At 74.0% G+C, this 108260-nt stretch carries 107 protein-coding genes, 2 tRNA genes and 1 pseudogene (1 of these 110 cut by a window edge); 38 read left to right on the forward strand and 72 right to left on the reverse strand.

Annotation, left to right across the window (positions count from 1 at the left end):
- Positions 1 to 93: 93 nt before the first annotated feature.
- Positions 94 to 170, reverse strand: a tRNA-Trp gene (locus ACZ5D2_RS20370).
- Positions 171 to 394: 224 nt separating this feature from the next.
- Between ACZ5D2_RS20370 and ACZ5D2_RS20375 the strand changes: the two genes are divergently transcribed.
- Positions 395 to 2050, forward strand: a complete 1656-nt coding sequence (locus ACZ5D2_RS20375) for a GMC oxidoreductase (RefSeq protein ID WP_371675243.1) — start codon at positions 395 to 397, stop codon at positions 2048 to 2050.
- A gap of 58 nt (positions 2051 to 2108) precedes the next feature.
- On the opposite strand, the gene ACZ5D2_RS20380 is transcribed toward ACZ5D2_RS20375, so the two are convergent.
- On the reverse strand, positions 2109 to 2588 hold the full coding sequence (locus ACZ5D2_RS20380) for a carboxymuconolactone decarboxylase family protein (protein ID WP_371675244.1): 480 nt from the start codon (positions 2586 to 2588) through the stop codon (positions 2109 to 2111).
- Entirely contained in the window at positions 2585 to 3664 is a 1080-nt protein-coding gene (locus tag ACZ5D2_RS20385; protein ID WP_371675245.1) for an NAD(P)H-dependent amine dehydrogenase family protein, read from the reverse strand. The genes ACZ5D2_RS20380 and ACZ5D2_RS20385 overlap by 4 nt, the downstream gene beginning before the upstream one ends.
- Before the next feature lie 124 nt (positions 3665 to 3788).
- On the opposite strand from ACZ5D2_RS20385, the gene ACZ5D2_RS20390 reads away from it, so the two are divergent.
- Positions 3789 to 4988, forward strand: coding sequence for a serpin family protein (locus ACZ5D2_RS20390; protein ID WP_371675246.1), 1200 nt, complete (start codon positions 3789 to 3791; stop codon positions 4986 to 4988).
- Here ACZ5D2_RS20390 and ACZ5D2_RS20395 read toward each other — a convergent pair.
- Together ACZ5D2_RS20395 and ACZ5D2_RS20400 are read right to left on the reverse strand one after the other, a co-directional pair.
- The gene (locus ACZ5D2_RS20395) at positions 4954 to 5940 is read right to left on the reverse strand and encodes a PfkB family carbohydrate kinase (protein ID WP_371675247.1); all 987 of its coding nucleotides are present in this window, start codon (positions 5938 to 5940) and stop codon (positions 4954 to 4956) included. The two genes, ACZ5D2_RS20390 and ACZ5D2_RS20395, sit on opposite strands and share 35 nt — an antisense overlap.
- A 2-nt stretch (positions 5941 to 5942) precedes the next feature.
- On the reverse strand, positions 5943 to 6593 hold the full coding sequence (locus ACZ5D2_RS20400; protein ID WP_371675248.1) for a bifunctional 4-hydroxy-2-oxoglutarate aldolase/2-dehydro-3-deoxy-phosphogluconate aldolase: 651 nt from the start codon (positions 6591 to 6593) through the stop codon (positions 5943 to 5945).
- 163 nt (positions 6594 to 6756) lie between these two features.
- Between ACZ5D2_RS20400 and ACZ5D2_RS20405 the strand changes: the two genes are divergently transcribed.
- From ACZ5D2_RS20405 to ACZ5D2_RS20415, 3 genes are all read left to right on the forward strand, one after another.
- Entirely contained in the window at positions 6757 to 7557 is an 801-nt protein-coding gene (locus tag ACZ5D2_RS20405) for an IclR family transcriptional regulator (protein WP_468930891.1), read from the forward strand.
- A 137-nt stretch (positions 7558 to 7694) separates the two neighbouring features.
- The gene (locus ACZ5D2_RS20410) at positions 7695 to 9374 is read left to right on the forward strand and encodes a sigma-70 family RNA polymerase sigma factor (protein WP_371675250.1); all 1680 of its coding nucleotides are present in this window, start codon (positions 7695 to 7697) and stop codon (positions 9372 to 9374) included.
- A gap of 213 nt (positions 9375 to 9587) precedes the next feature.
- Positions 9588 to 12062: a DEAD/DEAH box helicase gene (locus tag ACZ5D2_RS20415; RefSeq protein WP_371675251.1), complete on the forward strand. Its 2475-nt coding sequence runs from the start codon at positions 9588 to 9590 to the stop codon at positions 12060 to 12062.
- Positions 12063 to 12072: 10 nt separating this feature from the next.
- Here ACZ5D2_RS20415 and ACZ5D2_RS20420 read toward each other — a convergent pair whose 3' ends face one another.
- Positions 12073 to 13464, reverse strand: a complete 1392-nt coding sequence (locus ACZ5D2_RS20420; RefSeq protein WP_371675252.1) for a glutamate decarboxylase — start codon at positions 13462 to 13464, stop codon at positions 12073 to 12075.
- Positions 13465 to 13763: 299 nt separating this feature from the next.
- Here ACZ5D2_RS20420 and melC1 point away from each other — a divergent pair, with 299 nt between their 5' ends.
- The gene (melC1, locus tag ACZ5D2_RS20425) at positions 13764 to 14156 is read left to right on the forward strand and encodes an apotyrosinase chaperone MelC1 (RefSeq protein ID WP_371675253.1); all 393 of its coding nucleotides are present in this window, start codon (positions 13764 to 13766) and stop codon (positions 14154 to 14156) included.
- Positions 14153 to 14998, forward strand: a complete 846-nt coding sequence (melC2, locus tag ACZ5D2_RS20430) for a tyrosinase MelC2 (protein WP_468930897.1) — start codon at positions 14153 to 14155, stop codon at positions 14996 to 14998. Before melC1 ends, melC2 begins: the two co-directional genes overlap by 4 nt.
- On the opposite strand, the gene ACZ5D2_RS20435 is transcribed toward melC2, so the two are convergent.
- Complete coding sequence (locus tag ACZ5D2_RS20435; protein WP_371675255.1) at positions 14953 to 15657, reverse strand: response regulator; 705 nt, start codon at positions 15655 to 15657, stop codon at positions 14953 to 14955. The two genes, melC2 and ACZ5D2_RS20435, sit on opposite strands and share 46 nt — an antisense overlap.
- On the reverse strand, positions 15654 to 17450 hold the full coding sequence (locus ACZ5D2_RS20440; RefSeq protein WP_371675256.1) for a sensor histidine kinase: 1797 nt from the start codon (positions 17448 to 17450) through the stop codon (positions 15654 to 15656). Before ACZ5D2_RS20440 ends, ACZ5D2_RS20435 begins: the two co-directional genes overlap by 4 nt.
- 104 nt (positions 17451 to 17554) lie before the next feature.
- Between ACZ5D2_RS20440 and ACZ5D2_RS20445 the strand changes: the two genes are divergently transcribed.
- Both ACZ5D2_RS20445 and ACZ5D2_RS20450 read left to right on the forward strand, forming a co-directional pair.
- Complete coding sequence (locus ACZ5D2_RS20445; RefSeq protein ID WP_371675257.1) at positions 17555 to 18958, forward strand: cation:dicarboxylate symporter family transporter; 1404 nt, start codon at positions 17555 to 17557, stop codon at positions 18956 to 18958.
- 292 nt (positions 18959 to 19250) lie between these two features.
- Positions 19251 to 21020, forward strand: coding sequence for a S8 family peptidase (locus ACZ5D2_RS20450; protein WP_371675258.1), 1770 nt, complete (start codon positions 19251 to 19253; stop codon positions 21018 to 21020).
- Here ACZ5D2_RS20450 and ACZ5D2_RS20455 read toward each other — a convergent pair.
- The 4 genes from ACZ5D2_RS20455 to ACZ5D2_RS20470 all read right to left on the reverse strand — a co-directional run bounded on the left by ACZ5D2_RS20455 (position 21017) and on the right by ACZ5D2_RS20470 (position 25481).
- Positions 21017 to 22456, reverse strand: coding sequence for an alpha/beta hydrolase family protein (locus ACZ5D2_RS20455; protein ID WP_371675259.1), 1440 nt, complete (start codon positions 22454 to 22456; stop codon positions 21017 to 21019). The genes ACZ5D2_RS20450 and ACZ5D2_RS20455 overlap by 4 nt on opposite strands.
- An 83-nt stretch (positions 22457 to 22539) precedes the next feature.
- Positions 22540 to 23208 (reverse strand): (2Fe-2S)-binding protein, encoded by a 669-nt coding sequence (locus tag ACZ5D2_RS20460; protein WP_371675260.1) that lies wholly within the window; start codon positions 23206 to 23208, stop codon positions 22540 to 22542.
- 81 nt (positions 23209 to 23289) lie between these two features.
- Positions 23290 to 24543 carry an MFS transporter gene (locus ACZ5D2_RS20465; protein ID WP_371675261.1) on the reverse strand — a complete coding sequence of 418 codons (1254 nt, stop codon included), beginning with the start codon at positions 24541 to 24543 and terminating at the stop codon, positions 23290 to 23292.
- Between the two features lie 131 nt (positions 24544 to 24674).
- Positions 24675 to 25481, reverse strand: coding sequence for an alpha/beta fold hydrolase (locus ACZ5D2_RS20470; RefSeq protein ID WP_371675262.1), 807 nt, complete (start codon positions 25479 to 25481; stop codon positions 24675 to 24677).
- A gap of 140 nt (positions 25482 to 25621) precedes the next feature.
- Between ACZ5D2_RS20470 and ACZ5D2_RS20475 the strand changes: the two genes are divergently transcribed.
- Complete coding sequence (locus ACZ5D2_RS20475; protein WP_266847093.1) at positions 25622 to 26308, forward strand: GNAT family N-acetyltransferase; 687 nt, start codon at positions 25622 to 25624, stop codon at positions 26306 to 26308.
- A gap of 34 nt (positions 26309 to 26342) precedes the next feature.
- Here ACZ5D2_RS20475 and ACZ5D2_RS20480 read toward each other — a convergent pair whose 3' ends face one another.
- The 3 genes from ACZ5D2_RS20480 to ACZ5D2_RS20490 all read right to left on the reverse strand — a co-directional run bounded on the left by ACZ5D2_RS20480 (position 26343) and on the right by ACZ5D2_RS20490 (position 29607).
- Positions 26343 to 27371 (reverse strand): TolB family protein, encoded by a 1029-nt coding sequence (locus ACZ5D2_RS20480; protein WP_371681080.1) that lies wholly within the window; start codon positions 27369 to 27371, stop codon positions 26343 to 26345.
- 89 nt (positions 27372 to 27460) lie between these two features.
- Complete coding sequence (locus tag ACZ5D2_RS20485; protein WP_371675263.1) at positions 27461 to 28723, reverse strand: MFS transporter; 1263 nt, start codon at positions 28721 to 28723, stop codon at positions 27461 to 27463.
- 2 nt (positions 28724 to 28725) lie between these two features.
- The gene (locus tag ACZ5D2_RS20490) at positions 28726 to 29607 is read right to left on the reverse strand and encodes an alkaline phosphatase family protein (protein ID WP_371675264.1); all 882 of its coding nucleotides are present in this window, start codon (positions 29605 to 29607) and stop codon (positions 28726 to 28728) included.
- Between the two features lie 264 nt (positions 29608 to 29871).
- Between ACZ5D2_RS20490 and ACZ5D2_RS20495 the strand changes: the two genes are divergently transcribed.
- Positions 29872 to 31290: an alpha/beta hydrolase-fold protein gene (locus ACZ5D2_RS20495; RefSeq protein ID WP_371675265.1), complete on the forward strand. Its 1419-nt coding sequence runs from the start codon at positions 29872 to 29874 to the stop codon at positions 31288 to 31290.
- Here ACZ5D2_RS20495 and ACZ5D2_RS20500 read toward each other — a convergent pair.
- Positions 31268 to 32722 (reverse strand): carboxylesterase/lipase family protein, encoded by a 1455-nt coding sequence (locus ACZ5D2_RS20500; RefSeq protein ID WP_371675266.1) that lies wholly within the window; start codon positions 32720 to 32722, stop codon positions 31268 to 31270. The genes ACZ5D2_RS20495 and ACZ5D2_RS20500 overlap by 23 nt on opposite strands.
- A gap of 103 nt (positions 32723 to 32825) precedes the next feature.
- Between ACZ5D2_RS20500 and ACZ5D2_RS20505 the strand changes: the two genes are divergently transcribed.
- Positions 32826 to 33161 (forward strand): hypothetical protein, encoded by a 336-nt coding sequence (locus ACZ5D2_RS20505; protein ID WP_371675267.1) that lies wholly within the window; start codon positions 32826 to 32828, stop codon positions 33159 to 33161.
- 95 nt (positions 33162 to 33256) lie between these two features.
- The gene (locus ACZ5D2_RS20510) at positions 33257 to 33544 is read left to right on the forward strand and encodes a chaplin (RefSeq protein WP_356222206.1); all 288 of its coding nucleotides are present in this window, start codon (positions 33257 to 33259) and stop codon (positions 33542 to 33544) included.
- A 112-nt stretch (positions 33545 to 33656) separates the two neighbouring features.
- On the opposite strand, the gene ACZ5D2_RS20515 is transcribed toward ACZ5D2_RS20510, so the two are convergent.
- The 3 genes from ACZ5D2_RS20515 to ACZ5D2_RS20525 are packed head-to-tail and all read right to left on the reverse strand — an operon-like array spanning position 33657 to position 35531.
- Positions 33657 to 34520, reverse strand: coding sequence for a tyrosinase family protein (locus ACZ5D2_RS20515; RefSeq protein WP_371675268.1), 864 nt, complete (start codon positions 34518 to 34520; stop codon positions 33657 to 33659).
- Between the two features lie 25 nt (positions 34521 to 34545).
- The gene (locus tag ACZ5D2_RS20520) at positions 34546 to 34929 is read right to left on the reverse strand and encodes a tyrosinase family oxidase copper chaperone (protein ID WP_468930912.1); all 384 of its coding nucleotides are present in this window, start codon (positions 34927 to 34929) and stop codon (positions 34546 to 34548) included.
- A gap of 59 nt (positions 34930 to 34988) precedes the next feature.
- Positions 34989 to 35531, reverse strand: coding sequence for a GNAT family N-acetyltransferase (locus tag ACZ5D2_RS20525; protein WP_371675270.1), 543 nt, complete (start codon positions 35529 to 35531; stop codon positions 34989 to 34991).
- 164 nt (positions 35532 to 35695) lie between these two features.
- Between ACZ5D2_RS20525 and ACZ5D2_RS20530 the strand changes: the two genes are divergently transcribed.
- Both ACZ5D2_RS20530 and ACZ5D2_RS20535 read left to right on the forward strand, forming a co-directional pair.
- Positions 35696 to 35899 (forward strand): hypothetical protein, encoded by a 204-nt coding sequence (locus tag ACZ5D2_RS20530; RefSeq protein ID WP_371675271.1) that lies wholly within the window; start codon positions 35696 to 35698, stop codon positions 35897 to 35899.
- Positions 35900 to 35910: 11 nt separating this feature from the next.
- Positions 35911 to 36723, forward strand: a complete 813-nt coding sequence (locus ACZ5D2_RS20535; protein WP_371675272.1) for a hypothetical protein — start codon at positions 35911 to 35913, stop codon at positions 36721 to 36723.
- A 66-nt stretch (positions 36724 to 36789) separates the two neighbouring features.
- On the opposite strand, the gene ACZ5D2_RS20540 is transcribed toward ACZ5D2_RS20535, so the two are convergent.
- From ACZ5D2_RS20540 to ACZ5D2_RS20550, 3 genes are read right to left on the reverse strand one after another with little or no spacing between them, the layout of a single operon-like run.
- A complete protein-coding gene (locus ACZ5D2_RS20540; RefSeq protein ID WP_371675273.1) occupies positions 36790 to 37908 on the reverse strand; it encodes an acyl-CoA dehydrogenase family protein in 1119 nt (372 codons plus the stop codon).
- Entirely contained in the window at positions 37905 to 39095 is a 1191-nt protein-coding gene (locus tag ACZ5D2_RS20545; protein WP_371675274.1) for an acyl-CoA dehydrogenase family protein, read from the reverse strand. The genes ACZ5D2_RS20540 and ACZ5D2_RS20545 overlap by 4 nt, the downstream gene beginning before the upstream one ends.
- Entirely contained in the window at positions 39092 to 40102 is a 1011-nt protein-coding gene (locus ACZ5D2_RS20550; RefSeq protein WP_371675275.1) for an NADPH:quinone oxidoreductase family protein, read from the reverse strand. The genes ACZ5D2_RS20545 and ACZ5D2_RS20550 overlap by 4 nt, the downstream gene beginning before the upstream one ends.
- A 311-nt stretch (positions 40103 to 40413) precedes the next feature.
- Between ACZ5D2_RS20550 and ACZ5D2_RS20555 the strand changes: the two genes are divergently transcribed.
- From ACZ5D2_RS20555 to ACZ5D2_RS20565, 3 genes and pseudogenes are all read left to right on the forward strand, one after another.
- A complete protein-coding gene (locus ACZ5D2_RS20555; protein WP_371675276.1) occupies positions 40414 to 41547 on the forward strand; it encodes a hypothetical protein in 1134 nt (377 codons plus the stop codon).
- Between the two features lie 50 nt (positions 41548 to 41597).
- Positions 41598 to 42497 (forward strand): SDR family oxidoreductase, encoded by a 900-nt coding sequence (locus ACZ5D2_RS20560; protein ID WP_266847276.1) that lies wholly within the window; start codon positions 41598 to 41600, stop codon positions 42495 to 42497.
- Positions 42419 to 43104 (forward strand): annotated as a pseudogene (locus ACZ5D2_RS20565) (hypothetical protein). The gene ACZ5D2_RS20560 and the pseudogene ACZ5D2_RS20565 overlap by 79 nt, the downstream one beginning before the upstream one ends.
- On the opposite strand, the gene ACZ5D2_RS20570 reads toward ACZ5D2_RS20565, so the two are convergent.
- Positions 43091 to 43927, reverse strand: coding sequence for an enoyl-CoA hydratase/isomerase family protein (locus tag ACZ5D2_RS20570; RefSeq protein WP_371675277.1), 837 nt, complete (start codon positions 43925 to 43927; stop codon positions 43091 to 43093). The pseudogene ACZ5D2_RS20565 and the gene ACZ5D2_RS20570 sit on opposite strands and share 14 nt — an antisense overlap.
- A gap of 53 nt (positions 43928 to 43980) precedes the next feature.
- Positions 43981 to 44745 carry a PIG-L deacetylase family protein gene (locus tag ACZ5D2_RS20575; RefSeq protein WP_371675278.1) on the reverse strand — a complete coding sequence of 255 codons (765 nt, stop codon included), beginning with the start codon at positions 44743 to 44745 and terminating at the stop codon, positions 43981 to 43983.
- A gap of 138 nt (positions 44746 to 44883) precedes the next feature.
- On the opposite strand from ACZ5D2_RS20575, the gene ACZ5D2_RS20580 reads away from it, so the two are divergent.
- Both ACZ5D2_RS20580 and ACZ5D2_RS20585 read left to right on the forward strand, forming a co-directional pair.
- Complete coding sequence (locus ACZ5D2_RS20580; RefSeq protein ID WP_371675279.1) at positions 44884 to 45537, forward strand: DUF6232 family protein; 654 nt, start codon at positions 44884 to 44886, stop codon at positions 45535 to 45537.
- Complete coding sequence (locus ACZ5D2_RS20585) at positions 45534 to 45857, forward strand: hypothetical protein (protein WP_371675280.1); 324 nt, start codon at positions 45534 to 45536, stop codon at positions 45855 to 45857. The genes ACZ5D2_RS20580 and ACZ5D2_RS20585 overlap by 4 nt, the downstream gene beginning before the upstream one ends.
- A gap of 52 nt (positions 45858 to 45909) precedes the next feature.
- Here ACZ5D2_RS20585 and ACZ5D2_RS20590 read toward each other — a convergent pair whose 3' ends face one another.
- Both ACZ5D2_RS20590 and ACZ5D2_RS20595 read right to left on the reverse strand, forming a co-directional pair.
- Entirely contained in the window at positions 45910 to 46995 is a 1086-nt protein-coding gene (locus ACZ5D2_RS20590) for an S-(hydroxymethyl)mycothiol dehydrogenase (protein WP_371675281.1), read from the reverse strand.
- A gap of 73 nt (positions 46996 to 47068) precedes the next feature.
- Entirely contained in the window at positions 47069 to 48055 is a 987-nt protein-coding gene (locus tag ACZ5D2_RS20595) for a LysR substrate-binding domain-containing protein (RefSeq protein WP_371675282.1), read from the reverse strand.
- A 70-nt stretch (positions 48056 to 48125) separates the two neighbouring features.
- Between ACZ5D2_RS20595 and ACZ5D2_RS20600 the strand changes: the two genes are divergently transcribed.
- From ACZ5D2_RS20600 to ACZ5D2_RS20610, 3 genes are all read left to right on the forward strand, one after another.
- Positions 48126 to 49070 (forward strand): dihydrodipicolinate synthase family protein, encoded by a 945-nt coding sequence (locus tag ACZ5D2_RS20600; RefSeq protein WP_371675283.1) that lies wholly within the window; start codon positions 48126 to 48128, stop codon positions 49068 to 49070.
- A 34-nt stretch (positions 49071 to 49104) separates the two neighbouring features.
- The gene (locus tag ACZ5D2_RS20605; protein ID WP_468930924.1) at positions 49105 to 49740 is read left to right on the forward strand and encodes a hypothetical protein; all 636 of its coding nucleotides are present in this window, start codon (positions 49105 to 49107) and stop codon (positions 49738 to 49740) included.
- Between the two features lie 387 nt (positions 49741 to 50127).
- On the forward strand, positions 50128 to 50895 hold the full coding sequence (locus tag ACZ5D2_RS20610; protein WP_371675285.1) for a transglycosylase SLT domain-containing protein: 768 nt from the start codon (positions 50128 to 50130) through the stop codon (positions 50893 to 50895).
- Here ACZ5D2_RS20610 and ACZ5D2_RS20615 read toward each other — a convergent pair.
- The 13 genes from ACZ5D2_RS20615 to ACZ5D2_RS20675 form a co-directional block, all read right to left on the reverse strand.
- Positions 50879 to 51244 (reverse strand): 5-carboxymethyl-2-hydroxymuconate Delta-isomerase, encoded by a 366-nt coding sequence (locus tag ACZ5D2_RS20615; protein ID WP_371675286.1) that lies wholly within the window; start codon positions 51242 to 51244, stop codon positions 50879 to 50881. The genes ACZ5D2_RS20610 and ACZ5D2_RS20615 overlap by 17 nt on opposite strands.
- Positions 51245 to 51318: 74 nt before the next feature.
- Positions 51319 to 51924: a response regulator gene (locus tag ACZ5D2_RS20620; protein ID WP_371675287.1), complete on the reverse strand. Its 606-nt coding sequence runs from the start codon at positions 51922 to 51924 to the stop codon at positions 51319 to 51321.
- Positions 51921 to 53174: a sensor histidine kinase gene (locus ACZ5D2_RS20625; protein WP_371675288.1), complete on the reverse strand. Its 1254-nt coding sequence runs from the start codon at positions 53172 to 53174 to the stop codon at positions 51921 to 51923. Before ACZ5D2_RS20625 ends, ACZ5D2_RS20620 begins: the two co-directional genes overlap by 4 nt.
- A 3-nt stretch (positions 53175 to 53177) precedes the next feature.
- Positions 53178 to 53897 (reverse strand): ABC transporter permease, encoded by a 720-nt coding sequence (locus ACZ5D2_RS20630; protein ID WP_371675289.1) that lies wholly within the window; start codon positions 53895 to 53897, stop codon positions 53178 to 53180.
- The gene (locus ACZ5D2_RS20635; protein WP_468930931.1) at positions 53894 to 54877 is read right to left on the reverse strand and encodes an ABC transporter ATP-binding protein; all 984 of its coding nucleotides are present in this window, start codon (positions 54875 to 54877) and stop codon (positions 53894 to 53896) included. Before ACZ5D2_RS20635 ends, ACZ5D2_RS20630 begins: the two co-directional genes overlap by 4 nt.
- An 87-nt stretch (positions 54878 to 54964) precedes the next feature.
- Complete coding sequence (locus ACZ5D2_RS20640; RefSeq protein WP_371675291.1) at positions 54965 to 55876, reverse strand: squalene/phytoene synthase family protein; 912 nt, start codon at positions 55874 to 55876, stop codon at positions 54965 to 54967.
- 74 nt (positions 55877 to 55950) lie between these two features.
- Complete coding sequence (locus ACZ5D2_RS20645; RefSeq protein ID WP_468930933.1) at positions 55951 to 57678, reverse strand: serine/threonine-protein kinase; 1728 nt, start codon at positions 57676 to 57678, stop codon at positions 55951 to 55953.
- Positions 57679 to 57705: 27 nt separating this feature from the next.
- A complete protein-coding gene (locus ACZ5D2_RS20650; protein ID WP_468930936.1) occupies positions 57706 to 59325 on the reverse strand; it encodes a peptide-N4-asparagine amidase in 1620 nt (539 codons plus the stop codon).
- A gap of 97 nt (positions 59326 to 59422) precedes the next feature.
- Positions 59423 to 59917, reverse strand: a complete 495-nt coding sequence (gene rraA, locus ACZ5D2_RS20655; protein ID WP_371675294.1) for a ribonuclease E activity regulator RraA — start codon at positions 59915 to 59917, stop codon at positions 59423 to 59425.
- 71 nt (positions 59918 to 59988) lie between these two features.
- Positions 59989 to 60255, reverse strand: coding sequence for a GlsB/YeaQ/YmgE family stress response membrane protein (locus ACZ5D2_RS20660; RefSeq protein WP_371675295.1), 267 nt, complete (start codon positions 60253 to 60255; stop codon positions 59989 to 59991).
- 68 nt (positions 60256 to 60323) lie between these two features.
- Positions 60324 to 60614 carry a hypothetical protein gene (locus tag ACZ5D2_RS20665; RefSeq protein ID WP_371675296.1) on the reverse strand — a complete coding sequence of 97 codons (291 nt, stop codon included), beginning with the start codon at positions 60612 to 60614 and terminating at the stop codon, positions 60324 to 60326.
- Between the two features lie 13 nt (positions 60615 to 60627).
- Positions 60628 to 61494, reverse strand: a complete 867-nt coding sequence (locus tag ACZ5D2_RS20670; protein WP_371675297.1) for a hypothetical protein — start codon at positions 61492 to 61494, stop codon at positions 60628 to 60630.
- Positions 61491 to 62441: a phosphatase PAP2 family protein gene (locus ACZ5D2_RS20675; protein WP_371675298.1), complete on the reverse strand. Its 951-nt coding sequence runs from the start codon at positions 62439 to 62441 to the stop codon at positions 61491 to 61493. The genes ACZ5D2_RS20670 and ACZ5D2_RS20675 overlap by 4 nt, the downstream gene beginning before the upstream one ends.
- 197 nt (positions 62442 to 62638) lie before the next feature.
- On the opposite strand from ACZ5D2_RS20675, the gene ACZ5D2_RS20680 reads away from it, so the two are divergent.
- Positions 62639 to 63250: a TetR/AcrR family transcriptional regulator gene (locus tag ACZ5D2_RS20680; RefSeq protein ID WP_371675299.1), complete on the forward strand. Its 612-nt coding sequence runs from the start codon at positions 62639 to 62641 to the stop codon at positions 63248 to 63250.
- A 162-nt stretch (positions 63251 to 63412) separates the two neighbouring features.
- Here the strand turns inward: ACZ5D2_RS20680 and ACZ5D2_RS20685 are convergent, their stop codons facing one another.
- From ACZ5D2_RS20685 to ACZ5D2_RS20715, 7 genes are all read right to left on the reverse strand, one after another.
- Entirely contained in the window at positions 63413 to 63958 is a 546-nt protein-coding gene (locus ACZ5D2_RS20685; RefSeq protein ID WP_371675300.1) for a TerD family protein, read from the reverse strand.
- A gap of 107 nt (positions 63959 to 64065) precedes the next feature.
- Entirely contained in the window at positions 64066 to 65262 is a 1197-nt protein-coding gene (locus tag ACZ5D2_RS20690; protein WP_371681081.1) for a vWA domain-containing protein, read from the reverse strand.
- 119 nt (positions 65263 to 65381) lie between these two features.
- Entirely contained in the window at positions 65382 to 66587 is a 1206-nt protein-coding gene (locus tag ACZ5D2_RS20695) for an AAA family ATPase (RefSeq protein WP_468930943.1), read from the reverse strand.
- Positions 66584 to 68539, reverse strand: a complete 1956-nt coding sequence (locus ACZ5D2_RS20700; RefSeq protein WP_468930946.1) for an ankyrin repeat domain-containing protein — start codon at positions 68537 to 68539, stop codon at positions 66584 to 66586. Before ACZ5D2_RS20700 ends, ACZ5D2_RS20695 begins: the two co-directional genes overlap by 4 nt.
- Positions 68536 to 69687 carry a leucine-rich repeat domain-containing protein gene (locus ACZ5D2_RS20705; protein WP_468930949.1) on the reverse strand — a complete coding sequence of 384 codons (1152 nt, stop codon included), beginning with the start codon at positions 69685 to 69687 and terminating at the stop codon, positions 68536 to 68538. Before ACZ5D2_RS20705 ends, ACZ5D2_RS20700 begins: the two co-directional genes overlap by 4 nt.
- Before the next feature lie 112 nt (positions 69688 to 69799).
- Positions 69800 to 69872: transfer RNA gene (locus ACZ5D2_RS20710), tRNA-Arg, on the reverse strand.
- Positions 69873 to 69980: 108 nt separating this feature from the next.
- Positions 69981 to 71036 (reverse strand): hypothetical protein, encoded by a 1056-nt coding sequence (locus ACZ5D2_RS20715; RefSeq protein ID WP_468930952.1) that lies wholly within the window; start codon positions 71034 to 71036, stop codon positions 69981 to 69983.
- A 219-nt stretch (positions 71037 to 71255) separates the two neighbouring features.
- Between ACZ5D2_RS20715 and ACZ5D2_RS20720 the strand changes: the two genes are divergently transcribed.
- Positions 71256 to 72068, forward strand: coding sequence for a glutamate ABC transporter substrate-binding protein (locus ACZ5D2_RS20720; RefSeq protein ID WP_371675305.1), 813 nt, complete (start codon positions 71256 to 71258; stop codon positions 72066 to 72068).
- A 346-nt stretch (positions 72069 to 72414) separates the two neighbouring features.
- Here the strand turns inward: ACZ5D2_RS20720 and ACZ5D2_RS20725 are convergent, their stop codons facing one another.
- Positions 72415 to 72951, reverse strand: coding sequence for a MarR family winged helix-turn-helix transcriptional regulator (locus tag ACZ5D2_RS20725; protein WP_468931043.1), 537 nt, complete (start codon positions 72949 to 72951; stop codon positions 72415 to 72417).
- Positions 72952 to 73004: 53 nt separating this feature from the next.
- Between ACZ5D2_RS20725 and ACZ5D2_RS20730 the strand changes: the two genes are divergently transcribed.
- Positions 73005 to 73439, forward strand: a complete 435-nt coding sequence (locus ACZ5D2_RS20730; RefSeq protein ID WP_371675306.1) for a MarR family winged helix-turn-helix transcriptional regulator — start codon at positions 73005 to 73007, stop codon at positions 73437 to 73439.
- A 3-nt stretch (positions 73440 to 73442) separates the two neighbouring features.
- On the opposite strand, the gene ACZ5D2_RS20735 is transcribed toward ACZ5D2_RS20730, so the two are convergent.
- Positions 73443 to 74009 (reverse strand): DJ-1/PfpI family protein, encoded by a 567-nt coding sequence (locus ACZ5D2_RS20735; RefSeq protein ID WP_356217166.1) that lies wholly within the window; start codon positions 74007 to 74009, stop codon positions 73443 to 73445.
- 217 nt (positions 74010 to 74226) lie between these two features.
- Here ACZ5D2_RS20735 and ACZ5D2_RS20740 point away from each other — a divergent pair, with 217 nt between their 5' ends.
- The gene (locus ACZ5D2_RS20740; protein WP_371675307.1) at positions 74227 to 75048 is read left to right on the forward strand and encodes an endonuclease I family protein; all 822 of its coding nucleotides are present in this window, start codon (positions 74227 to 74229) and stop codon (positions 75046 to 75048) included.
- A gap of 51 nt (positions 75049 to 75099) precedes the next feature.
- Here ACZ5D2_RS20740 and ACZ5D2_RS20745 read toward each other — a convergent pair whose 3' ends face one another.
- The 6 genes from ACZ5D2_RS20745 to ACZ5D2_RS20770 all read right to left on the reverse strand — a co-directional run bounded on the left by ACZ5D2_RS20745 (position 75100) and on the right by ACZ5D2_RS20770 (position 82973).
- Positions 75100 to 75981, reverse strand: a complete 882-nt coding sequence (locus ACZ5D2_RS20745) for a geranyl diphosphate 2-C-methyltransferase (RefSeq protein WP_468930957.1) — start codon at positions 75979 to 75981, stop codon at positions 75100 to 75102.
- 17 nt (positions 75982 to 75998) lie between these two features.
- Entirely contained in the window at positions 75999 to 77306 is a 1308-nt protein-coding gene (locus ACZ5D2_RS20750; protein WP_371675310.1) for a family 2 encapsulin nanocompartment cargo protein terpene cyclase, read from the reverse strand.
- A 295-nt stretch (positions 77307 to 77601) separates the two neighbouring features.
- On the reverse strand, positions 77602 to 79014 hold the full coding sequence (locus ACZ5D2_RS20755; RefSeq protein WP_371675311.1) for a family 2B encapsulin nanocompartment shell protein: 1413 nt from the start codon (positions 79012 to 79014) through the stop codon (positions 77602 to 77604).
- A 535-nt stretch (positions 79015 to 79549) separates the two neighbouring features.
- Positions 79550 to 81184, reverse strand: a complete 1635-nt coding sequence (locus ACZ5D2_RS20760) for a beta-N-acetylhexosaminidase (RefSeq protein WP_371675312.1) — start codon at positions 81182 to 81184, stop codon at positions 79550 to 79552.
- 87 nt (positions 81185 to 81271) lie between these two features.
- Complete coding sequence (locus ACZ5D2_RS20765) at positions 81272 to 81709, reverse strand: GlcG/HbpS family heme-binding protein (RefSeq protein WP_371675313.1); 438 nt, start codon at positions 81707 to 81709, stop codon at positions 81272 to 81274.
- Between the two features lie 22 nt (positions 81710 to 81731).
- Positions 81732 to 82973 carry an MFS transporter gene (locus ACZ5D2_RS20770; RefSeq protein ID WP_371681084.1) on the reverse strand — a complete coding sequence of 414 codons (1242 nt, stop codon included), beginning with the start codon at positions 82971 to 82973 and terminating at the stop codon, positions 81732 to 81734.
- Between the two features lie 265 nt (positions 82974 to 83238).
- On the opposite strand from ACZ5D2_RS20770, the gene ACZ5D2_RS20775 reads away from it, so the two are divergent.
- Positions 83239 to 83706: a MarR family winged helix-turn-helix transcriptional regulator gene (locus tag ACZ5D2_RS20775; protein WP_371675314.1), complete on the forward strand. Its 468-nt coding sequence runs from the start codon at positions 83239 to 83241 to the stop codon at positions 83704 to 83706.
- Positions 83707 to 83755: 49 nt separating this feature from the next.
- On the opposite strand, the gene ACZ5D2_RS20780 is transcribed toward ACZ5D2_RS20775, so the two are convergent.
- From ACZ5D2_RS20780 to pdxR, 5 genes are all read right to left on the reverse strand, one after another.
- Positions 83756 to 84316, reverse strand: a complete 561-nt coding sequence (locus ACZ5D2_RS20780) for a hypothetical protein (RefSeq protein WP_371675315.1) — start codon at positions 84314 to 84316, stop codon at positions 83756 to 83758.
- The gene (locus ACZ5D2_RS20785) at positions 84313 to 85005 is read right to left on the reverse strand and encodes an RNA polymerase sigma factor (protein WP_371675316.1); all 693 of its coding nucleotides are present in this window, start codon (positions 85003 to 85005) and stop codon (positions 84313 to 84315) included. The genes ACZ5D2_RS20780 and ACZ5D2_RS20785 overlap by 4 nt, the downstream gene beginning before the upstream one ends.
- Positions 85006 to 85013: 8 nt before the next feature.
- Positions 85014 to 85517, reverse strand: coding sequence for an LAETG motif-containing sortase-dependent surface protein (locus ACZ5D2_RS20790; protein ID WP_371675317.1), 504 nt, complete (start codon positions 85515 to 85517; stop codon positions 85014 to 85016).
- 121 nt (positions 85518 to 85638) lie between these two features.
- Positions 85639 to 86568, reverse strand: coding sequence for a nitroreductase/quinone reductase family protein (locus ACZ5D2_RS20795; RefSeq protein ID WP_468930966.1), 930 nt, complete (start codon positions 86566 to 86568; stop codon positions 85639 to 85641).
- A 314-nt stretch (positions 86569 to 86882) separates the two neighbouring features.
- On the reverse strand, positions 86883 to 88370 hold the full coding sequence (pdxR, locus tag ACZ5D2_RS20800; protein WP_468930969.1) for a MocR-like pyridoxine biosynthesis transcription factor PdxR: 1488 nt from the start codon (positions 88368 to 88370) through the stop codon (positions 86883 to 86885).
- 29 nt (positions 88371 to 88399) lie between these two features.
- Between pdxR and ACZ5D2_RS20805 the strand changes: the two genes are divergently transcribed.
- A complete protein-coding gene (locus tag ACZ5D2_RS20805) occupies positions 88400 to 89353 on the forward strand; it encodes a DMT family transporter (RefSeq protein WP_371675320.1) in 954 nt (317 codons plus the stop codon).
- Positions 89354 to 89443: 90 nt separating this feature from the next.
- Here the strand turns inward: ACZ5D2_RS20805 and ACZ5D2_RS20810 are convergent, their stop codons facing one another.
- Positions 89444 to 90076 (reverse strand): class I SAM-dependent methyltransferase, encoded by a 633-nt coding sequence (locus ACZ5D2_RS20810; protein ID WP_371675321.1) that lies wholly within the window; start codon positions 90074 to 90076, stop codon positions 89444 to 89446.
- Between the two features lie 82 nt (positions 90077 to 90158).
- A complete protein-coding gene (locus tag ACZ5D2_RS20815) occupies positions 90159 to 90533 on the reverse strand; it encodes a YbjQ family protein (protein ID WP_030229701.1) in 375 nt (124 codons plus the stop codon).
- Positions 90534 to 91435: 902 nt separating this feature from the next.
- Between ACZ5D2_RS20815 and ACZ5D2_RS20820 the strand changes: the two genes are divergently transcribed.
- The 6 genes from ACZ5D2_RS20820 (at position 91436) to ACZ5D2_RS20845 (ending at position 95475) form a co-directional block, all read left to right on the forward strand.
- Positions 91436 to 91708 (forward strand): hypothetical protein, encoded by a 273-nt coding sequence (locus ACZ5D2_RS20820; protein WP_468930975.1) that lies wholly within the window; start codon positions 91436 to 91438, stop codon positions 91706 to 91708.
- On the forward strand, positions 91701 to 92627 hold the full coding sequence (locus ACZ5D2_RS20825) for a hypothetical protein (protein WP_371675323.1): 927 nt from the start codon (positions 91701 to 91703) through the stop codon (positions 92625 to 92627). Before ACZ5D2_RS20820 ends, ACZ5D2_RS20825 begins: the two co-directional genes overlap by 8 nt.
- A 318-nt stretch (positions 92628 to 92945) precedes the next feature.
- Entirely contained in the window at positions 92946 to 93206 is a 261-nt protein-coding gene (locus ACZ5D2_RS20830) for a hypothetical protein (RefSeq protein ID WP_371675324.1), read from the forward strand.
- 182 nt (positions 93207 to 93388) lie between these two features.
- Positions 93389 to 93622, forward strand: coding sequence for a hypothetical protein (locus ACZ5D2_RS20835; protein WP_371675325.1), 234 nt, complete (start codon positions 93389 to 93391; stop codon positions 93620 to 93622).
- A 267-nt stretch (positions 93623 to 93889) separates the two neighbouring features.
- A complete protein-coding gene (locus ACZ5D2_RS20840) occupies positions 93890 to 94849 on the forward strand; it encodes a helix-turn-helix domain-containing protein (RefSeq protein ID WP_371675326.1) in 960 nt (319 codons plus the stop codon).
- Positions 94850 to 94944: 95 nt separating this feature from the next.
- Positions 94945 to 95475 carry a hypothetical protein gene (locus ACZ5D2_RS20845; protein WP_468930981.1) on the forward strand — a complete coding sequence of 177 codons (531 nt, stop codon included), beginning with the start codon at positions 94945 to 94947 and terminating at the stop codon, positions 95473 to 95475.
- A 9-nt stretch (positions 95476 to 95484) separates the two neighbouring features.
- Here ACZ5D2_RS20845 and ACZ5D2_RS20850 read toward each other — a convergent pair whose 3' ends face one another.
- The 4 genes from ACZ5D2_RS20850 to ACZ5D2_RS20865 all read right to left on the reverse strand — a co-directional run bounded on the left by ACZ5D2_RS20850 (position 95485) and on the right by ACZ5D2_RS20865 (position 98738).
- Positions 95485 to 95835 (reverse strand): NYN domain-containing protein, encoded by a 351-nt coding sequence (locus ACZ5D2_RS20850; protein ID WP_371675328.1) that lies wholly within the window; start codon positions 95833 to 95835, stop codon positions 95485 to 95487.
- Between the two features lie 5 nt (positions 95836 to 95840).
- Positions 95841 to 96776, reverse strand: coding sequence for a phosphatase domain-containing protein (locus ACZ5D2_RS20855; protein ID WP_371675329.1), 936 nt, complete (start codon positions 96774 to 96776; stop codon positions 95841 to 95843).
- A 3-nt stretch (positions 96777 to 96779) separates the two neighbouring features.
- Positions 96780 to 97988, reverse strand: a complete 1209-nt coding sequence (locus ACZ5D2_RS20860) for an RNA ligase (protein WP_371675330.1) — start codon at positions 97986 to 97988, stop codon at positions 96780 to 96782.
- Positions 97989 to 98060: 72 nt separating this feature from the next.
- Positions 98061 to 98738, reverse strand: a complete 678-nt coding sequence (locus ACZ5D2_RS20865) for a Rossmann-fold NAD(P)-binding domain-containing protein (protein ID WP_468930986.1) — start codon at positions 98736 to 98738, stop codon at positions 98061 to 98063.
- 216 nt (positions 98739 to 98954) lie between these two features.
- Here ACZ5D2_RS20865 and ACZ5D2_RS20870 point away from each other — a divergent pair, with 216 nt between their 5' ends.
- Positions 98955 to 100358: a delta-60 repeat domain-containing protein gene (locus ACZ5D2_RS20870; protein ID WP_371675333.1), complete on the forward strand. Its 1404-nt coding sequence runs from the start codon at positions 98955 to 98957 to the stop codon at positions 100356 to 100358.
- Positions 100359 to 100388: 30 nt separating this feature from the next.
- On the opposite strand, the gene ACZ5D2_RS20875 is transcribed toward ACZ5D2_RS20870, so the two are convergent.
- The 3 genes from ACZ5D2_RS20875 to ACZ5D2_RS20885 are packed head-to-tail and all read right to left on the reverse strand — an operon-like array spanning position 100389 to position 102418.
- Positions 100389 to 100823: a VOC family protein gene (locus ACZ5D2_RS20875; protein WP_371675334.1), complete on the reverse strand. Its 435-nt coding sequence runs from the start codon at positions 100821 to 100823 to the stop codon at positions 100389 to 100391.
- Positions 100802 to 101785, reverse strand: a complete 984-nt coding sequence (locus tag ACZ5D2_RS20880; RefSeq protein ID WP_371675335.1) for a tellurite resistance/C4-dicarboxylate transporter family protein — start codon at positions 101783 to 101785, stop codon at positions 100802 to 100804. The genes ACZ5D2_RS20875 and ACZ5D2_RS20880 overlap by 22 nt, the downstream gene beginning before the upstream one ends.
- Before the next feature lie 6 nt (positions 101786 to 101791).
- Positions 101792 to 102418, reverse strand: a complete 627-nt coding sequence (locus tag ACZ5D2_RS20885; RefSeq protein ID WP_266846666.1) for an alpha-ketoglutarate-dependent dioxygenase AlkB — start codon at positions 102416 to 102418, stop codon at positions 101792 to 101794.
- Positions 102419 to 102525: 107 nt separating this feature from the next.
- Between ACZ5D2_RS20885 and ACZ5D2_RS20890 the strand changes: the two genes are divergently transcribed.
- The gene (locus tag ACZ5D2_RS20890) at positions 102526 to 104223 is read left to right on the forward strand and encodes an AMP-binding protein (RefSeq protein WP_468930992.1); all 1698 of its coding nucleotides are present in this window, start codon (positions 102526 to 102528) and stop codon (positions 104221 to 104223) included.
- A gap of 217 nt (positions 104224 to 104440) precedes the next feature.
- Complete coding sequence (locus ACZ5D2_RS20895; protein WP_468930995.1) at positions 104441 to 105163, forward strand: scabin-related ADP-ribosyltransferase; 723 nt, start codon at positions 104441 to 104443, stop codon at positions 105161 to 105163.
- A 34-nt stretch (positions 105164 to 105197) separates the two neighbouring features.
- Here ACZ5D2_RS20895 and ACZ5D2_RS20900 read toward each other — a convergent pair whose 3' ends face one another.
- The 4 genes from ACZ5D2_RS20900 to ACZ5D2_RS20915 form a co-directional block, all read right to left on the reverse strand.
- Positions 105198 to 105533, reverse strand: coding sequence for a zinc-binding dehydrogenase (locus tag ACZ5D2_RS20900; RefSeq protein WP_371675338.1), 336 nt, complete (start codon positions 105531 to 105533; stop codon positions 105198 to 105200).
- A gap of 250 nt (positions 105534 to 105783) precedes the next feature.
- Positions 105784 to 106026 (reverse strand): helix-turn-helix transcriptional regulator, encoded by a 243-nt coding sequence (locus ACZ5D2_RS20905; protein ID WP_468930999.1) that lies wholly within the window; start codon positions 106024 to 106026, stop codon positions 105784 to 105786.
- Entirely contained in the window at positions 106020 to 106181 is a 162-nt protein-coding gene (locus ACZ5D2_RS20910; protein WP_371675340.1) for a hypothetical protein, read from the reverse strand. The genes ACZ5D2_RS20905 and ACZ5D2_RS20910 overlap by 7 nt, the downstream gene beginning before the upstream one ends.
- A 107-nt stretch (positions 106182 to 106288) precedes the next feature.
- Positions 106289 to 108260 carry the 3' portion of a SpoIIE family protein phosphatase gene (locus ACZ5D2_RS20915; protein WP_468931003.1) on the reverse strand. It continues 152 nt past the right edge of the window, so only the last 1972 of its 2124 coding nucleotides appear in the window; the start codon falls outside the window, past its right edge; its stop codon occupies positions 106289 to 106291.

A 108260-nucleotide genomic window follows, 5' to 3' on the forward strand; every position in this document is an offset into this window, starting at 1 on the left:
CCCCCCTCCCCTCCCCCCCCCCCCTCCCCCCCTCCCTCCCCTCCCCCCCCCCCCCCCCCTCCCCCCCCCCCCCCCCCCCCGGCCGTTCTCCGATGGCAGGGGCGGCAGGATTCGAACCTGCGGCCTACGGTTTTGGAGACCGTTGCTCTGACCAGCTGAGCTACACCCCTTCGGTGGGACCAACCATGGCATGCCGCGCCGCGAAGATCCACTGAATTCGGGTGTCGACTCGGGGAAAGTTCGCGGCGGCCCGGCGGGAACCTTCCCGGGCACTCCCGAACCCAACAGGCCCAGCAGGCGAAATCGGTCACAAGTTACCTCGACGCATGTAGTGACTTGGCAGGCGTTCGACAGTAGAACTTGTTCTCACTCCGTCGAGAGTGAGGATGGCCACATGAGTGACAAGAGCCTGCACAGCAAGGTGTCCAAGGGTGTGTCACGCCGCGGATTCATTGCTGGAACCAGTTCCATTCTTGGGGCCCTGGCCCTGGCGGTCAACACCGCCCCGGCGCGAGCGGCGAGCGCCACCGGAGCGGCCGCCGCGAACGCGCCCATCGACTCCGGGGCCCACGTCCCGGCCCTCGTCATCGGTACCGGATACGGCGGCTCCGTCGCCGCGCTGCGGCTCGCGCAGGCCGGGGTCGACGTGCACATGATCGAGATGGGCATGGCCTGGGACACCCCCGGCAGCGACGGCAAGATCTTCGCCAACACCACCAGGCCCGACTACCGTTCGTACTGGCTCCGCACCAGGACCAAGGCCCCGCTCAGCAACTTCCTGGGCTTCCCCATCGACAAGGACGTCCCGCGGTACACGGGCATCCTCGACGCCGAGGAGATGGGCGGGATCATCGTCTACCAGGGCCGCGGCGTGGGCGGCGGTTCGCTGGTCAACGGCGGGATGGCGGTGACGCCCAAGCGGCAGAACTTCGCCGCGATCCTGCCCTCGGTGGACGCGGAGGAGATGTACACCACCTACTACCCGCGCGCCAACGCCGGGCTCGGCGTGGGTCTGATCGACCCTGCCTGGTTCGACACCGTGGACTGCTACCAGTTCGCCCGCGTCGGCCGCAAGCACGCCCAGCGCTCCGGCTTCCCCTTCGTCTTCGTGCCGGACGTCTACGACTGGGACTACATGAAGCAGGAGGTCGCCGGCACCGTCCCCAAGTCCGCCGTCGACGGCGAGATCCTCTACGGCAACAACGCCGGCAAGAAGTCCCTGCAGAAGACCTACATCGCGGCCGCCCGGGCGACCGGCAAGGTCGCCATCTCCCCGCTGCACCGGGTCACCACCGTCTCCCCCTCGGCCGGTGGCGGCTACACGGTCGGCATGGAACAGCTCGACACCACCGGGGCGGTGGTCGCCACCAAGACCGTCACCGCCGACCGGGTCTTCTTCGCGGCGGGCAGCGTCGGCACCAGCAAGCTCCTGGTCAAGCTGAAGGCCACGGGAGCGCTGGCCGGCCTGAACGAGGAGATCGGCAAGGGCTGGGGCGACAACGGCAACGTCATGTGCGGCCGGGCCAACCACATGTGGGACCCCACCGGCAAGGTGCAGGCCTCCATCCCCTGCGGCGGCATCGACAACTGGGACGCGGGCGGCGCCTTCGCCGAGGTGGCCCCGCTGCCCACGGGGATCGAGACGTACGCCTCCTTCTACCTCTCGATCACCAAGAACCCCAACCGTGCCGAGTTCACCTGGAACGCCGCCGCCGGCAAGGTCGACCTGAACTGGCAGACCGCCTGGAAGCAGCCCTCCATCGACATGGCGAAGAGCATCTTCGACAAGATCAACTCGAAGGAGGGGACGATCTACCGGACCGACCTCTTCGGCACCAACAAGGTCTGGGGCGACCACCTCACGTACCACCCGCTCGGCGGCGCCGTGCTGAACAAGGCCACCGACAACTACGGCCGCCTGCACGGCTACACCGGCCTGTACGTGATCGACGGGGCCCTGATCCCCGGCAACACCAGCGTCAACCCGTTCGTGACGATCACGGCCCTCGCCGAACGGAACATAGAGAAGATCATCGCCACCGACCTCTGAGGGCGGCGGTCCGGTCCCGGGGCCGTGCGGAACCGCCTCCGCACGGCCCCGGGCCGCTTCAGCCGCCCGGCAGCACACAGACGCTGTCGAGGCCCAGCACGTGGTTGAGCCGGCCGAAGGCGAGCCAGGAGCCGATGCTCATGCTCAGCTCCACGATCTCCAACTGGCTGTAGTGCGCGGTCATCCGCGCCCAGAACTCCTCGTCGAGGTTGTGGTGGTCCAGGGCGTAGCGCTCCGCGTACTCGGCCGCCAGCCGGGTGCGGTCGTCGAAGGCCCCGGTGGTCCGCCACTCGGTCACCGCGTCGGCGAACCCCTCCTCGACCTTCTCCCCGTCCCGGTCGGTGCGCCAGTCGAGGCAGAAGACGCAGCCGTTGATCTGCGCGATGCGCAGCCGGGCGGCCTCGAACTCGCGCAGTCCCAGGGTGGTGTGCGCGTAGACGGACAGGGAGAAGTTGGCCGCGGCCATGCCGATGCCGGGTACCAGATCGCCCCACACGTACTCGATCGGGTGCTGTCCTTCGGGAACGTCGATCCTCATGGCTGCTTCCTTCCGAGTTTGCCGACTGCGGGTCGCAGCGGGACGTCGAGTGCGTCGTAGAGCCCCGGTTCGGCGTCGACCAGCCAGTCGATGGCGCCGACGAGCCGGCCGACGGCGGTGGCGTTGCCCCCGGCGGAGCGGTTGTCGTCCTCGTCCGTGCACTCGACGGTGACCTCGATGCGCGGGCGGCCCTCGATGACGACCCGGTGGGCCCCCGTCCCGTCGGGCGGGGTGGGCCAGTCGGGTGCGCAGGACGGGTGGATGCGGGTGACGTGTTCGATGACGATGCGGGGCTCGCCCCCGACGATGCCCTGCACCTCGAAGCGGATGGCGCCCTGGGTGCCGGCCTCGAACTCGCCCATGGTGCGGGTGGTCACGGTGGTGTCGAGGGCGCGCCGGTCCGAGGTCTCGCGGATCCCGTCGAGTTCCACGCCGAGGGCGCGGGCCATCATCCGGATCTGGCCGCCCCACACCATGGTCGGGACCGAGGGCATGAGCATCATCGGCTCGTAGTCCATGGGCCGGCCCATGCCGACCAGGTAGCGGACGGAGTCCGGCTGGTCGTACGTGGAGTAGTCGAAGATCTCCTGGCAGCGGATCACGTCCACCGTGGTGCCGAGTCCGCTGAGCAGCAGCGGGAGCACGTCGTTGCCCCAGCCGGGGTCGACGCCGGAGGCGAAGAGGGAGCCGCCGCCTTCCGCGACCGCCGCCAGGACCGGGTCCCGGAACTCGGGCGGGGCGCCGCGGTGGTCGTAGAGGGGGTACAGGGCGGGGCTGACGACGACCGCTCCGGCCGCGATCGCCCGCGTGATGTCGGTGAGGGCGTCGTCGGGGCGGACGTCGCCGGACGCCGCGTAGACGACGGCGGCGGGCCGGGCGGCGAGCACCGCCGCGGCGTCGTCGGTCGCCGCCACCCCCAGCCGCCGGGCCAGTCCGGCGAGTTCGCCCGCGTCGCGGCCGATCTTGCGGGGGTTGTGGACGATCACTGCCGTGAGGGCGAGCGCCGGGTGGGCCTCGACGGCGCGGATCGCCGCGCGGCCGACGTTGCCGGTGCCCCAGACCACCGTGGGAATCATGCGCGGAGGGTAGCGAGGGGGCGCAAAGGTGCCCAGGGCCGTGGAGGATGTTTCTCGGACGGCCGGGCGGCTGCGCGGAAAAACCGTTCCGGCCCGGCGGCGCCCCCCACGTACCCTCGCGCGCATGAGGAACTCGACGGTACGCGCGGTCAACCGGCTCACGACACGCTGGGCGGCCGCCGCCCCGACCGCGGAGGCGGGAACCGTCTTCACCGCGGCCGGGCTCTGGCCGCTGCTCGCCCTCCTCGCGGGCGGCGCGGCCGGCCCTGCACGGACGGAACTGGCCGAGGCGCTCGGCATACCCGCCGAGGACGCGGCGCCGGCCGCACGGGAGCTGCTGGCCGCGCTGGGCGCCGTACGGGGGCTGCGGTCGGCGACCGGGCTCTGGACCCGCGAGGACCTTCCCCTGGAGCCCGGCTGGTCGGCGGCGCTCCCTCCCGGCACGAGGGGCACGCTGAGCGGGGACACGGACCGCGACCGCGAAGTGCTGGACGGTTGGGCCCGCGAGCGCACCGACGGCATGATCGAGCGGATGCCCGTCACGCTGCCGGAGGGACCCGACCCGGTCCGGCTGGTGCTGGCCTCGGCCCTCGCGCTGCGGCTGAGCTGGATCCGGCCGTTCCGCGAGGGGTACGGCGAGGCGCACGAGGGACCGTGGGCCGGCCGGCCCCTGCGCATGCTGCGCCGCGACACAGCCCTGCTGGACCGGGTGAAGGTGGCCCGGGGCCCCGGCGGGGCGGTCACCCTGCTGGAGGTGGTCGCGGACACCGGGGTCGACGTCCACCTCGTGCTGGGCGAGCCACAGGCCGGCCCCGGTGAGGTCCTCACCACCGGCATCCGGGCCGTCACCCGCGCCCTCCCCGCCACGGGCGTGAGCCTGCTCCCGAACGGCGCCCCCGGCCCCGGCCTGCTCACCGGGACGGCGGTCTGCGCGTCCCCCGAGCCCCGGCTCTTCATCGAGACGGCCGCCTTCGACGTGCGCGCGGAGCACGATCTCCTGGAGCGTGCGGGGGTGTTCGGGCTGGAGACGGCCGCGGACCGCGGCCGCGGCCATTTCCCCGGCATCAGCCCGGAGCCGCTCGCGGTGGCCTCGGCCCGGCAGGCCGCGCTGGCCCGCTTCCACGCGCGCGGGTTCGAGGCCGCCGCCGTGACGGCGATCGCCACCGCGCCGGGCAGCGCGGCGCCGGGCCGGCGCTACCGGACCCGCGGGGCGAAGGTGACCTTCGACCGGCCCTTCGGGTTCCTGGCCGTCCACCGCACCTCCCGCCTCGTCCTCGCGGCGGGCTGGGTCACGGACCCGGTTGCGTATCCGGACGGACCGTAGCCGCCAGCGCGGCCGTGTCCGCGAAGGCCGGCACGCACCCGGTGCCCCCGCGCCCCGAGACCGAGAGGGAGGCGGCCGCCACCCCGTGGGCCACCGCCCGCTCCAGGGTGTCGCCCAGCGCGATCCGGGCCGTGGCCGTGCCGGTGAAACAGTCCCCGGCGCCGGTCGCGTCGACGGGCGCCGGGTTGGGCGGGACCGGGAAGCGGGCCACGCGGGAGCCCTCGTCCAGCAGCAGCCGCCCGGCGCCGCAGGTGACGGCGACGGCACGGGCCCCCAGCGCCCGGAAGCGGGCCGCCGCGGCCGCCGGGTCGGCGGTGTCCACCAGGGCGAGCGCGTCGGCCGGGCAGGAGGTCTTGAGCAGCCCGGTCATCGGCGCGATCCGGGCCAGCAGGTCCCGGGCCCGGTCCCGCCCGGTCAGCCGGGGCCGGTGGTTGGGGTCGTACGTGAGGTGCCCGCCGGCCGCGTGGACGGTGCGGGCGGCGTCCAGTACGGCTGCCCGGGCGCTCGGGGAGAGCGCGCCGGTGATCCCGCTGGTGATGAGCGCCCCGGTGCCGGTCAGCAGCTCCCGCCAGGCCCGGGTATGGGCCGGCGAGAGGGTGGAACCGGCGCTGCGGGTGCGCCAGTAGACGAACTCCCGGTCCCCGTCGGTGTCGGCGCCGAGCAGGTAGGCGCCGTTGGGGCGGGCGGCGCGGTGGACGTGGGAGACGTCGACTCCGAGTTCGGCGGCGCGGCGCAGCAGCGGGCCGGCGAGTTCGTCGTCGCCGACGACCGTGAGGAGGGCGGTGCGCGCTCCGGCCGCCGCGGCGGCGGCCGCGGCGTTGAGCGCGTCGCCGGAGAAGGAGACGCGGGCGGTGGTTCCGTCGGCCACCGCGCGCAGGGCCGTGCCGGCGTGGATCTCCACCAGGACCTCGCCGAGCACGAGGACGTCGTACGCGCGGGATGCGGCGGCCATCGTCACCGCACCCCGCCGCCGGGGTCCGCCGCGCACGCGGCGCAGCACGGTCCGGCCGGTTCCGCGAAGAGCGCCGCCAGCCGGGCCGGGTCCGCGGGCAGGCCGCCGCCGATGCCGACGGCGCTCGCGCCCGCCGCCAGCCAGGTGGGGACCTCGTCCGGCCGGATGCCCCCGGTGGCGATGAGCAGGGCGTCGGGGAGGACCGCCTTGAGGGAGCGGATGAAGTCCGGGCCGCCCACGTGGGCGGGGAAGACCTTCGCGGCGCCGGCGGACCGGACGGCGGCGGCGATCTCGCCGGGGGTGAACCCGCCCTCGACGAACACCGCCGCGCGCCGCCGCGCGACCTCGCGGACCGCGGGGGCCGGGTAGGGGGAGACCAGGAAGCCGGCGCCCGCGTCGAGTGCCTCCTCGGCCTGCGCGCGGGTCGTCACGGTGCCCACGCCGATCAGCGCGCGGCGCCCGCGGACGTCGGTGAGCGGGGCGGTGCGGGCGACGGCCGAGGCCCAGCCGGGGGTGGAGGTGGTGAGCTCCACGGCGCGGCAGCCGGCGGCGAGCAGCTCCGTGGCGGCCCGGACGGCTTCGTCCGGGCCGGTGTTGCGCAAGACCGGCAGCAGGCGCTGGGCGGCTATCACCGCGTACGGGTGGCAGGACAAAGCACCCTCCGATGTGTTCCACGTAGTGGAACGAGGTATCGTGTGGCGGAACTTCGTGGTCCAGACCCTACCCATGCCGGGAGATGACGTGTCAACGGAGCGAGGACCGGGGCAAAGGCCCGGGGAAGGGTCCGGGTCGGGATCCGAGGACGGGCGCGAGGGCGTGTCCCAGGACGTGGCGGAGGCCGCGGCCGAGACCGCCGGGCCCGCCCGCGCGGGCCGTACCTCTGCTGCGGGGTCCGCCCTGGAGAAGTCCCTGCGGATCCTGGAGGCCGTCGCCGCGCCGGGCGGCCCGCACCGCCTCACCGACGTCATGACGGCGGCGGCCGTACCGAAGTCGAGCACCTTCCGGATCCTGGCCGCCCTGATCGAGCAGGGTTTCGTCCGCCCGGAAGGCGACGGCCGCTACGGAACCGGCCCCCGGCTGCACGGCCTGTCGGCCCTGGTCCGCGCCGCGGAGCCGGCCGGCGTCGACGAGGTCCTGCGTGAACTGCGGCGGCAGACCGGCCAGACGGTTCACCTGGCGCTGCACACCGGGGAGACCATCACCTGCATCCGCAAGCTGGAGGCCGACCAGCCCTTCCGGACCGCCTCGCGCGAGGGCACCCGGATGCCGCTGCACACCACGGCGATCGGCAAGAGCGTCCTGGCCCTGCTGCCCCCGGAGGAGGTCCGTGCCCTGGTCGCCTCGGCCGGGCTGCCGCGCCGCACCCCGAGGACGCTGACCACGGCGGTGGAACTGGAGGCGGAGCTCGCGGCGGTGCGCGCGCGGGGGTTCGCCGTGGACGACGAGGAGAACGAGCCCTCCATCCGGTGCACCGGGGTGGCCGTCCCCGGACCGGACGGCCGGCCGCTCGGCGGGGTCTCCGTCACCACCGTCACCTTCCTGGTCTGCCGCCAGGAGGCCGAGGGGTACGCGCCGGCCCTTCGGGAGGCCGCGCGGGCACTTTCCCCCCTGCTCTGAGCCGTCCGGACGCCCGCGCGGAGCGGCTCCGCGAATTTTCCCGGAAACTTCTTCCGGATAAGTGTTATCGGGGCCCCACTCGACGGTCTCCCAGTCATTGGGCATCATCGACCGCCGGTACGGACAGGGACTTTCACATGAGTACACAGCACACGGCAGCGCTGGTGGCAGCGGCCCGCGCGGGCGACCCCCGCGCGCAGGACGAGCTCGTCAGCACCCACCTGCCGCTCGTCTACAACATCGTCGGACGCGCCCTGAACGGGTCGGTCGACGTGGACGACGTCGTACAGGAGACGATGCTGCGCGCACTCGACGGGCTGAGCGGTCTCCGCGCGGACGAGAGCTTCCGGTCCTGGCTGGTGGCGATCACGATGAACCGGGTCCGGGCGCACTGGCAGTCCCGTCAGAACGGCCCCGGGCAGAGCGGCCTGGAGGAGGCCGGGGACCTCGCCGATCCCGGCGCCGACTTCGCCGACCTGACCGTCGCGCGGCTCCACCTGTCGGGGCAGCGGCGCGAGACCGCCCGTGCCACGCGCTGGCTGGAGCCCGACGACCGGGCGCTGCTGTCGTTGTGGTGGCTGGAGTGCGCCGGGGAGGTCACCCGGGCCGAGATGGCCGCGGCGCTGGAGCTGACCCCGCAGCACGCGGCGGTGCGGATACAGCGGATGAAGGCGCAGCTGGAGTCGGCCCGGGTGGTGGAGCGGGCACTGGAGACGCAGCCGCCCTGCGAGGGGCTGCGGGCGATGACGGGCACCTGGGACGGGCGGCCCTCCGCCCTGTGGCGCAAGCGAATAGCCCGGCACGCCCGCGAGTGCCTGCGCTGCTCGGGGCTGTGGAACGGTCTGGTCCCGGCGGAGGGGCTGCTGGCCGGTCTGGCGCTGGTGCCGGTGACGGCGGCGCTGCTGGCGGGCGTACGGTCGGCCACCGCCGGCGCGGCGTTCGCCCCGGCGGGCGCGGCTTTCGCGGGGGCGGAGACCCAGCTCGCGCCGGTGGTGTCGGGACCGGGCCGGGCGGCGCGCCGCAAGGGGGGCGACGCGGGCGACCCGGGCTCCGGGGCGGACGCCGGCCGCGGGGCGCAGCGCAGGAAGCGGCAGAACCGGCGCCGGGCGATCGGCGGGGCGGTGATCGCCGCGTGCGTGGCGGGCGGCGGCCTGGTCTACCTCGGCTCGCTGCCCGGCAAGCGGGGCACCGAGGCGGGCGGCGGCGCGTCCGCGTCCCCGCTGGCGGCGCTGTCGGCCCCCGACGCGAACGCCGGGGCACCCTCCGCGTCGGCCTCGCCCTCGGCCTCCGCTTCGGCCTCTCCCTCGCCTTCGGCGTCCGCTTCCGCTTCGGCCTCCCCCTCGCCCTCCGCCAGCTCGTCGAAGGCCCCCGCGCCCACGCCGCCGAAGACCAGCGCTCCGCGCCCGGCCGCACCGGCTCCGGCGCCCGCTCCGGCGGGTGTGGCGGGGCAGGTCATCGCCCTGGTCAACTCCGAGCGGGCGGCGGCCGGCTGCGGGCCGCTCAAGGAGGACGCGCAGCTGCGCTCCGCCGCCCAGGGGCACTCGGAGGACATGGCGCAGCGGGACTACTTCTCGCACACCGACCCCGACGGGGGCGACCCGGGAACGCGGACGACGGCCGCCGGGTACCGCTGGTCGACGTACGGGGAGAACATCGCGAAGGGTCAGCAGACGGCGCAGGACGTGATGGACGCGTGGATGAAGAGCCCGGGTCACCGGGCCAACATCCTGAACTGCTCCTTCAAGGACATAGGCGTGGGCATGCGCCCGGGTTCGGGCGGCCCCTGGTGGACGCAGAACTTCGGCGCCCGCATGTGACCGGCGGTCCTCCGCGAGCGGCCGGCCGCCCCCGGGTGACCACCCGGGGCGCACGGCGGTCCGGGTCCGAACCGTCCGGACGCAACGGCGCGGACGTGACGGCGCGGACGTGACCGTCCGGACCTCCCCCCTTCCCCCGTTTGTCTCAGAATCCGGGCAAGATAGGACCTGGAGCAGAACGGGCAGATCAACGGGGACGGGGTGACGAATCGGATGGCGAAGCCGCAGTTGCGCGCGCATCAGCGCGAGGCCGTCGACTCCGTCGTCCGCGCGCTGGAGCCCCCGGCCGACGGCCGGCTCCCCGAGCGGGGTCTGCGCACCCAGGTGATCATGGCGACCGGGTCGGGCAAGTCCCTGGTCGCCGTGCGCGCCGCCGAGGAGTTGCGGGCGGGGCGGGTGCTGGTCCTGGTGCCCTCGCTCGACCTGCTCGTGCAGACCGTGTCCGCCTGGCGGGCGGGGGGCCGCACCGGCCGCGCCGTCGCGGTGTGCTCGCTGCGCGGCGAGGAGGCGGGACTGCCGACCACCACCGATCCGGGCCAACTGGCCCGGTGGGGCACCGGGCCGGTGGAGCGGTTGACCGTGTTCGCCACGTACGCGTCGCTGGGGCAGGGCACCGTCGAGCGGGCACATCTGGCGGGTCTGCCGCCCTGGGACCTGATCGTGGTCGACGAGGCGCACCGTACGTCGGGGCGGATCGGCAAGCCCTGGGCGGTGGTCCACGACAACACGCGCATCCCCTCCGCCCGCCGGCTGTACATGACGGCCACCCCCCGGGTGTGGCGGGACGGGGAGGACCCCGAGGCCGAGGGGCCGGAGGACGGGTACGGGGAGGGGCGTGCGCCCGCCCCGGGGACCGGCGGGCTCCGGGGCCGGGGCGAGCTGGTCGCCTCCATGGAGGACGATCCGGAAGGGCCGTTCGGCGCCCGCTGCTACACGCTGGCCCTGTCGGAGGCCATCGACCGGGGCATCTGCGCCCCGTACCGGGTGGTGTGCGTGGACATCAGCGATCCGGGCTTCCGGTCGGCGGTGCTGCTGGGCGCGGACGGCCGTTCGGACCGGGTGCGCGGGATGCGGTTGGCGGCGCTCCAGGCGGCGCTGGTGAAGGCCGCGGCGGACCAGGGGTTCCGGCGGACGCTGGTGTTCCACCATCTGACCAAGGAGGCCGAGGCCTTCGCGGCGGGGCTGCCGGCGGTCGCGGCGCGGCTGCGCGCCGCGAGCCGGTCGGCGCTGCCGGCGTACCCGCGCACGGTGTGGGCGGACTGGCTGTGCGGGCAGCACACGGCGGCCCACCGGCGGCGCGTGCTGGACGCGTTCGCCGCGGACCGGGTCGCGGAGAAGGCGTTCCTGGGCAGCGTCCGGGTGCTGGGCGAGGGTGTCGACACCAAGGAGTGCGACTCCGTGTTCTGGGCCGACGTGCGCGGTTCCATGCCGGACCTGGTGCAGGCCGTGGGCCGGGCGCTGCGGATCCGGCCCGGCGAGGGGAAGGTCGCCTCGCTGGTGGTGCCGGTGCTGCTGGGGCCCGGGGAGTCCCCCGAGACGATGCTGACCTCGCGGGCCTACGGGGACCTCGCGCGGCTCCTGGAGGCGCTGAGGGCGCACGACTCACGCCTGGTGGAGGCCCTGGCCCAGCCGCAGGCACCCGGCGGCCCGGCGACGGCGACCGGTGCGGCCGGGAGTGGCGGCGGCCCCGGGCCGGGGGCCGCGGCGCTGCTGAGCTTCTCCACGCCCCGGGATCCGGCGCTGCTGGCGGCCTTCGTCCGGCTGCGGGTGCTCAACCCGGAGCACACGCGGTGGCGGCGCGGTGCGGAGGCGGCGCGGATCTACGCGGCGACGGCCGGGGACCTGAGGGTGCCGTTCGCCTACCGGGTGCCGGAGTCCGGCGGGGGGTGGCCGCCGGCCCTGGCGGGGTTCCCGCTGGGCCAGTGGATCGCGGACGCGCGGCGCACGTACCGCCGGGGCGCGCTGGGCCGGGAGCGGACGCGGGAGCTGGACGAACTCGGCATGGTGTGGAGCCATTTCGACGTGGCCTTCGAGGAGGGTCTGGCGGCGGCGCGGGCCTGGGCCGCCGAGCACGGGCACCTGCTGCCGCCGGTCGACGCCACCTGGCACGGGGCGCCCGTCGGGGTGTGGATGAAGAACAACCGGGCCGCCGCGCGCCGGGAGGGGCCGGGGGCGCTGGCGGAGGAGCGGCGGGAGGCGCTGGACCGGATCGATCCGTCCTGGTGTCCCGTCTGGGACATCGGCTGGCAGCGGGCCTTCCACCTGACCCGGGTGCACCTGGACGCGGGCGGCCGGGTTCCGCCGGTTCCCGGCCGGGTGCTGGTGCAGGGCGAGGACCTCGGCGGGTGGGTGCGCGCCCAACGGCTGGGGTGGGAGCGGCTGGGGTGGTCGCAGCGGTGGCTGCTGGAGCACGCGCTGGGTCTGTCCCCGGCGCCGGAGGCGGAGCGTCCGCCCGCGCGCCGCAGCCACGCCTCCGCGTGGGCGGGGTATCTGGAGGCGGCCCGGCGGTTCCACGCCCGCGAGGGGCACCTGAGGGTCCCCCGACCGCATGTGGAGCGGTGGGGGGACCAGGAGCTGAGGCTCGGGGCGTGGATCGCCAACCAGCGCGCCCGGGCGGCGGGGCTGCCGCCGGAGCGGGCCGCCGCGCTGACGGCCCTGGGAATGCACTGGTCCCGTTCCGGTCGGTGACCGCGGGCGGTCAGTGGTGGAAGCCCGACCTGGGTTCCGTGGCGGGGACCGGCTGCGGGTGGGCGCGGAGGTGTTCCACGGCCGCCCGCAGGTCGGTGACGAGCAGGGCGATCTGGTCGCGGGTCACCCCGTGGCGGATCAGGACGCGCTGCATGACGGTGTCCTGACGGTCCGCCGGTAGCGGGTACGTGGGCACCTGCCAGCCGCGCATCCGCAGCCGGTCGGAGAGGTCGTAGAGGGTGAACCCCTCGCCGTCCGGGTCGGCGAGCGTGTAGGAGACGGCGGGCAGCCCGCCCCGGCCGTCGTAGAGCAGGGTGAAGGGGCCCATGCCGGCGATCTCCCCGGCCAGGTACTGGGCGGTGTCGGCGCAGGCCTGCTGGACGCTCCGGTAGCCGCCGCGGCCCAGCCGCAGGAAGAGGTAGTACTGGGCGATGACCTCGCCGCCGGGGCGGGAGAAGTTGAGGGCGAAGGTCGGCATGTCGCCGCCGAGGTAGTCCACGTCGAAGACGAGGTCGGCGGGGAGCAGCTCGGCGGTGCGCCAGACGATCCAGCCGACGCCGAGCGGGGCGAGCCCGTACTTGTGCCCGGAGGTGTTGACGGAGGCCACGCGCGGCAGCCGGAAGTCCCACACCACGTCGGGGTGGAGGAAGGGGGCGACGAAGCCGCCGCTCGCGGCGTCCACGTGGACGGGGATGTCCCAGCCGTGCTCTTGCTGGATCCGGTCGAGCTCGGCGGCGATCTCGGCGACGGGTTCGTAGTCGCAGGTGTAGGTGACGCCGAGGATGGCGACGACCCCGATGGTGTTCTCGTCGACGTGGGCGGCGAGCTGGTGGGGGAGCAGGCCGGTCGCGCCGGGCTCCAGGGGGATCTGGCGGAGCTCGACGTCGAAGTAGCGGGCGAACTTCTCCCAGCAGATCTGCACCGGGCCGCAGACCAGGTTGGGCCGGTCGGCCGGTTTGCCCTCCGCCCGGCGGCGGGCCCGCCAGCGCCATTTGAGGGCGAGGCCGCCGAGCATGGCGGCCTCGCTGGAGCCGGTGGTGGAGCAGCCGGTGCCGGAGGTGCCGGGCGGGGCGTTCCAGAGGTCGGCCAGGATGTTGACGCAGCGGGCCTCGATCTCGGCCGTCTGCGGGTATTCGTCCTTGTCGATCATGTTCTTGTCGAGGCACTCGTTCATCAGGCGGTGCACGCCGTCGTCCGACCAGGTGGTGCAGAAGGTGGCCAGGTTCTGGGCGGCGTTGCCGTCGAGGAGCAGCTCGTTGTGGAGGAGCGAGTAGACCACCTCGGTGGGCGAGTGGTCGTCGGGCATCCGGTACTTGGGGAGGATCTGGCCGCTGAGGGCGGACGTGAACACGTCCGTATCGGCGTCCTGGGCACGCGCGTCCTTCGTCTCATGAAGAGCCATATCGGGACTATAAGGTGCAGACCGTCATCAAGTCGGCTTCGGCACCCCTCGGGAAACGCTTGAGGAAAGAGCGGCGGAACCCACAGCTTCCGGCCGACCCCGGAGTGTGACCCTCTCCATAGCAACCCCGGAGAGCCGCAAGAATTACCGTCCAGTAGCATTTCTGCCACAGATCTTCCCGTCCCGACCGCCGGAGTCGATCCGAACAGGAAGATCATTTCATTTGTTCTACACACAACTTATGCACTGATGTCCGGATAGCGGCCAACTGCCGCCATGGCCCTGATAGTTCTTCGGCCATGAACAAGATCACCCGTCGGCAGGCCTTGGGCACCACTGCCGGCGCACTCACCGTCCTCGGCATCGCGGGCGCCACCGCGCACGCCGCCGCCACCGACTCCCGTGCGGCCACCACCCCGGCCGGCACCGTCGACGAGGTGTACCAGGGCCGCCGGATCCAGATAGCCCCCGGCTCGGGGGGCGGCCACCACGGCGGCCACCACTCCCCCGGTCTGCCGACCGTGAAGATAGACGGCCGCGAACTGCACGTGATGCAGAACGCGGACGGCACCTGGATCAGCGTCGTCAACCACTACGAGACCTTCGCCGACCCGGCCTCGCTGGCCCGTGCCGCGGTGCGCGAGCTCCAGGGCTCTCAGCTCGCCCCGATGCAGATGGGGGGCATGGCATGACCGTCCGCAAGAACCAGGCCGCGCTCACGCCCGAGGAGAAGCGCGCCTTCACCAACGCGCTGCTCGAACTGAAGCGGACGGGCCGCTACGACCGGTTCGTCACCACCCACAACGGCTTCATCATGAGCGACACCGACTCGGGCGACCGCGTCGGCCACCGCTCCCCCTCCTTCCTCCCCTGGCACCGCCGCTTTCTCCTGGAGTTCGAAGCGGCTCTTCAGGCGGTGGACGCGAGCGTGTCGATCCCGTACTGGGACTGGACCGCCGACCGCACCCGCTCCTCCCTCTGGGCCGCCGACTTCCTCGGGGGCACCGGCCGGGCCCGCGACGGACAGGTGATGGACGGACCCTTCGCGTACGCGACGGGCAAGTGGGAGGTGGCCGTACGGGTCGACGGGCGCAACTACCTGCGCCGCGCGCTCGGCGAGGGCGTCGCCCAGCTGCCGACCAAGGCCGAGGTGGACGCCGTCCTGGCGATGCCGGTCTACGACATGGCGCCCTGGAACAGCTCCTCCAACGGCTTCCGCAACAACCTGGAGGGCTGGCGCGGCGCCAACCTGCACAACCGGGTGCACGTGTGGGTCGGCGGCCAGATGGCCACCGGGGTCTCGCCCAACGACCCGGTGTTCTGGATGCACCACGCCTTCATCGACAAGCTGTGGGCCGACTGGCAGGCGAAGCACCCGCAGTCCCCCTACCTGCCGGCCGCCGGCACCGCCAACGTGGTCGACCTGCGCGACACCATGCGGCCGTGGAACGACGTGACCCCGGCCGACATGCTGGACCACCGCAAGTTCTACACGTTCGACACGGAGCCGGCCGCCGCCGCCAGCCAGCGGTAGTGCAGTTCGGGGCGGCCGACCTGACCGTACCGGGGGGTGCGGTCCGCCCGGCCGGTGTCCACCAGGTGCTCCAGGTACCGGCGGGCGGTGATCCGCGAGATCCCGGCCGCCTCGGCCGCCCCCGCGGCGGTGAGCCCCTCGGGCGCCGCCCGCAGCAGCGCCGCGACCCGGTCCAGGGTCGGGGCGCTGAGCCCTTTGGGCAGTTCCGCCGGACCCGGTGCGCGCAGTGCGGCGAGCGCCCGGTCGACGTCGTCCTGACCGGCCGCCTCGCCCGCCGAGGCCCGGAACTCGGCGTAGCGCAGCAGGCGTTCGCGCAGCGTCGGGAAGGCGAAGGGCTTCAGTACGTACTGCACCACGCCCAGCGAGACGCTCTCGCGGACCACCGCCAGGTCCCGGGCCGAGGTCACCGCGATCACGTCGACGGGATGCCCGGCGGCCCGCAGGCCGCGCGCGAAGCGCAGCCCGTGGCCGTCGGGCAGCGTGAGGTCGAGGAGCAGCAGGTCGACCCGGGTCCGCTCCAGCACCCGGGTGGCCTCGGCGAGGGAGTGGACGGCCGCCACGGCCGTGAAACCGGGCACCCGGCCGACGTAGAGCGCGTGCGCGGCGGCGGCGACGGGATCGTCCTCGACCACCAGCACCCGCACCTCGGGCGCGCTCACGACGCACCCCCCGCGCGGCGCTGACGGGGGATGCGGGGCCGCGGGTCCGGGCCTTCCGCGGCCGGGTCCCCGGCCTCCCCGGGCCCAGCCTCGCGCGCCCGCGGCATCCGGTCCCGCGGCGGCCCCTCCGTCCCCGCCGCCCCCGGTCCGCCCTGCGCTTCCGCCGCCCCGCCCGGCCCGGCACCGCCGGGGCGCAGCGGCAGGCTGACGGTGAACTCCGCGCCCCCGACCGGCCCGGAGACCGCGTCGACGGCTCCGCCGTGCCGGTGGGCCACCTGGCGGACCAGCGCCAGTCCCAGGCCCCGCCCCTCCCCCTTGCCGGACCAGCCGCGCCGGAACACGTCCACCCCCTCGGGCAGTCCGGGGCCGTTGTCGGCGACCCGCAGCAGCAGGCCGTCCGCGTCCCGGCGCACGGTGACGGCGATCCGCGCTCCGGGCACCCCCGTGAGGGCGTCGACGGCGTTGTCGATCAGGTTGCCCAGCAGGGTGACGAGGTCGCGCGCGGGCGGGAGCCCGGGGAGCGCGTCCATCCCCTCGACGGCCCCGCTCGCACCGCTGTCCGGGGTGACGACCAGCTCTATGCCCCGCTCGTGCGCCTGCGCGGCCTTGCCGAGCAGCAGGGCGACCAGCACCGGCTCGCCGACGGCGGTGACGACCTCGTCGGTCAGGGCCTGGGCCAGCTCCAGTTCCGCGGTGGCGAACTCCACCGCCTCCTCGCTGCGGCCCAGTTCGATGAGGGAGACCACGGTGTGGAGCCGGTTGGCCGCCTCGTGGGCCTGGGAGCGCAGCGCCTGGGTGAAACCCCTTTCCTGGTCCAGCTCCCCGGTCAGCGACTGGAGTTCGGTGTGGTCGCGCAGGGTGACCACGGTGCCGCGGCGTCCCCCGCCGGCCACCGGTGAGCTGTTGACCACCAGCACCCGGTCGGCGGTGAGGTGGACCTCGTCGACCCGCGGCCGGTCGGCGAGGAGCGCCCCGGTGAGCGGGGCGGGGAGGCCGAGGTCGGCGACGCCGACGCCGGTGATCTCCCCGCGCAGGCCGAGGAGTTCGCGGCCGGCGTCGTTGACGAGGGTGATCCTGCGGTGGCCGTCGAGCATCAGCAGCCCCTCCCGGACCCCGTGCAGGGCCGCCTGGTGGTAGTCGTACATCCGGCTCAGCTCGGCGGCGTTCATCCCGTGCGTGTGGCGGCGCAGCCGCGCGTTGACCACGTACGTGCCCACGCCGCCCAGGGCCAGCGCCCCGGCCGCCACCCAGGCGAGGGCGGAGAGCTGCTCCGCCAGCCGGTCGCTGACGGCGCGCACGGTGATCCCCGCGCTGACCAGGCCGACGATCCGGCCGTCCTCGCCGGCGAGGGGGGTGACCACGCGGATGGAGGGGCCGAGCGTGCCGGTGTAGGTCTCGCTGAAGGTCTCGCCGCGCAGGGCGGGGGCGGTGTTGCCGAGGAAGCGTTCGCCGATGCGGCGCGGGTCGGGGTGGGTCCAGCGCCGTCCGTCCGGGGCCATGATCGTCACGAAGTCCACGCCCGAGTCGGCGCGCACCCGCTCGGCGTAGGGCTGGAGGGCCGCCGAGGGGCCGGCCCCGCTCCGGCCGGTCCGGACGGCCTCGCGCACCGACGGGGAGTCGGCGACGGACCGCGCCACGGCCCCGGCCTGGCGCCGGGCGGCGTCCTCGGCCTGGCCCCGGGCGGTCGCGTACGCGAAGACCGCGCACCCGGCGACGACGACGGCGACCAGCAGCACCTGCATGGCGAAGAGCTGGCCGGCGAGGCTGCGGGGCGGTCGGGGAAAGCGGAACATGGCGCTCAGTGTGCACCCGGCCGTGAACTCAATGAACGCAAGGGTGACCGGGGTCACAAGGTGGGCGATGGTCTCCCGGAACACATTCACCACCAGGAGGCGACGTGGCCGCCAGGCGCGACAAGACCCACTATCTCTACATCGCGGTGATCGCCGCGGTGCTGCTCGGCATCACCGTGGGCTTCGCCGCTCCCGGCGTGGCCGTCGAGCTCAAGCCGTTGGGCACCGGCTTCGTCAACCTCATCAAGATGATGATCTCACCCGTGATCTTCTGCACCATCGTTCTGGGGATCGGCTCGGTCCGCAAGGCGGCCAAGGTGGGCGCGGTCGGCGGACTCGCCCTCGGCTACTTCATGGTCATGTCGACGGTGGCCCTCGCGATCGGGCTGGTCGTGGGGAACCTCCTGGAGCCCGGCAGCGGGCTGCACCTGACCGAGGCGGCCCGGCACGCCGGGGAGGCCCAGGCCAAGGCGGGCGGCGCCGAGAGCACGCCCGAGTTCCTGCTGGGGATCATCCCGACGACGCTGGTGTCCGCCTTCACCGGGGGCGAGGTGCTCCAGACACTGCTGGTGGCACTGCTGTGCGGGTTCGCGCTCCAGGCCATGGGCGCGGCGGGCGAACCGGTGCTGCGCGGGATCGGACACGTGCAGAAGATGGTGTTCCGGGTGCTCGCGATGATCATGTGGGCGGCACCGGTGGGTGCCTTCGGGGCGATGGCGGCGGTGGTCGGAGCGACCGGCATCGACGCGCTGAAGTCCCTGGCCGTGATCATGATCGGCTTCTACACCACCTGCCTGCTCTTCGTCTTCGTCGTGCTCGGCACCCTGTTGCGGGTGTGTACGGGCGTCAGCGTCTTCGCCCTCCTGCGGTACCTGGGGCGGGAGTTCCTGCTGATCCTGTCGACCTCCTCCTCGGAGTCGGCGCTGCCGCGGCTCATCGCGAAGATGGAACACCTCGGCGTCTCCCGGCCGGTGACCGGCATCACCGTGCCGACCGGCTACTCCTTCAACCTGGACGGGACGGCGATCTACCTGACGATGTCCTCCCTGTTCGTGGCGGAGGCCATGGGCAAGCCGCTGGCGCTCGGCGAGCAGATCTCGCTGCTGCTCTTCATGATCGTGGCCTCCAAGGGCGCCGCGGGCGTCACCGGGGCGGGTCTGGCCACGCTGGCCGGCGGGCTCCAGTCACACCGGCCCGAACTGGTCGACGGCGTCGGCCTGATCGTGGGCATCGACCGCTTCATGAGCGAGGCCAGGGCGCTGACCAACTTCGCGGGCAACGCCGTCGCCACCGTGCTGATCGGAACGTGGACGAAGGAGTTCGACCGGGAGCGGGCCACCGAGGTCCTCGCGGGCCGGCTGCCCTTCGACGAGGCCACGCTGATCGACGACGGACACGGAGCCCGCCCCGACGAGGCGCCCGTCGCGGTGCCCGCACCCTCGACGGACTCCTCCGCCACCCCCTCCGCCGGCCCGTCGGCCGGGGCCAAGGACGGTGTGCCGGCCTGACCGGCGCACCCGCGGGATCCGGCCGGGCAGGGCTCGCCCCCACGGTGCCCAGCCCGGCCGGTGTCCCCTGCTCCGGGGGGGGCGATAGGGCGACGAACCCCCGCCAAGCACCATTTTCGGCCAACCGGCCGGTAAGTCCGCTGCGCTAAAAGGTACTTCCCTCCGGGGTGGCCCGTCTGACATCTTGCGTCCACCACTCGTTTCGTACGGCCCGGCAGGTGCCAACAGCACCGCTGTGCCATCGGAGGACGCATTGATACCCCACATATCCAGCCGACCCCGACGTAGCCTGGTGATGGCGGCCGCCCTCGGCGCCGCCCTCGCCTTCGGAGCCCCCGCCGCGATCGCCGGCACCGCTCCCGTCAACCCGAACGGCTCCGCCCCGGCTTCCGCTCCGGCGGCCGCCCCCAAGGCTGCGGCCCCGGCTTCCCAGAGTGCGACCTGGGCCGCCGGCACCCGTGCCTACCTCGTGATCAGCGCCCCCGGCGACAGCACGGCGATCCGCTCGGCCGTCACCGCCAACGGCGGCACGGTCTTCTCGTCCTTCGACGCGATCGGCGTGATCGTCGCCCACTCCGCCTCCGCCACCTTCGCCTCCACCATGCGCGGCGTCAGCGGGGTGCAGCAGGTGGGCGCCACCCGTACCTCGGACGTCCCCGCCGACGCCTACAACCCGGCGCTGCCCGCCAACCCGGCGCAGGCCTCCACCGCGGCCGGCGAGCCGGTCCGCGCGGACATGAGCCAGATCAAGGCCGACCAGGCCTGGGCCGTCACCACCGGCTCCCCGTCGGTCAAGGTCGGCATCCTGGACACCGGTGTCGACGACCAGCACCAGGACCTGGCCCCGAACTTCAACGCGGCCGACTCGGTCTCCTGCGCCTACGGCAAGCCCGACACCCGTACCGGCGCCTGGCGTGACGTGGACACCCACGGCACCCACGTGGCGGGTACCATCGCCGCCGCCAAGAACGGCAAGGGCGTCGTCGGCGTGGCCCCGGGCGTGAAGATCTCCGCGGTCCGCGTCGCCGAGCCGGGCAACTCGTTCTTCTTCGCCGAGAACACCATCTGCGGCTTCGTGTGGGCCGGTGACCACGGCTTCAAGGTCACCAACAACAGCTACTACACGGACCCGTGGCAGTTCAACTGCCCGGACAACATCGACCAGGCGGCCATCATCGAGGGCGTCAAGCGCGCCCAGGAGTACGCCGAGAGCAAGGGCTCGCTCCAGATCGCGGCGGCGGGCAACGAGAACTACGACCTCGCGCACAAGACGACCGACACCGCGAGCCCGAACGACTCGACCCCGGTCACCCGCACCATCACCAACGCCTGCATGGACATCCCGACCGAACTCCCGGGCGTGGTCACCGTCGCGGCGAACGGCACGGGCGTCACCAAGGCCTCGTTCTCCAACTTCGGCCAGGGCGTCATCGACGTCGCGGCCCCCGGCCAGGACGTCTACTCCACGCTGCCGGGCGGCAAGTACGGCACCAAGAGCGGCACCTCGATGGCCACCCCGCACGTGGTGGGCGTCGCGGCGCTGATCGCAAGCGCCAACCCGGGCATCACCCCGGCGCAGATCCGCGACAAGCTGGCCACCCAGGCCAACGACATCGCCTGCCCCGCCGACGGCCGCTGCACCGGTACGACCGCGAACAACTCCTTCTTCGGCGAGGGCCAGGTCGACGCCCTGAAGGCGGTCGGCGCCACCCCGCCCGCGGGCAAGTACTTCGAGAACACCGCGGACTTCGCCATCGGTGACAACACCACCGTGGAGAGCCCGATCACCGTCTCCGGAGTGACCGGCAACGCGCCGACCACCCTCAAGGTCGGCGTGAACATCGTGCACACCTACATCGGTGACCTGAAGGTCGACCTGGTCGCCCCCGACGGCTCCGTCTACACGGTCCACAACCGTGCGGGCGGCGGCACCGACAACATCAACCAGGTCTTCACCGTCAACGCCTCCTCCGAGGTCGCGAACGGCACCTGGAAGCTGCGGGTGAACGACAACGCCGGCGGCGACACCGGCAGGATCGACTCCTGGAACCTCACCTTCTAGGAGCGGTCCGGGCGGAGCGTCCCGTCCAGCCAGTCGAAGACGACGTCGCAGTGCTGCTGCGGGGCCATCGGGGAACAGTGCAACTGTGCCCCGGTGGCCTGCGTCATCTTCACGTACTCGCGCCGCGAGCGCAGCAGGTCGTACATCTGCCGCGGCTGGCCCGGGTAGAACTGCTCGAAGTCGTAGTCCAGGACGAGCGTCGGCGCCTTGATCTTCGGGACCAGCCGGGTGACGTCGAGGCCGATGGCCACCTGCGCGGGCGTCCAGAGGTCCGTGAGCACCTTGCCCGCGCGCGCCTGGCGCAGCGCCTGCCGGTCGAAGATCTCGAACCGCTTCTTGACGGTGAACGCGAGCTGCGGGGGCAGCTCGGGGACCACGTCCTCGTTCCAGACCCGGTTGGTCTCCGCCTTGTCGGGCGTGACGATGTCGCGCAGCTCCTTGTCGAAGCCCAGCCAGGGGCTGAGGCAGCCCGGCTGGCAGACCACGGCGGCCAGGCGCTGCTCGAAGGCCGCGGCGCGGGCGACCAGGTTGCCGCCCATGCTCAGGCCCGTGAGGGCGATCCGGGCGGCGTCCACGTCCTTGCGGGCCGCCAGCCAGTCGACGAGCGGGGTGACCACCTTCTCCCAGCGGGTGGTGAAGGGGATCTCCTCGACGAAGAGCAGCTGTCCCTGGCCGGGGCCGTCGTAGACCAGGGCGTTCCAGCCCCGGTCGAGGGCGGCGGAGACCCCGTAGGTCCACATGTCCACGTTCTGCCCGTCGCTGCCGTTGGTGAGGATCACGGTGGGGCGCGGCCGGGCGGGGCCCTCGGGACGGAAGAACCAGACCGGCAGGTGCGTACCCCCGTACGGGACCTCCGCCCGGACGGCGGCCGGCGAGCACAGCCGGGTGAATGCGTCCCAGGCGGCGCGTCCGGCGAGGTAGACCGCCTTCTCGTCGGCGGGTGAGGTGGTGCCCAGTACGTAGAAGAGGGCCTGGGCGTAGTACTGCGCGGCGCGCAGCGAGCGGAAGCGGCGGGTCTGCTGGGGGACCTCCCCGCCGTGGCGCCCCGCGGCGGGGGGCGCCGCGAGCCGGTCGCCCCAGGCGCGGAAGGTGTCGGTGTAGCTCTGCTCGGACAGGCCGGCGGCGTTGACCGCGTTGACGGCGGTCAGCACCTCGCCGACCTCGGACGCGCGCATCCCGGCGGCGCCGAGGGCGAGGAGCCCGGCGAAGTCGAAGCCCGGGTCGGCGAAGAGCTTCATGGCCCCGGGCGTGGGATCGGCGGCGGCCGCGGACGGGGAGGGCGCGGTGGGCCCGGTGGGCCCGGCGGCCCCGGTGGGCCCGGTGGGCCCGGCATGGGCCGTGCCCGACAGGGCGAGGGAGCCGGCTCCCGCGGCGAGACCGGTGAGCGCGGCGCGGCGGGACACTCCGCCCGGATTCGTCGGTGTGGGGGCGTTCATGCAGCGGACGCTAGGCGATGCTCCGGCGGGCCGCCCGGCGGCCGGGCCCCCGGCTGCTCCGAACGGCCCCCGGCAACGGGCGGCTACCTGGTCCGCAGCACGCAGTCCCCGCAGAGGCCACCGCCGGGCACCCGGTAGTACAGGCAGCAGCTGCGCCGTACGAAGGCCACCCCGAGCCCCTCCTCGTGGAGGAAGGTGCCGGTGCCGGCCAGGGGCCCGCCGTCGGCGAGCAGGGCACCGGCCAGCTCGACGGCCGGTTCCGCCGGGACCCGGTCGAGCAGCACGCGCAGCGCGCCGACGAGCCCGGAGGCGGCGTTGCCGCGCAGCACCTTCGCCGAGACCCCGTACCGCTCGCGCAGCGCGGCGTCGAGCACGGCCAGGTTCCCGAGCACGCTCTCGCCGAGGGCCGCGGACGGCCGGGCGGCCGGCTCGGGGAGCCACAGTTCGAGCGAGCCCGCCGCGGGCAGGCGCCACCACAGGCGGGCGGGGTCCAGGTCGGGTACCCGGCCGCCCAGCGCGGCGCAGCCCAGGCCCAGCGACCACAGCCGCGAGGCGATCCCGAACTGCGCGGTCGAGGCCGCCACCCGGCCCGGACCGCTGCCGATCCGCCGTCCGACCTCGGCCACGTAGGGCGCGAGGTGCTCCCCGTACAGCTCGGCGAGCGGCCGGAAGCCGGGGCCCGGCGGTCGCTCGCCGTGCGCGACGGTGAAGAAGGGGCCCACGGCGGCCAGTCGCCGCAGTACGTCGTCCATGGACGGATGATCGCAGCCGACGGCCCCGGTCCCCGCGGCCGGGTCGGCCGTGGGGACCGGGCACGGGGGTTCCGGGGCGTCCTACGCGGCCACTCCCCCGGCCGGCACGCCCCCGTCCGGCACGTCCTCGGCCCGCGCGGCCGACCGGGCCCGGCGCACCGCGGGGCCCATCGCGTAGGAGGCGGCCAGCAGCAGGGCGCCGAGCAGCAGCCAGCCGGGGATCCCCCAGAGCAGGAGCAGCGAGGTCAGCAGCAGCGGCCCCAGGGTGCGGGCCACCGGCACCCCGGTGCCGAAGAAGCCCTGGTACTGGCCCATGTGCTCGGCGGGAGCCAGCGAGAAGCCGATCTGCCAGGACCCGGCCGACTGCCGCATCTCGCCGTCGGCCTGCAGCGCGGCGCCCGCCACGAGCAGTGCCGCGGCGGCCCATCCGGCCCCCGGCAGCGCCGAGGCGGCGAACACGGCGCACGACAGGGCCATCACCAGCCCGGAGACCCGCAGCGCCCGCGTGGCGCTGTCGAGGTCGGTCACGGGCCGGGCCGCCCGCACCTGGAACAGCATCACGGCCACGGTGTTGAGCACGAACAGCGCCGACACCAGCCAGCCGGGAGCCTGGGTCCGCTCCACGATCCACAGCGGTATGGCCAGGCTGAGCAGCGGCATCCGCAGCAGCAGCACGGCGTTGAGCAGGGTGACCAGCGCGTACGGCCGGTCGCGCAGCACCGCCAGCCGGGGCGCCCCCGCCGCCCGGTCCGGTACGGGCGGCACGGCGGGCAGGGTCGCCAGCAGGGCAGCGCAGCCGAGGAAGCTCAGCGCGTCCAGGGCGAAGACCACGAGGTAGGCCCGCTCGGTGCCGGCGCCGAGCGCCAGTCCGCCCAGTGCCGCCCCGAGGGCCAGTCCGGCGTTGAGGGTGGACTGGAGGTGGGCCAGCACCCCCGTCCGCTCCCCCGGGGCGACGAGCCCCGCGAGCAGCGCCTGCCGGGCGGCCGCGAGACCGCACTGGGAGACGGCGTAGAGGACCACGGCGCACAGGAAGGCCCCGTAGGACCGGATGAACAGGAAGGAGGCCACGGACGCGGCGGTGGCCAGGGCCAGGAACACCGAGGTGCCGCGCGGGCCCCGTCGGTCGGCGAGAGCGCCCAGCGGGACCCCGGCGACCGAGCCGACCGCCCAGGCGAGGGTCAGGCCCAGGCCGATCTGGGCGGGTGAGAGGCCCACCACGCGGGTGAAGTAGAGGGCCGAGCACACGTAGTAGGCGCCGTCGCCGACCGAGTTGCTCAACTGGGCGGCGGCCAGGCGGCGCGGGGCGCCGGGGGCGGGCAGGAAGCGTATCGTCACCGGTCCATTGGATCAGCGGAATGGCCCATTCAGGTGGTCCAATAGGGGGTGGGTCCGATGGGCCACCCCGATGGGCCGTCCGATACCGCCGCCGCCCCCTGCCGGCCCCCGGCCCGGCAGGGGGCGGCCGGTCACAGGGCGGCGAGGAACTCCAGCAGCGCCCGGTTGAACTCCTCGGGCCGCTCGACCCCCGGCAGGTGGCCCGCCCCCTCGATCACGGTGAGCCGGGCGTGCGGGGCGAGGGCGCACATGCCCTCGGCGTCCGCGACCGGGGTGTACACGTCGTCGGCGCCGACCAGCACCAGGCAGGGCACGGTCGCGGGCAGCGCCGCGAGCACGGGCCGGTAGTCGGGCCGCTCCGCCCGTCCGCGCAGGGCCGCGGCCGCCCCCCTGGGGTCGGTGGCGCGCATCATCGCGCTCACCCGGGCGGCGGCCCCGGGCTGCGCGATGAGGTTGTAGGGGGCCAGCATCTTGTCCATGACCTCATCCGCGTACGGGGCCATGCCCTCCTCCAGGAGCCGCTCGGCGAGCTCCCTGCGGAACTTCACCCCCTCCGGCGTCTCCGGCGCCGGGGAGGTGTCGCTGAGCACGAGCGCCCGTACCAGACCCGGGTGGCGCAACCTGACCTCCAGAGCGATCTGCCCGCCCATGGACACTCCGCCGACGACCGCCTGTTCGATTCCCAGATCCGCCAGCAGCGCGGCCGCGTCATCGGCGAAGCGGGCCAGCGTCGTCTTCTCCTCCAGAGCCGGACTCTCCCCGTATCCTCGCAGGTCAGGGGCGATGACTCGGTATCCCGCAGCCGTCAGGGCAGTCGCCTGCGGCACCCACATCGAGCGGTTGAACGGGTGTCCGTGGAGAAGGATCACGGGCTCTCCGTCGCGCGGACCAAAGTCATCGAAAAACGATGTCGCGCCATTGCCAAATTGGGGGTTCATGAGAGGACTTTAAGGGGCTACATTGAGCCACTCGCGTTCACCTGACAGCCCGTTGCCTTTCACCCGCGTTTTGCGCGGGGGGTGACGTCAGGAGCGCAGACTGTGCAACCACCCCACCGCCCAGAAGGACCGAAGGCTCCGTGCCCGTACCCGTACTCCTCGTCGGCCGCTCCGTGCGGCTTGAGCCCCTCGCCCCCCACCACACCGAGGCCCTGGCCGTGGCCGGGGCCGAGGATCGTACGACTTACGCCTTCACTCCCGTGCCGCACGGGTTGCAGGCGTCCCACGAGTACATCGACCGCGCCCTCTCAGATCAGGCAGCGGGTCGATCGCTTGCGTTCGCCGTGGTCAGAGCCACTGACGGGCGGGTCGTCGGTTCGACCCGGTTCCTGGAACTCGACTACTGGCAGGGCCCGCTGGTGTGGCCCGCGGTGCCGGGGGTCCCCTTCGGTGATCCGGCGACCGCGATCCCCGACGCCGCCGAGATCGGCAACACCTGGCTGTCGCCGGGTGCCCAGGGCACGGGGATCAACACCGAGGCCAAGCTGCTCATGCTCCGCCACGCCTTCGAGACCTGGGGCGTACGCCGCATCTCCCTGCGCGCGGACGCCCGCAACGGGCGCTCGCGGGCGGCGATGGAACGTCTCGGCTTCACCTGCGAAGGGGTCCGCCGGGCCCATTCGCGGGGGCTGGACGGCGCGGTGCGCAGTACGGCCTTCTACTCCGTCCTCGACGAGGAGTGGCCCACCGTCCGCGCCCTCATCGAGCTGCGGATGTCGGGCGCCCAGCCCCGCAAGCGCCGGCGCAAGACGCTGATCCCGGCGTAACGGTCCTGCGACGCTCCCGGCCTTCCTCCGCGGCTCAGCCGAGGAAGGCCGGGGCGAGGGCCGAGGGCATCAGCCGGGCGGGGGCTCCGCTGCCGTCGGCCGGCAGGGTGTACAGGTCGGCGCCGAAGTCGCCGGGCAGGGAGTAGACGACGGTCCGGTCGTCGCTCCACACCACCTGGTCGTCCACGCTGCGCTCCTCGGCGAGCGGGGTCTCCTTCATCGAGGCCAGGTCGAGGAGGTAGAGGCGCCACGGGGCGTCGGCCGGCAGGCCGGGCACCCGCTTCTTGAACACCAGCCGGGTCCCGTCCGGGGACAGCGAGGGGCATTCGAGGTTCTCCCTCAGGGTGGTCACCGTGCGCGCGGCCAGGTCGCCCCGGACCAGGTAGGTGTGCCCGCCGGTGGCCAGCGTCGCGTAGAAGGTCTTCTCGTCGGCGGCGAAGGTGACCCCCCAGAAGTTCACGTCGGCGTTGCGGTAGGTCTCGCCGTCCTTGCGGATCGTGAAGTCCTCCAGGGAGGCGTCGTACTTCCCGGTGCGCAGGTCCAGCAGCGAGGTGCGGGTGGAGAAATCGGTACCCGCGTACGAGTCCCCGCCCACGAACACGGTCCAGGCGACGAGGTGGCCGCCGGGCGAGACCCGGGCGCGGGTGGGGATGCCGGCCAGGGGGCGGTCGGTGATCTCCTTGAGGCGCGAGTCGAGCACCACGGCCCGGTAGCTCTCCTGCACGGCGCCCGCTTCCGCCCGGAGGCAGATCCCGGTGCCCCCGGCGGAGTGGAAGCGCAGGCACTTCACCCCGGAGGCGGTGCGCGGGCCCTCGGGCGCGTCCGCCGGGACAGTGGCGAGCTCGTCGCGGAAGGGACCCCAGGCCATGTTGCGGAAGACGAGTCGCCGCCCGCCGCCCTCGGGGGCAAGGGTCACCTCGCCGTGGGAGACGGCCGGGCCGCCGGCCCGTGCGTGGTTCTTCTCGTCGGCCCGCGACGAGGCGCGGACGAAGGCGAGCACCCCCACGGCCGCGAGCAGGACGACCGCGCTCACCAGGATCAGCATCCGGCGCCGCGGGGTCATCGGGGACGGGCTCGCCGGGGACGGGGCCTCGGGGGACGTGGTCGTGGGGGGCGTGGCGGTCATCGGGGCCTTTCGGGGAAGCGGCGGGGTCAGGCGTCGGCGGGGCGGAGCCGGACGCAGCAGGCGACGGCCGCGGCGAGCAGCACGGCCGCCACGGCGAGTGCGGGGCGGGGCCCCCACAGGGTCCAGGCGGCGCCGAAACCGAGGGAGGCGGCGAACCGGGCGAGGGCCTGGCCGGTCTGGACGAGGGCCAGCCCGCCGCCGCGGTGCTCCTCGGGGACGGCTCCGGCGGCCTCGGCCATGAGCACGCCGTCGGTGGCCGCGTAGAAGCCGCCGTGCAGCAGGAGCACCGCGTACGGCAGGGCCGGGTGCCCGCCGCCGGCCAGGAGCAGTCCGTAGACGAGCAGCAGCGCGAGGTGACCGCCGAGGAAAACGCGGCGGCGGCCGACGCGGTCGGCGAGCCGGCCGAGCGGCAGGGCCAGCAGGAAGAAGGCGGCCGCGGTGCCGAGCGGGAGCAGGGCGAACCAGCGGTCGGCGATTCCGGTGGCGCGCTGGAGCAGCAGGAAGACGAAGGCGTCGCTGACGGTGCACAGGCCCAGCAGCAGGGCGCCGAGGCTGATCCGGCGCAGGTCGCGGCGGCGCAGCAGGCCGAGGGAGGCCCGCAGGGAGACGGGTTCGGCGTCGGGGGCGGGCACGGCGCGGCGGCCCGGCACGAAGAGCACCAGCACCAGGACGCCCAGGGCCGCGACGCAGGCGCTGACGGTGAAGACGGCGTCGTAGCCGCCGGCGGCGCCCCGCAGGATGAGGAAGGCGAGGATCGGCCCGATCAGCGCGCCGGCGGTGTCCATGGCCCGGTGCACGCCGAAGGCCCGGCCGCGGTCCTCGGGGGTGGCGGCCAGCGAGATCAGGGCGTCGCGCGGGGCGGTGCGCAGGCCCTTGCCGGTGCGGTCGAGGGCGAGCACGGCGCCGATCGCGGGCAGGGTGTGCGCGAGGAGCAGGAGCGGCTTGCCCAGGGCGGAGAGGCCGTAGCCGATCCCGGCGAGTGCCTTGTGGCGGCCGAAGCGGTCGCCGAGGTGGCCTCCGGTGAGCCGGACCAGGGCGCTGACGCCGTTGTAGACGCCGTCGAGCAGGCCGAAGCCGAGCGGGGAGAGCCCGAGTCCGGCGACGAGGTAGAGCGGGAGCACGGCCGTGACCATCTCCGAGGAGACGTCGGTGATCAGGCTGACCGTGCCGAGGGCGAGCACCGTGGGGGCGAGGGCGGCGCGCCGCCCCGGGCGGGTGCCCGGGGCGGCGGCCTGCGACTCGGGGAGCACGGCGGGCGCGTTGTTCGCGCGCGAGTCCGCGACGTACATGGTCAGGAGGTCCAGATCCCCGTGATGTCGGTGGCGGTGGCGGCGTTCCCGGCGTGGGTGGTGAGCCCGGCCAGGTCCTCCAGCGTCCGCAGCATGTCGTAGTGGTTGTAGGTGGTGCTCGACGTGGAGCCGGGGGTGACGGGCTGGCCGTAGAGCACGGTCGGGATCTTGTTCCCGGCGAGCCGGTTGTCCTCGTCGAAGGTGACGACCAGGAGGCTGTTGTGGGTCTTGGCCCAGTCGGCGTAGGCCTTGAGGTTGTTCTTGAGCCAGGTGTCGCCGGTGCCGACGGAGCAGTCGTGCATGTCGTTGCAGAGGTTCGGGACGACGAAGGACACCTTGGGCAGGGTGGTGTAGTCCGTGGGGAACTGCGTCATCGTCTTCGCCGTGCTGGTGGGCACGTTGGAGAAGGCGAACCAGGGGTTGTGCTTGCGGGCGTAGTTGCCGCTGGAGCAGGTGGTGGAGCCCTGGCTGGGGAGGGTCTCGTTGTAGCTGGCCCAGCTCTTGCCGGCGGCGATCAGCTCGGAGGCCAGGTTGGGCGCGGAGCTGAAGCCGGGCGTGTAGCAGCTGTCGCCCGTGACGCCCTGGTTGGAGCCCGAGAAGAGCTGGAGGTAGTTGGGCTGGCTCGGGTGGGTGATGCCGAAGGAGTTGGTGAGGTTCGCTCCGCCCGTCTTCAGGGAGTTGATGTACGGGGCACTGGAGCTGCCGATCACCTGGTTGTAGGCGTGGTTCTCGAACACCACCACGACGACGTGGTCGGGGGCGGGCAGGGCCGCGGCGTGGGCGGGCTGTGCGGCTCCGATGCCCGCCCAGAGCGCGGTACCGGCGGCGGTGACGGCGAAGGCGGTGGCCAGGGCGGCCTTGCGACGGGACCATGAAATGCTCATGCCAAACACGGGGACGTACCTCCGGGCGTGAGGGGGTCTGGGGGCGGCGGCGCGGACGCACCATACCCAGGGCCGTGTGCATGGGCCAGGGACGGTGGACCAACAGCACGGGAACAGCGCGGGCCCACCAGGCGACGGGTAACGGCCTCCCCCGGGAAAACCCAAGAGAAGTAAAAATAGGGAACCCGGACGGACTATCGTTCATCATTCGAACGGAAGCAGTCCACCCCCAAACGGGGCAGCAACAGCCGGAGACCACCGCAGATGTCGCACGATTCCGACGGGCAGTACCAGCCGCCGTACCGGCCGGACGGGCAGTACCCGCAGCAGCCCCCGTACGGTCAGCAACAGGGCCGACAGCAGGGCCAGCCGCAGTACGCGCCCCAGGGCCGGTCCCAGCCTCCCTACGGCCAGCCCCCGCAGGGCCGCCCCCCGCAGGGTCAGCAGCCCTACGGCCGGCCCGGCTACGGGCAGCCGCAGCAGGGCGGGGGACCCTACGGCCAGAACGGCTACGGGCAGGACCAGGGGTACGAGGCCCCCACCATGCAGCAGCCCCGCTACGAGCAGCCGCCGTACCAGCAGCAGCACCAGCACGACCAGTACGAGCCCCCCTACGGGGAGGAACCCCCGCGCCGGAAGTCCAAGGCGAAGAAGTGGATCATCGCCGGAGTCTCGGTCCTGGCCCTCGCGGGCATCGCCGCGGGCACCATGAGCTACTTCGAGATACCGCCGTTCACCGACAAGGGCGAGGCCGTTTCCTTCGGCAAGCCCGCGGGCGACAAGGGTGGGGAGGCCAAGCAGGCGCCGAACTCGAAGGCGCTGATGCCGACGAACCCGACGGCCCAGTTCAAGAACGCGTCGACCCTGTCGGACGGCACCCACGTGGCGGTCACCGAGCTCGACGGCAAGAAGTCCGGCTTCAAGGGGAAGGTGTGGATCTGGGCTCCGAAGGAGTACAACGACCCCAAGTTCGCCAAGAGCGGCTTCCCGGTCATGATCGCCCTGCCCGGCGGCGCCGGCTACCCGATGAACTACTGGATGGGTACCGACCTCAAGCTTCAGTCCAGCATCAGCCAGTGGTACTCCGAGGGGAAGAGCAAGCCCTTCATCCTGGCGATGCCGGTGCTCAACCCGCAGCCGGACGAACCCAAGGCCATCTACTGGGACGGTTCCGACATTCCGGAGCAGCCCAAGATGGGCACCTGGCTGACCGAGGACGTCCCGAACCTGGTGAAGGAGAACTTCCGCACCGTCAAGTCGCGTGACGGCTGGGCCTACATGGGCTCGTCCACCGGCGGCTTCGCCAGCCTCAAGGCCGTGCTGAAGTACCCGGAGAAGTTCAAGGCCGCGATCTGCTCCGGACCGGACATCGTCCCGGACTCCCCCCTGTGGGTGGGCCACGACAAGGAGAAGGCCGAGAACAATCCGGAGCTCCTCGCCAAGCAGCTCATCGACAAGAAGGGCCCGGACGTCTACCTGGCCTTCCAGGTCGGCGACAACGAGAGCAACAAGAAGACGCTCCCGGACGTGCAGAAGTTCGTCGCGACCTACACCAAGGGACCGATCCACACCAGCCTGAGGGTGATCCCGGGCGGCCAGCACAACGCCAAGACCTACGTGCCGAACATGGGTCTGGGGCCGATCGAGTTCATCAGCAAGGTCATGGAAGGACCAGTGGAGTAGCAGCCTCCGCACGCACTGCCTCCGGCTCCGGCCCGCCGAACACCTTCGGCGGGCCGTTGCCGTTCCAGGGCTCCCAGCCGGGGTCCCCGGTGGTGGCGTAGCGGACCCAGGCCCCGTGCATCTCGTCGGCGAGGGCCTGCGGCGCGTCCGGCCCGGCCAGCCAGGCGGACTCCGGCAGGCCGAGGGTGTCGAAGACGAAACCCAGCTCCAGCGCGTGGCAGGCCCCCAGCCCGGGTACCCCGCTGTGCCAGCCGAACTCGTACAGATGGCTCGGGGCCGCCCGCCGGGCCCCGGCGATCCGGCGCAGGGGGTCGCGCAGCAGCCGGTCGGTGACCAGGTGCCCGGCCAGGTCGGCCGGGGAGGCTTGCGGCAGCACGGCGCGCAGGGCCCGTACGGCGGCCCGGTCCTTGCCGCCGCGCAGCCGGCCGTACGCCACGGCCAGCGGGCCGAGCCGGTCCAGCAGGCGCATCCCGCCGGTGGGCGCCAGCCACAGCCGGTGCTCCTGGGCGGTCCAGCCCATCAGCAGCGGCACGTCCGAGGCCGCGGCGGCCTCCAGCGGGTCGGCGGGGAGCGTGTCCGGGTCCGTGACCAGCCCGAAGGCCGGACCGCCCAGCACCGGGGAGGAGCGGCGCATCGCCGCCGCCTGGGCGGAGAGCAGCGCGGGCAGGCCCACCGCCCCGAAGGCCCGGGCGGTGGCCGGCACCCCGAGCCGGGCGGCCATCCGCCGCACCATCGTGCGGACCTGGTCGCGCGGCAGCGCCTCGGGGGCTCCGCTCTGCAGGACGGCCCGCGCGAACAGGCCCTCGGCGCGTGGGGCCGCGAGCAGGGCGCCCACGCTGATCGCCCCGGCGGACTCGCCGAAGACGGTGACGCGGCCGGGGTCGCCGCCGAAGGCCGCGATGTTGTCCCGGACCCATTCGAGGGCGGCGATCTGGTCGAGGAGGCCGCGGTTGGCGGGGGCGTCGGGGAAGAGCCCGTACCCGAGTACGCCGAGGCGGAAGTTGACCGAGACGAGCACGACCCCGTCGCGGGCGAAGGCGGAGCCGTCGTAGACGGGGACGGCGGAGGAGCCCCGGGTGTGGGCGCCGCCGTGCAGCCACACCATGACGGGCAGCCGGGCCGCGGGCGCCGGGTCGGGGGTCCACACGTTGACGGTGAGGCAGTCCTCACCGGAGATCTCCGGGTCGGACAGCAGGGCGGCGAAGGCCTCGGGGTAGGGCACCTTGGGGGCGGTGGGGCCGAACGCCCCCGCGTCGCGTACGCCGTCCCAGGCCGCCGGGGGTCCGGGGGCCGCGAAGGCGCGCGGGCCGACGGGCGGGGCCGCGTAGGGGACACCCCGGAAGACGGCGGTCCCGCCGGGGCCCCAGCGGCCCTCCACCGTGCCGTGTGCGGTACCGGCCCGGGGCCGTCCGCCGCCGCTCGCTGTGCTCATCCGTGCTCTCCTCGGTCCTCGCCCGCGCTCCGGGCACGGTCGCACAGGCGTGCCGGGGGTGACAAGGCGTGACCCGGGCCGGGGGCGTCCGGGTTGGACCGGCATGCGAACCGTTCGGAACCCCCGCGCACCACGCGTCCTGTCCGCCCTGCTGCTGGCCGCGGCCGGCCTCTCGGGGGCCGTCGGCCCCGCCCTGGCCGCCGGGCCCGACTTCCAGTACGTCGGCCAGGACGACCGGGTCCACGCCGTGGCCTCCCCGAAGGGCTGCGTCGAGGCGGAGGGCGGCGGCACCCGGGCCGTCACCAACCGGACCCGGGCCACCGCGACCCTCTACCGCGAACCGCGCTGCGCGGGGCCGGCCGTGGCGGTCCTGCGGCCCGGAACGGTGACCCAGGTGCGGCAGTACTTCGCCTCCGTCCGGTTCTCGGTCACCGGGTAGGCCCACGGACCGTGACCACTCGGCGCTCGCCGCGTTGTATGCCATGTCAAACGCCGCAACCACTGCGGCGCCCCACATCTCACGAGGAGATCTTGATGTCGCGTATCGCGAAGGCGTTCGTCATCACCGCTGCTGCCGGTAGCGCCCTGGCCGCCGGTGCGGGTCTGGCGGCTGCCGATGCCGGAGCGCACGGTGCGGCGGTCGGCTCCCCCGGTGTCCTGTCGGGCAACCTCGTCCAGGTTCCGGTCCACGTCCCGGTCAACGTCTGCGGCAACACCGTGAACGTGATCGGCCTGCTGAACCCGGCCTTCGGCAACACCTGCATCAACGCGTCGGGCGGCGAGCACGGCGACCACCACACCCAGGGCGGCTACGGCGGCTGACCACCGGCCCGACCTGACGAGAAGGGCCCCCGCCGGACGGCGGGGGCCCTTCCCCGTGCCCTCGGCCCCCGGCCCCCGGCCCGCACGGGAGACCGGGCCCGGGGCGGGGAGCTCACGCGTAGCGGTAGACGCCCTGGTGTCCGTACATCTCGCGCGGGCTCACGCCCCACGGCGGCATCGGCTCGTCGAGGGCGATCACCCGGCCCCGCTGGAGGTCACCCGGGGCGAGGGGGGCGGCCGGCAGGTAGCCGGAGTCGGGATGCTGCTGCTGCCAGCGGTCCCAGAGCAGGTCCACGAAGGCGTGGTGGAGCCAGAAGGCGGGGTCGTTGGGGGCCGTGCCGCCCGTCATGTGACCGCCGATCCACTGGTGGACCTTGTTGTGGTTGCGCCAGCGCTCGCTCTTGGGCGCGGCCCAGCCCTCCAGTTTGTTGCGGAAACCGCCGCCGGCGGCGGTGGAGTCCCAGGGCGAGCTGTCGTAGAGGGGGTCGTCGAGCGCCCACTGGAGTTCGGCCGGGGTGGGCAGGGAGATCGGGTTGCCCGGACGGCCGAGGTTGCGGGTGAGGAACCGGGCCTCGGTGATCCCGACGGTGATCGTCCAGTTGCCGTGTTCGTAGGCGAAGGGGCCGGTCATCACCTGCCGGTCGCCCTCACGGCCGGTGCCGCCGAGGAAGTCGTCGGCCCACAGGGAGGAGACGGGGCTGGTGTCGGTGGTCCAGTCCCAGTACGGGATGGACACCCCCGGGTCGAGGGCCCTCAGCTCCTTCTCGAACTCCAGCAGGTAGCGCCGGTGCCAGGGGAAGAAGGACGGGGACATGTGCCCGACGCGCAGTTTGCGGTCCCGGTCGGGCACGAAGTACCGGTCGTGGGTCCGCACGAACGCGTCGTACGTGCCGTTGCGCTTGAGCTCCAGCACGGCTGCCGTGAACCGCTTCTTCTGGGCGCCGGTCAGGTCCTTCTGGTTCTGCCGCGTGTACAAGGCGGGGCTCCTCCCGGGATGTCCGTCAGCCGTGGTGCGGGGCCGCGAGGGCCAGCTGGGTGGTGCCGAGTTCGTCGACGGCGGCCCGGGCCAGCTCCAGCGGGGTCGCGAAGGACTCGAAGTGGTTGACCCCGCTCAGGTAACTGCCGTCGGCACGCCGCATGACGTGCAGGGGGCGGCCGTCGATGCGCACCCCGGCCCCCGCGAGGTCGACGCTGATGTGGCGGCCGCGGTACGTCTCCTCGGTGAGCGGCGCCGGGGTGAGGGTCTGGCGCGGGCGCCGGGCCCCGAGGACGGGGGCCAGGGCCGCGGCCGTGCCGGCGAGCACGGCCGCGGTGAAGGCCGTACGCAGGACCGTGCGGCGGCTCGGTCGGGCTGCTGCTGCTGCTGCTGCTGCTGCTGCGTACATACGGTCTCCCTCGCTCGGCGTTCCGCGCTACGGGGTCTAACGCGGCGTGGCGGGCGAGGTCACCTCCGCTCGGCGGCCCGCTCGGGGTGCTTGTAGTAGAGGGTCGTGGGGCACAGCCGCCCGGCCGGGTCGGTGGCGTAGTCGGGGATGGTGCCGGCCTCGGTCCAGCCGGCCGCGCGGTAGACCCGTTCCGCCGGGCTGCCGGTCTCCGTGTCGAGGAACAGCAGGACGATCCCGGCCACGGCGGCCTGGTGCTCGGCCTCGGCGAGCAGGGCACGGGCGGTGCCGCGGCCCCGGGCGGACGGGTGGACCATCAGCTTGCGCAGTTCGGCGCGGTGGCGGCCGTTCGGCTTGGTCTCCCGGTGCCAGCCGACGGTGCCGTCGAGCCGGCCGTCGGGGGCCCGGGAGATCCAGAGGGCGAGGGTGCCCTCCTCGACGGTGGGCAGCAGGGAGTCCCACCAGGCGGCGGCCTCCTCGTGGCCGAGGCCGGTGAGGAAGCCGAGGGAGGCTCCGTCCGCGACGACGTCGCGCAGGAGGGCGGCGAGTTCGTCGCGGTGGGCGCGCAGTGCGGGCGCGGTGAGGCGGGTGAGGGTGGCCGTCATGGGCCGAGGATAGGAACCGTCCCGTGGCACGGCGCGGGCGGGGCCGCTGGATGCCGCTGGAACGAACCGGGGGCCCGGGCATCCGGATCACCAAGTCACGCGCTGTGTAAGCTGATTACTGAAGATCATTTCTTCTTCCGCACGAGACTTCTGGGGGACCACGCATGAATCCGACCACCCGTAACGCCGCCGTCGTCGCGGCCGCCGTCGCCGCTCTCACCGGAGCGGCCACCGCCGGGTCCGCGAGCCCGGCCGCCCCGGCCGACCGGGACGGCATCAGCGTCGTCGCGCACATGGCGATGCCGTCCGCGCCCGCCGCCCAGGCCGAGGACACCCTGGCCATGGTCCGGCACGGGTACCTGTCGTAGCAGCCGCCCGCATGAGCGATCCACTGGCCGCTCCGGCGACCGGTCCGACCGTGGTGGAGAGGCTGGTCGAGCTCTCCACCCGGTTGCAGGCCATGTGGGAGGCCACGCCGACGGTGATGCTCCCGGGCTGGGGGCACCCGTTCCGGTCCCTCGCCGAGCTGCTCCCCGAGCGGGACCTGCTGCTCGCCGACCGGAACCCGCAGATGGTGCCGCTGCTGTGGTACCCGGCGCTGCGCGCGCCCGGACCCGCCGGCCCGGTGGTCGAGGTCTTCGACCACCTGCCGGGCGACCGGCCCGCGTCCCCGCTGATGCTGCGCCGCCAGGACCTCGCGGGTCTCTACAGCTGGGCGGTGTGCACCACCTCGGCCGTGGAGTGGATCGCGGCCGTCACCGGCGGCGCGCCCCTGGTGGAGGTGGGCGCCGGATCCGGCTACTGGGCACGGCAGTTGTCCCTCGCCGGGGTCGGCGTCGTGGCCACCGACCTGCATCCCGTCGAGGGGAACGGCTTCACCCACGGCTTCCGTTACGCCGAGGTCCACACGCTCGCGGCGGCCGACGCCGTGCGCCGCCACCCCGGGCACACGCTGCTCCTGGTGTGGCCCCCTCCGGCGGACCCGATGGCCGCACGGGCCCTGCGCGCCTACCGCGGGGAGCTGTTCCTCTACGTCGGCGAGGGCCCCGGCGGGATGTGCGCCGACGCCGCCTTCTTCGCGGAGCTGCGCCGCCACTGGACCGTCGAGGCCGTCTGCCGGCCGACGGTCCGCTGGCTGGGCCACGCGGACCGCGTCACGCTCTACCGCAGGCGCCGTCCGGCGCGGTCCTGACGCCGCGGCCGGCGGTGCCGGTCGGCCGGGGCCGCCGGTCCGCCGGTCCGCCGGTCGGCCGCGGCTTCAGGCCGGCGCGGGAAGTTCCGCGAAATCCGCGACGAGGCCCAGGTGGTGGCCCGTGGTGCCCAGGGCGAGGGAGTCGGCCTTGGCCCGCTTGAGGTAGAGGTGGGCGGGGTGTTCCCAGGTCATGCCGATGCCTCCGTGCAACTGGACGCACTCCTCGGCCGCCCGGACCGCGACCCCCGAACAGTAGGCCTGGGCGACCGCGACCGTGAGCGGGGCGTCGGGCGACGCCGTCGCGAGGGCGTCGGCGGCGGCGCGGGCCGCCGCGCGGGCGGAGGCCACGTCGAGCCAGAGCCGGGCGAGACGGTGCTTGAGGGCCTGGAAGGAGCCGACGGGGCGGTTGAACTGGTGGCGGCCCCGCACGTGGGCGACGGTCTCGGTGAGGCACCACTCGGCCAGACCGAGCTGTTCGGAGGCCAGCAGTCCGGCGCCGGACAGCAGTGCTCCGGCGACGGCCGCCCGCGCGGTCGCGGGGTCCGCGAGGCGGGTGCCGGGGGTCCCGTCGAGGGTGACGGTGGCGAGCGGCCGGGTGAGGTCCAGTGGGACGGCCGGGGTCAGCCGGGCGCCGGCCGCGGGGACTGCGTGCAGCCCGGTGTCGGCCAGGACCAGCAGGACGTCGGCCGCCGTCGCGTCGGCTACGGAGGTGACGGTGCCGCTCAGCGCGCCCCCGCCGGTGTCGCGCAGCGGCTGGGGCAGGGGGGCGCCGGGGGCCTGGGTGAGCGGGAGGGCGGGGACGCAGACCTTCCGTCCGGCCGCGAGTTCGCGCAGCAGGTCGGCGGCCTCGGCGGTGTCGCACCCGAGCAGGATCTCGGCGGCCAGGACGCAGCCGGTCAGGTACGGAACGGGGGCGACGGCCCGGCCGAGCTCCTCCAGGACCACGGCGGCCTCGCGGTGGCTCGCGCCCGCTCCCCCGAGCTTCTCGGGGACGAGGAGCCCGGCGGCGCCGATCCCGGAGGCGAGCGTGCGCCACAGGCCGGGGTCGTGCGGGCTGCCGCTCTCCGCACGGGCCAGCACGGTCGCGGGGGCGCAGTGGTCGGCGAGCAACGCCCGTACGGCGGAGCGGAGTTCCTCCTCGGTATCGGAGTAGAGCAGGTCGAGGGAGGCGCGCGAGGCGGTCATCGGGCGAGGTCCTTCCAGGCGATGTCCTTGTCGTCGCGCGGTTCGGCGGGCAGACCGAGGACGCGTTCGGCGACGATGTTGAGGAGGATTTCGCTGGTGCCGCCCTCGATGCTGTTGCCCTTGGCGCGCAGGTAGCGGTAGCCGGCGTCGCGGCCGGTGAAGTCGACGGTCTCGGGACGGCTCAGGGTCCAGTCCTCGTAGAGGAGTCCCTCCTCGCCGAGGAGTTCCACCTCCAGGCCGCTGATCTCCTGGTTGAGGCGGGCGAAGGTGAGCTTCATGCCGCTGCCCTCGGGGCCGGGCTGACCGGCGACGAGTTGCTGGCGCAGCCGCTCCCCGGTGAGACGGGCCACTTCGGCCTCGACCCACAGGCCGAGCAGCCGCTGGTGCAGGGCGTGGGTGCGCAGTGCGGGGCGTTCGCGCCAGACCGCGGCGACGGGGCCGATCATGCCGCCCTCGCGGGGGATGCGCATGCCGCCGATCGAGACGCGTTCGTTCATCAGGGTGGTGCGGGCGACGGCCCAGCCCTGGCCGACGGCTCCGAGGCGGTGGGCGTCGGGGATCCGGACGCCGGTGAGGAAGACCTCGTTGAACTCGGCCTCGCCGGTGATCTGGCGCAGGGGACGGACCTCGACCCCGGGGGCGTGCATGTCGCAGAGGAAGTAGGTGATGCCCTGGTGTTTGGGCAGGTTGGGGTCGGTGCGGGCGATGAGGATGGCCCAGCGGGCCGTGTGGGCGCTGGAGGTCCACACCTTCTGGCCGTCGACGACCCACTCGCCGGTGGTGTCGTCGAGGACGGCGCGGGTGCCGAGGGCGGCGAGGTCGGAGCCGGCGCCGGGTTCGCTGAAGAGCTGGCACCAGACCTCCTCCCCCAGCCACAGGGGGCGCAGGAAGCGCCGCTTCTGCTCCTCGGTCCCGTAGGCGAGGATCGTGGGGGCCGCCATGCCGAGGCCGATGCCGATGCGGCGCGGGTCGTTGTCCGGGGCCCCGGCGGCCTCCAGTTCGGCGTCGACGACGGCCTGCAGCGAGCGGGGCGCACCGAGGCCGCCGAGGCCTTCGGGGTAGTGCACCCAGGCGAGTCCGGCGTCGAAGCGGGCGCCCAGGAAGTCCGGGCGGGCGGTGGTGGCGGGCGGGTGCGCGGCGAGCAGGGCCCGGGTGCGGGCGGCGAGCTCCTCGGCGGTGGGCGTCATCGGTCGGCTCCGTCCGGTGCGGGTGCGTCGGCCGGGGAGGGCAGGGAGGGCAGGGACGGTACGACGACCAGCCGGCCGGTGGTGGTGCCGTCGGCGAGGCGCTGGACGGCGTCGGCCGCCGCGGTGAGCGGGACGCGCTCGCTGACCAGCGGTCTGACGAGGCCCTCGGCGGCCAGGCGGGTGAGTTCGGCGTGGCAGGCGAGGACGGCGGCGGGGTCCTTGGCGGCGTACAGACCCCAGTGCAGGCCGAGGATGGCGTAGTTCTTCACCAGGGCGTGGTTGAGGGCTGGGGTGGGGACGGTGCCGCCGGCGAAGCCGACGACCACGATCCGGCCCTCGAAGGCCACGCACTTGGTGGAGGCGGTGTAGGCGTCGCCGCCGACCGGATCGTAGACGACGTCGGCGCCGCGTCCGGCGGTGAACTCCTTGACGCGGGCGATCAGGTCCTCGGCGGTACGGTCGATGACGAGGTCGCAGCCCAGTTCCTCGGCGGTGCGCGCCTTGGCCTTGCCCCCGACGACGCCGATGACGGTGGCTCCGGCGGCCTTGCCGAGCTGGACGGCGGCGCTGCCGACGCCGCCCGCCGCGGCGTGCACGAGCAGGGTCTCCCCGGGCTGCAGCCGGGCGCGGCGGTGCAGGCCGAACCAGCCGGTCTGGTAGCCGATGTGCAGGGCGGCGGCCTCGGCGTCGTCGAGGGTGTCCGGGGCGGGCAGGAGGGCGCGCGCGGGGGCGGTCACGTACTCGGCGAACCCGCCGTGGGGCAGGCTCGGGTTGGCGATGACGCGGCGGCCGTCCTCGGTCTCCCCGCAGATCTCGACGCCCGGGGTGAAGGGCAGGGGCGGCTTGATCTGGTACTGGCCGCGGACGAGGAGCGCGTCGGGGAAGTTGACGTTCGCCGCGAGCACCCTGAGCCTCACCTCGCCCTCACCGGGCACGGGTTCGGGCACCTCTTCGAGACGCATGGCCTCGCGGGGTTCGCCGGTCGTGTGTACTCGCCATGCCTGCATCCGGGGCCTCCAGCCGCCGTCGAGGAACCACGCTCGGCGGCATACTAAGCGGTCGCTTGCCCCCTTGGGAACCCACGGGCCCCTCGGGGACCCTTCACCGGCCCCTGCCCCCGTCAGGTGACACCCGGCGGCCGGGGCGGCCGGTTCCGAAATCAGACACACGAACGACGGGTTAACACCGGTGTCTGGAGATAACATCAACACGCCGGTTTCACACGGCATATGACGCAATGGGGGATCACGCGCGCCCGCCGTCGGCACCGCTCGGGGCGGACGGCCGCGCCGCCACCGCACACCACAGGGGGAATCCGATGAACAGCACACCCATGAGACGGGGCGCCTCCGCGGCCGCCGCCGCGATCGTCCTCGCCGGAATCGTCACCGCCGCGGGCCCCGCCTCGGCCGCCGCCACCTGCACGCCCAGGATCCAGGTACTGGGCTCCATCGGGTCGTCCCTGCACAACCCGGGCAACCGGCAGGCCGAGGGGGTCAACGACCTCGGCAAGGGCAACCTGTCCGTCGGTGTCTCCGGCGGCCTGCCCGTCTACTGGACCGGGACCACCCTCCACAAGGTCCCGCTGCCCGCGGCGGGCCTCGGCGGCGAGCTGCTCGCCGTGAACAAGGACGGCCTGATGGTCGGCCGGATCTTCACCGGCGGCGGCTACGTGTTCACCTACCGGGCGGGCGACGCGGCGATCACCCCGCTGCCCGGCAGCGACGACCCGTACGGCGAGGCCGACGTCAACGACGCCGGGTACGTCGTCTCGCGCAACCGGGCGGGCGTGGGCCTCGTCTGGAAGGACGGCCAGAAGGTCCGCGAGCTCGCGCCGCCGGCGAACACCGATCCGCACACCCGCGTCGACCTGGTCACGGGCATCAACAACAGGGGCGACATCCTCGGCACGGCCAAGGTGGACTACACCGACGACGGCGACAACCAGCACTGGGACGTCACCCCGGTGCTCTGGCCCGCCGACGGCGGCCCGGCCGTATCCCTCGCCCCCAGCGGTGGCGGCATGTACCAGGAGAGCTACGTCCAGGGCCTCGACGAGAGCGGCCGCGTCGTCGGGTACGACTGGTACGGGCCCGGGTACGCGTACAAGCCGTGGACCTGGACGCCCCCGTACACCGCGCCCGGCACCTCCCCCGGCGTGCTGAACCCGTTCCCGTACGGCACCTTCGAGGCGATCAGCCCCACGACGAACGTCAGCGTCGGCACCGCCAAGTTCCACCCCGACGAGCCGACCCAGGCGGACCAGGCGCAGCTCTGGCCGGGCTCGGGCCCGCTGCTGGCCCTGCCGCGGCTCGCCGCGGACAAGGCGAGCATGGCCGAGTCGGTCTCCGACGACGGCCGGGTCGGCGGGGCCGCCGTGAACGCGAAGGGCAAGCTGAAGCCGGTGATCTGGACCTGCGCCGCCAAGCAGGCGTACCTGCCGAAGCCGTAGGCCCGTCACGGGCATGGCGATCTGAGCGCCCGCGCGCTATCGATGCCCCCATGACGGACAACGCTCGGCGCGGCCTGCCCGCGCCACCGCCCCTCGGCGCCGCCGCCCTGCCCCCCGGGACCTTCGCGGGGCAGGTGGTCCTCGTGACCGGCGGCGGCACCGGTCTGGGCAAGGCCATCGCCGCCGAGTTCGCGCGGCTCGGCGCCGGCCTGGTGATCGCCGGCCGCCGCGCGGAGCGGCTCGAAGCGGCGCGCGCGGAACTGGCGGCCGTCCCCGGCGCGGGCCGGGTGGCGGCCGCCGTCTGCGACATCCGCGACCCCGAACGGGTCGCGGAGGTGTTCGACGCGGCCGAGGCGGCGCTCGGACCGCCGGACGTCCTGGTCAACAACGCGGCCGCCAACTTTCCCTGCCCGGCGGAGGACCTGTCCCCCAACGCCTGGCGGGCCGTGGTGGACACCACCCTGACCGGAACCTGGTTCACGACCCGGGAGTTCGCCCGCCGCCACCTCGCGGCCGGCACCCCGGGCTCCATCGTGAACATCGGCGCCTCCTACGCCTGGACGGGCGGCCCGGGGTTCGCGCACAGCGCCGCCGCGAAGGCCGGGGTGAAGAACCTGGTGGAGACGCTGGCCGTGGAATGGGGCCCGTACGGGATCCAGATCAACGGCCTCGTGCCGGGGCTGGTCCCGCACCCCGACATGAGCGCCGACATCCGGGGCGGCCTGGAGCGCGCCGCGCCCGGCGACCGGGACGGCCGGCAGCCCGCGCTGCGCGTGGGCGCGCCCCGCGAACTGGGCTGGGCCGCCACCTTCCTGGCCTCGCCCTACGCCCGCTTCGTCACCGGCCACACCCTGGTCGTCGACGGGGCCAACTGGCAGCGGCGGGCGCTGGTGCAGCCCGGGGTGGTCCCGGTGCGCGAGCAGCTGGGGCGCGCGCCGTTCAGCCCCTGACCGGGCCCCGCCGGGGCCGATGACGGCGGCGGTGCCGGCAGGAGGTGCCGCCAGGGAGTGCCGGTGGGCGGTGCCGGTGGGCGGTGCCGGTGGGCGGTGTCAGGATGCGGGCGCGGAGCTGAGCCCGCCGCGGACCGTGGAGGTGCCCACCGTCTGGATGGCGGTGGAGGCCGAGGCGGCGCCGGAGCTCGCGGACGGGCCGGCGGCCTCGCCGGCGGCCTCGCCGGCGGCCCGTGGGCTCCGGCTGCCCGGCGCCGACGAGTGGGAGCACGCCTGCGGGGCCGGCGCCCGCACCCTCTTCCGCCGGGGCGACGAGTGCCCGCTCGACGAGGCCCCGTACGGCGCCGGCGGGATCCGGCACGAACCGAACGCCTTCGGTCTGCGCATCGCCTACGACAGTTACGCGGCGGAGCTGAGCAACGACCGCGGGGCCGTCCACGGCGGGGACGGCGGCACGGCCGTCTGCGGGGGCTACGGGAGCCTCCTGGGCTGGCTCCCGCTGGCCACGGCGCACCGCAACGCGGACATGGCGGAGTTCGCCTACGGCCCGGACGGGGAGTACGCGTGGGACAGCTTGTCGGTCCGGCCTGTGCTCATGCTCCCCTGAAGCGCGGGGGCCGGCGGGCGGCCCCGGCCCCGTACCCCTCCCGGCAGTCCTCGGAGGTGAGGGTGAGCGCGGCGGTCATGGCGACCCGGTCGAGGGCGGCGGGCAGGGCCGCGTCGGCGTAGGCGTCGATCCCCCGCTTGATGCCCTGGACGGCGAGCGGGGCGTTGGCCGCGATCTCGGCGGCGAGCGCGCGTGAGGTGTCCTCCAGCTCGTCCGGCGGGACCACCAGCTGGACCAGGTGGAGGCGTTCGGCCGTCGCCGCGTCGATCCGGCGGCCGGTCAGGGCGAGGAACTTCGCCCAGCCCGCGCCCGCCTCCCGGGCGATCCTCAGGTCGCCCCCGGCGTCCACCGCCACGCCGAGCCCGGCCTCGGGCAGGGCGAAGACGGCGTCGTCCGCGGCGATCCGGATGTCCGCCATGAGGGCCAGCTCGAAGCCGAAGCCGAGGCAGTATCCCCGCACGGCGGCGATGACCGGCTGCGGGAGGCGGGCGAGGACCGCGAAGCGCTCGTGGACCCAGCGGATGCCCTCGTAGTAGTTGCGGGTCCGTTCGGCGGGAGAGTCCCCGGTGATCGCCCCTCCGGGTGCGGTGACGTCGATGCCGGCGCAGAAGGCCCGGCCCTCCGCGCGCAGCAGGACCGCGCGCACGGACGGGTCGAAGCGGATCCGGTCGGCGAGCAGGCCCAGCTGGCGGGTGGATTCCCAGCTCCAGCCGTTGAGTTTGTCCGGGCGGCAGAGGGTGAGGAGGGCGATGCCGTCCTCCACGTCCAGCCGGACCCGCCGCTCCGCACCCTCGCCGGTCTCCGTGGAGACGGTGTCGATCACGTGGCTCGCACCCCCGCCCTGCCTGATGGACCGTCAGGTTAGGGCAGGCCGCGTCAGCGGGGGAAGACCTCGAACGCCACCGCCGGACGGCCGCCGAAGCGGCCCGCGGCCCGTTCGGCGTTCCCGGTCAGGAAGGTCCGTACGTACTCCTCCGGATCCTGGTCGGTCAGCACCTCGATGTACGCCTTGTGCTCCATCAGGGACCTGACGGAGCGCTCCAGTCCGGGGGTGGCGTCGGCCGCGTGGGTCGGCGTGGCGGTACCGGCCACGGCGACCCACCGCACTCCGTCCCAGGGTTCCAGTCCCTGCTCGGAGATCAGCTCCGGGAAGATCCACCGGTTTCCCGCGTCGGCGGCGGCGTCCAGGGTGGCCCGGCCGACGGCCCGGTGGTCGGGGGTGTTCCAGTAGCCACCACCGCCGGGGCCGCCCCAGGTGTCCCGGTGGTTGAGGGTGATCACCAGCTCGGGGCGGTGCCGCCGGATGGCCGCCGCGATGTCCCGGCGCAGGCCGAGGCCGTACTCGACGACCCCGTCGCGGTGGCCGAGGAACTCCACCGTGGAAACCCCGACGACGGCCGCGCTCGCACGCTGCTCGGCCTCGCGCAGCGGGGCGCACTCGTCCGGGGCGACGGTGTCGATGCCCGCCTCCCCGCGCGTGGCCAGGACGTAGACGACCTCGCGGCCGCCGTCCGTCCAGTCGGCGATGGCCGCGGCGCAGCCGTACTCCAGGTCGTCGGGGTGGGCGACCACCGCGAGGGCGCGGTGCCAGTCGGTGGGCATCGGCTGCAAGGGCGCCTGCTGATCGGCTCGTTCGGTCATGCTCCGCACCCTAGGCCGTCCCGGGCACGTCGTGGCGCCGCCCGGGCGGGTCACGGGGCCGGAATTCGCCTTGCGGCAGGGGCATGACAGGTCCTTAATGGGGCTCCGCTCCGACCCGGTTCCGTCTCAGGGGGATGTATGGAAACGAACGGGCCACCGTTACCAGAGCCGTCACCACCGCTGTCGCCACCGCCGGCGCCGCAGGGCCCGCCGGGGCAGCCGCCGGCCGGCTACGCCGGTCTGCCCTCCTCGCTCGATCTCACCGTCACCAAGCGCCTGTTGTGGGTGGGCGGGGCGGTGTACCCGCTGCAGAACGTCGCCCGCGTGTACACCTTCGTCCTCAAGCCCCGGCGCAAGGAATCCGTCGTCACCTTCGCCCGGCGGACGGCGCTCACCCTCCTCGCGGCACTCGGCTTCACCGTGTTCGGCACCATCGCAGGCTTCCTGGCGCGCGGCGCCGACACGACCTTCGACGGCACCATCCGGTTCGTCTGGGTCGCCTCCGGGATCGGCCTCCTGTACTACTTCGCGGACATGATGGCCGTGCTGACGGCGGCCTCCCACTTCGTCCTGGCCGTCGAGTCCAACGGGCAGTCGACCGCCCTCGTCACCGGCCGCACCGACCACCTCAACGGGCTCGTGCACCAGATCGCGTACGCGATCGAGAACCCTGACACGGAACTGCGCGTGCAGGTGCAGCGCCTGACCATCAGCAATCCCAGCCACTACTACTTCGGCGACACCGTGAACATGTACGGCGGCCAGGGAAACTCGGGGGTGACCCACGGATGAGCGGTGACACCGTGAACATGTTCGGCGGGCAGGGCAATCAGGGCATCGTCCACCAGCACGCGGCGCCGGCGGCGCCGTCCCTGGAGCAGGCCCTGCGCGAACTCCTCGTACTGCTGGCGGAGCTGCGCCCGCAGGTGCCCGCCGAGTCAGCGCGGATCATGGACTCCGCCCTCCCGGCCATCACGGCCGACGCCGCCGCGTCCCCCGCGGAACGGCACCGGGCACTGTTGGCGGTGGCCGGCATCGCCGCCACCGTCGGGACGATCGGGCAGCCCGTGCTCGAAGCCGTCCGCGCGCTCCTGGCGCTGCTCGGCGCCTGACGGGGAGCCTCGCGACGGGTGGCCGGGTCGGGGTCGGCTCAGCTCAGGTCGGTCAGAACTGCACCACCGAGCGCAGCACCTCGCCGCGCTCCATGCGGGCGAAGGCGTCCTCGACCCCGTCGAGCGGGATGGTCTCGGAGACGAAGGCGTCGAGGTCGAGCCGGCCCTGGAGGTAGAGGTCGATCAGGAGCGGGAAGTCCCGCTCCGGCAGGCAGTCCCCGTACCAGGAGGACTTCAGCGCACCGCCGCGCCCGAAGACGTCCAGGAGCGGCAGTTCGAGCTTCATCTCCGGCGTCGGCACGCCGACCAGCACCACCGTGCCCGCCAGGTCGCGGGCGTAGAAGGCCTGCCGGTAGGTCTCGGGGCGGCCGACCGCCTCGATGACGACGTCCGCGCCGTTGCCGCCGGTCAGCTCCTGGACGGCCTTGACCACGTCCTCCGTGCGCCCGTTGACGGTGTGGGTGGCTCCGAGGCCGCGCGCCCACTCCAGCTTCCGGTCGTCCAGGTCCACGGCGATGATCTTCGAGGCGCCCGCCAGCCGGGCACCGGCCACCGCCGCGTTGCCCACTCCCCCGCAGCCGATGACGGCGACCGAGTCGCCGCGCCCGACGTTGCCGGTGTTCAGGGCTGCGCCGAGGCCGGCCATCACCCCGCAGCCGAGGAGCCCGGCGGCGGCCGGGGAGGCGGCGGGGTCCACCTTGGTGCACTGCCCGGCGGCGACCAGGGTCTTCTCGGCGAAGGCCCCGATGCCCAGCGCCGGGGAGAGCGGGGTGCCGTCCTCCAGGGTCATGGGCTGGGTGGCGTTGTGCGTGGCGAAGCAGTACCAGGGACGGCCTCGCCGGCAGGCCCGGCAGGTGCCGCACACCGCACGCCAGTTGAGGACGACGAAGTCCCCGGGGGCGACCGAGGTGACGTCCGGGCCGACGGACTCCACGACGCCGGCCGCCTCGTGACCGAGGAGGAAGGGGAACTCGTCGTTGATCCCGCCCTCCCGGTAGTGCAGATCGGTGTGACAGACCCCGCAGGCCTGGATCTTGACCAGGGCTTCGCCCGGCCCCGGGTCGGGCACGAGGATCGTGGTCGTCTCCACCGGTGCGCCCTTGCTCCGCGCGATGACACCTCGTACGCGATGCGTCACGTCATACCCCGTTCTGTTCGGATCGGTCTGGATCATCGAACGTACACGGGCGCCGACCGGTACGGGAGTTGCGTCACGCTTCCGCGCGCGCTGCGGCCAGATCCGGCGGTACGGCGGCCCGCAGGGCGGCCGTGAAAGCGGCCACGGCGGGGTGGGCCCCGGCCCCGCTGCGGAAGGCGATCTTGGTGCGGCGTTCCATGCGCAGGCGGACGAGGGTCACCGCGGGCCCGGCCGGCCCGGTGACGCCGAGCTGCGGCACCACCGCGACCCCCTGGCCCACGGCGACCAGTGCGAGGACGGTGGCGAACTCGTCCACCTGGTGGCGCACCCGGGGCGTGAACCCGGCGGCCCGGCAGGCCCGGACGGTCATGGCGTGGCAGAGGGTACCGGGGGTGGCGGTGATCCAGGGGTCGTCCCGGTGCGCGCGCAGGACGGCGTCCTGCCCGGGGCCTCCGGCCGGCGGGGCGCCGGGGTCGGGGGCGCCGGGGTCCGGGGTGGCGGGGACGACCGGGATGGTGGCAGTGGCCGGCGCCGGGGTCGCCAGGTACATCGCCTCCCCGTACAGCGGCCGCGTGGCCAGCCCCGGCTCGGGCGGCTCGGGGACCAGGTCGTACTCGTGCACCAGCGCCACGTCCAGGTCCCCGGCCCGCAGCGCGTGCGCGACCGCCGCCGGGTCGGTCTCGGACACCATCGGCTCCAGCCCCGGATGGCGGCGGGCCAGGTGCACCAGGGCGGCCGGGACGATGGCCCGCGTGGCGGTGGGGAACGCCCCGATCCGCAGCGCGCCGGCCAGACCGCTGCGGGCCTCGGCCAGATCGGCGTCGGCCCGTTCCAGCCGCTCCAGGACGGCGTCGGCGTGCCGGACCAGGTTCTGGGCGGCCGGGGTGAGCCGGACCGTGCGGCCGGTGCGCTCCAGCAGCGGCAGCCCGGCCTCCCGCTCCAGGACGGAGAGCTGCTGGGAGACGGCGGAGGGGCTGAAGGACAGCGCCTCCGCCACGGCGGCGATGGTGCCGCGGCGGGCGAGTTCCCGCAGGAGCCGCAGGCGGCGTACGTCGAGCATCGGTCCAGCTTACGGTTCGGGTAAGAAATGCGAACTGGATTCGATGCTCGGAGACGGCGAAGCTCGTCCCATGCGACTGGACACACACGACACGACAGCCGAGACGACGGCGGAGACGACGGCGGAGACGACGGCCCTGGAAGGGATCCACGTCCCGCTCATCACCCCCTTCGACCGGGCGGGGAACGTCGCCGCGGATGCCCTGGAGGCCCTCGCACACGCGGCGCTCGACGCGGGTGCGGCCGGGATCGTGGCACTCGGCACCACCGCGGAGACGGCCACCCTGGAGGAGGCCGAGCGCGATCTGGTCACCGAGGTCTGCGCCCGGGTCTGCCGGGAGCGGGGCGGCCTGCTCACGGTGGGGGCCGGCGCCAGCGGGACGCGGGCGAGCGAGACCGCGCTGGCCCGGCTGGCGAGGTGGCCGGAGGCGGGGGCGGCGCTGGTGGCGGTGCCGTCGTTCGTACGGCCCTCGGCGGCCGGGGTGCTGGCGCACTTCACGCGGCTGGCGGAGGTGAGCCCCGTACCGCTGGTCGTCTACCACATCCCCTACCGGACGGGGCAGCCACTGGACGCCGTCGCGCTGCGGGCGCTCGGGGCCCTGCCGGGGGTGGCCGGGCTGAAGTACGCGGGGGGCGGCATCGACCAGGACACGGTGGCCCTGCTGGGCGATCTCCCGGACGGGTTCGCCGTCCTGGCCGGGGACGACGCCTACCTGTCGCCGCTGCTGGCGCTCGGGGCGGCCGGCGGGATCCTGGCCTCGGCCCATCTGGCGACGGAGCGCTTCGTGGAGCTCGCGGCGGCCTGGCGGGCCGGTGACGTGCCGCGCGCACGGGCCCTGGGTCACGCGCTGGCCCGGCTCTCGGCGGCGGCCTTCGCGGAGCCCAACCCGTCGGTGGTCAAGGGCGTACTGCACGCGCAGGGCCGGATCCCGACCCCGGACGTACGCCTCCCGCTGCTGCCGGCATCACCGGAGGCGGTCGCGGCCACCCTGAAGGAGTTGGCCGAAATCCAGTAGGCGCAGAGCGGTCGAGCTCCTGTTCACTGGGGCCATGGGGAGCGGGGAGGACGGTGCGACGGGCACGGGGCCGGGCGTCCTCGCCCGGTCGCGCCTGCTCATCGCGCACGAGGGACGCCGGCTGCGGAGCCTCGCCCTGTGGGCGGCCCGGCGCAGGGACGGCGTCGGCGCGGGGGACACCGCCGTCGGCTACGCGCGGGCCCAGGCGCCGACCTCGTACGGGCTGGTCTTCGTGTTCGCGCTGGAGACGGCCGGAGTGTCGTTCATCCTCGCCCCGTATCCGGTGGCCCACCTGGTGATGCTGGTGCTCGACCTCTACACGGTGCTCCTGGCGCTGGGGCTGCACGCGGCGGCGGTCACCCGGCCCCACGTGGTCGGGCCCGCCGGGGTGCGGGTGCGCCACTGCACCTCCCTCGACCTGTGGATCCCGGCGGAGCTGATCGACTCCGCCCGCGAGGAACTCCGCTTCCCCGACGCGAACCGGTCCGAGGAGGGGGTCCTGGACGCGGCCGTGGCCGGTCAGACCGCGGTCACCCTGGAGCTGGTCCGGCCGGTCACGGTGGTCGGGGCGTGGGGCCGGCGGACCCGGGTCCGTACGGTGCGCTTCCACGCCGACGAGCCGAGGGCGGCCGTGGCGGCGATCCGGAAGCTGCTGCCCGCCGCCCTCTGAGACGCGGCGGCGCCCGAAAGAGTCCGTCATGGGCGATTCGCCACCATCGCGCCGGTAGCCCGAATCGGCAGCATCGGTCGGCTAATTGACCATATTGCGCGAAGCGGCATTCCGACCCGTCAAACCGTGATGTCAGTCACGCGCACGCGTTCAACATCAATTCCCGCGCCGCGCCGATTTCCTTTTCCCAGAAAGGAAATAGCCCTTTCCGGGATCTTCATTCAAGGTCATTCACCGGGCCGCCGACGGGAAGTCGATCTCCCGGGGGAATTCGCGCCTTGTTCCGGTCCCCCGCGCTCGCCTACGGTCACCCTCACTCCCGGCGGCCGCACACCGAATCCGGTCGGCGCCAGGGCTCTCCCGTACCCCCACGTGAGGAACAGCGCCATGTCCGCAAAGGGTAAGCACCGTCGGCCGAAGCAGTACCGGATCGCCCGCAGGCTGGCCTTCGCCGGCACGGGAGGCGCGGCACTCGCCCTCCCGCTGATCAGTGCCACCACCGCCGGCGCGGCGGTCACCCAGCCGGCCGCGGCACCCGCGGCGAGCAGCCTCGCGCGGCCCGCCGTACAGCCGGCGGCGCGGCCCGCCGCCGAAAAGGCGGCGCTCTCCCTCACCTATTCCGTGGTGGGCGGGGACACCCTTTCGAAGATCGCGGCCGAGCATTCCGTGAGCGGCGGCTGGCAGACGCTCTACGCCGACAACCGCAGCGCCATCGGCGCCGACCCCTCGGTCATCCGCCCCGGCCTCAAGCTGCGCCTCGGCGCCGCGGCGAAGGCCGCCGCCGCCAGGGCCACCGCGGTCACGGCGGCCGCGGTGAAGCCCGCGGCCACGTACGCCAACAACCTCGACGGCTGGATCCGGGAGTCCCTGGACATCATGGCCCGGCACGGAATTCCCGGCAGCTACAACGGAATCCACCGCAATGTGATGCGGGAGTCCTCCGGCAATCCCCTGGCCATCAACAACTGGGACTCCAACGCCGCGGCGGGCATTCCCTCGAAGGGCCTCCTCCAGGTCATCGACCCGACCTTCCGCGCCTACCACGTTCCCGGCACGCCGATGGATTCGTACGACCCGGTCGCCAACATCACGGCCGCCTGCAACTACGCGGCCGCCCGCTACGGTTCGATCGACAACGTCAACGGCGCGTACTGACGGCCTTCACGTACGCCGCGCCCAGCTCGGTCACGTCCACCGACCAGTGCACGACGGCGTCCGGCGCGGCGTCGGTGGACGAGCGGAGCAGCTCCAGCACGGCGCGGCCCAGCTCGGCCTTCGCGTCCTCGGAACGGCCCGGCAGCAGGGCCAGTTCCACGTGGACGACCGCGTGTTCCGGCGCCCCGTCGTCGACGAAGGTCTCCTCGACCCGCCGGAACCGCGTCTTGCAGGTCTCCACCGGGGTGTCGACGAGCTCGGCGGTCAGCGGGTGCAGGGCGCGGGCGAACCCCTGACGGTCGAAGGCGTCCGCGAGGGACGCGGAGTAGTCGACGGTGATCTGCGGCATCGGTCGCTCCAAGTGCGCTGCGGCTGCCCGGTGTCGGGCCTCACCCGCCAGTCTCGCGCACCCCTCCCGTACGGTCAGAGCCACCCCTGGCGGCGGGCCGCCCGTACGGCCTCCATGCGGTTGCGGGTGCCCGTCTTGCCGATGGCCGCGGAGAGGTAGTTCCGTACCGTCGATTCGGACAGGTGGACCCGGCCCGCGATATCGGCGACGGTGGCCCCGTCGGCGGCGGCGTTGAGGACGTCGATCTCGCGCGGGGTCAGCGGGTTGGGACCGGCGCCCAGGGCGGCGGCCGCCAGGGACGGGTCGATCACCTTCTCCCCGGCGAGCACCCGGCGCACGGCGACGGCCAGTTCCTCCACCGGACCGTCCTTCACGAGGAACCCGGCGGCCCCCGCCTCCATCGCGCGGCGCAGGTACCCCGGCCGGCCGAAGGTGGTCAGGATCAGCACGCGGCAGCCGGGCAGCCGGGTGCGCAGCTCGGCTGCGGCGTCGAGGCCGCTGCGGCCGGGCAGTTCGATGTCGAGGAGGGCGACGTCGGGGCGGGCTTCGAGCGCGGCCGCCAGGATCTCGTCCCCGGCGGCGACCTGGGCCACCACCTCGATGTCCTCTTCCAGCCCGAGCAGCAGCGCCAGCGCGCCCCGCATCATGCCCTGGTCCTCGGCCAGCAGGACCCTGATCATCGGGCCTCCCCCTCCTGTTCCCCACCGGTCGGCTCCAGCGGCAGTTCGGCGGTGACCCGGAACCCGCGGCCCGGGGCCGGTCCGCTGCCGAGGGTGCCTCCCGCCAGGGCGAGCCGTTCACCGAGGCCGGTCAGTCCGCTGCCCGGCGGGGTCGAGCCTACGCCGCTCCCGTCGTCGGTGATCACCAGTACGGCCCGCTCCGCGCTGCTGCGCAGCTCGATCTCGCAGGTGGCCGCTCCGCTGTGGCGGATGGCGTTGGTGGCGGCCTCGCGGACCACCCAGCCGAGCAGGGCCGCGGTCTGCGGCGGCAGCGGGGGCCCGGACTGGCGCACGACGGGCTCGATGCCGGCGGCGGTCAGCGCGCCCCTGGCCCGGTCGAGTTCGGCGGCCAGGCTCGCCTCGCGGTAGCCGGTGACGGCCTCCCGGATCTCGGTGAGCGCCTGCCGGCCCACCGATTCGATGTCGCGGACCTGGTCGAGGGCCGCGTCCATGTCCCGGGGTGCGATCCGGCGGGCGGCCTCGGACTTCACGACGATCACCGAGAGGGTGTGGCCGAGCAGGTCGTGCAGGTCGCGGGAGAAGCGCAGCCGCTCCTGGTCGACGGCGGCCCGGGCCAGCTCCTGCCGGGTGTCGCGGAGCTGCTTGACCGTCTCGGACAGGGCGAGGATGGTGGCGGTGACCATGCCGGACAGGAAGGTCCCGTAGACGATGCCGAGGGTGTCCCACCCCTCCTTCTGCCCCGCGATCACCCCGGCCACGGCGGTGAGCACGAACATGGCGGGGGCGAGCCTGCGGCCCCGGACCACGGCGCCGGTGGCCAGGGCGCACAGCGGGAAGAACAGCAGCCAGTTGCCCCCGTAGGCGAGGGCGAGGGCGCAGGTGACCGCGCCGAGGGCCACGAGGCACCAGCGGGTGCCGGCCGCCGCCCGTGCCTTCGGGTCGAAGGCCCGGAACACCAGGGTGATGTAGAGGGAGTTGAAGACGAGCAGGCCGAGGCCGCCGATCCACGGGTTGGGGGTCTCGCCCTTGATGACGTTGGAGATGGCGCCCATGCCCAGCAGCAGCCACGGCAGCAGCGCGAAAGCATTGGGCGGGCCCATCGGGCCGCGGCCGTAGTCGGGGGACTCGCCGCACGCCTTGCGCTTCTTCTCCGCCGCCCGCCATTCGGCCTTGCTCACCTCCCACGCGGCCTTGCGCTCCGCCGCGCGCTCCCGTCGGCTCTGCATCGTCATTCCGGTTACCTGCTCCATGTGTCACACCTTCCTGGCGGACCGACGGTACGAGAGCACCGCGTACGAGGCGAACAGCAGGGCCCACACCGCGACCACCGCGGCGGCGGCCGGGCCCGGGGCGGCGCCGGCGGCGAGGGACTGGCCGAGTTCCGCGAAGCGGCGGGTGGGGGTCAGCTCGGAGAGGGAGCGCAGCCACCGCGGGAACGCCTCGACCGGGAACCAGAGACCGCCGAGGATCGAGAGCGCGAGGCTGCAGCCGACGTTGACCAGGCCGGTGCTCTGGGCGGTGAGCCGGTAGCCGTTGCCGATCCCGAGCAGGGTGAAGGGGAGCGCGCCGAGCCACAGGACGAGGGCGACGGCGGCCCACTGCCAGGCGTCCATCCGGACCCCGTTGACGAAGGCGCCCGCGGCGAGCACCGCGGCGATGGCGGGCAGGACGGTCACCGAGCCGGTCAGCGCCCGGCCGGTCACCACCTGGCGCGGGGTCATCGGGGTGACCCGCAGCTGCCGCAGCCAGCCGCTGCCCTTGTCCTCGGCGACCCCGGTCCCGGTGGACAGGGCGGCGCCGAGGGCCCCGTAGGCGGCCATGGCCACCATCGAGGCGGTCTTCCACTCGGGGTCGACGCCGCCGAGGTTGGTGAAGAGGAGGTACATCAGGACCGGCATGCCGATGCCGAAGACGACGAAGGAGACGTCGCGCAGGGTGCGCCGCACCTCGAGGCGGACGTAGGCGGTGATCATCGGGCGTTCCCCCCGGAAGCGGTGGCGCCGGTGGCACCGGTGAGGGCGAGGAAGACGTCGTCGAGCGAGGGCGCGGTGACCTCGATGCCCCGGACGGCGCCGAGGGCGGCGAGGGCGGTCACGGTGGCGTCCGGGTCCTGCGTACGGAGCCGGGCGCGGTCGCCCCGCACCTCGACGGCGTCCACCCCGGGGAGGGTGGCGAGGTGGCCCGACGGACGGCCCGCCAGGTCGACGCAGACCAGCGAACCGCGGGCGGCGGTGCGGCGCAGCTGCTCCCCGGTGCCGTCGGCGACGATCCCGCCCCCGTCGAGGACCAGGATCCGGTCGGCGTGGGCGTCGGCCTCCTCCAGGTAGTGGGTGGAGAACAGGACGGTGTTGCCGCGCCGGGCGTAGGCCCGCATGGAGCCCCAGAACGCTCGCCGGGATTCCACGTCGAGGGCGGCGGTCGGCTCGTCGAGCACGATCAGCTCCGGGTTCCCGGCGAGGGCCACGGCGAAGCGGACGCGCTGGGCCTGCCCTCCGGAGAGCCGGTCGACGCGGCGTCCGGCGAGGTCGGTGAGGCCGGCGAGGCCGAGCGCCTCGGAGACGGCCAGGGGCTCCGGGTAGGTCCGGGCGACGAAGGCGACGAGCTCCCGTACGGTGATCCGCGGTACGGCGCGCCCCTCCTGGAGCATCGCGCCCACCCGCCCGGCCCGCACCGCCTCGGAGGGGGTCCGGCCGAAGAGCCGGACGCTGCCCGCGTCGGGCTCTTCGAGGCCGAGCAGCAGGCCGATGGTGGTGGACTTGCCGGCGCCGTTGCGGCCGAGGAGGGCGACGGTCTCGCCGCGCCGCACGTCCAGGTCGAGCCCGGTGACGGCGCGGACGGCGCCGAAGGACTTGGCGGCGTGCCGGAACCGGATGGCGGGCACGTCCCCGTCGGGGTCCCGGACCTGCCGGTGTGCGGTGCGGGCGGGGTGCGCCGCGCTCGGGGTCTTCGTCATGTCCCCAACGCTACGAACGGAGCCCCCCGGCCCGGCAGATGCGCTTGTACGGACCCGGGCAGTACGAATGTCACGGGTCCGCCGGGGTCACCGGGTGGCGCCGGCGCGGACGCGGGCCCGCAGGAGGGTGCGCAGCGGGGCGACGAGGCCATATCCGGTGTCGCGGCGCAGGACGGCGGTCCCGGCCCTTTCCACCGCGGTCAGTTGGTGGTCCATCAGTTCGGTCATGGCGGCGATCACCGGGCGCAGCCCCGGTTCGGTGAGGTCCAGGATGCCGTCGGTGGCGGCCAGGGCGTGGCGGGCGAGGCGGGTCTCGGCGTCGAGGAGGGCGCGTACGGCCGGGGTTTCGCGGGCCCCCTCCAGGTCCGCGCGGGTCACACCGTGCTCGTCGAGGCGGGCGCGCGGGATGCAGAGGCGGCCCTCGGCCAGGTCCCCGGACAGATCGGCGAGGAAGTCGACGCGCTGGGCGGCGTCGACGAACCGGCGCCAGCCGGCGGCCTGTTCGGGGTCGGGGCCGCCCTCGTACTGGAGGCCGGTGAAGACGAGGACCCCGGGCCAGGCGTAGGCGTCGAGGTAGGCCTGGAAGTCCTCCTCGGCGGCGAAGCCGTCGAAGGCCGCCTCGGCGGTGGCCGCGCCGTCGAGGAAGCGGGTCACCCAGGACCCCGGCAGACCCCGGGTGCGCACGGCGTGGGCGTAGGCGCGCAGCAGGGGGTCGGAGCTGTCCCCGGTGGCGAGGGCCGCCTCGACGTGTCCGGCCAACGCGGTGGTGGCGGAGGCCCGTTCGGCCGGGGTGCCGGTCTCGGCCACGTCGTCGACCCGGTTCATGAAGGCCAGTCCGGCGGTGAGCCAGGGGACCAGGGGCGGGGCGGCGAGCAGGCGCAGGGTGACGTAGGGGGCCGGTTCCCGGCGCAGGACCCGGCGGGCGGAGTGCGTGTAGTCGTCCCGCAGGCGGGGGGTCGTGATCCCCGCCCGGGTGAGGGTGGTGCGCCAGCTGGGCATGGTGGCCGTGCTCCTCGGAACGTTGCGGTGGTGCCGGACGTGTCGGACCCCCGCGTGCGCACGGGTCCGCGGTGTCAGGATCGGACGACCTTCTTGACCTGGCCGTCGGTCCCGGCGAGTACGTAGCCGCCGCGGCCGTACTCGTCGCTGAGGTAGGTCCGCATGCAGGGGACCTGGTCCATCATCCAGGGGTCGACGACGACGTACCGGGATGACGGCTTCTGGACGCCGAGTTCGCGGGCGGAGGTCTCCAGGAGGGCGGGCAGCGCGTCCCAGCCGACGGCGGCCATGTCGATCAGGGGGGCGCCCTGCTCGACCGTGCCGGCGGGGCCGGTGTGGCGGGCGGAACCGCCGCGGTACTCCCAGTGGTCCAGGGTCTCCGCGCCGGCGGCGGTGGGAACCGAGGCGATGACGTACCCGTCGTAGACGCTCATCTTGGCGAAGGTGGTGGTGCCGGTCTGCTGCTTGAGCGCGGCGAGGGCGGTGCGGATGCGGTCCGGGGTGAGCAGGCTCCCCTTGGGGGCGGTGGCGGCCTGGCTCGCCGGGGCGCTCGTGCGGGGGCCCAGCGGAGGGGCGGCGGGCGCGGATCCGGAGGGGGCGGAGCCCGCGGGGGTGGCGGTCGCGGGGGAGCTCGCGCCGCCGCCGGGTTTGGCACCGGCGCCGGTACCGGTGTCCCCGTCGGGGAGCCACTGCACCGCGCCGAGGATCCCGGCGGCCAGGGCGGCCGCCAGCAGGACGGCGGGGAGGGCTCGCGGGCGGCGGCGGCCGTCCTCGCGCGCCACGGGGACGGTGGCGGCGGGTGCCGGGCCGGGGGCGTAGGGCGCGTGGGGCGGGTGCGCCCCGGGCGGAACGGACTGGGCGGCCGGGGCGGGGGCGGGCGGCCCGAAGTGGCCGGGACCGGCCGGGGGGACGGCGGCGGGCCCGGCCGTGCGGGAGCCCGCGGTCCCCGCCGCGAGAGCGGTGCTCGCGTCCTTGAGCAGTGCTTCCAGCGCCGCCCCGTCGGGCCGCGCCGCCGGGTCCCGGACGAGGAGGCGTTCCAGTACGGGGCCCAGCGGGCCGGAGCGCACCGGCGCCGGGATCGGGTCCTCCAGTACGGCGACCACGGTGGCCAGGCTGGTGGACCGGCGCAGCGGGTGCGTCCCCTCGGCGGCAACGTAGAGCAGCATCCCGAGCGACCAGAGGTCGGAGGCGGCCAGCCCCTCCTCGCCCCGTGCCCGCTCGGGCGCGATGTACTCGGGCGAGCCGATCAGCACCCCGGTGGAGGTGAGCGCGGTCGCGCCGTGCAGGGCTGCGATGCCGAAGTCGGTCAGCACCGCGCCGCCGTCGGGCCGCAGCAGGACGTTGGCCGGTTTCACGTCCCGGTGCAGGACGCCCTCGGCGTGCGCGGCCCGCAGCGCGGAGAGCACGTCGAGACCGAGCCGCAGCACCTCCCCGAGCGGCATCGGTCCGGCGGCCAGGCGGTCGGCCAGGGAGCCGCCCCTGACGAGCTCCATCACGATCCACGGGTGGCCGTCCGACCCGGCCGCGGGCTCCACGATGTGGTGGATCGTCACCACGTTCGGGTGCGCGAGGCGGGCGAGGGCGCGGGCTTCGCGGACGGCCCGCTCGCGGAGCTGGACGGCGAGGCCGGGCTGGGCGGCGGCGGTGGCCGGGTCCGGCGGGCGCACCTCCTTGAGGGCGACCTCGCGGTGCAGGGCGATGTCGCGGGCGCGCCACACCGTCCCCATGCCTCCGGCGCCCAGGGGGCCGATCAGTTCGAAGCGGCCGTCGACCAGCCGTCTGCCGGCGTCACTCGTGTCCATGGGGCGTCATCGTAGGCGCCGCCGGTGTCAGCAGCGGCGCCGGTCCTCCGTCACGGTGCCCTGCGCGGTGCCCACCGTACGGTCGTAACAGCCGTCTCCCGCGGTGGAGCCGTACAGCCGGTAGCGGGCGGTGGTGGTGCCGACGGCGTGCCGCTGCTCGCGCGGGACGTTCGCGGTGTACGAGGCGTCGCCGGTGTACCGGTCGTCGAGCCGGGTGCGGTCGACCTCGCGGCCGCCGCGCAGGGTGACCGTGTCGGCCCGGTCGCCGAGGGACAGCACGGTGCGCAGCCGGTCCGCGGGGCCGAGGGTGGTCTCGCCGTCCATGCTGTACGCGCGCTGCGTGCGGGTGGTGGTGGCGCCCCGGGTGACGCTCTCCTCGTCGCTCCAGGAAGCGGTGAGGGCGTCACGGTCCTCCCCCTCGGTCCAGCGGTGGGCGGAGGTGGCGTGGACGGCCCGGGTGACGGTGGTGGTGACCCGGCCGTGGGAGGTGTCGAGGTGTCCGGTGACGGTGAGGCGGTGTCCGCCCTCGGTGTCCAGGCGGTGTTCGGCGCCGGGGCCGGGGGCGGGGGTCCAGCGGGTGCCGCCCTCCGGGGCGCCCTCCTCGTGCCGGGTCAGGGCGCCGGTGACGACCGGGCGGCCGTGGTCCTGCCACAGGAGCAGGTTGGCGGGGGTGCTCCAGCCGCTCTGGCCGGCCGGCACCCCGGCGACGGAGACCTCGATCCGGTGCGGGCGGCCGTCGTTGAGGAGGGCGGCGTAGGGGGTGAGGTCGTAGCGCAGGGGCTGGACGTCGAAGGCGCGGGGGCCGGGGGTGACGTACCAGAGGAAGGGGTTGGACCAGCCGCCGGTCCAGACGGTCGGGAAGGGGGCGGCGAGGCCGGCGAGCTGTCCGTCGACGGAGATCCGCACCTCGCGGTAGGGGCCGTCGGCGGCCTTGCAGGAGTAGGGGGCGGCGTCGGGGACGGTCAGGTACCAGTACTCCTCGCAGCCGCCTCCGGAGCCGGTGGCGTAGACCTCGGCGAGGAGCCGTTCGGTGTTGCGCGGCGTGGTGACGGCGGGCGTGGTGAGCGGGAGGACCAGGTCGGGGGTGTCGGCGGGCGGGGTGCGGCCCTCCGCGGCGTAGAAGGTCAGGGTGACCTTGACGTCGATGACCCCGGTGTAGGTGTCGTTGACGACGTTGCCGATCAGCATCTCGACGGGCTGGGGGCGGCTGAGGGTGTCGCGGTACGCGGTGACGTCCTTCTCCACGGACCATGCGATGCCGTCGGGCGACGGTTCGGGGGTGGAGGTGCGCAGGATCTCCACGCCGCCGAGGGTGAGGTTGCCCAGGCGGTCGTACTGGCGGCCCTTGACCTTGCCGTCGAGGCGCAGCACGACCTTGGCCCAGGCGGAGCGGCCGCAGGCGGCGGGCGGGGCGTAGCTCCCCTTGTAGGGGGTGAAGTCCCGGAACTGCGCTTCGGCGAGGGTCACCTCGCAGGAGCGGGTCGGGGGCCGTTCCACGGGTGGGGCGGCGGTGAGCGGGTCGTGCCAGTCGGTGCCGAACTCGGCGGGCGGGGTGGCGCCCGCCGCCGCGGCGGGTCCGGCCAGGACCCCGGCGGCGAGGGTCAGCGCGCCGAGCAGGCCCATGATCCTGATCCTGTGTCGTCTCATGGGCCCGCAGTGAAACCGGTCGCGGACCGCCGCCGCCAGGTCCCGGTGTGCGCGGGTGGCGGAAAACGTACGGCGCGCCGGGCGTCCGCGCCGCGGGTCAGTGCCCGGCGGGCAGCACGACGATGCCGTCGTCGTCGACGTGGACCGTGTCCCCGGCCCGGAAGGTGACGCCACCGATGGTGACCGGTTCGTCGACGGTGCCCGCACCCGTCTTGCCGCTCTTGCGGGGGCAGGTGCCCAGCGCCTGCACGCCGAGGTCGAGTCCGCCGAGGGCGACGCTGTCGCGGACGGCGCCGTTGACGATCAGCCCGGCCCATCCGGATGCCGCCGCCGCCCCCGCGAGGAGGTCGCCGACCAGGGCGGTGCGCAGCGAGCCGCCGCCGTCCACGACGAGGACGGCGCCGTCGCCGGGGGTGTTGACCAGTTGGCGCAGCAGGGCGTTGTCCTCGTGGCAGCGCAGGGTGCGCACGGGGCCGGCGAAGAGCCGGCGGCCGCCGATCCGGCGGAAGGGGGTGGCACAGATGCCGAGGTCCTCGCCGTACTCGTCGTAGAGGTCGGCGGTGGGGACGGGGGTGACCGGGGTGGGGCTCATGGTGCGGGGCTCCTCGCAGCTGTCGTACGTCGCGCCGTGCGGGCCCAGCGTAGGCACTGCGGTACGCCGGGTCAGTCGCGGGAGTTGCCGAAGAGGATGCGGTAGCCGATGAGCAGCACGAGGGAGCCGGCGATGGCGGATGCCCAGGTGGTGAGGTCGAAGAAGTGGGTCGGGATCGGGCGGTCCAGGAACTTCGCGGAGAGCCAGCCGCCGATGAAGGATCCCGCGACGCCGATGAGGGTCGTGCCTATGAGGCCGCCGGGGTCGCGGCCGGGCAGCAGGATCTTGGCGATGCCTCCGGCCAGCAGGCCGAGGATGATCCAGCCGATGATGCCCATGGTCGTTCACTCCGCTCGTTGGTGTGGGTCTCTCCCGTGGGAGGACGCCACCGGAGGCGGAACGGTTCTCAGGCCCGGCGGGCGCGCAGCAGCGCGGTGGCCAGGGCCGCGGTCGTGACGGCGCCTACGACCGCGATGCCGTGGTGGGAGCGGTAGGCGAACAGGGAGAGGCTGGAGCGGGCGGAGAAGGCGGAGCCCGCGCTCAGCCAGGAGGCCGCCGAGCCCAGCGAGAGCGTGGACCCGAGGGAGCCGACGGACAGCACGCTGCCGACGGAGCCGATGGAGAGCACCGAGCCCACCGAGCCGATGGAGAGGACGGAGTTCCTGGACCACAGGGAGAGGTACGACCGGTCAGCCATGCGGATCATGCTGTCACACGGCCGGCCGGAGGGGACGGCTTTCGGCGGACGCGGCCGGGGCGCCGGGCGGGGTACGGGTGAGCAGCAGGACCCCGCGCGTGGCGGCCAGGGCTCCGGCGACGGCGAGCAGGATGCCGAGGGCACCGCCCTGGATGCGTTCGCCGAGCAGGATCATCCCGATGGCGGCGGCGGCCAGTGGATTGGCCAGGTTGACCACGGCGAGGGGGGCTCCGAGGCCGCCCCGGTAGGCGCGCTGCGAGAGCAGCATCCCGCCGACGGCGAACACCACCACGAGCAGGGCCACCGTCACCACCCGGACGCTGAGCAGGGCGCCGCCCCGGCCGCCCGCCACGGCGACGGTCTGGGTCAGGGCGGAGGCGACAGCGGAGGCCAGTCCGGAGGCGGTGGCGTGGCGCAGGCCGGAACGGGGGTCCTTGCGCGCGGTGAGCAGGACGATCACGGCGGCGGTGGCACCGGAGACGCCGAGGGCCTCGGGGAGGGTGAGGGTGTCGTCGGGCGCCGGGCCGGAGGCGGGGAGCAGCAGCAGACCGAGCCCCACGACGGTGGCCAGGGTGCCCCGCCATTCGGTGGCGGCGACCCGCCGTCCGGCGCCGCGCGCGCCCAGCGGAACGGCGGCCACCAGGGTGAGCGCGCCGAGGGGCTGGACCAGGGTGAGGGGGCCGTAGCGCAGGGCGGCGGCGTGCAGCAGCGCCGCGGCCGCGTTCAGCCCGGCCGACCACCACCAGGCGCCGTTGCCGAGCAGGGCGGCGGCGGTACGGGCGACAGCGCGGCGGGCGAGCCGCTCCTGCGCGACGGCGGCGGCTGCGTAGGTCGCGGCGGCGGCGAGGCAGAGCGCGACGGCGAGGGCGGTGGCGTTCACCGCCGCCCCCCGACGGACGCGACGGCGGTGGGTACGGGCCCGGTCGCGCCGGCCGCGGAGACCGGGACGGGGGCGGAGACACCGGCGGGGGCCGCGGGGACCGGGACGGACGCGGAGACGCCGGCGGGGGCCGCCGGCGCCGCGGGGACGGCCGCGGAAGCCGGGACCGGCGCCGTGGCGGACACCGGGGCTCCGGCGCCCGTCTCCGCCCCGCCCCGCCCGGCCGTCGGGCGGGGGACCAGCAGGAGGGTCGCCCCGAGCAGCACGGTGGCCACGATCGCGTCGAGCCAGTAGTGGTTGGCGGTGCCGACCACCACGAGCAGGGTGACCAGCGGGTGCAGCAGCCACAGCGCGCGCCACCGCGACCGGGTCGCCGCGATCATGCCGATGGCCAGCATCAGTGCCCACCCGAAGTGCAGCGAGGGCATCGCGGCGAACTGGTTGGCCACGGTGTCGGCGGCCGCCTCGGCCCGGTAGACGGTGGGCCCGTAGACCTGCCCGGTGTCCACCAGGTGCGCGGTGCCGAGCATCCTCGGGGGCGCGAGCGGGAAGGACAGGTGGAGGGCGAGGGCGGCGCCGGTGAGGACGGCGAGCACCCGGCGGGTCCACAGGTAGTGGCGTGGGCGCCGCAGGTACAGCCAGACCAGGAACAGCGCGGTCGCCGGGAAGTGCACGACGGCGTAGTAGGTGTTGGCGGTGTGCACGAGGGCGTCCGAGTGGATCAGCAACCGCTGCACGGCGCCCTCGCCGGGCAGGTGCAGGGCGCGCTCGGCGTCCCACACGCGGTCCGCGTTGCGCAGGGCCTCGTCGGTGCGGCCCGTCGAGAGCGTCCGGCCCGCCTTGTAGACGGCGAACAGGCTCACGACGAGCAGCAGCTCGCGTATGAGCCGTCGGCGCGCGTCCCTCTTCCCGGCGGCCGGCCGGCCGGGCGTGGTGTGGGAGGTCATCCCCCGGTCTCACTTCTTTCGGGTGTGGACACGGGCCCCCGGCGGTCTCCCGTCGGTCCGTACCCGCTTCCTATCGACACGCCAGTGTATCGATACATTCGCGTATCGATACGCAGGTGTACCGATACGCCTCCGTAGCCGTACACTCGGAACACCGGAACCGGCCACCCAGGAGACCGCGAGGAGAGCGCACCCCCATGACGTCGACGCCCCAGGTCACCGCACGCCGCTCCAAGATCACCCCGGAGCGCGAGCAGGAGTTCTACGACGCCGTCCTGGAGCAGCTGCGCGAGCACGGGTACGAGGCCCTGACGATGGAGGGCATCGCGGCCCGCGCCTGCTGTGGCAAGTCCACGCTCTACCGGCAGTGGAAGACCAAGCCGCGGCTGGTGGCCGCCGCCCTGCGGGCGAGCCGCGCGAGCCGCGGGGACCGGACGCTGTCCGGTGTCGACACCGGCACCCTGGCCGGCGACCTGCGCGAGGCCGCCCGGATCGCCGCCTGCACCTCGGGGCGCGACACCCGCCTCACCCAGGCGCTCGGGCACGCGGTGCTCAGCGACGAGGAGCTCCAGGGCGCGCTGCGGGAGGCCCTGGTGGAGCCGGAGCTGACGGCGTTCGACGCGATCGTGGCGCGGGCGGTGGCGCGGGGCGAGATCGCCGCGGACCACCCGGCCGTGGAGTTCCTGCCGGCGCAGCTGATGGGCGTCCTGCGGATCCGGCCGGTGCTGGAGGGGCGGTACGCGGACGCCGACTACCTGGTCAGGTTCGTCGACGCGGCCCTGCTGCCCTCGCTCGGCATCACCCCCTGACCCCCGTACCGGTGGGCCGCCGTCCACGATGACCGGACGGCGACCTGCCCGCGCTGCCTCGTGGGGACGGCGGCAGCGCGCCACCCGGACGGGGTGGCGGTCACTCCCGAGCAGAGTGGCCGCCACCCCGTCCGCAAGGCTCCCGGGGCGTTCCGCGCGGGATCAGCCCCGCGCGGCGCCCATGACGCGGGCGAACTCCTCCGGGTCCGCGTCGAATCCCCGGGGGCGCGCGTCCAGCGCCCAGCCGCCCGCGCCGTCCCGGACGAACTCCGCGACGGTGGCCGCCGTGGCGTGCGCCACCTCCTCGAAGTCGCCGGTCGCGAGGTCGGTGTAGCCCTCGCGTATCCGCAGCCCCTTGCCGGCCACCCCGCCGAAGGTCTTGCGGCCGTGCTCCGCGGCGGGACCGGCGTCCTGGATCACCACGCCGACCACCACCCGGCCCAGCTCCGGCGCCAGCCGGTCCAGTTCGAGGGTCATCACCTCGTCGAAACCGAAGCCCTGCCCGGTACGGCTGTCCCGCGTCAGGGTGATGGTGCCGTCGGGGGCGCGGCTGCCGAAGTGCACGAGGTAGACCGGCTCCCCGTGCGGGTCGGAGGCCGCGTACACCGCCGCGACGATGTCCAGGTCGTTGGCGGGGGTACCGGCCGGGCTGGGGTCCCAGCGCAGCGCTATCTCCACCTTGGCCAGACTCTTGCGTACTGCGCTCATCGAACTCCCCCTCCGCCCGGCCGCTTTGGCCCGTGCCGCCCCGCCATGCTGTCACGCGCAGGTGATCACGGGGTGCGGCACCGTACGTTCCCGGCCAGTCCGGACGGTCACCGGGTGAGGTCGACGCGTACGGTCTCCACCCAGTGCGGCGGCCGCGGGGCGTCGGCCCCGATCAGCGCGGCGATCAGCCGGCAGGACTGCGGCTCCTGCGGCCACGGCGTGTATCCGTCGGTCAGGACGACCACGACGTTCGGCCGGTCCGCCAGGGCCAGCGCGGCCCGTATGCCCACGCGCATGTCGGTGCCCCCGCCACCGGCCAGTTCCACCTGGCCGCCGCGGGTCACGCGGCTCACGGTCTGCACGTCGGCGTCGCAGGCCAGGACGGTGACCCGGTTGCCCCCGACCCCCACTTCCCGGAGCACGCCGGTGACCTCCCCCAGCGCCGCCGCGAGCTCCTCCTCGCCCATCGACCCGGAGGTGTCGATGACGATCGCGACCCTCGGCAGCGGGCGGCGCAGGCTCGGGAGCACGACGCGGCCGCCCAGCGCGGGCGTGCGGCGCGAGGGACGCCGGTAGGTGTAGTCGACGGCGCCGCCCGCCCAGGCCGCGGCCTCCCGCACCGCCCCGGACAGGGCGCGGCGCCAGTCCACGGTGGGCTCCAGCACCTCGCGGGCCCAGCGGTCCCAGCCGCCGGGAAGGGTGCCGCGGGTGCGCTGGTGGGCCCGCATGGCCCCGGCGGTGGCGCGGCGCAGGGCCTCCGCCTCCGCCGGGCCGATCCCGTTCGGGTCCCGTCCTTCTCCCCCGCCCGGCCGGGCCTCCCACGGGCGCGGGATCCCGTGTGACCCGGAGCCGCAGTCCACGCCGTGCGGCGGGGTCGCGGGAACCCCCGGCAGGTACTCCTCGAACAGACCGCCCGTGGCGAGGCCGAAGAGGCGGGGCTCCATCCGCCCGGCGGGCAGGGCCAGTCCGTCGGCGAGGAGGTCGTCGTTGATCTCGCAGTCCTGGGCGATGTTGACCCGGACGGGATCGCGCTGGTCGGCCGGCGGGAGCCGGTCGGCGCGTCCGTGGTGGTCGCGCAGCAGGTGGGCCACCTCGTGGATCCACACGCCCGCCAGCTCCGGTACGGGGGTCCGCTCGACGAACGCGGGCGAGACGTAGCAGCGCCAGTTCCGGTCGACACCCATCGTGCCCACCCCGGACGGGCCCGGGGAGGGGACGACGGTGAGGGCGTAGAGCGCGGAGGCGAGGTAGGGCCTTGCCTCGGCGGCGGAATACCGGGCCGCGAGCAGCTTCGCCCGGTCCAGGACGGGACCCGGGGACGGTTCCGGGTCCGCGACCGGGCCCGGGACCCGCGCCCCGTCCGGGGAAGGGACCCGGTCCCGGTCCGGGTACGGCGCTTCGCCCCGCACGGCCCCGCGCCCCGTCAGCGGGCGCCGGGCAGGGACCCGGCGAGCTGGAGCAGCTCCACGAAGGCGTCGATCCCGGCCGGTACGGGCCAGGCCGGCTCCCGCATCGCGGCCAGGTCGGCGGCGGCCCGCGCGGCCACGTCGGGCACCCCGGCGTCGACGGCCTTGGCGAGGACCACCCAGCCGGCCTCCCAGCGGGCGCGCGTCGGATCGCTCTGCACGGCGGCCACCACGGCGATCAGGAAGGCCAGCTGGCGGTCGCCGCGCTCGGGGAGCGCGAAGGCCTCCGGATGCGCGAGGACCCGCTCCGGGTCGGGCAGGTCGAGGTGCTCCAGGTAGGAGAGCAGTTCCAGGCCCGCCCCGTCACCGACCGACCCGGTGAGCACGGCGGACAGCGCCTCGCCGCTCGCGCCGGCCGCGTACCCGGTGGCGAGCAGGCGCAGCGCCATCTCCCAGGTACGGGGGGAGGGCCAGGCCCGGCCGCGGCCCTCGGCGTCGTTCGGCAGGTGGTGGACGAGGCCCGGACGGGCGGTGAGGAACCCGGAGATCACGCCCCGGGCGCGGGCTGCGGCGCCCGCGGCCCGTGCGGGGTCCACGGTGGGGACGGCCGCCTCGGGCCAGGTGCCGGCCATGCCGCGGGCCACCGTGAGCGGGTCGTGCCTCCAGTCGAGGTGGACGAACCGGTTGGCCAGCGGGGGGCTCAGGTGCCAGCCGTCGGCCGCGCTGGACGGCGGGTTGGCCGCCGCGACGATCCGTACCGAGGGGGGCAGCACCAGGCTGCCGACCCGGCGTTCGAGGACGACCCGCAGCAGGGCGGCCTGGACCGCCGGCGGGGCGGAGGACAACTCGTCGAAGAACAGCAGTCCGTGTCCGGTACGGGCCAGGCGCACCGCCCAGTCCGGCGGGGCCATCGGGACGCCGGTGGTGGCGGGGTCGTCGCCGACGATCGGCAGCCCGGCGAAGTCGGAGGGCTCGTGGACGCTGGCGATGACGGTCTCCAGCCCGACCCCGAGGGTGGCGGCCAGCCGCTCCATGCCGGCGGACTTGCCGATGCCCGGCTCGCCCCACAGCAGGACGGGCTGGTTGGCCGTCACGGCCAGTGCCAGGGCTTCGAGTTGGGGAAGGACTGCGGGTTCGCTGCGGGTGGCGCCGAGCCGGGCGTTCAGGGCGTCGGCGGCGGCCAGCGGTCCGGCCGGGTCGTGCAGCGGGCGCGCGGTGCTCACCGGTCCCCGCCCCCTTCCCCTGCTCCGTCGCTTCCTCCGGACCCCTCGGCCCCCTCCGCCCCTTCGGACCCGTCGGCCGGACCGGTCTCCTCGACCCCGCCGAAGGGATCGACCTCGACCGACGGCCCTTCCTCCTCGAAGGGCTCGTCCTCGTAGGCGTCCTGCCACTCCTCGTCGGCCTCCTCCTCGTCCCGCCACTCCATGTACTCGTCGAAGTAGTCGGCTCCGATGTCCGGGTACCGCTCGTCCACCAGCTCCCGTACGAAGGTCAGGTCGTCGCGCCGGAAGCGGCGCACCAGCTGGCTCAGGGACATCTCGGCCTCGTCGGTCACGTCGAGGCGTGCCCCCGCGTCGATCAGCGCCCGGACGAGGCCGGCGGTGCCGCCGTCCCGGACGGCGGCCAGGAGCGGGGTGCGGCCGGGGTCGTCCTCGGTCTCCAGACCGAGTCCGGCCGCCAGCAGCCGGGGCAGGAGTTCCTTGTGCTCCAGGTGGGTCAGCATGTGGAGCAGGGTGCGGCCCTTGGCGTCCCGGACGTGGGGGTCGACACCGGCGTCGAGGAGGTCGAGCACGCCGGGGGCGTCCCCGTGTGCGGCACGCAGGAAGAGGTCCCGGCGCTCCTCCCGCAGGGCGCGCGGGAGCCGCCCTTCGCCCGAGGTCCAGGACTCGCGCACGGCGAAGCAGCCGGAAACGGTCCCGCCGAAGGCCCGCAGGGCGCTCTCGCGCTGCTGCTCCTGCGCGGTGTGCGGCACGTCGAGCACGCCGCCCCGTGAGCGGACCTCGTGCCAGACACCGGTGCACCGCACCCGCACGGGCCGCGGGGCGACGGGGCCGGGCGGTCCCTCGGCCGGGCCGGCGCCGGGGAAGAGGGCGGCGACGACCAGGGGGTGCAGCGCGCCCGGGGCGATCCGGCCGGTCCTCAGCAGCTGGAGGTCGGGCAGCGGGTTCCAGGCGTACTCGGGCAGCCGGGGCACCCCGCGCAGCTCGTCCGGCTCGGCGAGGCGCACGCGCAACGGCAGGGCGGGGCCCGCGCCCTCCTCCGCCGGGGTGCAGGGGAGTTCCAGGAGTACGCGGCAACGCCAGTCGGGAACGTGGCGGAAGCGGTTCCCGGCGCCGGCCGCGGCCAGCAGCCGGACCTCGGACAGCAGCCGCGTCGGGTCCGGGCCGGAGGCCGCCAGTGACGCGAGGGCGTGTTCGGGCGAGCTGACCGACCGCTCCGGCAGGTCGAGGTCCAGCGTCGTGCCGGACACCGCGAAGGCTTCAACGAACTCACCGCGGGCCGACAGGACCGCGGCCCATTCGGCACGGCCCGCCGCGTCGGCGGGTCCCGGGTCGGCGGTGGGCAGTTCGCCGTCGCCGAGCGGGGTGCCGTCGGGACGGAAGAAGGGGAGCCGGTCGGCCGGGCCGTAGCGGGACCGGAGTTCGGCCGTGCGCCGTACGTCCCAGAAGTGGCGGGCGGCCGTCCAGTCCTCGGTGATCCAGTCGATGCGGCTGCCGACCGTGTGGTCCGGGGACAGCGGCCGGCACTCCAGCCGCAGCCGCTGCGGGCCGTCCACCATCCCGAAGGTGGTGACGTACAGCACGGGCACCAGACGTCCCCGGCGGGGCCCGCCGTCCGGGGCGTAGGCGGCCAGCAGGAGCCGGCGGCTCGGGGCGAGCGTGGTGCGCCCGCCCCGGACCCGGGGCAGGTGCCAGCGCAGCAGGTCGGGGGCGAGGTGACGCAGGTCCTCGGTGACCGCGTCGGCCACGGCGGCGCCGTAGCGGGAGGCGAGGGCCGCCGGGTCGAAGCCGATCTCGACGGACGCGGCGGCGCACGCGGCCCGCCAGTCCCCCGCCAGGCGGTGCCGGGTGGCCTGCTCGATCATCCAGGCGGGTACGGCGTAGCGGCGGACCCGCAGCCAGGACGCCGCCGCCTCGGGTGACGGGGTCCCGGGCGCGCGGAGGTCGGGGCTCACCGGTACACGCTGCCGATGGCGCGGAGGTCCGGGTGGGCCGCGCGGGCGGGGCGCAGCCGTTCGGTGAAGGAGCGCTTGACCCGGCGGGGCAGGCCGGGGCCCAGGCCGACGTGTTCCAGCGGGCTGTCGTCGGGCAGTGCGGCGAGGAGCTGCTTGGCACCGCGGCCGGTGATGCCGGTGTGGCGCAGTTCCAGGCGGCGCAGCGGGCTGCCGGGGAGGGCGGCGGCCAGGGCGTACGCGCCTTCGTCCCCGGGGTCGTTGCCGGTCGAGCCGAGGCTGCGCTCGGACATCGTGCGGCCGAGGTCGAGCGACTCGATCCCGTCCAGCGCGTCGGCGAGGGCGCGTGCTCCGGCGACGCCGATGCCGTTGCCGCCGAGACCGAGGCGGACCGGACGGCCGGGGCCGGCCTCCGCCGCGGCGGCGGCCAGGACGGCGGCGCCCTCGTCCCCGAGGTGGTTGGCCGGTACGTAGAGCTCGCTCACACCGGCGTCGCGGATGAGGGCGGCGAGCAGCGGGGCGTGCTCGGCGGTGAGGCCGTTGCCGCCGAGGAAGATCCGCTCCAGCGGCGCCCCCCGGGTGAGCAGGGCGTCCAGGAGCAGGCGTACGCCGTCGGCGCCGATCCCGGTGTTGACCAGGTCGAGGGTGCGCAGCGCGGTGTTGCGGCGCAGGAGCGCGGCGAGGGTGCGGGCGCCGTCGGCGTGGAGGGGGTTGCGCTTGAGCCAGAGCGCGCGGACGGTGGTGTCCTCCGCGAGGGCTCCGGCGAGGGCGAGCGCTCCGTCCGGGCCGATGCGGTTGCAGCCGAGGTAGAGGGTGTGCACCCCGTGCCCGGTGCCCGCGCCGGTGAGGGCTTCGGCCAGGGTGCGGGCGCCGGTGTCGCCGAGGGCGTTGGTGCCGAGCAGCAGGTGCGCGGCGTGCGGGGAGGCGATGGCGGCGGGCAGCAGCCGGGAGCCCCCCGTGGGGCCGAGTCCCTGCTTGCAGAGGTCGAGGCGGCCGTCGGCGCGCAGGGTGCCGAGCGGGAAGGTCTCGTCGGCCTCGACGGGCCGGGCGTCCGCGAGGCGGGCGAGCAGCGGGTCCAGCGCCGCCGGATCGGCGAGCGGCATGTCGGGGTGCTCGATCGCGGGGCACCGTACGGGCGTCGGCTGTGTCATCACCACTCCACCGGTTTCCTCGCCGGTGCCCGGCGACCCACCACTTCGTTGACTGCGTGCACGACGCCGTGACGGCATGGAGGCATGCCGGTACGGCGGTCGGAAGGAGACGCAAGACCGGTCGGATTCGAACCGACGTCCTCCAGCTCGATGCTTGGGCGCGACGACCTCTGCGCTACGGCCTTGCTGAGGTGATCATACCGACGCGACGGCTGAAAATCGATCACCAGTTTGAAAAACCTGGTCCGCCCGGGGCGGTGACGGACCCGCCCGCCCCGGCGGCCGGCCCTGCGCTACCAGTCCCCGTCCTGCACCGGCTCCCCCGGACGCGGGGCGTTGCCCAGCGGGATCACCTGGCCGGGGACCGGGGGGACCCACGGGGTGTGGTCGTCGCCGAGCCAGTCTCCGACCGGCTTGACGGCGCCCAGCGGCCCGGCGGCCGGGAGGTCGGCGCCGGTCTCGTCGTAGTAGTCGTACCAGGGCAGGCCGGCCCGGGTGTAGGCGGCCCGGTCCACGGGGGACGGCGGCGCGTCCTCGCCGGTGATGCGGCGCCACTCGGGCGGCGTCACCAGGTGGACGAAGACCCGCGCGGCCGGGCTGTCGGCCCAGGCGGCCGGTTGGCGGTCGTCGCGGTAGACCTCCTGGCGCATGGTCCCGCCGACGCCGAGCCCCATCATCGCCGGGGCCGACGCCCGGGGGGCGGGGGCAGCCGCCATCGGGGCCGGCGGCGGGGCGCCGTAGCCGAAACCGGCGGGCGCGGAGCCGGGGGCGGGCGGGCGGACCCGCAGCGCGCGCTCCCGTTCGGCCTCGCGCCACTTCTTCAGCTCCCGGGGGCTCAGCGCGAACGCCTGGAGCTGGACCCCGCCCGTGGTCTCCTCGCCCGTGACCTGCCCCTCGACCGTGGCCCCGAGCCCGAGCGGCACGGCGACGAACTGGCGCACCGTCCCGTCGCCCGAGTTGATCCCGTCGAGCCAGGGCTGGCGCGGCAGCACCACGTAGTTCTGCGGCTTGCGCGACAGCCTGCCCGTCCACCGCTCCCCGGAGACGGCGCACACCTTGCCGACGCCGACCTGGAGGGCGGCGGGCTCCCGCGAGCCGCCGAAGCTGAGCCACATCGCCTCGCGCAGGTACACCGGCAGCATCACGCCGCCCTTGGCCCGCCACTGCGGCGGGACGGTGTCCGGATAGTCCTCGACCCGCCGCAGCGGGAACTCCCCCAGACCGGGCGGGAGCGCGTGCGTTCCCGATTCCGGGAGGCGCAATGTCCGGATGAACCGGATACGTACGCCTTCGCCCAACAGGAGCGCGTTCCCCTCGACCCGTGTCCCGCCCGTCACTTCGTCCGCCACGCGCCGCCCCCCCCTTCTCCTGTGACGACCCGTAACCGGCGGAGAATCTTCGGCCGGACCGGATCGTTATCCTCAAGTTTTACTCAGATCTAGTGACGCTGCGCCCGTCACCTTCCTAGCTTCCTCATACACGTGCCGTGACGCCCCCGCGGTTGCGCGCGTGCCCCCGTTCCCGCGATTTCCACCCGTGGTTCCGCGTTTCCGACGAAAGAGTGCAGCATGAAGGTTCCCAAGGCCGGTGCGGTCGCCGCAGTGATCGCCCTCGCCGCCACCGCCTCCGGCTGTGGTGGTGAAGCCCCGAAGGAGCCCCTCTCCATCGGAATCAAGTTCGACCAGCCGGGCATCGGGATGCGCGAGACCGACGGAACCTTCACCGGTTTCGACGTCGACGTGGCCACGTACATCGCGAAGGAGCTCGGCTACAAGCCGAACGAGATCGAGTTCAAGCAGGTGTACAGCTCGGACCGGGAGCTGCTGCTCCAGTACAACGAGGTCAAGTTCGTCGCCGCGAGCTATTCGATCAACGCGAAGCGGCAGGAGAAGGTCGACTTCGCCGGGCCGTACTTCGTCGCGCACCAGGACCTGCTGGTCCGCGCCGACGACGGCTCGATCACCAAGGCCGAGGACCTCAACACCAAGAAGCTGTGCTCGGTGACGGGCTCGACCTCTGCCGAGAACGTCAAGAACAACCTCGCGCCCAAGGCGAGCGTGCTGGAGCTCGGCGGCTACTCCGAGTGCCTCGTCGCACTCCAGGACGGCCTCGTCGACGCGATGACCACCGACAACTCCATCCTCGCCGGGTACTCGGCCAGGAAGGGCAACGAGGGCAAGTTCAAGCTGGTCGGCCTGCGGCTGAGCAACGAGAACTACGGCATCGGCGTCAAGAAGGGCGACAACGACCTCCAGCGCAAGATCAACACGGCGCTCACCAAGATGGTCTCGGACGGCTCCTGGGAAGCGGCCGTGAAGAAGAACTTCGGGCCGGCGAACTACAAGTACGAGCCGGCGCCCCAGGTCACGACGGGCAGCTGACGCCCGCCGGGCCCGCGTACGCGCGGCCCCGGACGCAGCGCGCGACGCCCCCGGACCGGAATCCGGGCGGCGCCGCGCCCTCGGCGCCCCCTGCGCAGCCATCCCCGGAGTCCGGTTCGCCCCCGGCGGGGGCCCTCGCACCCGCTCGCGCCCAAGCCGCCCGCCCGCACCGACCGCGCCCGTCCGACACCGGCCTCCGGTTCTTCGCCGCACTCGGGACGGGCGGACGCTTGACCCGCCGCGCCGCGGAGCCTACGGGCGGGGGCAGGCCGACGGAGCGGGCCATGGGCGCAGGTCACCGCTTCGACCGGGCCGCCGGTCGACGTCCGCCGCACGGGAGCGGGGCTCAGCGGTCGCGGCCCAGTTCCTGGAAGCCCTCCGTGAAGCGCGCGAACAGCCGGGCGAACTCGGCGCGCTCCCCCTGCGACCAGTCCGCCGTCACCCGCTCCACCACCGCCCGCCGGAACGCGTGCGCCTCGTCCAGCGCCACGCGCCCGGCGGGGGTGACGGCCAGGGGCGCGCGCCGCCCGTCCGCCTGGTCGGCGCCCCGCCGGACCCAGCCCGCGGCCACCGCCGCCGTCACCAGGCGGCTCGCCCGGGGCTGGTCGACGTGCAGGGCGTCGGCCACGCCCCGTACGCCCACCGGCTCCCCCGCCTCCTCGGCCGCTTCCACCACGTCGAGGACGTCGAACGCCGGACCTCCGCCCTGGGCCGTACCGGCTCCGGCAAGGCGGGAGAGGGTGCGCCGGGTGACACTGCGCCGCATCGAGACCATGGCCCGCTCGATCCGCACCACGTCGGGCCCCGCCACCTCGGGCCGCACGGCGGCCGCCCGCGCGTCCGCGCTCCCGTCAGCCTTGCCCATGCCCGCCTCCAGATGCATACTCACCAACAATTACTTGTAGTTTTACATCTTTCATGGAGAGGCGGACGGCCATGACCACCCCGTCGCAGCTCAAGCCGATCGGCTACTACCTCAAGCACCTCGACGCCCTGATCGACCGGGAATTCGACCGGGCGCTCACCGCGAGCGGCCTCACCCGGCGCCACTGGCAGGTCCTGCACGCCCTCGCCTCCCACGGCCCGCAGGGCCCGGCCGGCCTCACCGCGCGGCTGCGCCCCTTCTGGGACCAGGGCGCGATCACCCTCGACGAGGTCACCTCCGGCCTGTCCGCCCGCGGCTGGATCGCGCTCGACCCGGACGCCGGGACGTACGCCCTCACCACCGCGGGGGACCGGGGCCACGCGGACGCCGAACGGCTCATCCTGGCGACCCGGGGCAGCGTGACCGCCGGCGTCACGGACGAGGAGTACCTCGGCGCCGTCACCGTCCTCGCCCGCATGTGCGCCAACCTCGAAGCGACCGGCTGACCGCTACGCCAGCGGCGCCTTGGCCCGCAGGACCGTGAGGAACTCCCGCATCCACGCGGAGTGGTCGGGCCACGCGCGTGCGGAGACCAGGGTGCCGTCGACCACGGCCTCGGAGTCCTCGAAACCGGCCCCCGCCGCCTTCATGTCCGGCTCCAGCGCCGGATAGGCGGTGACCCGGCGGCCGTCCAGGGCCCCGCTCGCGGCGGTGATCAGCGGTCCGTGGCAGATCTGCGCGATCGGCTTGTCGGCCCCGGCGAAGGCGGCCAGGATCCGCCGCACGTCGGGGTCGTTGCGCAGGTACTCCGGCGCGCGCCCGCCCGGGACGACCACGGCGGCGTACTCCCCGGGAACGACGTCGGCGAAGGCGATGTCGGCCGGCCAGGTGTAGCCGGGCTTCTCCGTGTAGGTGTCGAAGCCCTCCTCGAAGTCGTGCACGACGAAGCGCAGCTTCTTGACCGAGGGGGCCGCGATGTGCACCTCGTACCCCTCCTCGCGCAGGCGCTGGTAGGGGTAGAGGACCTCGAGCGACTCCGCCGCGTCGCCGGTCACGATGAGGATCTTCGCTGCCATGGGCTGCTCCCGGTAGGACTCTGCACGGTCACCTCGGCCCTGCCGAGGCCACCGCTACCGTGCCCGAGCCGGCCGGACGGCAAACCCCAAGGTCCGCGCCCCCGACACATGGCCTTTACCTGTTGGGCACATGACAATGTGACTCTCGCTCTGCCACCAGACACCCTGCCAACTGCCATGGTGGGGACGGTGCGTGTGGAGAGGTATCCCCCACGTCATGAGAATCTCCCGTACGACCCCCTGGGCCGCCGCCGCGGCGGCGGCCGCGCTGCTCCTCGTGCCGGCCACCGCCACGGCGGGCCAGCGGACGGCGGCACCCCACGCCGCCCCCGCCGCGGCCACCACGGCCACCACGGTCGACGCGTACTACGCCGCCGCCGAGGGCAAGACCGGCGCCGCGCTGAAGACGGCCCTGCACGACATCATCAAGAACCAGTCCAAGGTCACGTACGACGGCGTGTGGAACGCGCTGAAGGTGACCGACCAGGACCCGGCGAACCCCAACAACGTCATCCTCGTCTACTCCGGCCGTTCCCAGTCCAAGGCCGGCAACGGCGGCGGGGTCAACGACTGGAACCGCGAGCACGTCTGGGCCAAGAGCCACGGCGACTTCGGCACCGCCACCGGCCCGGGCACCGATCTGCACCACCTGCGCCCCGAGGACGTCACCGTCAACAGCACGCGCGGCAACAAGGACTTCGACATGGGCGGCAGCCCGGTGGCCGAGGCCCCCGGCAGCTACACCGACGCCGACTCCTTCGAGCCGCGGGACGCGGTCAAGGGCGACGTCGCGCGGATGCTGCTGTACATGGCGGTGCGCTACGACGGCGGTGACGGCTTCGCCGACCTGGAGGTCAACGACAAGGTCAACAACGGCACCGCGCCCGCGATAGGCCGGATCAGCGTGCTGAAGCAGTGGAACCAGCAGGACCCGCCGGACGCCTTCGAGCAGCGCCGCAACCAGGTCATCTTCGACACCTACCAGCACAACCGCAACCCGTTCATCGACCACCCGGAGTGGGTCAACTCCATCTGGTAGCCGTCCGCCCAGCCTGTCCGGGCCCGTCGGATCACGGGCCCGGACCGGACGTCAGACGCGGTCGGCGGCGATCAGGACGTACTGGAACGAGCCGTCCTCGTAAGACCTGATGAACGCCTCCTCGATGCCCGTCACCAGGGAGGACGTGGCGCGCAGCCGCCAGTAGGGCAGCGTGTCCGGGGTGAGGTCGATGACGGTCTGCGGGACCAGCCGGTTGTCGGCCATGGCCCGCAGGTACTCGCGCCGCGAGTGGATGTTGCACTCGAAGTGGGCGTTGATCTGCGAGACCCACTTCGACGGCTGGCCGTACTTCGGGTTCCAGCAGCCGGTGATGGTCACGTAGCGGCCTCCGACCTTGAGGATCCGGGAGTGCTCGGACATCAGGTCGTGCAGGTCGACGTACATGCTGGACTCGTTGTTCCAGGAGGCGGACACCGAGCCGCTCTCCAGGGGGGTGTCGAGCATGTTGCAGACCCGGGCGCGGACGTGGTCCCCGATGCCGAGCTCACGCGCGCGCTGGTTGGCGAAGTCGGCCTGCTTGGCCGACAGGGTGACGCCCTCCACCTTGCACCCGAAGCGCTGGTGGGCCATCACCATCGAACCGCCGCGGCCGCAGCCGGCGTCCACCAGCGTGTCGTCGCGCCCGATGGTGCCCAGGCCGTCGAGCAGTACGTCGGTCTGGGCCGACTCCAGCCGGTGCAGCTCGGCGACCAGCTTCTTCTCGTACGTGCTGTCGGCGGGGTCCCCGAGGGCCTCCGTGGCGACGGGACCCACGCCGTAGTGGTGGTGGTAGAGGCCGTCGACATCGCCGAGACGCAGGTTCACCGGCCGCGCCTCTTCGTTCCAGTAGCGGGCGATGTCGCCCTGGTAGGGCGTCGCCGGGGCGGGGATGAAGGCGGAGGCGCCACGGGTGGGAGTGATCTCAGTGGTCACAGATAAGTCCATTCCTCTTACCAGAAGTCGGGCAAGCTGTAGCGGTAGGTGTTGGTCATGTGCCAGTAGTGGTTGCCGTCGACCCAGACGGCCACGCCCCGCAGGAAGCGCAGCAGGCGCGGGTCGGGCCAGGAGGCGGCCAGCGCGGCGGCCTCGGCCTCGAACTCGTGCATGAGCTCGTTGTGGACCTCGACCGCCTTCAGGTAGCCCTCCTTGTCGGAGAGACCTTCCTGCTCGGCGATCACCACGGGCAGGTTCAGGTGTTTGCCGGGGCTCTTGAGCTCCTTGGTGTAGGAGTAGAGGTCGTTCGAGATCGTGGTGGCGTTGCCGGCGAGCGCGATGACCCGCTGCAGGGCGGGCAGGGCGTGCAGGTCCGGCGGGAGCTCGTAGCCGCCGACCGTGTCGGTGATGGTGGGGCAGGGGCGGAAGTTGTTGAACTGCCGCATCGACAGGTACTCCCACACTTCGGGCGTGTAGTCCGTCTGCGCCCACGCCGCCTCGGCGAGGTACCCCATGTGGAGCCGGGCCATGTCGTGCCGGAACCGGTCCGCCTGGGACGGGGTGGCGGCCTCGGAGAAGTACGCCATGGCCGAACGGTAGGAACGGCGGGCGGCGTCCGAGAGCAGCGACTCGGCCCACACCCCCTGGTACTCCGTCGTCGTGTGGAGCGGGTCCAGGGCGGTGTGGGCGAGCAGAAGCCTTCCGCCCAGGCCGACCGGCGAGCCTCCGTGGTCCTCGCAGTAGACGTCGTCGACGACGTTCTCGGCGACCATCAGCCGGGTGGCGATCATCAGGTGGTCGACGGTCGGGGCGTCCGGGTGGCAGGCGACCATGTAGCGGCCCACGGAGAAGCCGTCGAACTGGTCCTCCCACTCCGGGGGGTAGGCCTCGACCTCGTCCACCGCCCACCGCTTGATCCGCCGGCTGACCTCCGCCACCCGGACGGGGTCGGGCTCCGGCACGGGATGGTGGTAGAGGCCGGGGATCGGCCGGCCCTCTGCCGGAGCGTCCGCCGCGGCGGACGGTACGGGCGGCCGTACGCGCCGGGCGGGGTACAGCCCTGACGTCCCCATGCCGCTCGGGCCGCGGACGATCCGGTCCAGGGCGGGGTTGGGGCCCGGGACCGCGGCCGTCCCGGCCTCCCGCACCGCCCCGGCGGCGAGGTCGCCGCCCGCGCCCTCCACCGCCGGTGCGGCCGCTTCCGCCCCCGGTACGGAGGTCCCGGCGGCGGGCCCGAAGGGCAGCGCCGGGCCGGTCGGCAGGGGTGGCCGGAGAACGGTGCCGGGAAGGGCCGAACGCAGGGGGGACGTCCCGGAGTCGGGCATCCATGGCTCCTAAGTGAGGTGGGTGGGCTGTTCCGGATCTCGGGCACGCGCAGGCGCACGGTTCCGCGCACGCGGGCACCGCCGGACACGCCACCGCGCGGGCAGGCCGCAGCGGTGCGGGGCGGACCCGCGCCGGGCGGCCCGGGGCCGCAGCCGTGGCCGGGGCCGTGCCGGCGGGGCGGGCCGCGGTCGCCGGGTCCCGGCGCTCCGGGCCGGACGGGCCGGACGGGCTCCTGAGGAGCACGCGCGCCGGACACCCCCGAGGGGTGTCCGGCGGGTCGGGCCGGGTCACCCCCTAGTCGCGGCTCCGCGCGATCTGCACGTTCTCCAGCACGCCGAGCGCGTCGGGGACGAGGATGGCGGCGGAGTAGTACGTGGTGACCAGGTAGGAGATGATCGCCTGCTCGTCGATCCCCATGAACCGCACCGACAGGCCCGGTTCGTACTCCTCCGGCAGACCGGTCTGGCGCAGACCGACGACGCCCTGGTTGTCCTCGCCGGTGCGCATGGCGAGGATCGAGCTGGTGTTGTCCTTGCTGATCGGGATCTTGTTGCACGGCAGGATCGGGACACCGCGCCAGGCCGGTACCTGCTGACCGCCGAGGTCGACGTGGTCCGGGTAGAGCCCGCGGGCGTTGAGTTCGCGCCCGATGGCCGCGATGGTCCGGGGGTGGGCGAAGAACAGCTTGGTGCCGCGCCGGCGGCAGAGCAGTTCGTCGAGGTCGTCCGGGGTGGGCGGGCCGGAGTGGGTCTGGATCCGCTGCTTGAAGGAGGCGTTGTGCAGCAGACCGAACTCGCGGTTGTTGATCAGCTCGTGCTCCTGGCGCTCGCGCAGCGCCTCGATGGTGAGCCTGAGCTGTTCCTCGGTCTGGTTGTGCGGGCCGTTGTAGAGGTCGACGACGCGGGTGTGGACCCGCAGGACCGTTTGCGCGATGGAGAGTTCGTACTCGCGCGGGTTGAGCTCGTAGTCGACGAAGGCGCCGGGCAGCTCGGGCTCGCCCGTGTGGCCGGCGGACATGGCGATCTCGGCCTCGCCGTGCTTGTTCTGCCGCTGCCGGGGCAGGCTGCTGAACCGCTGTACGTGTGCCTGGAGTTGCGGCGCGTTGGACAGCACGGAGGCGAAGTCGGCGCGGGAGAGGCTGAGCAGCGTGCCCGCGGTCTCGGCGGTGGCGCTGTAGTCCCACTCCGCGTCCGCGTCCAGCAGGGCGTTCTCGCCGAACCGGTCGCCGTCGGCGAGTACCGCGACGGCGACCTCGTCGCCGTACTTGCCGACCGAGGTCTGGGCGATCCGGCCGTGGGCGACCAGGTGGATCCGGTCGGCCGGGGTACCGCGCTGGACGAGGACCTCGCCGGGCCCGAAGTCACGCTGGACGCAGCGGGCGGCGAGGGCGCCCAGCACCTCGACGTCGTCGAAGCCCCGCAGCAGGGCGAGTTCGCCGAGTTCCCGCGGGATCACCCGGACGGTGGCGCCGTCCTGGACGAATTCGATGCGCCCGTCGCCGACGGTGTAGCTGAGGCGGCGGTTCACCCGGTAGGTGCCGCCCTTGGTTTCGACCCAGGGGAGCGTCCGCAGCAGCCAGCGGGAGGTGATCTCCTGCATCTGCGGGGCGGACTTGGTGGTGGTGGCAAGGTTGCGGGCGGCCGCCGTACCCAGGCTGGACTGCCGGGGCGGAGCGGGCTGCGCCTCCGTGCTGGCGTCAACGGTCATCGGGCGAGCTCTCCTTCGCGGGGGCGGTGACCGTCGTCGCTCACGGGCGGGGTGGTCAACCGGTGAAAAGAGGAAGAAAGAGGAACAGGAGCAAGGGGGACGGACATCCGGGGAGTCCGCCCGAATCCGTGGAAACAGTAACGGCGGCGGAACCGGTGATCGTCCTGAGGCCGAGGGCATTACCTCGATCCGGCGATCTCCGTCTCAGCCGCGTTTGCCGTGGCGGCCGGCCACATTCAAGCCCGATCGAACGTGGGTCCGATACGCCGCGGCGGGACGCTCTCGCGCCCCTCCTCCCCCTCACGCCACAGAGGTCTACCGATGTCTCATCGCCTCCGCCTCCGGCCCCGCAGGCGCGCACGCTGCCACGACGGAATCTCCCGGCGTCATCCGGACCGGGACCGGACACCGGCTCCGGACCGTTCCCGCCCACCCGCGCTCCGGGAACGACCTCCGCCCCGGCGTGCGCTTCCGCGCGGATCCGGCCAAGTCCCGTGCCGATCGGCGGCCTTCACGGGCAGAAGAGGGCGGCGGATCAGCCGACGCGGTCGGCGAGGGCCCGGAAGTCGGCCCAGGAGGCCTGCGGCGTGCGGGCGTCCCAGAGCTTCTGGGACAGGGCGGCCAGGGGGAGCCGGATGCCCGCGGCCACCTGGTCCTGGGTCTGCGCACCGGCCAGGTCGGCCCAGACGGCGAGCCGGCCGCCGAGGATCTGCGCGTCGTAGCGGGCCGGGACGGCGGTGGTGCCGCGCAGCACCCGCGGGGTCCACTCCTCGTAGATCCGCCGGCCGGTGGGGTACGTGAACTGGTTGGGCTGGCCCAGCACGTAGTAGAGGTACTCGTCGTTGAGGTTGACGACCTTGCGGCCCGCGCTCAGGTACTCCAGCGGCGGCCGGGCGCCGATCTCCTTGCCGGTCCAGTACTCGACCTGGAGGTCCGGGGCCGCGGTGGCGACGCCGCCGCGGAAGAACCCGTCGTTCCAGGCCTTGAGGGCCTTGCCCGACGGGCGGACCACGGCCGCCCGGTCGTTGAGCCAGCCCGTCGCCAGGTCCTGGACCCGCGCGGAGGGCCCGTAGCGGGCGCGGGCGGCGGCCGCGAGCTTCGGGAAGGAGGCCTGCGGGTCGCGGACGACCAGTGCCTGGTACTCGTCGGCGCCCAGGTGCCAGGCCCCGGCGGGGAACAACGGCAGGTACTCGCGCAACAGTTCGTCCACGAGGCGGGCGGAGGCGGGGTTCGCTATGTCCACCGCGCCCTTGACGGCCCGGCCGTTCACGTCGCGCAGCTGGAGTTCGGGGTGTGCGCGCAGCACCGCGCCGAGGTGTCCGGGAGAGTCGATCTCGGGGACGACCGCGATGTGCAGGCGTGCGGCGAGGGCGTTGATCCCGCGTACGTCGGCCTTGGTGAGGTGCGGGGTGGAGACGATCTCCGGGTGGGTGTCGGACTGGATCCGGAAGGCCTGGTCGTCGGAGAAGTGCAGGCCCAGCTGGTTGAGCTTGAGGTCGGCCATCTCGCGCAGCCGGTTCTCTATCCAGGCGGGGGTGAAGTTCTTGCGCGCGATGTCCAGGTTGAGGCCGCGCTGGGGTTTGGCGGGCGCGTCCTCGACCGTGCCCTCGGGGGCGGAGCCGGTTCCGCGTATCTCCTGTTTGAGGGTGCGGGTTCCGTAGAAGACGCCCGCCTCGTCGGGGCCGGTGATCCGGACCCGGCCGTCCTGGACGGTGAGGGTGTACGACTCGGGCGGGCCGGAGCCCTTCGCCGCGAGGGCGAGCTGGACGTCGCCGGGCCCCGGCCGCGTCGATTCCGCGTAGCCGAGCTTCAGCTCGCCGGCGAGCAGTTTCGCCTCGTCGGACAGGGCCTTGCTGTCCGCGGGGGATATGACGACCCGCGCCGCCGGGGCGGGCTTCCAGCCGGGGCCGCGGGCGGGGTGGTGTTCCCGTACGGCCGGGACGGTGCGCGGGGCGGTGGAGAGCGGGTGGGCGGACGGCGGGGGCGAGGGCGGTTCGGCGGGGCTCGCCGCTGGGGAGGGCGTGGATCCGGTGGTGCCCGCGCTCCGGGGGCCGGCCCCGGACGGCTCGGCTCCGGCGGAGCAGGCGGGCACGGCGAGGGCGACCAGCGCGGCGGCCGCCGCCGTGGTCAGGGCCCGGCCCCGCCGGAGCCGCCTCGTGCGCTGGCCCATGTCGATCCCGTCCTGCCGCCGTGTCCCCCGTACCAACCTGGCACGGGGGACACGGGGGCGCGACCCGGGGGTCGGGCAGGCCCGGGCTCAGCCCAGGGCGTCCACGGCCGTCGCGGCGAAGCCGTGGTCCTGCTCGGGGGCACCGCCGCCGACGCCGATGGCTCCGACGAGGCGGCCGTCGCGGTGGACGGGCAGCCCGCCGGCGATGAAGAGCAGCGGCCGGTCGAGGGCGGTGGGCAGGGTGTGGAAGGGGCCGCCGGGCTGGACCGCGTCGACGAGGCCGGCCGTGGGGGCGTTCAGCTGGAGGGCGGTGTACGCCTTGCGGGTGCTGGTCTCGCCGGAGATCAGCACGGCCCGGTCGTCGCGGCGGAAGGCCAGCGGGTGGCCGCCCGCGTCCAGGACGGTGACGCTGACCGTGACCCCGGCGGCTTCGGCGGCGGCCGTGGCCGTGGCGACGAGCAGTTCGGCGTCCCCGGTGGTCAGCGGGGCGACCGCGGTACGGGGGGCGGTGGCGGTACGGGACATGGCGGTGCTCCTGGGAGGGGGATCAGTGGTGGGCCGGGACGGGGGTGGTGGGGGCGGGGGCGGGGGTGGTGGGGGCGGGGGCCCCGGCGGCGACGGTCCGGCTCGCCGTCGCCGCTCGTCCCGTACGGCGCTCCAGCGCTCCGGAGACGAGGGCGAGGACGAGGGCGGAGGCGGCGAGTGCCGCGCCGACCCAGTCAGGGGCGGTCCAGCCGAGGCCGGCGGCGATCACGAGGCCGCCGAGCCAGGCGGCGAGGGCGTTGCCGAGGTTGAAGGCGCCGATGTTGACGGCGGAGGCCAGGGTGGGGGCTCCGGCGGCCTGGTCGAGGACCCGCTTCTGCAGCGGGGGCACGGTCGCGAAGCCGAGGGCGCCGATGAGGAAGAGGGTGACGGCGGCGCCGGTCCGGGTGTGGGCGGTGAGGGTGAACAGGGCCAGTACGACGGCCAGCGCGCCCAGGGACGTGTACAGCATCGGCATCAGGGCCCGGTCGGCGAACCGGCCTCCGACCAGGTTGCCGGCGACCATGCCCAGGCCGAGGAGGACGAGCAGCCAGGTGACGGAGGTGTCGGCGAAGCCGGCGACGTTGGTCATCATCGGGGTGATGTAGGTGATGGCGGCGAACACCCCGCCGAAGCCGAGGACGGTCATGCCCATCGCGAGCAGCACCTGGACGTTGCGGAAGGCGGCCAGCTCGTGACGGACGCGGACCCCCTCGGGGCGGGGGAGGTCGGGGACCAGCCGGGCGATGCCGAGCAGGCCGATCACGCCGAGCGCGGCGACGGCCAGGAAGGTGACGCGCCAGCCGAGGGTCTGCCCGACGAGGGTGCCGAGCGGGACTCCGACGACGTTGGCCACGGTCAGGCCGGTGAACATCATCGCGATCGCGCCGGCCTTCCGGTCCGGGGCTACGAGTCCGGCGGCGACGACCGCGCCGATGCCGAAGAAGGCACCGTGGGCGAGGGAGGCGACCACGCGTCCGGCGAGCATGATGCCGAAGGCGGGGGCGAGTGCGGAGAGCACGTTGCCCGCGACGAAGAGGCCCATGAGCAGCATCAGCATGCGCTTGCGGGGTACGCGGGTGCCGAGGACGGTCATCAGTGGGGCACCGAGGACGACGCCGAGGGCGTAGCCGGTGACCAGGAAACCGGCGGTCGGGATGGAGACGCCGTAACCGGCGGCGACCTCGGGGAGCAGGCCCATGATCACGAACTCGGTGGTACCGATCCCGAAGGCCCCGATGGCGAGGGCGAGGAGGGCGAGAGGCATGAGGGAGGTGCCCTTCAGGGGGTGGGGGGGGTACGGGGGCGGGCGGACGGCATGATGTTGCGTTCGCCGTTTGCCTTCGTCCACATTAATTGCAGACGCGGGATATTTGCAAGCGCGGGCTATTGCGGGGGTGGCCTATCCTGGCGGTACGCACTGCACACGCACTGCACACGCACTCCGCACGGCGGAAGCGCACGGCACAGACGCACCGCGCAGCAGCTCGGCGGTATCGCACCGTCGACGGGGACCATCGACGGAGGAGCCCATGACGGCCACGGACAGCGCACTGACGGGCCTCGCCCAGGGCTGGTGCGCCCTCTCCCTCCTGCACGGCCGGATCGAGGCGCACATCGAGCGGGCGCTCCAGACGGGGCACGGACTGAGCGTGCGCGAGTACTCGCTGCTGGACGTGCTCAGCCGACAGCACGGCGGCCCGGGGGGCCACCTGCGGATGCACCAGGTGGCGGAGTCGGTGGTGCTCAGCCAGAGCGCGACGACCCGGCTGGTCAGCAGGCTGGAGGACCGCGGACTGCTGAACCGCTACATCTGCGACACCGACCGCCGGGGCATCTACACCGATGTGAGCGCGGCGGGCCTGGCCCTTCTGGCCGAGGCCCGCCCCACGAACGACACGGCCCTGCGCGAAGCCCTCGACGAGGCCGCACTCAGGCCGGAACTGGCCCCTCTGGTCGCGGCGGTCGAGAACACCCGGGGCCAGGCCCTGTCTCCTTGACGGACGGGGCGCCGGATCGCGGTCCCGCGGGAGAGGGACGGAGGACGGGCTAGTTGCCCGCCGGGGTCGGGGAGGGTGCGGTGCCCGCCGTGCGGAGGGTGGACGGGGTGGCGGAGGGGGCGGAGCCCGCGCCGGAGCCCGTACCCGGCTCCCCGCCCGCGGGCGTGGTCGGCGGGGCCGTGCGGGGCGCCCGCGAAGGGGTCGCGCCGGGCGTCGGCCCGGCGGACGGGGTCCGCGACGGCGCGGATGCCGGCGGCGGCGACACGGAGGCCGAGGGGGGCGCGCTCGGCTGCGGGGAACCCGAGGGCGTCGGCGAGGTGAACTCGGGCGGCGAGGCGGGCGGCACCGGCCGGGGCCCGGCCGGGTCGGGCCCGAGGACCAGGAACCCGGCGAGGGCCGCCGCCGCCAGGCCGGACAGGCCCGCGAGCGTCCACGCCGAGCGCCGCACCCAGGGGGTGCGCAGGGACAGCCGGCGCAGGTGTGGTCCCGGCGGGTCGGCGGGGCGCAGCGTGACGACCGTGACCTCCTGCGCCCGGGCCGCCAGGGCCTCGCGCAGCAGATGCTCCACGGGGCGTTCGCCCTCGGGCGTGGTACCCGTAACCCGGGTCATACCCGTCCCTCCAGAATCCGTTCGAGTGCGTCCAGCGCGCGGCTCGCGTTCGACTTCACCGCACCGCGGCTGATGCCGAGGGTGTCGGCTATCTCCGCCTCGCTGAGGTCGGCCCAGTAACGCAGCACCAGGACCTGGCGGCGGCGCGGCGTCAGCCCGCGCAACGCGGCCAGCACCTCGCGGTGGGCCTCCCCCAGGACGACGGAGGCCTCGGCGGAGGGGACGTCGGCGGTCACCGGCGGGATCCAGGCCCTGGCGGTGCGGCGGCGGCGCAGCACGGAGCGCGAGGTGTTCACGACGGCGGTGCGCAGGTAGCCCAGGGCGTTGTCCACCTCCGCGATCTCCTCCCCGTAGCGGCGGTACAGGGCGGTGAAGGCGTCCTGTACGACGTCCTCGGCGGTGCCCGGGTCGTCGACGAGGAGCACCGCCAGGCGCACCATGGCGAGGCGGTGCGCGTGGTAGAGCTCGGAGACGGTCGGGGGGCGCGGGGGCGCGTCCCCGACGGCGTCGGGGCCGAGGGGGTGGGCGTGGCCGTAGGTGTACGCGTAGCGGGACGCGTTCGGGCGGGCGTCTGGCCCGGCCGTCGGCGGCGCGGACCGCTCGCGGCGTGAGAGCCACCACCACAAGCCCCGCCACGCCCGGGCGAACCCGGGCGTGAGGGGGCTGATGGATGGTGCGAGGTCGAGCACGGGTGTCCTCAGCTGCTGGTGCGCCGCCGCACGGTGTACAGGGCTCCGGCCCCGACGGCGACGAGCCCGACGGCTCCGGCGGCGAGTGCGACGGTGGTCGCGGAAGAGCCAGTATGCGCGAGCTCGGATCCACCGGGTCCGGCGGAGGGCTCGGCGGAGCCTGAACCCGAGCCGCCGCCGGCGGGCGCCGACGGCGAGGCGCTGGGCTTGGTGCCCGCCGGCTCGGTCGCGATGACGCTCGGCTTGGCGCCGCCGGGCTGGCTCGGGGCGGCGCTCGGCGTGGCGCTCGACGTGCCCCCGCCCGGGGTGGTCGGCGAGGAGCTCGGCTTCGCACCGGCCGGGGTGGACGGTACGGGGCTCGGCGCCGCGCTCGCGGTGACGCCGGGCGCCGCCGCGCCGGAAGAGGCCCCCTCCGAGGCGAAGGCCGGGCCGCCGAGGGCGACGACCGCCCCGGCGGCCGCGACGACGGCGGCCCGGCGGGCGGACAGGGGAACGCGCTTCAGGTTCTTCACTCTGGTTCTCCACGGTCGGGTCGAGGGCTCGGAACTTCGCCCTTCACCCCTCCACGACGTGCGAGTCCCGGATCGGTTGCCGCCGTTCCCGAAAAACTTTTCCCCGGTCCTCCGCCCCCGCTCAGTGCCGGTCCGAAGGGGGTCCCGCGGGGCCCGTGGGCGGCCAGGGGACCTCCTCCAGCAGCGGCAGGAGCGTCTCCTCCTCGTGGTCGAGGTGGGCCGTCAGCTCCGCGGTCATCCGACGCAGCCCGGACCGCAGCCGCTCCGGTTCGGCGATCGCCACCCGGCCCAGCAGGTCGACCAGTTCGCCCTGGATCCGCGCCACCGTGCGGTGTTCCTCCCGCAGCCGTTCGAACGTGTCCGCCAGGTGGGGGTGGTGGGCGGCGATCCCCGGGAAGAGGTGCGCGTCCTCACTGGTGTGGTGGAACTCCAGGCTCTGGCAGAAGGCCAGACAGCGCTGGCGGATCTGGAGTGCGAGCCCGGGCGCGGGCGGTTCGCCGGGCCCGGTGTGCGCGGCGCGGGCCGCGAGGTGGGCTTCGGTCTCGGCGCTGACGTGGCGCAGCTGGGCCCGGAGCCAGGTGTGCACCTCCAGGAGTTTCCCCGCGAGGGTGCGGACCTCGCCCGGTGTGCGCCATCCGTCGGGTTCGGCCGGTTCGAGGACGACGACGGGCAGGGTACGGGCGGTGCGGTCCCGGTAGTCGGCGTAGCCCGGTGCGGCCTCCAGCACGTGGGCGAAGAGGGCCTCGCGGCGGGCCCCTTCGGCGGGTACGGCGAGCGCCTCGAAGGTGTCGGTGCCGAGTTCCACGCGGACCTGGGGGTGGGCGAGCAGGTTGTGGTACCAGTCCGGGTGGTGCGGGGAGCCGAGGTTGGAGGCGACCACGACCGGCGCCCCGTCGTGGCGGACGTAGCCGAGCGGTGTCGTGTGCGGCGCGCCCGAGCGGGCGCCGGTGGTGGTCAGCAGGAGCAGGTCGGCGCCTTCGAAGGGGCCGCCCACGCGGCCGCCGTTGGCACGGAACTCGTCGATGACGGACTGGTTGAAGGATGTGGGCACGGTGGTGTCTCTCCGGTGCGTGTGGCGGGGCACACCGCCGTCCGGCGTCCTACGGGCCTCGGGGCGCGGGAGTTGCCGGTTCCGGGGTGTGCGGAGGAAGGCGTACGGACGTCCGTACGGGGGATGCTGTGGCGGAGCTGACGGGCGAGCCGGTACGCGGCTGCCGCTCTACGTCAACTGCGGGGCGCGGAGTGTGCACTCATGGCGGGTCCCGTGGGTGAGGGGTGTTCCGCCCGACCGCCGGCCGGCCCACTGCTCTTTGGCCGGCGTCACGCGACACCGCTGCCCATTACACGCACCGGGTGCGGGTGGTGTCAACCCGTTCGATCTTGGCGGCCGGTGTCCGTCAGCCCGCGCAAGGCCCGGCCCAGCAGGGCCACTCCCTCCTCGATCTCGCCCGCCGGTCCGGCCGCGTAGCCCAGGACCAGGCCGGGCGGGCCCGGACGCAGCCGGTGCCAGGACAGCGGGTGGGTCTTGACGCCGAGGGCGAGGGCGGCCGAGGCCAGGGCGGTGTCGTCGAAGGAGGCGCCGTCGAAGGTGACCATCAGGTGCAGGCCTGCGGCCGCCCCGTGGACGCGGGCGCCGGGCAGCAGCCCGGCGACGGCGCGCAGCATCGCGTCCCGGCGGCCGCGGTGACGGCGGCGCAGGTGGCGCAGGTGGCGTTCGAGTTCGCCGGAGTCCATCAGGCGGGCGAGGACGAGCTGGGCGAGGACGGGATTGCCGAGGTCGGCGTGGCGTTTGGCGGCGACGACCTCCTCCCGCAGGCCCGGCGGGACGAGCAGCCAGCCCAGCCGGAGGGCGGGGGCGAGCAGTTTGGACACGCTTCCGGCGTAGCAGACGGCCTCGGGGAGCAGTGCCCGCAGGGCGGGTACGGGGGCGCGGTCGTAGCGGTGTTCGGCGTCGTAGTCGTCCTCGATGACCACTCCCCCGGCGGCGGCCCAGTCCAACAGCTCGCGGCGGCGCTCGCCGTCGAGGACGACACCGGTCGGGAACTGGTGCGCCGGGGTCAGCAGCACGGCCCGCGCCCCGGCGGCCCGCAGCGCGGCCACGTCCAGCCCGCCCTCGTCCACGGGTACGCCTACGGTGTCCAGCCCGGCGAACTCCAGCTGCCGGCGCGCTCCGAGCGAGCCGGGGTCCTCCACCGCCACCCCGCGCACGCCGCGCGCGGGCAGTACCTGTGCGAGCAGCCAGAGAGCCTGGGCGACCCCCGCGACCACGACGACCTCGGCGGGGTCCGCGCGGATCCCCCGGTTGCGGGCGAGCCAGCCGGCGACCGCCGCGCGCAGGGCGGGGGCGCCCTGGGGGTCGCCGTAGCCGAAGTCGGCGGGGGTGAGGGCGGCGAGGACCCGGCGCTCGGTCTGGAGCCATGCGGTGCGCGGGAAGGCGGCGAGGTCGGGCACGCCGGGCGAGAGGTCGATCCGGCAGGGCACGGCGCGCAGCGCGTCCACGAGCCCGCCGCGGGAAGGGGCGGCCGGGGGTACCGGGGGCGGGGCCGCGGCCTTCGGGGGCGGGGCGGCGACGACCACGGTGCCGCCCCGGCCGCGGCCGGCCACCTGGCCGGTCTCTGCGAGGCGCTGGTAGGCCTCGGTCACCAGGCCCCGGGAGACCCGGAGTTCGGCGGCGAGGACCCGGCCGGCGGGCAGCCGGCTGCCGACGGGCAGGGTGCCGTCGGCGATGGCGGCGCGCAGGCGGTCGGCGAGCCAGGCGGTGCGGCCGCCGGGCGGGGCCTGCCCGATGTCGAGCTGGAGGAAGTCGGAGCCGCTTTTGGACCCCTGATCGGCGCCTTCTTTGGACCTGCTCACCGGACCATTGTGCCCTCAGGCTGGACGGCATGAGCACCTCCGCGACATCCGCCTCACCGTCCGTGGCGCCGACGCCCTCCGTCTCCCCGCGCGACCTGGTTCCCGGCGTCATCGGCATGGCCCTGGTCGGCAGCAGCGTCACCGTCTCCCGGTCCCTGGTCGGGGCCCCGCTGTTCGCCTCGCAGGCGGTCCGGTACGCGGCCGCCGCCCTGATCCTGGTGGCCCTCGCGCGGGTCGCGCGGGTGCCGTTGGTGCGGCCCCGGGGGCGGGAGTGGCTGTGGCTGGCCGGGATCGCGGCGACGGGCCTGGTGCTGTTCAACGTGGCCGTCGTACGGGGTGTCGCGCACGCCGAGCCCGCCGTGATCGCCGTCGCCGTGGCCTCCGTACCGATCCTGCTCGGGCTCGTCGGCCCGTTGCTGGAGGGGCGCCGGCCCAGCCGTCGGGTGCTGCTGGCGGCGCCGGTCGTGGTGGCGGGGGCGGTACTGGTCGAGGGGACCGGGCGCACCGATGCCGTCGGGGTGGGGTGGGCCGCGCTGGCACTGGCCTGCGAGGCGGGCTTCACCCTGCTCGCGGTGCCGGTGCTGGGGCGTCACGGCGCGTGGGGGGTGTCCGTGCACGCGGTGTGGCTGGGGGCGGTGATGCTGGCGGGACTCGCGGTGTTCGCGGGCGGGCCCGCTTCCGGGCCGGCATCCGGGCCGACGGCGTTCACGGCCGGGCTCGGGGCGCTCACGGCCGGGCAGTGGGCGGCGGTCGGGTACCTGGCGGTGCTCGTGACGGCGGTGGCCTTCCTGCTCTGGTACCGGACGGTGGCGGCCGTGGGATCCGGCCGGGCCGGATTGCTGGCGGGGGTCGCACCGCTCGCGGCGGCGGGCGCGGGGATGCTCGGCGGCGGCGGGACACCGGGCCCGGCGGTGTGGCTGGGCCTGGTGGTGGTGATCGCCGGGCTGGCGCTCGGGCTGCGCCGCGGGGACGCCCGGGGCTGATCCGCCGCCCGCCCCTCACGGGCCCGCCGGGACGGCTTCCCCCCGCCCGTCGGGCCCGCCGGGTTGCCGGGTTGCCGGGGGGAGGGGAGCTCAGGCGGGCCTGTGGGCGTAGCAGAAGAGGTGCTCCTCGGGACCGGCGAGGGGATCGGCGGGGCGGAAGGAAGCGGTGTGGTGGCGCAGCACTTCCAGGCCCGCGCCGGCGAGCCGCTCCAGGTGCTGTTGCGTGGAGAGACTGCTGACGGTGACCCGGTGGCCCATCCACTCGATGTCGAGGCCGCGGATGTCGCCGGGCACCGTGGCCAGCACGAAGTAGCCGCCGGGGGCGACCCAGGACGCCATCCGCTCCAGGGCCGCGGCCACCTCCGGCTGGTCCATGACCAGCAGCGGGAAGAAGGAGCACACGGCGTCGTACCCGTGCGGGCCGGGCGGCACGTACGTACGCACGTCGGCCTGCTCGAAACGGGCTCCGGGGACCCGGGCGCGGGCCGCCTCGACCATGGCCGCCGAGACGTCGATCCCGGTGACCTCGCAGCCGGCCCGGACGAGCCGGTCGGCGGTGGGCCGGCCGGTGCCGCTGCCCACGTCCAGCACCCGTGCCCCGCGGGGCAGGCGGGCCGCCAGCCAGTCGAGGGCCTCGATCTGTCCCGGCACCTCGCCGAACAGTTCCTCGTAGCGCTCCCCCAGCGCGTCGAACACCTCTGCCGCTGACTCGCGTCGGTCCATGGCCCCTCCTCGTCCGATCCCCGGCCCGGGGTGCCACCGTACCCAGGGGGCCCGGTGGCCGGAGGCGGGTTCGGCGAGCGGCTCAGGCCGAGGCGGGCACCAGGACCACGGCCGTTCCGTAGGCGCACACCTCGGTCCCGACGTCGGCGGCGTCCGTCACGTCGAAGCGCATCATCAGCACCGCGTTCGCGCCCCGCGCCTTGGCCTGCTCGATGAGCCGTTCCATGGCCTGGTTGCGGGTCTGCACGAGGGTCTTGGTGAGGCCCTTCAGCTCACCGCCGATCATGGACTTCAGGCCCGCGCCGATCTGGCTGCCGAGGTGCCGGGAGCGGACGGTCAGCCCGAACACCTCCCCGATGACCTGCTCCACCCGGTAACCGGGAACGTCGTTGGTGGTCACGACCAGTACACCGGTCTGCTGGGCGCCGGGCCCGCCGCCGTAGTCTTCGATACCCATGCGCCCCACTCTGGCCCCGGCCCCGGCCGGGCGCATCCGGGACGCGCCGCGGGGCGCTGCGTCGACGTGTTCGACGCGGCCCGTGCCGTCGGCCGGATCACAACGAGCCCGCTACGTCCCGTCCCTGTGGCTGCTGCGGAACCGAAGGAGGTCCGCACGGGCCGCTCCCCGGCCGTGTCACATCACAAGGACCGCGGCAGATGCCGTATTTGACCGCCGGTGGGGCTTCGGCCACGCGGCCGTGCCGGGGGTGCATTTCGTCCACGTGCCGGGACAGGACGTCCTTGAAGCACTGCGCGCGCCGTAGCTCCCGGCTGTCCGTGTAGTGCATACGGCCCACCCCTGATGACGTCCAGGCGGTGATTGCCGTACCCAGCGCGGCGCAGATCAGCCCGATCCACAGGAGGGCGTCTGTCACAGCTGTTCCTTTCCATGACGGAGATGGAGGTGCCCGCCACCGGTGGCTCCCGGTGACACCTCGACATAACGCAGCGGCATATGACGAGTTTCGCCCTGTCAGCCGATTGCAGTCATCCGTGGACGGGTCGCGCGACACGCCGTGCAGATTCCGGCCGTTGGGGGCGCGCAGTGGAAAACGAGCGCCGCGGCAGCTGCCGAGTGCGCGTCCTCGGCCGGCGCGGCGACCGTGCGCCGACGGCGGGCCGCACACCCCGGCCGCGCCCGATCGCGCGGCCCCTTCTGCGGCCGACCGGAAGAACCGCAGCTCGCACGGGGTGCGGACGGCCGGCCCGATGCGCTCCCGGCGTGTGTAGAACCGATAAAGACACCGGTCAATCCCCGCCCGCTCCGCCACCCTCACCTGCATGGAGCACATCCTCCCCGGCGCCCGGACCGTTGGGTGGACTATGACAAAAGCAAACCACTTGGCAAGTTTTCCACGGGTGCCGGAAGACGATGGACGTGGCGTCCACGCCGACGGCACGAGGGTGGGGAATTGGACCTACACCGCGGTCTCGGCAGGCTGGGCGATGCACGAGGGCGCGACGCTGCACCGCGACGGAAAGGACGTCGACCTCCACTACTCGTCCTCGATCTTCGAGGACTTCCTGGAGGCGATGAGGGCGATCGAGAACGACTTCACCCGACGGTTCCACGAGGCGGCAGTGGTCGAACCGTCCACCGGCGAGCACTCCGGGCGGAACTCCCTTGTATGAGTACGGCCACCACGACGGCAGCGGATTCCACGGCCTGCCGGAAGTCCCCCTGTTCCTCCCCGGCCCGGACACCGAACAGCAGGCGGCTCTCAGGCAACCGCTCAACGGGCTGGACGAAGTGAACTACACGTGGGATCCGGCGGAGGAGCTGGCCTACCTCCTGCAGGAGGCCAGGGGAACGAGGCAGGCGGAGCCGCTCGGCCCGATCGGATTCGACGAAACCGGTGACGCGGTCGCCGCCGGCCTCGCCACCGGACCGACCCAGTCCCTCTACGTCGGACCGCGCCCGGAGGCCCCCCACGGGCATCGCCGCGTCCCGACGAAGGCGCAGAAGGCGCCGAGGGATCCGAGGGCCCCGATACTGACCCTGTTCCGTACGGGCAGCCTGTTCTCCGCCCTGCTGGTCGCGGTCATCGCCGCCGTGGTGAGCGTCTTCAGCGGCCTGGCCATCTCGGACGCCCTGCGTCAGACCGCGGGACCGCGTACGGCGCACGACATCGTCATCTGGTGGCCCCTGCTGATCTGCGGACCCTGGATGGTCGCCTCGCTGTCCATCCTCCGGGCCGCCCTACACCAGCGCCGCGCCATCCACTCCTGGTCCATCGTCCTCTTGTTCTCCACCCTCGCCACCCTGCTGTGCGTGGCCCAGGCTCCCCGGACGTTCGCCGCGCAGGCGGCGGCCACCCTTCCCCCCATCGCGGCGCTGGCCTGCTTCCAGCAACTCGTCCGCCAGATCACCCTCACACGGCCTCCCCGCCACCCCGCCGCCCGCCATCGTCAGCGCCCCCGGACGCCCGCCCCGCTCCGGCCCCCGGCCACGCCGGGCAGCCCGGTTCCGCCGCTTCCCGACTATCCCGTCGCGGATCACAAGACCACCGGCCGTTCCTCCCCGGGCTACCGGTTCCGCTACGAGTCGTGACGCGGTCCGCGGCGGGGCTGCGCGGAGCGCGGCGCCGCGATACCGCCGCGCACGGCAGCCGGGCATCGCCAATCTCTCGGACATCGGTCCTTCCCCCACGAGCATGATCACTGCCATCTCAGGAACGAAGCCCGAATCCGATAGGTCACGGGCTGCGCACGCTCTCAGCCCAACGGGTCTGCCGCACGGAACGGCCACGGCCGCGTCTCCGGGGCGGACCCGGGCCCGGCCGACCCCGGCCCGGCCCCTCCCCAACCACCCGAACCGGCAACGCGCTTCAGCGTGCCGTTCTCCCGTCCATCACGAAAGGGCAGCACCGTGGTCCACGATCTCACCCGCGCCGAACGAATCCGGTACCAGCGCAAGCAGGACGCCGCGTACCAGGCCGGTGAGGCAGCAGTCACCAACCTCAAGGCCGCACTGGCCCTCGCCGGCCTGGTCCTTCCCTCGCTCAGCAACGACGGACCGGTGGGCTGCCGCGGCCTCGTCCGGCTCGGCGGGTGCAGCACGGACCTGGCCGACCGGCTCGCCGAGGTCATCGCGGCCGGGGCCCGAGCCCTGCAGGACCAGCCACGGTGAACCCCGGCCGATCCGCGGACACCCGGCCGGCCGCCGGGGCCGTGCCGTGCCGCACGGACACGCCGCCGCTCCATCGCCACAAGTGACACACGCACGGAGGTTCTCGCATGAATGCGTGGCAGCGTTCATCCCACATCCCGTGGATGCCCCGGAGGAAGCTGGACCCCTATCGGTTCCCGGGCATGTGGGGCTTATCGGACTCCGGGGAAACGAGTGCCCGTGAAGCGTTACCCGGCTCCGGGCCCCCTCCGCGCGGCCCGGGTCCCGAAGAACGCCGGCGCCTCGACCTGTACGCCTGCCTGACCAGCGCGGGCATCCGGCCGCTCGCCGCCGATCTCCGTGCCATCGAAGTGCTCTCCGCGCTCGACGACGTCACCCACGCGACCGTCCGCCGGTGGATCTCCGGCACCTCCTGACCCCCGCCCCGGCACGTGCCCCGCAGCACCGCTGCGGGGCGGACGCCTCCGGCGACGCCGGGTTCGCGCCACCCCCCGCCACCCCGGCCGCCCCGGCCACCTCATTACCGGAAAAGCGACGCGCGCACCTCCCGCTGTAGTCCGAACAGGTGGTGTCGTCGTGCTGATGCGCTGTGGGTCGGGCCGGGTATGCAGAATTCGTTTGCCGATATCGGCCGTGGGGCGACGGGGCCCGCGTGGAGGTCCTTGAGCTGGAGGTGCCCGCCGGTGACGGCGAACGGAAGTCCCACGGTCAGGAGGCGCCGCCTCGGCGCCGAGCTCCGCCAGCTCCGGCGGGCAGCGGGCATGACGTCCGTGCAGGTGGCCAAGCATCTGCTCGTGTCCCAGCCCAAGATCAGCCTCATCGAGACCGGCCGCCGCCCCATCAATCCGCGTGACGTGCGCGATCTGTGCCGACTCTACGGAGTCACCGACCTCGGGGTCATCGACTCCCTCATGCGCATGGCGAGGGAATCGGCCCGGCAGGGCTGGTGGGTCGCCTGCGGGGAAGTCCCCTACGGCGTGTACATCGGCCTGGAGACGGAGGCCGTCGCCATCCACTCCTACGAGCCGCTGGTCATCCCCGGGCTGCTCCAGACCCGCGCCTACGCGGCCGCGATCATCGCGGCGACCATCCCCTGCCCTCCGACCGAGCAGGCCGCGGTCCGTCTGGACGTGCGGCTGCGGCGCCAGCACCGCGCCCATCACCCCGCCCGGCCGCTCCGCTTATGGACCGTCCTGGACGAATCCGTGCTGCACCGCACCATCGGCGACCGCGACGTCATGCGCGAACAACTGGAGCACCTGAACGCTCTCGGCGCGCAGCCGCACATCACCGTGCAGGTCCTCCCGCACAGCGCCGGATCCCACCCGGGGCTCACGGGGCAGTTCTCCACCCTCACGTTCCCCGACGCCGACGCGGGCGTCGTCTACCTGGAGCGCTTCACGGGCGACCTCTACGTGGAGAAACACGCCGACCAGCGCATGTACCACATCATGTACGACCACCTCCAGGCACAGGCGCTCAGCCCGTCCGAGACACGGCACTTCATCAACGACGTGATCAAGATGTACGGAGACGCCCCGGCCACCGGGGCGCACCGTGAATGCGAGGACCGGAGACGAGAGGGCCGCGGCGGGCATTGGGCGAATCGGGCTATCGAGCGGTGCGTCGCGGGAACCCCGTGACCCGCCGCCGCCATAGTCGTCCCTGGCAGCCGCCAGGTTGCCGCCCCGGCCGCGTCGCGCGGGCCGGGCGGAAGTCTTCGTAGAGGAGTCGGCTCATGCTGAAGCCCACCAGGATCGTCCTCGCCCTCTCCGCCGGAAGCCTGGTGCTCGGCCTGACAGGTGCGGGTGCGGCCGTCGCGGACCAGGGTCCGATGGACGACGGCCCGGCCCGGATGCACGCGGCCGACGACAACCCCCAGTACGACGAGCCCGGTGTCTACCCCAAGCCCAGGCACGCCCTGGGCAAGGTCATCTCGCGCGGACCGCTCAAGGTCCGCAGCCACCCGAGCACGCACGCGAAGGTCGTGGGCAAGGTGCACCCGCACGAGAAGCTCGCCATCGAGTGCAAGAAGCGCGGCGAGCGGGTCGACGGCAACAACATCTGGTACCTGCTGGACCAGCGCGAGGACGGGCGCGAGGACGGGCGCGAGCCCGCCGACGGCACCGACGGCAGGGACGAGGACATGCAGGACGGCGCCGAGGGCAGCGGCGACGACCACGTCCGCACGGACCGCGCGGAGTACAAGCAGGCCTGGGTCTCGGCCCGTTACGTCAAGGACATCACCCCCGTGAAGTGGTGCCGCTGACCTTCCGGGTCACTCCGCCGGGCGTACGGTACGGGGCCCCGCGCACTCGGCGCCGTACGCCCGCACCCGCTCCCGCAGTTCCCGGTCCGCCGTGACCACCACGCAGGGCCGCCCGCCGGCGGTGGCGACCAGCTCCACGATCCGGTCGTCTCCGCTGCCGGGCGCCGCGTCGACCCGTACGCCGGGCACGGACGCGACGCCGCGGGCGGCTCCCTCGACCACCAGGACGATCTCCTCCCCCGCCGCGCGCAGCGCGAGCCGGTCGCGCAGCCGCTCCGCGGCCCCGCGGCGGTCCCGCCACCAGCCGTCGGGCACGGACCCCACGACGTTGGCGGCGTCCACGATCAGCAGGGGCTCCACCGCGCTCAGAAGTCCCCGTAGTTGACCTGCCAGGTGGGCAGGCCCATCCGGCGCCAGACGGCGACCACCCGGTCGCGGTCGTCCAGGGAGACGCGGACGGCGTAGCGGTGGCGGACGTGCGCGTCGAAGAGTTCGGCCTTCACCACGTCGTCGCGGCGCTGGTCCCCGGACGCGCGCATCCACAGCTCGTCGTAGGGCACCTCGTGCCGTGCCAGCCACTCCTCCGTCTCCGCGCGGTGGTCCTCGCTGCGCCCGGAGAGCAGGACGACGGTGTCCTGCCCGGCCCGCTTGAAGGCGTCCAGCGCGTACCGCACCGGCTCGTTGAGCAGGTCGAGGCCGCAGCGCGTGAAGTCGTAGACGTGACGGTCGCCGGTCAGCGCGAGCGTTCCGTCGATGTCGCACATCACGGCGGCGGGCAGCGCCGGGTCGGCCACGTACGGTGCGACCGGCGGCTGGTCGTTGAGCCACTCGGCGGTGAGCCGCCAGCCGCCCTTGCGGGACCGCTGGTGCTTGTCCGCGAGGATGCGGATGATCTCCTCGCCGACCTGCCGCTCCCGCGCGGCGTCCCTGGCCACGCACTCCTCGACCGGCACGTCGGTGAAGTCGTGCACGACGAAGGTCGCGCGCCCCGCGACCGCGGCCTTGAGGCGCTTGGGGATGTGGGGCGTCAGGTGCGTGTTGTCGACGACCACGTCGAAACCGTCCTCGACGGCCGCGATCACCGCGGCGTCCTGGACGGCCAGGACGGTCTGCTCGTGCTTGTACGAGCGGCCCCGCTCGGGATCGGGGAGGTCGAGCATGGCGCGCAGGTCGTCGAGGTTGACGCGGCGCATGCGCCCGCCGGCCTCCGCCTGGAGGGCGCGCGCGGCGGTCGTCTTGCCCGAGGCCGGCAATCCCGTCATGACGTGGACCACGGGGAGTGCGGGCTGTTCTTCGGACACCGGTCAGTTCTCCTCGTCGGTGGTGTAGGGGTCGGAGGTCTCGGGCCGGACGGCCCTCCAGGAGACCAGTTCCGTGCTGCGGCCGTCGAGCCTCAGGAAGAGGGCGGGGCGCAGCACGGCGTCGGGGACCTCCCGTACGGCGCGGGCGAAGGCGCCCCGGTCGCCGGCCAGGTGGGCCAGGGCGGCGAAGGCCTCGTCGATCTCCCGCTCGCGGCGGACGGCCGCCTCCTCCAGGCGGTCGATCACGGCGCGCACCCAGGCGTCGAACTCGTCCGGGACCTGCTGGAGGAGCTCGTCGAGCGGTTTGCCGCCGCAGGCCTCGATGTCCGCGACGGTGCAGTTGAGGCCCTGGGCGAGCTGCTTGGCGGGCAGTCCGGCGAAGCGCTGCACGCCGTGGCTGCGCCAGATGTCCCGCTCGGTGACGCGGGTGAGCAGCCGGTGGAGGCGTACGTACTCGCCGAGCTTGGCCTTGGCGCGGACGCCGGAGGCGAAGCGCAGGACGAAGCCCTCGGCGTCGGTGCCGCTCGCCCGCTCCCCTCCGGGGAGGGCGTTGGACTCGGTGAGCGCGAGGAGTTCGGCGAGCGGCATGGCCGGCCAGACGGTGACGACCGAGCCGATGTCCCGCCAGTGCGCGGCCGCCTCGGCGAGCGGCACCTCGGTGCCGTCCGGGCCGTAGGCCGCGAGCAGGACGAGGTCCCGGCGGTCGCCGTAGTCGACGACGATACGGTTCTGCGGGTAGAGGATCTCGGCGAGGTAGGTCACGCCGGGCACGAGGGCCGCGGTGTCCCGGGTGTCGAGGCGGCGCTGTCCCCAGGTGGCCTGGGCGCTGATGAAGGAGCCCTTGGAGGCGACCCGCCAGTGGTCCGCGTAGTGGAAGACCACGGCGAGGCTGCCGTCGACCTTGTCGTACACCTCGAACGGCTCGTCGGGCAGGGCGGGCGCGTAGGGCCGGCCCTGCTCGTGCTCGCCGACGTTGAAGAACTTCGGCAGGGGCAGGGCGACGACCGCTCCTGTGGCGTCGTCGGCGACGAGGCCGCGGCAGCGCGTGGTGACCCGGTTCCAGATCTGCTCGTACTGCGCGGTGCGCGTGTACGTGTAGATGGACAGCGGCAGTTCGGGGTGGGACTTGCGGGTCACGTGCCCGGCGTCGATGGCCGCCGCCAGTTCCTGTGCGGGCAGCAGGTCGTGCAGAGTCAGGCGTTCCTGGCTCATGGGGTTCCTCCCGGTTCGAGATGGTCCATTCTCACGTGCGGGAGGGGTGGGCCGGTAGTCAATTATGACTGGTCACGACGGTCGCGAGCCCGTGTGGTTGATGTCGCGGGGGCGCAGGATCCGGTCGCTGGGCGCGGTCGCGGGGGTGGCGACCGCGATCATGGCGCGACCGATGGCCTCGGTGGTGGTGACCAGGTTCGGCGCGAACCGGCGCAGGAGCGGGAACAGCGGTGCGGTGAGCACGTACCCGGCGCGGTAGAGCAGGGTCTTGGAGGGCATTCCGCTGACGGGCTGGACCAGGCCGGGGCGGAACATGTAGGCCCGGAAGGGCAGGGCGAGCAGGTCGTTCTCGGTCCGGCCCTTGACCCGGGCCCACATGGAGCGGCCCTGCTCGGTGCTGTCGGTGCCCTCGCCGGAGACGTAGACGAAGGTCAGTCGGGGGTTGGCGGCGGCGAGGGGGCGGGCCACGGCGAGGGTGAGGTCGTGGGTGACGCGGCGGTAGGCCTCCTCCTTCATGCCGACGGAGGAGACGCCCAGGCAGAAGAAGCAGGCGTCATACTCCGGCAGTTCGGCGGCGAGGCCGGAGAGGTCCGAGGGGTCGGGCACGACGTGTTCGCGGAGTTTGGGGTGGGTGACCCCGAGCGGGGTGCGGCCGATCGCGAGGACCCGGGTGACGGAGTCGTCGCGCAGGCACTCGCGCAGAACTCCGCGCCCGATCATTCCGGTTGCGCCGAGGAGGATGACGTTCACGGGCGCAGCCTACGTCGGCCGGTGCCGTGACCGGAAAGCCCCGGCCCGCCCCGCGTCGTCGGCGCGCCCGACCGGGTCCGGGCTTCCGGCGTTCCGGCGCCCCGGATCCGACCGCCGGTCCGCCGCCATCCGGTCCGCCGCCATCCGGAGGGTGGGGATCCGACACACCGGGTCCGGCACCCGCGGCGGACGCGTGCGTTCCTACACTCGGCGGCCATGAGGTCAAGGACACGGCTGTTGTGCGCCGCGGCGATCCTGGTGTGTACGGCGACGGCCGGGGAGGCCGCCGCCACGGATGGCACGGGCCTGGACCCCCGCTTCGGCCGGAACGCAGTGGTGGTGTCGGCGACCGCTCCGGACGCCGGGAGCGATTTCGAGAACGGCCTGGTCGTCGACGGCCGGCGGCGGATCGTGGTGTCCGGCTCGTCCGACCTCGGCGGGGCGGGCGGCGTGCAGTGGCGGGTGCAGCGCTTCACACCCGACGGCGCGGTGGACGGCACCTTCGGCAGGCACGGCACGGTACTGACGCCCATGTCCGCCGCCGGGGGCGAGGACGAGCACATCTGGCGGCTGGCCCTCCAGTCCGACGGGAAGATCGTCGCCGTCGGGCACGCGATCACCCCGACGGGCGGTGAGGACTTCGCCCTCGCCCGCTATCTGCCCGACGGCAGGCTGGACCGGGGCTTCGGCACCGGCGGCAAGGTGTTCACCAGGGTCGCGCCGGGGACGGGGGACGACGAGGCGCAGGCCGTGCAGGTGCAGCGCGACGGCCGGATCGTCGTCGCCGGTTTCACGGGCACCGGGGCGGGAACCGAGGGCCGCGATCTGGCTCTGGCCCGCTACCTCCCCGACGGGCGTCCGGACCGGAGCTTCGGTGCGGACGGAATCGTCGTGCGCGATGTCGCGGGCGGGCGGGACCAGTTCAAGAACATGACGCTGGACGGGCACGGGCGCATCGTGGCCGTGGGCTCCGCCGATCTCGGGGCCGGGCGGGGCGGAACCAGCTTCGCGGTGGCCCGCTACCGGCCCGACGGCCGGCCCGACCCGGGCTTCGGCCCGGACGGCCTGGTGGTGACGCCGATGGCGGCGGACGACGGGCCGGATCTCGCCGAGGCCGTCGCGATCGACGGCGAGGGGCGCCTCACGGTCGGCGGATCGGCGGACGCGGGCGGTCCCTTCGACCTGGCGCTGGCCCGGTACCTGACCGACGGTCGGCTGGACGGCCGGTTCGGCGAGGGCGGTCGGGTACTGACGAACGTCGGTCCGGGCGCGACGGACGAGGACCTCGAAGGTCTCGTGGTGCAGGGCGACGGGACGATCCTGGTGGGCGGTTCGACCGCCCCGACCGCGTTCCTCGTGGACAGCGATTTCCTGGTGGCGCGGTACCGCCCCGACGGGAGTCCCGACCGGCGTTTCGGGAGGGACGGGTTCGTCGTGACCCGTGTCGCCCCCGGCACGGCGGACGACGAGATCTACGACATCGCGCCGCAGGGCCCCGGCCTCCTGGTGGCCGCGGGCGAATGCGACCGGCCCACGACCGGGAGGGACGTCTGCCTGGCCCGCTACCTCGTCGGCGGCCGGGAGCACCCGCGCGCCGGCCGGGACGCGCAAGGTATGTGATCTTCGGGCCCACGACCCGGAAGGGACGGCCTAGTGGGAGACGCAGAGTTCGTTGCCCTCCGGGTCCGCCAGGGTGGTCCAGGCGAAGGGGCCCTGTCGGCCCTCGTGCAGGCGGGTGGCGCCCTTGGACAGGAGGCGCTCGACGAGGGCCTCGGGGTCGTCCTCGCCGGTGCGGACGTCGAGGTGGACGCGGTTCTTTACGGTCTTGGGCTCCAGTACGAACTGGAAGAGCACCCGGGGGGCGCGGTCCAGCCCGCCGGGGTGGCGGATGCCGGCGCCGGCCTTCCAGACGAGCGTGCCGCGGTGCGTGGTGGTGTCCTCCTCCGTGGCGTGGCCGGCCTCGATCATGCCGCGGATGAACTTCTCGTCGCTCGGCTCCACTTCCCACCCGAGGGCCCCGGCCCACCAGTCGGCGAGCGCGTGCGGTGCGGAGGAGTCGATGGTCACCTGAAACGTGTAGGCCATGCCCGGACCCTACTGAGCGTCCCGGGGCTCCGCCAGCGCGGTTGCGCCGCCCAGGCCGCGAGGGTGAGCAGCCAGGCGGCGACCGCGATCCAGAGCAGCACCTCGCCGAGGGGGCGCAGCCAGGGCACGCCGGTGGGTCCGGCGGCGGAGAGGCAGGCGGTGGCCGTCATGCCGAGCGGGAAGACGGTGGACCAGCGGCGGATGTCGTAGTGCGTACGGGGGCTGCGGACTTCGGCGGCGAGCAGGACGGCGTACCAGCCCAGGGAGATCGCCAGGGCCACGAGGGTGGCGGTGCGCAGCGCGGTGTGCGCGGCGCCGGTCCACAGGGGGGCGGCGGTGAGCTCGGCGCCGGCCAGGGCGGTGATGGACAGGGCGCCGCCCGCCACCCAGTGGTCGCCGGCCCCGCCGAGCACCTCGCGGAAGTCGAAGCGGCGCAGGGCGACCACGTACAGCAGGACGCCGAGGCAGAAGCAGGCCAGGGCGGCCAGGTACAGCCAGTCGAGGTGGTACGCGGCGGCGAGGGTGGCCGACAGGACGGCGAGTCCCTGGGTGGCGACGCAGACGAGGAAGGCCGCCCCGGGCATGCGGTGGTGCCAGTGACGCATGACGGCACACAGGAGGCCGGGCCAGATCACGGCGGCGAGGACGAGCAGGGCGGTGGCCACGCCCTGGAGTCCGAGCTGGGAGAGGCGGGTGCCGAGCACGGTCGTGGCGGCGACGGCGGTGAGGGCGGCCGGGGTGTCGGCCTCGGCGCGGAAGCGGCCGCGGTCGGCGGCGAGCCGGATGGCGAAGTCGGCGGCGAGCAGGAGCCACAGCACGCCCGCGATGACCAGCGCGGCCAGCGAGGCGCCGGGCCGGCCGGTCAGCTGGAGGCCGACGGAGAGGATGCCGGCGGCCATGACCGCGCCGCCGGCGGCGGGCGGGAGTCCCGCCCACCAGCTGCACGCCGCCCGGCCGGCCATCGCCGCTCACATCACGCCGCGGGTGCGGAACTGGATGCTGATCCGGGGGCCGACGGCCCGTGCGGACTTGGGGACGGCGTGTTCCATGGTGCGCTGGCAGGAGCCGCCCATCACGACGAGGTCGCCGTGGCCGAGCGGCAGCCGCAGCAGGGTGGGGCCGCCGTCGCGGGGGCGCAGGACCAGGTCGCGGGGGTCTCCGACGGAGAGGATCGCGACCATGGTGTCCTCGGTGGCGGAGCGGCCGGTGCGGTCGCCGTGCCAGGCGACGCTGTCGCGGCCGTCGCGGTAGAGGCAGAGTCCGGCGGTGACGAAGGGTTCGCCGAGTTCGGCCGCGTAGTGGCGGCCGAGGGCCTCGCGGGCCTCGGTGAGCACGGGGTGCGGGAGGGGCTCGCCGGCCCCGTAGGAGGCCAGCAGCCGGGGTACCTCCACCCGGCGGTCGTACATCTGCCGGCGCTCGGCGCGCCAGGGCACGTCGGCGGCGAGCCGTTCGAAGAGGGCGTCGGCGCCCGCGAGCCAGCCGGGGAGCCGGTCGACCCAGGCTCCGGCGCCCAGCCCGGTCCGCCGCACCGGCGAGAGCGGTCCGAGCCGGATCTCGTCGGTCTGGTCGAAGAGGGAGCCCTGGAGTGCGTGCATGGTTCCAGCCTACCCCCGCACCCGAACACCTGCTCGATTATGCGTCCACGCCCTGCCCCACGGCTCACCCCCGTACCCCTGGTGCTGCGGCCCGCCGGGAGGGGATCATGGGCGGCGCGCGTTGGCCGTCATCGCCGCAGCGAGTGCAGGAGGTACGTGTGTCCGTAGCGTCGAGTCGTGCGTCCGGGAGTTCCGGGGTCCCGCTCCTGCGCGAGACGATCGGGGACAACCTCGACCGGACCGTGCGGCGCTTCCCCGGCCGGGACGCCCTCGTGGACGTGGCCGCCGGCCGCCGGTGGACGTACGCGGAGCTGGCCGCCGAGGTGGACGCCCTCGCCCTCGGGCTGCTGGACCTCGGGATCGTCCGGGGCGACCGGGTCGGCATCTGGGCGCCCAACCGCGCCGAGTGGACGCTGGTGCAGTACGCCACCGCGAAGATCGGGGCGATCCTGGTCACCGTCAACCCGGCGTACCGCTCCCACGAGCTGGAGTACGTGCTCGGCCAGTCCGGCATCCGGCTGCTGGTCGCGGCGGAGCGCTTCAAGACCTCCGACTACGCGGCGATGATCGAGGAGGTCCGGCCGCGCTGCCCGGGGCTGGAGTTCACCGTCCTGTTCGAAGGGCCCGAGTGGGAGGCGCTGCTGGAGCGCGGGCGCGGGGCCGATCCGGAAGCGCTGGCGCGGGCGCAGGCCGCGCTGGGCCCGGACGACCCGATCAACATTCAATACACCTCGGGCACCACGGGCTTCCCCAAGGGAGCCACCCTCTCCCACCACAACATCCTCAACAACGGCTTCTTCGTCGGCGAGCTGTGCGGGTACGACGAGCGGGACCGGGTGTGCATCCCGGTGCCCTTCTACCACTGTTTCGGGATGGTGATGGGGAACCTCGCCTGCACCAGCCACGGCGCGGCGATGGTGATCCCCGCACCCGCCTTCGACCCGTCGGCGACCCTGGCCGCGGTGGAGGCGGAGGCCTGCACCTCGCTGTACGGGGTCCCCACCATGTTCATCGCCGAGCTGGCCGCCCCCGGCTTCCACGGGTACGACCTGTCGAGCCTGCGCACCGGGATCATGGCGGGTTCACCCTGCCCGGTGGAGGTCATGAACGAGGTCATCGAGCGGATGGGGATGACCGGGGTCTCCATCTGTTACGGCATGACGGAGACCTCTCCCGTGTCCACGCAGACCCGGGTCGACGACTCGGTCGAGCGCCGGGTGTCCACCGTGGGCCGCGTCGGCCCGCACCTGGAGGTCAAGGTCATCGATCCGCAGTCGGGCCGGACCGTCCCCCGCGGCACCCCGGGCGAACTGTGCACCCGGGGCTACTCGGTCATGCTCGGCTACTGGGGCGAGCCGGAGAAGACCGCCGAGGCCGTCGACCCGGAGGGCTGGATGCACACCGGAGACCTGGCCGTCATGGACGGGGACGGCTACCTGAGCGTCACCGGCCGGATCAAGGACATGGTGATCCGGGGCGGCGAGAACCTCTACCCGCGCGAGATCGAGGAGTTCCTCCACGCCCACCCCGACGTCCTGGACGTCCAGGTCATCGGGGTGCCCGACCCGAAGTACGGGGAGGAGCTGATGGCGTGGGTGCGGATGCGCGAGGGGGCCGAGCCGCTGACCGCGCAGGCCGTGCGCGCGTACTGCGCGGGGCGGCTCGCCCACTTCAAGATCCCCCGCTACGTCCACGTCGTGGAGGAGTTCCCGATGACCGTCACCGGGAAGATCCGCAAGATCGAGATGCGCGCGATGGCGTCCCGCCTGCTGGAGGCGGAGGCCGCGGGGGCCGGCGGCGCCTGACCGCTCCGGCGGCGGTGGGCCGGGGACGGGCGGGGCGGACGGGGTGGGGTGAACGGGTGGGGTCAACGGGTGGGGTCAACGGGGCCGCGCGGCGGATCCTTTCTCCGGTACGACTGATCCGCCCATGTGGGTGGACCCGCCACAGCACCCCCGGCCCGACCAGGCACCCGCACCTATAAAGGGGCCCGTCACATTGATCGACTGATGGGTCCTCACCATGCTGCAGGCCGCTCTGCGGGTGCTCGCCGCCGTCTCCCTCGCTTCCCTCGCCTCCGCCGCCACCGTCTCCCCGGCCACCGCCGCCGTCTCCCCCGTCACCGCGGCGGCCGTCCACGACGACCCGCTCACCGCGCCCTGCGGGCCGACGGTCGAGTACCGCGCCTGGGACTGGTGGCGCACGACGACCGACCCCTCCCTGGCCCGCCCCGTCGCCGCCGCCGCGGCGGACGAGCGGTGGCAGTGGCGCTCGGACGTCAACACCCTGTGGCGCGGCGACACCCGGGAGACCGTGGACGAGATCTTCCGGACCGGCTTCACGCCCCGGGGCGAGCAGGTGACCCCGCTCGCCGAGTACATCGTCAAGGGCGGCGGCCAGAACAGCGCGCACCTCAGCACCAGTTGTGAGAAGTGGGTGGCCCAGAAGTTCGCCACCTACGGCAGCGGGAAGACCGGCTGGGTCTACGAGATCTACGCGCCCGGCGGCATCGACGTGAACGCCACCGCCCGCCTCAACAACTACAACTCGCCCTACCTCTGGAACAAGGAGGTGGACTTCCCCGGCGGGGTCAAGGGCCGCTACATCAAGGGGGCCTGCAAGTTCCGGCTGACCTACACCGACCCGCAGACCAAGGTCAACACCTTCGAGGAACTCGGCTGCAAGAACAACGCCGGCTTCGCCCCCTACGCGGTGGACGAGGCCGCGCTCACCGCGGCGCGCTGACGCCCGGCCCCGCGCGGCCGCGCCGCCCGGACGCTCATGTCCGGATGACCAGCTTCCCGCGCACGGCCCCGGAGCGCAGCCGGCGGATCGCCTCGGGGACCTCGTCCAGGGGGTAGCAGCGGTCCACGGCCGGGGTCACGGCGCCGGAGTCGATCAGCTCGGCCAGGGTGGCGAGTTCGGCGGTGCGGGGGACCGCGCCCAGTCCGCACAGGCGCTGACGGACGAACGGGGACAGCAGCTGGGCGCGCAGCAGCCGGTCGAAGCCGCCGATCCAGCGCCCTCCGCCCTCACCGCCGACGATCACGACGGTCCCGCGCGGGGTGAGGGCCCGGCGCAGCCGGCTGAGGGACCGGTTGCCGCCGGTGTCCACGATGAGGTCGTAGTGCCGGCCGCCGTCGGTGGGGTCCTCGCGGGTGTAGGTGTCCGGACCCTGGGGGCCCGCAGCCCGAACCCCAGGGCGCGCAGCAGGTGGGGGCGGCCCGACATGAGGTGCCAGACGCCCTGGTCGACCCCGGCGGCGTGGACCTTCAGGAGGACCTCGCCGGGGCCGGGGACGGGCCGTTCGGTCTCTTCGACGCGCAGGACCTCGGGGGGTCCGTAGACGTCCTGGACCACTGCTCTCATGGCGTGTCTCCCTCTGGCGGGGGGGTGGCGGAGTACTGGAACACCTGGTCGAGCGGAACGCCGAAGACGGCGGCGATCTGGAAGGCCATTTCCAGGGTGGGCGAGTAGCGGCCCTGTTCGATGGCGATCACGGTCTGGCGGCTGACGCCGATCCGGCGGGCGAGTTCGGCCTGGGTCATCTCGCCGTGGGCGAAGCGCTGCGCCCGGATGGCGTTGGTGACCCGGGTCGGCCTCACCACGGGTGGAAGCCGAGGCGGTAGGAGACGAGCTTGACGGTGGAGCCGAGGACCGAGGAGAGGACGAAGGCCGGGTAGATGGCGTTGGCGATCCAGAACGGCGCCGCTTCGGCCATGGCCAGACCCAGGGCGGTCACGGCGCAACCAGCATGATCCACGCGCGTTTCTCTTCGACGGCCATTGCGGACGCCCCTCTTCCCATGTCAAGAAAACCAGACATGGGGAGTGCCGAGGATCCCCGACATCGTGTCAAGGTTTCTTGACTTCAGCCGGCCGGCGGCGGGGTGGCGCCGTGGATCCGGGCGAGGACGAGGACCGTGTCGTCGGTCGGCGCGGCGGGCAGCAGGGCCGTCAGGACACGGTCCGCCATCTCCTCCAACGAGCCTTCCGCTCGGCTCAGTTCGGCGCGCAGCGCGGCCAGTCCGGCGTCGATGTCCCGGCCGCGCGCCTCGATCAGGCCGTCGGTGTACAGGGCGAGGACGGCACCGTCGGGAAGGTGGGTCCGCATGGTGCGGAAGGGGACGCCGCCGACCCCGAGGGGGACGCCCATGGCGCCGGCCAGGGTCTCGACGGTCCCGTCCGGGTGGCGTACCAGGAGCGGGGGGTGACCGGCTCCGGAGATCCGGGCGTCGCCGGTGTGGGGGTCGTAGGCCACGTAGAGACAGGTGGCCAGCTCGATGCCGGACTCCCGTGCGCAGAGGTCGAGTTCGGTGAGCAGGTCGTGCGGCTCCGGGCCGTGCCGGGCCAGCGCCGCCGCGGTGATGCGCAGCCGTCCCATCGACGCGGCGGCCGGGACGCCGTGCCCCATGACGTCACCGACGACGAGGGCGACCCGGTCGCCGGGCAGGCCGATCACGTCGTACCAGTCGCCGCCGACCTCGGTGACGCGGCTGCCGGGCAGGTAGCGGTGGGCGACGGTGAGGTGGGGGCCGGGCTGCAGGGCGTCGGGCAACAGGGCGCGCTGCAGGGTCAGGGCGATGTCCTGGACCTGGCTGTAGAGGCGCGCGTTGTCCAGGCAGAGGGCGGCGCGGGAGGCGAGTTCGCCGGCCAGGCTGAGGTCCTGCTCGGTGAAACCGGGCCGGTCGGCGGACCGGCCGAACATCGCGATGCCCTGGACGGTGCCGCGGGCGACGAGCGGGGCGATCAGGAGGCTCACCAGGCCGCTGTCCAGGATCACCCGGGCGCGCTCGGGGTGCGCGATCGTACGGGCGGTGAAGTCCTCGTTCACGGGGACGTGGAGCGGGCGGCCGGTGGCGAACATCCGGTGGATGCTGGAGCCCGGCGGGTACTTCACGTGTTCGAGGCCCTGGAGCTGTTCGACGGCGGGCCGGGACAGTGTCGCCCGAGCGGCGATCCGGCGGGTGAAGAGGGGCAGCCGGGGGTCGAAGGCCTCGGTGGGGTCCATCCACTCCACCAGTTCGACGACCGAGCCGTCACAGAACTCCGGAACGGCGACGTCGACCAGTTCCCGGGCGGTGGTGCCCACGTCGAGGGTGGTGCCGATCCGGGCGGCCGCCCGGTCCAGCAGGTCGAGGCGCCGGCGGGCGGCCGTCGCCTCCAGGAGCGCCCGCTCCCGGTCGGTGACGTCCACGACCAGTCCGCCCACCCCGGACCGGGTGCCGACCGCGCCGCTGAGCGGGAAGAGGCTGAACGAACGCACCTGGTCGCGGTCGGGGTGGCCCGGGGTGCGCAGTCCCACCAGGGTGTCGACCAGCGGGGTGCCCCCGTCGGCGACGGCGCGCAGCATGCGCGCGAACTCGCCGCCGTCGGAGGTGATCATGATGTCGGCGGCGGCGCGGCCCAGGTGGTCCCGGGCGGGGATCCCGTCCATGTCGGCCAGCGCCTGGTTGACATGGACGTAGCGCAGGTCCTCGTCGAGCATGACCAGGCCGATGGGGCAGGTCTCGAAGAGGGCGTCGAGGAAGGCGAGGTTCGCCTTGACCCGGTCGAGCTCGTCGCTCCTGCTGACCAGGCCCATGGTCACGGCGCCGCCGGCGGTTCCGGTCACCGGGAAGACGCGGAACCCGCAGTCGAAGACGGAGCCGTCCCGGTGCAGGACCGGGAGCCGGACGCGCCAGTACCCGAGGGTGCGGCCGCGTTCGACGAGGCGTTCGGCCGGGCCGGGGGCGGGGTCGGGGCCTGCGGGGGCGGGGCCCCCCGGCGGCGCCGCATCCGGGCCGACGGGGGGAAAGAGGAGGGCGGCGGGACGGGTGAGGATGTCGGCGGCCGCGTGGCCG

The sequence above is a fragment of the Streptomyces sp. NPDC031479 genome, from assembly GCF_055581065.1.

What these genes read in the sequence shown, in the direction of transcription:
- ACZ5D2_RS20470 (WP_371675262.1), bottom strand. Translation starts at nt 25,481, where the DNA reads ATGAACCCCCAATTTGGCAATGGCGCGACATCGTTTTTCGATGACTTT.
- ACZ5D2_RS20560 (WP_266847276.1), top strand. Translation starts at nt 41,598, where the DNA reads ATGACGGACAACGCTCGGCGCGGCCTGCCCGCGCCACCGCCCCTCGGC.
- ACZ5D2_RS20535 (WP_371675272.1), top strand. Translation starts at nt 35,911, where the DNA reads ATGAGCGATCCACTGGCCGCTCCGGCGACCGGTCCGACCGTGGTGGAG.
- ACZ5D2_RS20395 (WP_371675247.1), bottom strand. Translation starts at nt 5,940, where the DNA reads ATGGCCGCCGCATCCCGCGCGTACGACGTCCTCGTGCTCGGCGAGGTC.
- ACZ5D2_RS20660 (WP_371675295.1), bottom strand. Translation starts at nt 60,255, where the DNA reads ATGGGCATCATCGGCTGGATCATCCTCGGCCTGCTGGCCGGAGGCATC.
- ACZ5D2_RS20490 (WP_371675264.1), bottom strand. Translation starts at nt 29,607, where the DNA reads ATGAGCATTTCATGGTCCCGTCGCAAGGCCGCCCTGGCCACCGCCTTC.
- ACZ5D2_RS20600 (WP_371675283.1), top strand. Translation starts at nt 48,126, where the DNA reads ATGCGACTGGACACACACGACACGACAGCCGAGACGACGGCGGAGACG.
- ACZ5D2_RS20585 (WP_371675280.1), top strand. Translation starts at nt 45,534, where the DNA reads ATGAGCGGTGACACCGTGAACATGTTCGGCGGGCAGGGCAATCAGGGC.
- ACZ5D2_RS20650 (WP_468930936.1), bottom strand. Translation starts at nt 59,325, where the DNA reads ATGAGACGACACAGGATCAGGATCATGGGCCTGCTCGGCGCGCTGACC.
- ACZ5D2_RS20630 (WP_371675289.1), bottom strand. Translation starts at nt 53,897, where the DNA reads ATGATCACCGCCTACGTCCGCCTCGAGGTGCGGCGCACCCTGCGCGAC.
- ACZ5D2_RS20895 (WP_468930995.1), top strand. Translation starts at nt 104,441, where the DNA reads ATGCTGCAGGCCGCTCTGCGGGTGCTCGCCGCCGTCTCCCTCGCTTCC.
- ACZ5D2_RS20595 (WP_371675282.1), bottom strand. Translation starts at nt 48,055, where the DNA reads ATGCTCGACGTACGCCGCCTGCGGCTCCTGCGGGAACTCGCCCGCCGC.
- ACZ5D2_RS20545 (WP_371675274.1), bottom strand. Translation starts at nt 39,095, where the DNA reads ATGACGCCCACCGCCGAGGAGCTCGCCGCCCGCACCCGGGCCCTGCTC.
- ACZ5D2_RS20500 (WP_371675266.1), bottom strand. Translation starts at nt 32,722, where the DNA reads ATGAGCACAGCGAGCGGCGGCGGACGGCCCCGGGCCGGTACCGCACAC.
- ACZ5D2_RS20410 (WP_371675250.1), top strand. Translation starts at nt 7,695, where the DNA reads ATGAGTACACAGCACACGGCAGCGCTGGTGGCAGCGGCCCGCGCGGGC.
- ACZ5D2_RS20885 (WP_266846666.1), bottom strand. Translation starts at nt 102,418, where the DNA reads ATGCACGCACTCCAGGGCTCCCTCTTCGACCAGACCGACGAGATCCGG.
- ACZ5D2_RS20635 (WP_468930931.1), bottom strand. Translation starts at nt 54,877, where the DNA reads ATGACGAAGACCCCGAGCGCGGCGCACCCCGCCCGCACCGCACACCGG.
- ACZ5D2_RS20420 (WP_371675252.1), bottom strand. Translation starts at nt 13,464, where the DNA reads ATGGCTCTTCATGAGACGAAGGACGCGCGTGCCCAGGACGCCGATACG.
- ACZ5D2_RS20835 (WP_371675325.1), top strand. Translation starts at nt 93,389, where the DNA reads ATGTGGGGCTTATCGGACTCCGGGGAAACGAGTGCCCGTGAAGCGTTA.
- ACZ5D2_RS20460 (WP_371675260.1), bottom strand. Translation starts at nt 23,208, where the DNA reads ATGGACGACGTACTGCGGCGACTGGCCGCCGTGGGCCCCTTCTTCACC.
- ACZ5D2_RS20505 (WP_371675267.1), top strand. Translation starts at nt 32,826, where the DNA reads ATGCGAACCGTTCGGAACCCCCGCGCACCACGCGTCCTGTCCGCCCTG.
- ACZ5D2_RS20510 (WP_356222206.1), top strand. Translation starts at nt 33,257, where the DNA reads ATGTCGCGTATCGCGAAGGCGTTCGTCATCACCGCTGCTGCCGGTAGC.
- ACZ5D2_RS20495 (WP_371675265.1), top strand. Translation starts at nt 29,872, where the DNA reads ATGTCGCACGATTCCGACGGGCAGTACCAGCCGCCGTACCGGCCGGAC.
- ACZ5D2_RS20890 (WP_468930992.1), top strand. Translation starts at nt 102,526, where the DNA reads ATGGGCGGCGCGCGTTGGCCGTCATCGCCGCAGCGAGTGCAGGAGGTA.
- ACZ5D2_RS20685 (WP_371675300.1), bottom strand. Translation starts at nt 63,958, where the DNA reads ATGAGCGCAGTACGCAAGAGTCTGGCCAAGGTGGAGATAGCGCTGCGC.
- ACZ5D2_RS20580 (WP_371675279.1), top strand. Translation starts at nt 44,884, where the DNA reads ATGGAAACGAACGGGCCACCGTTACCAGAGCCGTCACCACCGCTGTCG.
- ACZ5D2_RS20620 (WP_371675287.1), bottom strand. Translation starts at nt 51,924, where the DNA reads ATGATCAGGGTCCTGCTGGCCGAGGACCAGGGCATGATGCGGGGCGCG.
- ACZ5D2_RS20765 (WP_371675313.1), bottom strand. Translation starts at nt 81,709, where the DNA reads ATGTCCCGTACCGCCACCGCCCCCCGTACCGCGGTCGCCCCGCTGACC.
- ACZ5D2_RS20730 (WP_371675306.1), top strand. Translation starts at nt 73,005, where the DNA reads ATGACCACCCCGTCGCAGCTCAAGCCGATCGGCTACTACCTCAAGCAC.
- ACZ5D2_RS20485 (WP_371675263.1), bottom strand. Translation starts at nt 28,723, where the DNA reads ATGTACGTCGCGGACTCGCGCGCGAACAACGCGCCCGCCGTGCTCCCC.
- ACZ5D2_RS20705 (WP_468930949.1), bottom strand. Translation starts at nt 69,687, where the DNA reads ATGACACAGCCGACGCCCGTACGGTGCCCCGCGATCGAGCACCCCGAC.
- ACZ5D2_RS20760 (WP_371675312.1), bottom strand. Translation starts at nt 81,184, where the DNA reads ATGGGCCAGCGCACGAGGCGGCTCCGGCGGGGCCGGGCCCTGACCACG.
- ACZ5D2_RS20870 (WP_371675333.1), top strand. Translation starts at nt 98,955, where the DNA reads ATGAGGTCAAGGACACGGCTGTTGTGCGCCGCGGCGATCCTGGTGTGT.
- ACZ5D2_RS20610 (WP_371675285.1), top strand. Translation starts at nt 50,128, where the DNA reads ATGTCCGCAAAGGGTAAGCACCGTCGGCCGAAGCAGTACCGGATCGCC.
- ACZ5D2_RS20640 (WP_371675291.1), bottom strand. Translation starts at nt 55,876, where the DNA reads ATGCCCAGCTGGCGCACCACCCTCACCCGGGCGGGGATCACGACCCCC.
- rraA (WP_371675294.1), bottom strand. Translation starts at nt 59,917, where the DNA reads ATGAGCCCCACCCCGGTCACCCCCGTCCCCACCGCCGACCTCTACGAC.
- ACZ5D2_RS20390 (WP_371675246.1), top strand. Translation starts at nt 3,789, where the DNA reads ATGAGGAACTCGACGGTACGCGCGGTCAACCGGCTCACGACACGCTGG.
- ACZ5D2_RS20380 (WP_371675244.1), bottom strand. Translation starts at nt 2,588, where the DNA reads ATGAGGATCGACGTTCCCGAAGGACAGCACCCGATCGAGTACGTGTGG.
- ACZ5D2_RS20845 (WP_468930981.1), top strand. Translation starts at nt 94,945, where the DNA reads ATGCTGAAGCCCACCAGGATCGTCCTCGCCCTCTCCGCCGGAAGCCTG.
- ACZ5D2_RS20720 (WP_371675305.1), top strand. Translation starts at nt 71,256, where the DNA reads ATGAAGGTTCCCAAGGCCGGTGCGGTCGCCGCAGTGATCGCCCTCGCC.
- ACZ5D2_RS20665 (WP_371675296.1), bottom strand. Translation starts at nt 60,614, where the DNA reads ATGGCTGACCGGTCGTACCTCTCCCTGTGGTCCAGGAACTCCGTCCTC.
- ACZ5D2_RS20860 (WP_371675330.1), bottom strand. Translation starts at nt 97,988, where the DNA reads ATGAGCCAGGAACGCCTGACTCTGCACGACCTGCTGCCCGCACAGGAA.
- ACZ5D2_RS20520 (WP_468930912.1), bottom strand. Translation starts at nt 34,929, where the DNA reads ATGTACGCAGCAGCAGCAGCAGCAGCAGCAGCAGCCCGACCGAGCCGC.
- ACZ5D2_RS20805 (WP_371675320.1), top strand. Translation starts at nt 88,400, where the DNA reads ATGAGCACCTCCGCGACATCCGCCTCACCGTCCGTGGCGCCGACGCCC.
- ACZ5D2_RS20415 (WP_371675251.1), top strand. Translation starts at nt 9,588, where the DNA reads ATGGCGAAGCCGCAGTTGCGCGCGCATCAGCGCGAGGCCGTCGACTCC.
- ACZ5D2_RS20615 (WP_371675286.1), bottom strand. Translation starts at nt 51,244, where the DNA reads ATGCCGCAGATCACCGTCGACTACTCCGCGTCCCTCGCGGACGCCTTC.
- ACZ5D2_RS20775 (WP_371675314.1), top strand. Translation starts at nt 83,239, where the DNA reads ATGACGGCCACGGACAGCGCACTGACGGGCCTCGCCCAGGGCTGGTGC.
- melC1 (WP_371675253.1), top strand. Translation starts at nt 13,764, where the DNA reads ATGAACAAGATCACCCGTCGGCAGGCCTTGGGCACCACTGCCGGCGCA.
- ACZ5D2_RS20675 (WP_371675298.1), bottom strand. Translation starts at nt 62,441, where the DNA reads ATGACCTCCCACACCACGCCCGGCCGGCCGGCCGCCGGGAAGAGGGAC.
- ACZ5D2_RS20880 (WP_371675335.1), bottom strand. Translation starts at nt 101,785, where the DNA reads ATGGCCGGCCGGGCGGCGTGCAGCTGGTGGGCGGGACTCCCGCCCGCC.
- ACZ5D2_RS20770 (WP_371681084.1), bottom strand. Translation starts at nt 82,973, where the DNA reads ATGCCTCTCGCCCTCCTCGCCCTCGCCATCGGGGCCTTCGGGATCGGT.
- ACZ5D2_RS20555 (WP_371675276.1), top strand. Translation starts at nt 40,414, where the DNA reads ATGAACAGCACACCCATGAGACGGGGCGCCTCCGCGGCCGCCGCCGCG.
- ACZ5D2_RS20440 (WP_371675256.1), bottom strand. Translation starts at nt 17,450, where the DNA reads ATGTTCCGCTTTCCCCGACCGCCCCGCAGCCTCGCCGGCCAGCTCTTC.
- ACZ5D2_RS20550 (WP_371675275.1), bottom strand. Translation starts at nt 40,102, where the DNA reads ATGCAGGCATGGCGAGTACACACGACCGGCGAACCCCGCGAGGCCATG.
- ACZ5D2_RS20540 (WP_371675273.1), bottom strand. Translation starts at nt 37,908, where the DNA reads ATGACCGCCTCGCGCGCCTCCCTCGACCTGCTCTACTCCGATACCGAG.
- ACZ5D2_RS20735 (WP_356217166.1), bottom strand. Translation starts at nt 74,009, where the DNA reads ATGGCAGCGAAGATCCTCATCGTGACCGGCGACGCGGCGGAGTCGCTC.
- ACZ5D2_RS20780 (WP_371675315.1), bottom strand. Translation starts at nt 84,316, where the DNA reads ATGACCCGGGTTACGGGTACCACGCCCGAGGGCGAACGCCCCGTGGAG.
- ACZ5D2_RS20680 (WP_371675299.1), top strand. Translation starts at nt 62,639, where the DNA reads ATGACGTCGACGCCCCAGGTCACCGCACGCCGCTCCAAGATCACCCCG.
- ACZ5D2_RS20385 (WP_371675245.1), bottom strand. Translation starts at nt 3,664, where the DNA reads ATGATTCCCACGGTGGTCTGGGGCACCGGCAACGTCGGCCGCGCGGCG.
- ACZ5D2_RS20480 (WP_371681080.1), bottom strand. Translation starts at nt 27,371, where the DNA reads ATGACCCCGCGGCGCCGGATGCTGATCCTGGTGAGCGCGGTCGTCCTG.
- melC2 (WP_468930897.1), top strand. Translation starts at nt 14,153, where the DNA reads ATGACCGTCCGCAAGAACCAGGCCGCGCTCACGCCCGAGGAGAAGCGC.
- ACZ5D2_RS20645 (WP_468930933.1), bottom strand. Translation starts at nt 57,678, where the DNA reads ATGGACACGAGTGACGCCGGCAGACGGCTGGTCGACGGCCGCTTCGAA.
- ACZ5D2_RS20625 (WP_371675288.1), bottom strand. Translation starts at nt 53,174, where the DNA reads ATGGAGCAGGTAACCGGAATGACGATGCAGAGCCGACGGGAGCGCGCG.
- ACZ5D2_RS20725 (WP_468931043.1), bottom strand. Translation starts at nt 72,951, where the DNA reads ATGCATCTGGAGGCGGGCATGGGCAAGGCTGACGGGAGCGCGGACGCG.
- ACZ5D2_RS20455 (WP_371675259.1), bottom strand. Translation starts at nt 22,456, where the DNA reads ATGAACGCCCCCACACCGACGAATCCGGGCGGAGTGTCCCGCCGCGCC.
- ACZ5D2_RS20875 (WP_371675334.1), bottom strand. Translation starts at nt 100,823, where the DNA reads ATGGCCTACACGTTTCAGGTGACCATCGACTCCTCCGCACCGCACGCG.
- ACZ5D2_RS20810 (WP_371675321.1), bottom strand. Translation starts at nt 90,076, where the DNA reads ATGGACCGACGCGAGTCAGCGGCAGAGGTGTTCGACGCGCTGGGGGAG.
- ACZ5D2_RS20755 (WP_371675311.1), bottom strand. Translation starts at nt 79,014, where the DNA reads ATGACCGTTGACGCCAGCACGGAGGCGCAGCCCGCTCCGCCCCGGCAG.
- ACZ5D2_RS20375 (WP_371675243.1), top strand. Translation starts at nt 395, where the DNA reads ATGAGTGACAAGAGCCTGCACAGCAAGGTGTCCAAGGGTGTGTCACGC.
- ACZ5D2_RS20605 (WP_468930924.1), top strand. Translation starts at nt 49,105, where the DNA reads ATGGGGAGCGGGGAGGACGGTGCGACGGGCACGGGGCCGGGCGTCCTC.
- ACZ5D2_RS20530 (WP_371675271.1), top strand. Translation starts at nt 35,696, where the DNA reads ATGAATCCGACCACCCGTAACGCCGCCGTCGTCGCGGCCGCCGTCGCC.
- ACZ5D2_RS20815 (WP_030229701.1), bottom strand. Translation starts at nt 90,533, where the DNA reads ATGGGTATCGAAGACTACGGCGGCGGGCCCGGCGCCCAGCAGACCGGT.
- ACZ5D2_RS20750 (WP_371675310.1), bottom strand. Translation starts at nt 77,306, where the DNA reads ATGCCCGACTCCGGGACGTCCCCCCTGCGTTCGGCCCTTCCCGGCACC.
- ACZ5D2_RS20575 (WP_371675278.1), bottom strand. Translation starts at nt 44,745, where the DNA reads ATGACCGAACGAGCCGATCAGCAGGCGCCCTTGCAGCCGATGCCCACC.
- ACZ5D2_RS20740 (WP_371675307.1), top strand. Translation starts at nt 74,227, where the DNA reads ATGAGAATCTCCCGTACGACCCCCTGGGCCGCCGCCGCGGCGGCGGCC.
- ACZ5D2_RS20525 (WP_371675270.1), bottom strand. Translation starts at nt 35,531, where the DNA reads ATGACGGCCACCCTCACCCGCCTCACCGCGCCCGCACTGCGCGCCCAC.